Genomic DNA, 102366 nt, shown 5'->3' with positions numbered 1-102366 from the left:
TCCCGGCCCGCAGGCGATGTTCTCGGTGTCCTCGGTGCTGATCGAAGGCCGCCACGACGCGATCCTGGTCAATGCGCAGTTTGCTGCCAGCGACGCGCGCAAGCTGGTCGAGCTGATCCGCGCCAGCGGCAAGCAGCTGACCACGATCTACATCAGCCACGGCGATCCGGATTACTACTTCGGCCTGGCCACCGTGCAGGACGCGTTCCCGCAGGCGCGCATCGTCGCCACCGCGCAGACCGTTGCCCACATCCAGCAGACCGAGGCTGGCAAGCTGGCCTATTGGGGGCCGAAGATGGGTGCCGACGTGCCGGCGCGCATCGTGGTGCCGCAGGTACTGGACGGCGATGCCCTGCAGCTGGAAGGCGAGCGCCTGCCGCTGATCGGCCTGGATGGGCCGACGCCGGACCGCACGGTGCTGTGGGTGCCGTCACTGCGCGCGATCGTCGGTGGCATTCCGGTGGTGGCGGGCGAACACGTGTGGATGGCCGATACGCAGACCCCGAAGTCGCATACCGACTGGCTGCAGACCCTGCAGCGGCTGCAGGCGCTGAAGCCGAAGGTGGTGGTGCCGGGGCATTACGCGCCGGGTGCGGCGTTGGATGCCAGTGCGCTGCGCTTCACCGCGGACTACATCCGCGCGTTCGACGCCGAGACGGCAAAGGCCAAGGACAGTGCGGCGCTGGTGAAGGCGATGCAGGCGCGCTACCCGAAGCTGGACGGCGTGGCGTCGCTGGAGCTGAGTGCGAAGGTGGCCAAGGGCGAGGTGCAGTGGCCATGAGCTAGGGGGTTTCTTTTGCAGGGCTGCGCCCTGCACCCGCTCAATGCAACGGCAACAGCCGAAGCAACAGCAACAGCTGGTTTCCTGAGGGTGGGCGGGGTGGGTCCGGTTGCGGGGGGCGCTGCAAGTACGTCCATGTAAGCTCGGTCGCCGCATCCATGCGGCTCACGCCCCCGCAACCGGACCCACCCCGCCTTCGACAGTTTCCCGCTATCTGTCGGAACCCGCTGCTGATGGTGGGTGCCGACCGTTGGTCGGCACGGGGTCGGATCCCGTTGCTGCGTAACGGGCTCTGACCCCACTGTTTGATGATTAGGTATCTGTGGGATTGTTCATGTCGTGCTCGAACAATTCCCCCTGCACCACCGCCTCCTTTTCGCGGAAGCCGCCAAGGCCGACGCCGACCAGGCGGTAACGTGTCTCCGCCGGCAGGTCGACGCGGGCGCGCAGGGCCAGGGCGATGTCGCGCAGTTCTTCCATCGACTCGGGCGGGCGCTCGGGGGTGAAACTGCGGGTGAGGATGCGGAACTGCGCGGTCTTCAGCTTCAGCACCACGGTGTGGCCGACGCGTTCGGTCTTGCGGGTGGCGTTCCAGGTCTTCTCCGCCAGCTGCACGATGGCCTCACCCAGATCTTCCAGCGGCAGATCCTCGGCGAAGGTGTCTTCGGAGGAGATCGACTGCACCTGCTGGTCCGGCTCCACCGGCCGCTCGTCGATGCCGCGTGCGCGGTTGTACAGGCTGCGGCCGAAGCTGCCAAACGCCTCTTCCAGATCGATCAGTGCCCACTGCCGCAGGTCACCGCAGGTGACGATGCCGCGCGCGGCCAGCTTGCCTTCCATCACCTTGCCGACGCCGGGCACCCGGTTCACCGGCAGTGGCAGCAGGAAGGCGTCCACCCGCTGCGGTGGAATCACGAACTGGCCGTCGGGCTTGCGCCAGTCCGAGGCGATCTTGGCCAGGAATTTGTTCGGTGCGATCCCGGCTGAAGCAGTCAGCTGGGTTTCCTCGCGGATCTGCGCGCGGATGGTACGGGCGATGTCGGTGGCCAGTTCGATGCCGCTCTTCGGCTCGGTCACGTCCAGGTAGGCCTCGTCCAGCGACAGCGGCTCGACCAGGTCGGTGTGGCGCAGGAAAATCCCGCGTACCTGCTGTGACACCGCCTTGTAACGTGCGAAGTCCGGCGGCACGAAGATCGCGTCCGGGCACAGGCGCTCGGCACGTACGGCGGGCATCGCCGAACGCACGCCGAACACGCGTGCCTCGTACGACGCCGCGCACACCACTGAACGTGCACCGCGCCATGCCACAACCACCGGCTTGCCGCGCAGTGACGGATCGTCGCGCTGCTCCACCGACGCGTAGAACGCGTCCATGTCGACGTGGATGATCTTGCGCAGTCGGGTCATGTCAGGCGGAAAAGGCGGGGGCGGGCCGGGCGGGCCACACGCCGAAGTATGGTCTTTGCACATCAACAGGATGCGCGTATTCCCTTGAAAACACTACGGTTGCGTACGGTTGAAATGTTTGATCGTCGCAGTTTCCACGGGCATCCTCGAGCGCTTGTTTCCCTGTTTCCCCGCTTCCAGGATTGTGCTTCATGACCCGTCTCCACGCGTTCAACCGCGAACAGCTGCTGGCCAGCGCACGCGGTGAACTGTTCGGCACCGCTGCCGGCCGTTTGCCCAACGACCCGATGCTGATGTTCGACCGCATCACTGAAATCCGCGAGGACGGCGGACCGCATGGCAAGGGCATGGTACGCGCCGAACTGGATATCCGCCCGGACCTGTGGTTCTTCGGCTGCCACTTCATCGGCGACCCGGTGATGCCCGGCTGCCTGGGCCTGGATGCCATGTGGCAGCTGACCGGCTTCTTTCTGACCTGGCTGGGCGCCCCCGGCAAGGGCCGCGCGTTGGGCTGCGGCGAGGTAAAGTTCACCGGCCAGGTACTGCCGGACGCCAAGCTCGTGCGTTACGAGATCGACATCAGCCGGGTCATCAACCGCAAGCTGGTGATGGCCCAGTCGGACGCCCGCATGTACGTGGATGATCGCGAAATCTACAGCGCGCGCGACCTGCGCGTCGGCCTGTTCACTGAAACCGGGAGCTTCTGATGCGTCGCGTTGTCATCACCGGCATGGGCATCACGTCCTGCCTCGGCAATGATCTGGATACCGTTTCGGCCGCGCTGCGCGAAGGGCGCTCGGGCATCACCCTGCTGGCCGACCATGCCGATGCCGGCCTGCGCAGTCAGGTCGGTGGCCGTGTCGACCTCGATCTGGACGCCCTGATCGACCGCAAGCAGAAGCGCTTCATGAGCGACGCCGCGGCCTTCGCCTTCCTGTCCATGCGCGATGCCATCGCCGATGCCGGGCTCAGCCCCGAGCAGGTCAGCAATCTGCGCACCGGCCTGATCGCCGGTTCCGGTGGCGGTTCCAGCGAGTGGCAGATCGGCGCGGTCGATCTGCTGCGCGAACGTGGCGTGCGCAAGGTCGGCCCGTACATGGTGCCGCGCACGATGTGCTCGACGGTCTCGGCCTGCCTGGCCACGGCCTACCAGATCAAGGGCGTCAGCTACTCGCTGTCGGCCGCCTGCGCCACCTCGGCGCACTGCATCGGTGCCGCCGCGGACATGATCCGCCACGGCGCGCAGGACATCATGTTCGCCGGTGGCGGTGAAGACCTGCACTGGTCGATGAGCGTGATGTTCGATGCGATGGGCGCGCTGTCGACCAGCTTCAACGAGACCCCGGCCAGCGCCTCGCGCCCGTACGACAAGGACCGCGACGGCTTCGTCATCGCCGGTGGCGGCGGCATGCTGGTGCTGGAGGACTACGACCACGCGGTTGCGCGCGGCGCGCACATCCATGCCGAGCTGATCGGTTACGGCGTGACGTCCGATGGCGCCGACATGGTCGCGCCGTCCGGTGAAGGCGCGGTGCGCTGCATGAAGATGGCACTGCAGGGCGTCGATCGTCCGCTGGACTACCTCAACACCCACGGCACCTCGACCCCGCTGGGCGACGTCACCGAGCTCAACGCGATCCGCGAAGTGTTCGGCGACGCGGTGCCGCCGCTGTCCTCGACCAAGGCGCTGTCCGGCCATTCACTGGGTGCGGCCAGCGTGCACGAGGCAATCTACTGCCTGCTGATGATGCGCGATGGCTTCGTCGCCGGCTCGGCCAACATCGGCGAGCTGGACCCGAAGGTGGAGAGCTTCCCGATCCTGCGCGAGAGCCGCGAGCAGAAGCTGGATACGGTGATGTCCAACAGCTTCGGTTTCGGTGGCACCAACGCGGCGCTGGTGTTCGGGCGGGTGTGATGGGGCAGGTGTGCCGACCCACGGTCGGCACCCGTAGAGTCGAGCGTGCTCGACTGCATTGAAAAGCGTGCCAACCAAGGTTGGCACCTACCGTTACCTTGGTAGCAGCGGCAACAGCAGCGCGTGCGCGTCCACCAGCGAGCCGACGATGCGGTGGCCCAGTGCGCGCAGTTCTTCATCGGGATGCACCAGGTCCGGCACCTGGATCACGGTCATGCCAGCCGCCAATGCCGCGCGCGTGCCGGCCGGTGAGTCTTCCAGCGCCAGGCAGCGTTCCGGCGCCTGGCCAAGCCGCTGCGCGGCCAGCAGGTAAATGTCCGGCGCCGGTTTCGGCCGCGCCACGTCGCCACTGGTGATCACCGCATCGAAGTACGGCAGCAGCCCAGCAGCGGCCAGCTTGCGGTTGGCCCGCGGCTGCCGCGTGGTGGTTGCCACTGCACGTGGGATCGCATGCGCCGTCAGCAGTTCCAGCAGCTCCAGGATGCCCGGCCGCAGCGGCAGGCCAGTCTGCGTGCGCGCTTCGTACAGTTCATGGCAACGAGCCGCCACCGCCTCGATCACGCTGTCCTCGATGCCCTGCGCACGCAGCAGCGCGTGCGTGTCACGGTCACCGAGGCCGACCATGCGCAGGAACACCGTTTCGTCCAGGCCCAGCCCGAACGCGTCGGCGGCCTCGCTCCAGCAGGCCAGCGAGACCCGCTCGCTGTCGATCATCAGGCCGTCCATGTCGAAGATGACGGCGTCGGGCAGGAACGGCAGCGCAGCGATGGTGGTCATGGAGCGAACAGCGTATCCAGGTCGGTGGGAGTGAGCTGCCGCCATTGCCCTTCGTCCAGTCCCTGCAGGTCCAGCCCGCCGACGCGGCTGCGATGCAGAGCCTGCACGTGGTTGCCGGTGGCGGCGAACATGCGGCGTACCTGATGGTAGCGGCCTTCGTGCAGCACCAGGCGCGCGCGACGCGTATCCAGCACTTCGAGTTCAGCCGGCAGCAGGGGGGTCTTCTCCGATTCCAGCATCAGCGTGCCGCTGGCGAACAACGCCACTTCGTCGCCGCGCAGGTCGTCGCTCAGTTCCACCTCGTAGACCTTCGGCAGCTTCGACTTCGGCGAGATGATCCGGTGCAGCAGACCGCCATCGTCGGTCAGCAGCAGCAGGCCGCTGGTCTCGCGGTCGAGGCGACCCACCGTGGACAGCACCGGATCGCGGTCGCGGAAGCGCGCCGGCAGCAGGTCGTAGATCAGGCGGCCGGTGTCCTTGGTCGAACAGGTGTAGCCGGCGGGCTTGTGCAGCGCGATCGACAGCCCCACCGGCGGGTCCAGCGGCTCGCCGTCGATCCGGATCGCCTCGTGCGGCACCTGGTCATCGGCGTACAGCACCTCGCCGTCGGCGTCGGTGACGCGGCCCTCGCGGAACATCCACTGCACCTGCTTGCGGCTGCCATAGCCCAGGTTGGCGATGTGCTTGACCAGCTTCACTTGCCCTTCCCCTTCACCGCTTCCACCAGCTTGAAGCCATCGCGCTCGGCGATCACGCGCACCGCGCCAAAGCTCTCGTTGAGGGTGTACTCGTATGGCAGGTGGCGATTGGCCACCACGTACAGGCGCCCGCCCGGGCGCAGCGCCTGCGCGGCCACGGCGATGAAGCGCTGGCCGATGTCCGGGCGGTCGGCACGCGAGGGTGTATGGAACGGCGGGTTGCTGATGATGACGTCGTAGCCCGGCTCGATGCCGGCGGTGACGTCACGCCACAGGAAGCGCAGCGGTAGCGGGCGCGGCGGCGGCGCCAGGTTCAGCTCGGCCAGGGCCAGCGCTCGCTGCTCGGCCTCGTACAGGTCCAGCGCGGTGATCTTCGGGCAGCGCTCCAGCAGCTCGCGCGACAGGTAACCGTAACCAGCGCCCAGATCAGCGGCACGCCCGGCCAGGTCAGCCGGCAGGTGCTCGGCCAGCAGCGCCGAAGCCGGGTCGATGCGGTCCCAGGCGAACACGCCCGGGCGGCTGAGGAAACGGCCACCGACGATCGGGCGCACCGCGTCCAGCGCCGACCAGCGCTTGGCCAGGTCAGCGTCGTGCTGGCCCTGCATCGGCGCGGTCCAGTACACGCGGCAATGGTTCTTGGTCAGGCTGCCACCGAGGCCGGTCAGCTGCTTGAGGTCGCCCTCGCCCGAGCGGGCACCTTCGTTGTTGGACTGGCAGGCGACGATGCATCCGCCCTCGGCAACCAGCGCCAGCGCGCGGGCGAACAGCGCGCGGGCTTCTTCACGCTGGCGCGGCGGCAACACCAGCACCAGCGGATAGCGGCCCTTGCCGGCCACATCGTCCAGCTGGCCACTGACAGTCCAGCCAGCGGCCTGCTGCAGCGGCTGCGCGAACGGGGCGAAGCTCTGCTCGCAGTGCACCTCGCGGTTGCCGGCCGCTTCGCGCAGCGGCCAGCCGTCGCGGGCACGCAGGAAGGCCACCGGACCCTCCGGCCAGCGCAGGGCACCTTGGGAGAACGGCAGGAACAGGGTCTGCAGGGGGGCGTCGTCGCTGGAGGCCATCGGCGCGGGTACTTCAAGCGTGAGGGCCGTCCATTGTACCGGCTTGGCCGGGCCGGCCCCGGCGGCCACTTTGCGAAACCCGAACGGGGCCTTGATCTACCAGCAACATTGAAACGTTCAGGGTAGAGGCTCCCCCGGAAACCCAGGAGAACCTGCATGCGAGCCTTGTTCGTCGGTGGCGTGGTCGACAACAGTGAAATGGACCTGGAAGGCAGCCATCCGCCCGTGCACTACCCCGAGGACACCGGCGGCGGCCACTCGCGCTACCGGCTGCACCAGGTCGGTCATGGCGCCGATGGCAGCGTGGCCTATGCGGTATACGGCGCACCGGACCTGGCCGATGACGAGGTGGCGAGGGTCGCGGAGGAGCGCGCCTATGCGCGGCGGTTCGAGGCGACGCCGACGTTGTTCGAGCACTGACACATCTGTAGCGCCCGAGCCCACGCTCGGGCGACGGCGCAGCCGAGCGTGGGCTCGGCTCTACATCGGATCAAGGTGCCTTGGGTGGCAGGCGGTTGATGCTGGCGATCTCGTCCAGCCACACATGGTGCTGCTGCACCGGCGTGTCGTAGTCATCCAGGCGCAGCTGGCCATTGCTGCCTTCGTCACCGGCCTCATCGCGATACTGCTGGAGGGTGGGTTTCACCGCCACGGTGCCCAGCAGGCGGCGACCATCGTGCAGGGTCAGTTCCACCTGCGTTTCGCCTTCCAGCTGCGGCAACAGGGCTTCCAGGCGCGCGATCTGCGCTGGATCGGTATGGATACGGGGAGCTGTGCGGGACATCGGCGACCTCCTGCGTGCAGGGTCGCCGATCGGCCGTGAATGCTCAGTGCAGCGCGCTGTCCGCGCGTGGCACCTGTACCTTGCGCACGGCGGACACCAGCTGCGCCACCGAATACGGCTTGGCGACATGTTCCTGGAAGCCCGATGCCAGCGCACGACGCCGGTCATCGGCACGCGCCAGCGCCGTCACCGCCACGGCCGGAAGGGTCATGGCATCCACACCCATGTCCTCACGCAGCGTGCGTACCAGGCCGTAGCCATCCATGCCCGGCATGCCGATGTCGGTCAGCATCACGTGGTACTGCAGGTGACCGGTATCGGCCAGCAGCGCCAGTGCTTCACCGGCCGAGCTGGCCGCCGACACGCTCGCACCCTGCTCTTCCAGCATGCGCCGCAGGTACTCCAGCACTTCCGGCTGGTCTTCCACCGCCAGCACGTGCATGCCGCGCAGCGGATAGGGCTCGACGATCACCGGCTCCAGGATCGGCCCGCTGATCACTTCACGCAGCGGGCGCCGCTCGGCATCGGGAATGTGCTGCGGCAGGCGAACCGTGAAGGTGGCGCCGTGGCCATGGCCTTCGCTGGCGGCGGTAACGGTGCCACCGTGCAGTTCGACCAGCTGCTGCACGATCGCCAGGCCCAGGCCCAGGCCGCCATGGCGGCGGGTGGTGGTGCCATCGGCCTGGCGGAAGCGACTGAACAGGTGATTGAGGAATTCCTGTGCGATGCCGTCGCCGGTATCGCGCACGGTGATCATCCAGTAATTGCCTTCGGCCTGCAGCTGCAGGTCGATGCGGCCCTCGGCCGGGGTGAATTTGATCGCATTCGAGAGCAGGTTCCAGAACACCTGCTGCAGGCGCGTGGCATCACCCAGTACCAGGCTGGGCTGCTCGGGCAGCTGCAGGTGCACGTCCAGCGCCTTGCCTTCGGCCACCAGTTCCTGCGCGCCGATGGCCTCACCGAGCACCGTGCGCAGGTCCAGCACTTCCACCTCCAGCTGCACCTTGCCCAGCAGCATGCTGCTGAGGTCAAGCATGTCCGAGATCAGCCGCTTCTGCGCACCCGCGCTGTTGGCGATCACGTTCAGGCCCTTGTACAGCGGGCTGGTGTTGTCCACGCGCTGCAGCAGCAGTTCGCTCCAGCCGAGGATGGTGGTCAGCGGTGTGCGCAGCTCGTGCGACAGCGTGGCCAGGAATTCATCCTTCAGCCGCGCCATGTTTTCCGCAGCGCTGCGCGCGGCACGCTCGGACTGCAGCAGTTCCTCGCGCGCCAGCTCGATCTCACGTCGTTCGGTCACGTCCGGACTGCTGCCGGCCAGGCCGATGAAACGGCCCATGCGCGAGAAGCGCGGGCGGGCATTCATTTCCAGCCAGCGCCACTGGCCATCGGCGCGCCGCGCCCGCACCAGTGCATGCATCGAACGTTGCGCCTTCAGCGCTTCCTGCAGTTCGTACTCGAACACCGACGCATCATCCGGATGCACCAGGCCACGCCAGACGTCTTCCGGCACACGCGTCTCATCACCCCCGAAGAACTCGCTGAAGGCGCTGTTGACGAAGCGGGCATGGCCGCGCTCGTCGAGCACCCACACCGGCATCGGCAGGCCATCGGCCAGCGCGCTGAAGCGGGCTTCGCTCTCGCCCAGCTCCACTTCCATCTGCTTGCGCGCGGTGATGTCGAAGAACAGGATGCCGACCTTGTCTTCCCCCGGACGGCCCACGCGCACCGCATCGACCGCGAACGAGCGCCCCAGCGCACGTGCCTCCATCTCGAACTGTGCCGGCCGGCCACTGCGTGCGACCTCGCCGTAGATGCGGAACCAGTCTTCCTCATGGTTCGGTTCCAACAGGCTCATGCGCTGGCCACGTGCATCCTTCAGCCCGGTGTGCCGCTCGAAGGCGTCATTGACCTCGATGAATCGATAGTCCACGGCCCGGTCGCCCTCGAACAGCACCTGGATCACGCAGAAACCGGCGTTGATGCGCTCAAGCACGCCATGATGCAGGTCGGGTTCGGGCGCCGGCACCATCATCGGTGGGCGCTCCACGAGGGGCGGCAGTGTGGACAAGGGCGTCTGTGCAGGCCGGGTTGGAGGCACAGCATCTTCCAAAGGGCGTATTCACAGCGTCAAGCGCCGTCAGTCATGGTTGACGACGATGAATTGGCGGCAACCACCCTTGCGCACGACGCATCAGGCCATTGCTGTCGCCTGAAAGCAGGATCACACTCGATCCGTGATCAACATCGCCCCCATCGAGGGACGCAGGAGACCGTCATGAAACGCTCACTCGCGATTGCCCTGCTGGCAGGCGCCCTTGTGGCGGGCGGTGCCAGCGCGGCACCGCGCACCGTGACCGATCCGGAAGCTCCCCGCGCACTGCAGGCCGATGGCCCGGTCAGCGTGAAGTGGGACGATCCGGCCAAGTTCACCGAGATCCGCCAGAGCACCAACCGCTTCGAGGCCGAACGTGGCGACTGGGTGCAGCAGCTGGCGCGCTACCTGCAGACCACCGCGGCCAAACCGCTGCAACCAGGGCAGACGCTCGATGTGACCCTGGTCGACATCAAGCGCGCCGGTGACTACGAGCCGTGGCACGGCCCGCGCGGCCGCGACATCCGGATCATGCGCGACATCTACCCGCCGCGGATCAGCCTGCAGTACACGTTGAAGGACGCCGGCGGCCGTATCGTCAGCGAGGGCGATGCGCGCCTCAGCGATACCGGCTACCTGCACAACCTGGGGCTGAAGAGCGACAGTGATCCACTGCGCTACGAGAAGCGCCTGATCGATGACTGGGTCAGGCGTCAGCTGGCCAGCCAGGCCACCGCCGCGCGATGATCCCGGGCGGCGCGACTCACCGGTAGGTGTCGACCTTGGTCGACACGCATTCAATGCGCCGACCAAGGTCGGCCGCTACCAGAGTCTCGCCCGGCGCCCCGTACCAGGCGACCGCTGCGCGTAACACCCGTCGGTAGGTGTCGACCTTGGTCGACACGCATTCACGGCGCCGAGCGTGGGCGCGGCGCTACACGTAGACTTTCGCCACGCGCTTGACCGCGCACGGCAGCTGGTACGCACTCACGCCACAGCGCGGCGCCAGTTCCGCCAGCGTCGGTGCACTCCCCCACAACTCCACCACACTGCCAACGCCGGCCTGCGGATGCGAGGTCAGGTCCACGGTCAGCATGTCCATCGACACGCGGCCGATCAGGGCTCCGGGATGACCATCGATCAGCACCGGCGTGCCATTCGGTGCGAACTGCGGATACCCGTCGGCATAGCCGAGCGCGACCACGCCCACGCGGGTGCGTGCCTTGGCCACGAAGCGCGCGCCATAGCCCACCGGTTCACCGGCCTCGATCCAGCGCTCGGCGATCACCTTCGACTGCATCGTCATCACCGGGCGCAGGCGCTCGGTCAGCGCGGTGTTGTCCGGCAGCGGGTTGGCGCCGTACAGCATCAGGCCCGGGCGCACCCAGTCGCTGCGCACATCCGGCCAGCCCAGCAGTGCCGGCGAGTTGCACACGCTGGTCTCGCCGTGCAGGCCGTCGATGGCCCGCGCGAAGGTCGCCACCTGCTCGTGCGTGCGTTCGCTGTCCAGCTCGTCGGCGCGTGCCAGGTGGGTCATCAGCACGATGCGTTCGACCTGCGGCAGCGCCGACAGGCGTGCATGCGCCGCGCGGAAGCTGTCCACGTCCAGGCCGAGGCGATGCATGCCGCTGTCCAGCTTCAGCCACACCGTCAACGGACGCGGGCTGTCGAAGGCAGCGACGGCCTCCAGCTGCCACGGCGAGCCGACGGCGAACCAGAAATCATGCTCGGCCACCAGCGCCATGTCGCTGGGCTCGAAGATGCCTTCCAGCAGCAGGATCGGCGCACGGATGCCGGCCTGGCGCAGTTCCAGCGCCTCTTCGATGGTGGCCACGCCGAATCCATCGGCCTCGCCTTCCAGTGCCTGCGCACAGCGCACTGCGCCGTGGCCATAGGCATCGGCCTTGATGATCGCCAGGGCCTTGCCACCGCCCAGTTCACGGGCGAGCCGGTAGTTGCTGCGCAGGGCGCCCAGATCGATCAGCGCGCGGGCAGGACGCATGTGCGGTTCTCTTGTTGCGGCGCGTGACCGTACTGGCCGTAGCGGAAAATATCCAGGCCTTCGGTGCTGATCTGCGGCTGGCGCGCGCTCATCAGATCGGCCAGGTAGCGGCCCGAGCCGCAGGCCATGGTCCAGCCCAGGGTGCCGTGGCCGGTGTTGAGGTACAGGTTGCGGAACGGCGTGGCACCGATCACCGGCGTACCGTCCGGCGTGGCCGGGCGCAGGCCGGTCCAGAACTGCGCGCGCGACAGGTCGCCGCCCTTCGGGTAGAGATCGCTCACCACCAGCTCCAGGGTCTCGCGACGGCGCTGCGACAGCGACAGGTCGAAGCCGGCCACTTCGGCCATGCCACCGACGCGGATGCGGTCGTCGAAGCGGGTCACCGCCACCTTGTAGCTCTCGTCGAGGATGGTCGAGGTCGGCGCCATCGCCGGGTCGGTGATCGGCAGGGTCAGCGAGTAACCCTTCAGCGGATACACCGGCAGGCGCATGCCCAGCGGTGCCACCAGCGCCGGCGAGTAGCTGCCCAGCGCGACCACGAAGCGGTCGGCGGTTTCCAGCTTGCCGTCGATGCGCACACCAGTGATGCGGTCGCCATCGAATTCCAGGCCGGTGATGTCCTGGTCGAAACGGAACTCGACACCGGCATCCACGCACATCTGCGCCAGGTGGCGGGTGAACAGCTGGCAGTCGCCGGTCTGGTCACGCGGCAGGCGCAGCGCGCCGACCAGGCCATCGACATGGGCCAGGGCCGGTTCGGCCTGGATGATGCCGGCGCGGTCCAGTACCTCGTACGGCACGCCGTACTGGGCCAGGATCTCGATGTCCTGCGCCGAGGCATCCAGCTGCTGCTGGGTGCGGAACAGCTGGGTGGTGCCCAGGTCGCGGCCTTCGAACTCGATGCCGATCTGCGCGCGCAGCTCGTTCAGGCAGTCGCGGCTGTACTCGGACATGCGCACCATGCGCGCCTTGTTGATCGCGTAGCGCTCGTGGGTGCAGTTGCGCAGCATCTGCCACAGCCAGCGGTACTGGGCCAGGTCCATGCCCGGCTTGATCGCCAGCGGCGCGTGCTTCTCGAACAGCCAGCCGATGGCCTTCTTCGGCACGCCCGGGGCGGCCCACGGCGAGGTGTAGCCGAACGACAGCTGGCCGGCATTGGCGAAGCTGGTTTCCAGCGCCGGGCCGGGCTGACGGTCGATGACCGTGACTTCAAACCCGGCCTGTCGCAGGTACCAGGCACTGGTGGTGCCGATCACGCCGCTGCCGAGGACTAGGACTCGCATGGGACTTCTCCAACCCGATCATTCCCTGCACTGGAGCGTGCCGGGACCACAATTGGGGAAGTATAGACAGCCATTCCCAGTTGATTTGCCTGTTTTGAAATCAACCGGCAGGATGTTCTCCTGCAATTCATTCCCCAAGGTTGACGGCCATGGCCACCCGTACCCGCGAACTGGACAAGATCGACCGCAAGATCCTGCGCATCCTGCAGGCCGAGGGCCGCATCTCCTTCACCGAACTGGGTGAGCGGGTCGGCCTGTCGACCACCCCATGCACCGAGCGCGTGCGCCGGCTCGAGCGCGAAGGGGTGATCACCGGCTACCACGCCCACCTCGACCCGGCGGCGGTGAAGGCCAGCCTGCTGGTGTTCGTGGAGATCAGCCTGGCCTACAAGTCCGGTGACATCTTCGAGGAGTTCCGGCGCGCGGCCCTGAAGCTGCCCAACGTGCTGGAGTGCCACCTGGTATCGGGCGACTTCGATTACCTGCTGAAGGCGCGGATCAGCGAGATGGCCTCCTACCGCAAGCTGCTCGGCAGCACGTTGCTGACGCTGCCGCATGTACGTGAGTCGAAGAGCTACATCGTGATGGAAGAAGTGAAGGAAACGCTGAGCCTGCCGATTCCGGATTGAGGCGCGGCTGCGATTGGGGTCAGAGCCCGTCATGCGGGATCCGACCCCGGTCAGGATTCGGCAAGGGGTCGGATCCCGCGCAGCGGGCTCTGACCCCGGTCATGGCAACCGTCAGCGCTGCTGCGGATGCTTCTGCGAGCGCTGTTCCTGCTGCTTTCCGCCCTTGTGCGGCTGCTGCGGCTCCATCTGCTGCTGTTGCTGCTGTTGCTGCTGCGGGTTGCGGCCCTGCGGTTCCTTGCCGGGATGACGGTTCTGCTGGTTTTTCATGGTCGCGATCCAATGGACGAAGGACATGCGGCGGCGGAATGCCGGCGCACGGTCACGTTGGTCCCGGAACGGTTAATCGCAGGCGAAAAAGCAGTGATCTGCAGCAGGTTGTTTTCGTGCGTTCAGGCCGAACAGCGTGCGCCAGCTGCCAACCTCGGTTGGCACCCGAGATCAGCGCTTGATCTGCTGGCCATCGCCGGCCGGCACGCTGTCGTAATAGCGGCCGGTACGCGAATCAAACACGCGGTTCGGACCGGCCGGGCGCACACCAGGCACGATACGGCCATTGCGGTCGTATACCTTGTCGGCCGGCTTCGGCCCCGGGGTGGGCGCGATCTGGGCGGGGCCGGTGGACTTGATCGGCTGCGCCGGCTGCGGCGAGGGCAGTACCTGCGGCTGCGGGCGGGCGGCCTGCGGCGGCGGTACCACCGGCGCTGGCGCCACGGTGGTCGCACTGCGGGTGGCGGTGGGGTCGGCAGTGGGCACCTGGGCCAGCGCCAACGTGGGCACCAGGGCCATCAACAGCAGGGAAAGGGTCGGTTTCATGTCACGCTCCGGCGTGGATCACATTTACCTTGCGCCTGCACCTGTGTGCCGCCCATGAATGGCCATCACACTTGCAAGGCTGCGCCCGCAGCCCCACGTTTGTCGGCATCCCCAGGCCATCAACCCCACGGAGAGCCGGCATGACTGCCTTCGACCTGACGCCCCCCACCGCCACCCAGACCGAGGCGCTGATCGCCGGCCTCAGCAGCGAAGAGCGCCGCGTGCTGCTGCAGCACGGTACCGAGGCGCCGTTCTGCGGCGTGTTCCTCGACAACAAGCGCGAGGGTGTCTACTGCTGCCGGCTGTGCGCGCTGCCGCTGTTCCGCTCCAGCACCAAGTTCGATTCCGGCACCGGTTGGCCGAGCTTCTTCGCCCCGTTCGACCCGGCACACGTGCGCGAAATCCGCGATACCAGCCACGGCATGGTCCGCACCGAGATCACCTGCGCGCGCTGCGGCAGCCACCTGGGTCACGTTTTCCCGGACGGCCCGCCGCCCACCTACGAGCGCCACTGCCTGAACTCCGTCTCACTTTCGTTCACCGGCAATGGCGAGCCCTGGCCCGACCCGTTGCAGCGTGGCGGCGCCGAAAGCGGCGTGGCGGGCTGAAACACCCCGCTGACCGATTTCACAGAATTCCCTCTTCAGAAAACCGGGCGACGGGCCGACAAGGAGATATCCCCTCTCCTTGCGTCGCCCCATGCTCATCATCGTTGGATTCCTGGTCGTCATCATCAGCGTGATCGGGGGCTACCTCGGTGCCCACGGCCGCCTGGGTGCCCTCTGGCAGCCCTACGAACTGGTCATCATCGGCGGCGCCGCGCTCGGCGCCTTCCTGGTCGGCACCCCGGCCAAGACGGTCAAGCAAACCCTGAAGGCCATGGTCGGCGTGTTCAAGGGCCCGCGCTACAAGCAGCAGGACTACATCGATGTCCTCAGCCTGCTCTATGAACTGCTCAACAAGGCCCGCCGCGAAGGCTTCATGGCGCTGGAAGACCATGTCGAGCGTCCGGCCGAAAGCGCGTTGTTCAGCAACTACCCCAAGGTGCAGGCCGACCACCACCTGATCGACTTCATCACCGACTGCCTGCGCCTGATGATCGGCAGCAACATCGAGCCGCACGAGCTGGAGCCGCTGCTGGAACTGGAGCTGGAAAAGCACCACGCCGAAGCCATGGCGCCCTCGCAGGTACTGACCAAGGTGGCCGACGGACTGCCCGGTTTCGGCATCGTTGCGGCGGTGCTGGGCATCGTCATCACCATGGGTTCGATCGGCGGCGACATCGTCGAGGTCGGCGGCCACGTGGCCGGCGCGCTGGTCGGTACCTTCCTGGGCATCCTGCTGGGCTACGGTTTCGTCGGCCCGATGGCAGCCGCCATGGAAGCGCGCGCCGAGCAGGACAGCCGCATCTACGAATCGGTGAAGACCGCCCTGCTGGCCTGCCTGCGTGGCTACAACCCGAAGATCGCGCTGGAATTCGCCCGCAAGACACTGCCGTCGAACGTGCGTCCGGCCTTCTCCGATTTCGAGCAGCACCTGAAGACGGTCAAGTAAGCCATGGCCGAGACCAAGCCCACTGTCATCGTCCGCCGGGTCAAGAAGGCCGGCCACGCCGCCCATCATGGCGGTTCGTGGAAGGTGGCCTACGCCGACTTCGTGACCGCGATGATGGCGTTCTTCCTGGTGCTGTGGCTGATGGCCACCACCAACAAGAACGACCGTGCGGCCATTTCCGAGTACTTCCGCAACCCCAGCCCGCTGAGCGGGCAGAACGCCACGCCGGCGCCCGGCATGGCCGGCCCGGGTGGCGCCAGCACCTCGATGATCAAGCTCGGTGGTGCCACCGACGTCTCGCGGGGCAACAGCAACGATCCCTTCCAGAACCAGAAGGAAGCGGTGCCGCAGCCGGTGGACCAGCAGCAGCGCGACAAGCAGCAGCTGGAAGCGCTGATGAAGGAACTGCAGGAGGCGATCAGCAAGAGCCAGGCGCTGGAGCCGTTCAAGGACCAGCTGCTGCTGGACCTGACCCCGGAAGGCCTGCGCATCCAGATCGTGGACAAGCAGAATCGGCCGATGTTCGACCTCGGCAGTGCCACGCTGAAGCCATACACGCAGCAGATCCTGCACGAGCTGGCCAACTACCTGAACCACGTGCCGAACCGGATCAGCCTGACCGGCCACACCGACATCACCGCCTATTCGGCCGCGCGCGGCTACGGCAACTGGGAACTGAGCGCCGATCGTGCCAACGCCGCACGGCGCGCACTGGTGGACGGTGGCCTGGAGGACAGCAAGATCACCCGCGTGGTCGGCCTGTCTTCGTCGGTCCTGTTCGACAAGGCCGACCCGCAGAACCCGATCAACCGACGCATCAGCATCGTGGTGATGACCCAGGCCGCCGAAGCGGCCGCCCTGGCCGGTGCCGGCCCGCAGGTGGGGCTGTCGGCCCCCGCCGCCGACCCGGACGTGCAGGCCGCGCAGGGGCCGGCGCGCTGAATCGGGGTCAGATCCCTTTCCCATGGAAAGGGATCTGACCCCACCTGCACGCGGCCGCTACAATGGCGGTCTTTCCGTTTCCAGGTGACCCCACCCCATGTCCCAGAACTCCAAGGCCAAGCGCGACAAGCGCAAGAAGCAGCAGGCCAAGCGCCCGTTCCTCCGCCTGAACGCCCAGCAGCAGGTGCAGAACCATGCCGTGCTGACCAACGAAGACGGCCAGGTGGTCGCGGCCATCGGCCTGCAGGGCCGTGAGTGGCTGCTGGCCATCGGCGGCCAGACCATGGGCAATGCCGAGAACCCGGTGCCGATGCTGGCCATGCTCAAGCACCTGGCCAACGTGCAGGAGAAGGAAGGCCGCAAGGTCAACCTGGAGTACTCCGAGCTGCTGCAGAAGCTGCTGGACACCCTGGCTGCCGACGCTGGCCAGACCGCTGACGAGTACCTGGACAAGCTGGTCGCCGAGTTCGAAGGCGTCGACGCTGCTGAGGGCGAGGAAGGCGAAGCCGCCGAGGGCGACGTGGCCGAAGACGCCGCTGCCGAGGCCGCTCCGGCTGCTGACAGCGACGGCAAGCCGCAGGCCTGAACCGGCCGCGGCGGTGACGGTCTACGTTGATGACGCGGTGCATCCCTGGCGCGGCCAGCGCTGGGCGCACCTGATGGCCGACACCCTGGCCGAGCTGCACGCGATGGCGGCGCAGCTCGGCATTCCCCCGCGGGCCTTCCAGAACAAGGCCAGCGGCGCCCACTACGATGTCACCGCCGAGCTGCGCGCGCAGGCAATCGCGCTCGGTGCGCGGGCCATTTCCCGGCACGCCGACCGCGAACTGGTCAAAGCCGTGATCGCCAACGCCAGGGCGCAATACCGGCCGTAGGCAGTGGCGGGGGGCTACCGCTTGCTGTGCTGGGTGGGGCTACCACTTCCTGTGGTGGGTGCGGACCTTGGTCCGCACATCAGGCACGGGGCATGCCAACCAAGGTTGGCATCCACCCATAGGCGGGCTCCGCACCCACCTGCCCCGCTCAGAACGGGTCGCTGCCCAGCCGGATTTCCACGTTCAGCAGCGAGCACAACGCCAGCATCGCGTCGTCGTCGCGGGTCAGCGCCATCACGCCGGTGAAGCCGTCGCTGCCGGCATCCACGCTCCACAGCGTGTAATTGTGCTCGCGCAGGCGGTCGAAGGCGGTGGACATCAGCTGCACGCCGTCCAGGTCTTCGGCGAAGTCCTCGTCGTCCAGGTCGCCGCCCCAGTCCAGCTGCAGGTTGAAGCGCGCCGACAGCTCGTTCACCGCCGACTGCAGCGATTCCAGGTCATCTCGTTCCACCTCGAAACCGGACTGCCAGGCAATGGCCGTGAACAGCGCCGGCAGCCAGTCACTGTCCGCTTCCAGCGGCTGCCCGTCCTCGGACAGGTGCTCGCGCCAGCGGTTGAACTGCTGCAGGGCCAGTTCCTCGTCACCCGGATTGATCAGCACCAGCAGGTTCCAGACCCGCGCCTCGAAGCCGTCTTCGTCGAAGTCGTGGATGTCTTCCTCGAAGTCGAAATAGTCGCTGTTGTCGGGCATGGCGGAACTTCCTCTGGGGCAGGCCGGCATTCTACGGTTTATCCTGTGCCGCTGAAGCCGGCCTTGGTGGCCGTCACTGTGAATGAAGCGATGAGCGATACCCCTCCCGACCACCTGGCGATCAACCCGGCCAGCCCCTTCCATGATGCACAGGCGCTGGAGCGCGGCGTTGGCGTGCGTTTCAACGACGTCGAGCGCGACAACGTCGAGGAATACTCGGTCAGCGAAGGCTGGATCCGCGTGCAGGCCGGCAAGGCCCGCGACCGCCGCGGCAACCCGATGACCATCAAGGTCAAGGGCAAGGTCGAGGTGTATTTCCTGGAAACGAAGCCGGAATAAGCGCGGCTCTCGGATCCTGGGGTCAGATCCCTTTCCCGCGGAAAGGGATCTGACCCCGATCGACGGCGCTCGACCGCAGCGTCACTCGCGCTTGCGCGATTCCAGCAGATCCAGGTTGCGGATCAGGCGCCGCGAGATCTCATCGGAGATCACCCCGCGCCGGGTCAGCCGGAACAGCTCTTCGCGCTCGGCATTCAGGCCGGCGCTGCGCAGCTGGCGGTAGCCCAGCTCCATGCGCCGCACCTTCTCCGGGTCCACGTCGGGCCCGTCGCTGTCTTTCTCCAGGTGCCGCTGGTACAGCAGGCTCACCCGCGAGGCGGCGTCGTTGTACAGCTGCACGTTCTCGGTGTTCTGGTTCATCACCATCTGCTGGCGCATGCGCTCGACACCGGCCAGTGCGGCCTTCGACGACAGCCGGCGCGCCAGGTCCTCCTCCTTGCGCTCGCCCGAATCGGCCGGCAGCTGCAGGCCCTTCAGCAGCTGCGGCAGCGCGATGCTGGCGCCCAGCAGCGAGAACAGAATCACCGAAGCGGCCAGGAAGATCACCAGGTCACGTGCTGGGAACGCACTGCCATCGGGCAGGAACAGCGGCAGGGTCAACACACCGGCCAGGGTGATCGCACCGCGCACACCCGCCACCGAGGTCGCCACCACGATGCGCCAGTTCGGTGCCTCGCCCCGCTCCAGGCCGCGACGACGCGCGCGCAGCAGGTTCCAGCGCAGCGACAGCCACACCCACAGCAGGCGCAGCACCACCAGTGCCAGATTGATCACCACCACATAGACCAGCAGCCACCACGCACTCTGGTGGCCGGTCTCGTTCATGGTGGTGGTGGCGCGTTCGACGATGCCGGGCAGCTGCTCGCCCAGCAGCACGAACATGATGCCGTTGAAGCTGAACTGCAGCATGTTCCAGACCCCGGCGCGCTGCACGCGCATGCTGCCGGAGACACGGCCGGTCAGCTCGACATAGCTCATCGCGATGCCGGCAGCGACCGCGGCAAGGATGCCCGAGGCATGGATTTCTTCGGCCAGCAGATAGGCTGCGAACGGAATCAGCAGGTTGACCAGCATCGCCGCGCCCGGCTCTTCGCCGAAGCGGCGCCACAGCCAGCGCTGGAAGGTCGACACGCCCAGCGTCACCGCCACGCCCACGGCGAGGCCGGCCACCGCCACCCACACGAAGGTCAGCGAGGCGGTGGCCAGCGAGAAGGTGCCGGTCATCACCGCCGCCACCGCGAAGCGGAAGCAGACCAGGCCCGAGGCATCATTCAGCAGCGACTCGCCTTCCAGGATGTGCATCAGGCGCTTGGGAATCGGCGCCTTGGAGGCGATCGCCCCAACCGCCACCGGGTCGGTCGGCGACACGATGGCCGCCAGTGCGAAGCACACCGCCAGCGGCATCACCGGAATCAACCAGTGGATGAGGAAGCCGGCGCCGATGACGGTGAACACCACCAGGCCGAACGCCAGCTCGAGGATCGCCCCCTTGTCGCGGAACAGGCCCTGCTTGGGAATACGCCAGCCATCGAGGAACAGCAGCGGTGGCAGGAAGAGCAGGAAGAACACCTCCGGTTCCAGCGCATGGCCGCGGTTGAACACGCCGGCGATCACCGCGCCCAGGCCGATCTGCACCAGCGGCAGCGGCAACGAGAACGGCAGGACGCGAACCAGGTAGCCGCTGGCGACAACGGCCACCAGCATCGCCAGGACGACTTCAATGGTATGCATGCTTCTTCCAGGAAGCGGCGCGCGGGGAGGCTCGCAAGCCAGCGCCGGAAACCCGGAAAAAACTACCACATGCGGCCATGACCGCGACGGCCGGGGCCGCCGCGCGTCAGCCCCGGCTCATGCCCCGTCGAAGCGGTACAGATCCATGGCGAGGAAGCCGGCATCGATACCGGCGTCGATGCGGCGTGCACCGAAGCCGCCCTCGCCGGCCGCGCCCATCGCGAAAAACAACGGCAGCAGGTGCTCGTCGGTCGGGTGCGCACGTTCGGCGAATGGCGCCTGTCGGCGGTAATCGAGCAGGGCCTGGCGGTCGTCGGCGGCCAGGCGCTGCTCCACCCACTCGATGAAGGGCCGCACGTACGGCGCTTCCTTGCCGTCCTGGTAGTCCCCCCAGTCGTGCAGGTTGTGGGTGATGCTGCCCGAGCCGACCAGCAGCACGCCCTGATCGCGCAGCGGCGCCAGCGCACGGCCCAGCGCGAACTGGTGCTCGGGCCCGAGCAGTGGCTGGATCGACAGCGGTACCACCGGGATGTCGGCCTGCGGGCGCAACAGCCGCAGCGGCACCCATGCACCGTGGTCGAGGCCACGTTGCGGGTCGAGTGCCACCGGCAGGCCAGCGGCCGCGATGCGGCCGGCCACCTCTTCGGCCAGCGCCGGATCGCCCGGCGCCGGGTACTGCAGTTCAAACAGCGCGCGCGGGAAGCCGCCGAAGTCGTGGATCGTCGGTGGCTGCGGATGCGCGCCGACCAGCGGCTGCCGGCCCAGCCAGTGCGCCGAGGCCATCACGATGGCGCGTGGCGTCGGCAGGTCGCGCGCCAGCTCGGCCAGGCGCACGCCGACCTGGCCCGGATGCAGGGCGGTCATCGGCGAACCATGCGAGATGTACAGCGAAGGCAGGCGGGACATGGAATTCTCCAGTTGCAGGGTCAGGCAGCGATCAGCGCGAACGCAGGGTCCACTTGCCGTCGCCGACCAGGAACAGCACTACCAGCGCCAGTGCCCAGAACGCCGGATATTCCCAGCCGCCGCCGGCATTGGCGAAACCGAAGCCGTTGGCGCCGTGTACGGTGACGATGGTGCCCAGCAGCAGCGGCACGCCGACCAGGCCCACCCAGCGCGCGTAGATGCCCAGCAGGAGCGCGACGGTGATCACCAGCTCGACGCCGATGGTGAGGTAGCCGAGCACGCCGGGCAGGCCCAGCGACTCGAAGAACGCCGCCGTACCGGCCGGGGTGAATACCAGCAGCTTGGTCAGCGCATGGACCAGGAACAGCACGCCCAGGGCCAGGCGCAGCAGGGTGGCGCCGTACGGGGCCAGCGGCGAAACAGGAGCGTTCGTGGTGTGCATGGGGAAACACCTTGAAGGGAGTGGGCACAGGTTATTGCGCCTTCGCGTGCCAATAAATACGATGGATTGACCGTATTTATTTCAAAAGGCGCAACAATGGACACCCTCGAGGCGATGCGCGTGTTCGTGGCGGTGGTCGAGCGCAATGGCTTCAGTGCCGCCGCCCAGGCCCTGGACATGTCCACTGCCGGCGTCACCCGCCAGGTCGCCGCGCTGGAAAAGCGCCTGTCCACCCGCCTGCTCCACCGCACCACGCGGCGGGTCAGCCCGACCAGTGCCGGCGCGGCCTACTACGCCCAGTGCGTGCGCCTGCTGGCCGAGTTCGACGCGCTGGAAGCCAGTATCGGCGCACAGGCGCTGGAGCCCTCCGGCACGCTGCGCATCAACGCACCGGTCAGCTGGGGCATCGCCCGCCTCGGCCCGCTGCTGGCCAGCTACCGCGAACGCTACCCGCAGGTGGAACTGGACCTGGCCCTGTCCGACCGCCTGGTGGACATGGTCGAGGAAGGCTACGACGTGGCCATCCGCATCACCCGCGAGCCGGGCCCTACCCTGATCGCCCGCCGCCTGGGCGAATCGCGGGTGAGCCTGTGCGCCGCGCCGGCCTACCTGGCCGCACGCGGCACACCACAGACGCCACAGGAGCTGCAGGCCCACGCCTGCCTGAGCTACAGCTACTGGGCCGCTGGCGACCATTGGCCACTGCAGGGACCGGGCGGCGAAGTGAAGGTCTCGGTGAGCAGCCTGCTGCACGCCAACAACGGCGACGTGCTGCGCGAAGCGGCGATCGCCGGCATGGGCGTGATCCTGCAGCCCGATTTCCTGCTGGAAGACGCACTGGCCGATGGCCGCCTGGTGCGCGTCCTGCCCGAGTGGGAGGCCTCGCCGATCGGCATCTTCGCGGTCTATACCAGCCGCAGCCACCTGGCACCGAAGGTGCGCAGTTTCATCGACCACTTGGTGGATGCGGGGGTGTAGCCGAGTCTGGCGCTTGCCGGTAGTGCCGGCCGCTGGCCGGCAATCAGACACATCCCGGTCCTGGGCGAATGCCGGCCAGCGGCCGGCACTACCACTTAGGCAGCAACCTCATCCAGCGCGTCGATGATCTGTTCCAGCGGCGCCGGCCGGCCCAGCAGGTAGCCCTGCACCTGGTCGCAGCCGTGCGCAGCCAGCCAGTCCAGCTGTCCGGGCGTCTCCACGCCTTCGGCGATGATGGTCAGGCCCATGCTGTGGCCCAGTGACAGCAGCGCACGGCAGATCGAGGCATTGCGCGGGTTGGTTTCCACATCCGCCACGAAGCTGCGATCGATCTTCAGGATGTCCAGCGGCAGGTGCTGCAGGTAGGACATGCTGGAATAGCCGGTACCGAAATCATCCAGCGACACACTGATGCCCTGCTCGTGCAGGCGCTGCATGGTCTGCATCGCCTGCGCCGGCTTGCGCATCAGGCTGCTCTCGGTCAATTCCACGTGCAGCGCGCCGCGGGCCAGGCCGAACTCCTGCTGGGCGCGGGTGAACTCGGCCACCAGGTCGCTGTTGAAGAACTGCACGGCGGACACATTGACTGCGATCGGCAGCTCGCCCCAACCGGCCTCGACCAGCCGCCGCTGCGCCTTCGCCGCGGCGCGGATCACCCAGCGGCCCAACGCCAGGATCAGCCCGGTGTCCTCACACAGCTGGATGGACTCGTTGGGCGGGATGAAGCTGCCATCGGCCTGCGGCCAGCGCAGCAGAGCCTCCAGCGCCGCCGGGCTGCCATCGCTGGCGTGCCGGATCGGTTGGAAGTACAGCTGGAACTCGTTGTCGATGGCGGCGTGGATGCGCCCCGCCAGGCGCAGGCGATCGGCCAGCCGCGTGGTCACCGCCGCATCGAACCAGACCACCACGTTGCCCTCGGCGCGCGCCGCGTGCGCAGCCTGTGCGGCCATGCCGATCACCTGCTCGGCCGAGTGGCCATCACCCGGCACATGCACGGCCACACCGATGCGCGGCTCGAACTGGTGCAGCGAATCCTTGCCGCGCATCGGCGCCGATACGATCTGCAGCAGGTCGTCCAGCACGCGCTGGGTATCGTGGCCGGCACCGATGGCGAACACGAAGTCCTCCGCCGGCTGGAATGCCAGCGTGCCACAGCGCGCACCGAGGCCACCGAGCCGGGTCGCCATCGACTGCAGCACCGCATCGCCGATCTCGCGGCCCAGCGTATCGGCCACCAGCTGCAACCCGCGCAGCTGCACGAAGGCGATGGTGTAGCCCTCGTCCTGCTCGTCCAGCTGCTCGGTCAACGCGCGCACGTTGAGCAGGCCGGTGGCTGGGTTGTGCCGTGCCTGGTAGGCCAGGTCACGCTCGTAGGCCAACCGTTCGCTGACATCCTCGGCCAGCACCAGGCACGCCGGCTGGCCATCGAAATCGAGCCGGGACAGATGTGCGCGCACTTCAAACACGCTGCCGTCCTTGCGCCGGTGCAGGCGCACGGTGGCGTCCTGCAGTTCACCGACACGGGCCTTGGCGATTGCGCCCTTGACCTCGTCCCAGCCTTCGCGCGGGCGGATGTCGAGGATGCTCATCGCCAGGAATTCCTCGCGGCTGTAGCCGTACTGGCGCACTGCGGCGTCGTTGACCTCGATGAAGCGCAGCGTGTCCGGATCGAACACCCAGAACGGCGCCGGGTTGCGGTCGAACAGCAGGCGGAAGCGACGCTCCACTTCGCTCATCTGCTCGCGGGCCTGGTAGCGCTCGGTCAGATCGCTCAGCGCGCCGATCATGCGCCGCTCGCTGTCGGCCATTTCCACCCGCTGCCCACGCGCACCCACCCAGCGCACCTCGCCACCGGGCAGCACCAGGCGGAACACCTGGTCGAGCACCGCGCCACCGGCAAAGGCCTGGTCGAAGGCATGCTGCAGGCGCGCCGCATCATCGCGATGCACGCGCGCGAAGAAATCCGCCACCGGCAGCGCATCGGTCTGCACACCGAAGATCTCGCGCGCCAGCGGCGACCAGCGCAGCAGCGCGGCGTCTTCGTCCACATACCACGTGCAGATGCGGCCCACCTGGTGGGCCAGGCGCAGCTCGGCGTGGCCCGCCTTCAGCTCCTCGGCCATCGACTGCTGGTGGCGGGTGCTGCGACGTACGGCGTACAGCAGCACCAGCAGCACCACGATGTAGGCCAGTACGATCGCCACCGACGCCTGCAGGTACGGCCACCAGGGTGCCAGCACGTCCTCATCGGCCAACCCGACCTGCACCGCCAGCGGGCTGCGCTCCAGCGTGCTGATGGTGATGATGCGGGGCACGCCATCCACCGCGCCCGGCAGGCTGCCCAGCTCGACCACCGCCTGCTTGCCGAGCAGATCGCGGCGCGGCAGGTCGTAGCGACGGCCGACCGTACCATGCGGGTCCGGCACGCGGGCCAGCATGTAACCTTCGGCATCGCTGATCGAGACCAGTCCGTTCGGACCGACATCGAGGCCACCGATGATGCGCTGCAGCTCACCGCAGCGCAGCCGTGCCAGCAGCCAGCGGTCGCCGGCCATGGGCAGCGCCAGCGGCACCACCCAGCCGTCGTCGCTGGCACGCTGCGGCGGGCCGATGTACAGCGCGCTGCCCTGGCCACGGCGTTGCGGATCGGTCCACAGCGGCAGGTTCAGATCGCCCCTGCCGGCGGTGATCGAGCGACCATGGCGATCGAGCACGACGATGCTGTGCAGCTCGGCATGGCGGCGCAGCACGCCATCGATCGAAGCATCCAGCAGCGCCGGGGCCTGTGCGGGCACGCTGCGGAACAGTTCGGCGGCGTCGGCGGCGATGCCGGACATCGCCCGCTCCAGGTTGCGCAGTTCCAGTGCCAGCAGGCGCTCGCTGCCCACCGCCAGCGCGCGGCTCTGCCGCTGCGCGGCCTCCAGCCGGCGCTGGTGGTCGTTGATCAGCATGGTGGTCAGGCCGGCCACCAGCAACACGCCCAGCAGCACCCCGCCCCAGGTAATGGCGCGCAGTGGCCGGGCCAACGCCCGCTTCAGCGCGGGCATCGGTCGATCTTCCTTGTGCAGTCGGCTGGCTTCATGCGCGAACGAATCCTCCACGTCCCCGACCTCAACGGCCGGCGGACGCCATTCTTGACGCCTGACCCGCCCCCGCATGGCCACCTCCCCGTGTCCGCGCAGGGCTCCCGGGACCAGCATGCACCACACCGGTGACGGCGTGAAGATCGGTTCCGCGCGTTCAGCCAGATCCTGCACAGGGCAGGCCACGCCGTGGGGCCGCCAGACGGGCCGGGGCGGATTAGACTTGGTGTTTTCCGCTGCAAGAGAAGTCCATGTCCAAGCTGCGCCGTCCCACCCTGGCACTGGCCATCGTTGCCAGCCTGTCCCTGGCCGCCTGCGACCGTCCGGCCGAACCGTCGGCCGGCACCGCCACGCCGGCCGACGCCGCGCCCGCTGCGGCCAAGCCGATGCTGGGCAGCTTCGGCTTCGATGCCAGCGGCATGGACCGCAGCATTGCCGCCGGCGATGATTTCTTTGGTTTCGCCAACGGCACCTGGGTCAAGAACACCGAGATCCCGGCCGATCGTTCGCGTTTCGGCAGCTTCAACGTCATCGCCGAGAAGACCCTGGCCGACACCCGCGCGATCCTCGAAGGCGCCGCCGGCAACACCCAGGCCAGCGGTGACGACAAGATGATCGGCGACTACTACGCCGCCTACATGGACGAAGCCGGCATCGAGCAGCACGGCATCGCGCCGGTGCAGCCGCAGCTGAAGGCGATCGAGACCATCGCCGACAAGGCCGGCCTGGCGCGTGCCCTCGGCGGCGAGATGCGCGCCGACGTCGACCTGCTCAATGCCACCAACTTCTACACCGACCGCCTGTTCGGCCTGTGGGTCTCAGTCGACATGCTGCAGCCGGACCGCACCGCGCCCTACCTGGTGCAGGGTGGCCTGGGCATGCCGGACCGTGACTTCTACCTGGGCGGCGGCCGCATGGCCGAACTGCGCAAGCAGTACCAGGCCTATGTCGCGCAGATGCTGCAGCTGGCCGGCGTTGCCGATCCGGCCGGCAAGGCGCAGCGCATCCTCGCGCTGGAAACCAAGATCGCGCAGGCGCACGCCACCCAGGAAGAAACCAACGACGTGACCAAGGGTGCCAACCCCTGGACCCAGGCCGACTTCAATGCCAAGGCGCCGGGCATGGACTGGAACGCCTTCCTTGATGCGGCCGCGCTGGGCAACCAGCAGGACTTCATCGTGTGGCAGCCCAAGGCCGTGGCCGGCCTGTCCAAGCTGGTCGCCACCGAGCCACTGGAGGTGTGGAAGGACTACCTGGCCTTCCACGCGCTGGACCGCGCCGCCGCCTACCTGCCGAAGAAGTTCGCCGACGCCCGCTTCGCCTTCCATGGCACCGCGCTGAGCGGCACGCCGCAGCAGAGCGACCGCTGGAAGCGTGCCGTCGATGACGCCAACCACGCGATCGGCGAAGCGATCGGCAAGCGCTACGTCGAAAAGCACTTCGACGCCAAGACCAAGGAGCGCGCGGACGAGATGGCGAAGAACATCATCGCCGCCTTCGCCAAGCGCATCGATGCGCTGTCGTGGATGTCGCCACAGACCAAGGCGCATGCCAAGGCCAAGGTGACCGGCCTGACCGTGGGCATGGGCTACCCGGAGAAGTGGCGCGACTACACCGGCCTGGAGATCCGCCGCGATGACGCACTGGGCAACGCACAGCGCGCCGAGCTGTTCGAGTACCAGCGCAACATCGCCAAGCTGGGCAAGCCGGTCGAGCACACCGAATGGGCGATGCTGCCGCAGACCATCAACGCGATGAACGTGCCGCTGGAAAACCGCCTGGTGTTCCCGGCCGCGATCCTGCAGCCACCGTTCTTCGACGGCGCCGCCGACGACGCGGTGAACTACGGTGCGATCGGCGCCGTGATCGGCCACGAGATCAGCCACGGCTTCGACAATGCCGGTGCGCTGTTCGACGAGACCGGCAAGCTGCACAACTGGTGGACCGCTGAGGACCTGAAGCAGTTCAACGCCGCCGGTGACGCGCTGGCCGCACAGTTCAGCAGCTACGAACCGTTCCCGGGCGTGCACGTGAACGGCAAGCTGACCCTGGGCGAGAACATCGCCGACGTGGCCGGCCTGGGTACCGCCTACGACGCTTACCAGCTGTCGCTGCAGGGCAAGCCGGGCCAGACCCTGGAAGGTTTCACGCCGGACCAGCGCTTCTTCCTCGGCTTCGCCCAGGCGTGGCGCAGCAAGAGCCGCGAACAGGCGCTGCGCAATTCGCTGCTGACCGATGTGCATGCACCGGGCCAGTTCCGCGCACTGACCGTACGCAACATCGACGCCTGGTACCCGGCGTTCGAAGTGAAGGAAGGCCAGAAGCTGTACCTGGCCCCGGACAAGCGGGTCAAGGTGTGGTGATGTAACCGGAACGGGCGCCGCAAGGCGCCCGTTTCATTTCCCGGTAGCTGCCAACCTTGGTTGGCACATGCCTCGCCCTGGTAGCTGCCAACCTTGGTCGGCACATGCCCCGGCTCTGGTAGCTGCCAACCTTGGCTGGAAAATGCCTCGGCTCTGGTGGGTGCCGACCTTGGTCGGCACGGGGTAGGAATCCACGCATGGCGTGGATCTACCGGCGGGTGGTGGCAACCATCAGCAGAGCGCTCGCAGCCAACACCGCGGCAACCCACAGATTCGCATGCAGGCCCATGCCATCCAGCAGCCGGCCACCGCCCCACGCCCCGAGCGCGATGCCCACATTGAACACACCAACGTACAGCGCGGTGGCGATCTCCACGGCCTGCGGCAGCGCCTTCATCATCCAGCTCATCAGGCCCACCGACACACCACCGTAGGCCAGGCCCCACAGCAGCAACACCGCAATGCCACCACTCGGCGTGCCACCCACCCACAGCAACAGCAGCGGCGTCAGCAGCAGGCCCGACGCGATCGCCAGCAGCGTGCCGCGTGGATGCCGCGCCGCCAGCGGCCCAGCGATGAAGTTGCCGGCGATGCCGGCCAGGCCGTAGGCAAACAGCAGCGCACCGATCCACGACGCATCCACACCCGATACGGACGTCAGCAGCGGCCGCACATAGGTGAACGCGATGAAGTGCCCTGCCACCAGCAGCAGGGTCAGCCAGAGTCCTCGCTGCAGGCCGCGATGACCGAGCTGCTGCACGAACTGCCGCGCCTGCACCGATGTGCTGACCGGCAACGCCGGAACCACGCGCAGATGCAGCAGCATCACCGCCGCGCTGAACAGCGCCATCGCCGCGAACGCGCAGCGCCAGCCCAGTGCATCGCCGATCAGCGCGCCCAGTGGCACGCCCAGCACCGATGCCGCGGCCACGCCGCCGAAGATGATCGAGGTGGCGAGGCCGATGCGGTGGGCCGGCACCAGGCGCGCGGCCAGACCGCCGGCGATGGCCCAGATCCCGCCCATGCAGAACCCCACCAGTACGCGCGCGGCCAGCAGCCAGCCGATGCCCGGTGCCAGCGCCGAAGCGATGTTGGCGACCAGCAGAAGTGCAAGCAGCGCACACAGGATGCGACGGCGATCGATGCCACCCGCCGCGATCACCACCAGCGGCGCGAACAGCGCCGCCAGCAATGCCGGCAGTGAGATCATCAGGCCGGCGGTACCGGTGGAGGCGCCGAGGCTTTCGGCGATCGGCGTCAGCAGGCCCACCGGCAGCATTTCGGTGGTGACCACCGAGAACGTGGCGAGGCCGACTGCGGAAACCGCCCACCACGGAGGGCGGACAACCGGCGCGACGTGCGCGGGCGAAGAGACACTCATGGGACGATTCCTTCAGCGGAAATGGATGCAGCTGCGCCGCGCAGCACGCGTTGCAGCAGCAATGCGAACAGCAGCACGACGGCGCCTGCCGCCAGCGCGACGATGAAGCCGCTGCGAACGCCACCGGCGTCCACGCTCTGCCCGGACAGCGCCGCCCCCAGCGCCACACCGATGTTCAGTCCGGCCAGCAACCAGGTCATGCCTTCGGTAAGGCGCGCTTCGGGCACGCGCTGTTCGACCAGCGACATCGCCACGATCATCGTCGGCGCGAAGAACAACCCGGCCACCAGCACGGCCACGGCCAGCGCCGGCAGGCTGCCGACCCACAGCAGTGGCAGCGTGGTCAGCGCGGTGGCCGCTGCGCCCAGCAGCAACAGGCGCTGCAGCGGCGCCTGCAGCTTCAGCGCGCCGAACAGCAGGCCCGACGCACAACTGCCCAGCGCATAGGCCGACAGCACCACGCTGGCCGCGAGTGGCTGTCCCCGCTGTTCGGCGAAGGCCACGCTGGTGATGTCGACGGTACCGACAATCACACCCATCGCCAGCATCAGCAACGCCAGCAGGCGGATCTCCGCTTGCCGCAGCAGCGAGCGCGAGGGTGTTGCGCCTTCGCCGCGCTGCAGCGGTGGTTCGGTACCGCGCTGCAGGACCAGTGCGGTCACCCCGAGCACCAGCAGCAGGGCCGCGGCCAGCACGCCGGCCTGCGGCCATACCGCCACCGACAACCCGACCGACAGCGGCGGGCCGGCAATGAAGGTGACCTCGTCGAACACGGTCTCCAGCGAGTACGCGGTCTGCAGTTGCGGGCGACCGCGGTGGATCGCGGTCCAGCGCGCGCGCACCATCGCCGACACGCTGGGCATGCAGCCGGCCAGCATCGCTGCGACGAACAGCATCCAGTCCGGCGCGGCCAGCAGCGTGCATGCGAGCAGCAACAGCAGGCCGGCCGCACTGGCCGCCGTGGCCCACGGCAGCACCCTGCGCTGCCCGCGCCGGTCGACCCAGCGCGACACCTGCGGCGACAGCAACGCGTAGGTCAGCACGAAGGTGGCCGACACCGCGCCGGCCAGCGCATAGCTGCCGCGCAGCTGCGACAGCAGGGTGATGATGCCGATACCGGTCATCGGCAGCGGCAGGCGTGCCAGCAGCCCGGCCAGAGCGAGGCCGGCGGTGCCGGGGGCAGCGAACAGGTCGCGATAGGGGGTGGCCATCAGGATCTCCAGGGCAGCGGCTTGCCTGGCGCGTGCGGCGCCACGACAATACATACAGAGCGTATGAATAAGAGGCTACATTCATACGCGTCGTATGTAAATAATCATGCACTGCGTATGTAAGGAGCTCCGTATGGTTCGCCGCACCCGCGCCGAGATGGAAGAAACCCGCGCCAGCCTGCTGGACACCGCCCGCCGGGTGTTCAGCGAGCATGGCTATGCCGCCACCTCGATGGATGACCTGACCGCCCAGGCCGGTCTGACCCGGGGTGCGCTCTACCACCACTTCGGCGACAAGAAGGGCCTGTTGGCGGCGGTGGTCGCCCAGCTCGATGCCGAGACCGACCTGCGCCTGCAGGCGATCAGCGATCGCGCGGGTGATGCCTGGGACGGCTTCGTACAGCGCTGCCGTGCCTATCTGGAGATGGCGCTGGAACCGGAGATCCAGCGCATCGTGCTGCGTGATGCGCGCGCGGTACTGGGTGGCGCCTCACCGGAATCGCAGCGCCACTGCGTGCACTCGATGCAGCGCCTGATCGAACAGTTGATCGCGCAGGGCGTAGCGGTGCCGGTGGATGCGCAGGCGCTGGCATCGCTGATCTACGGCAGCCTGGCCGAGGCCGCGTTCTGGATCGCCGAGGGCGAGGACGGTGATGCGCGCCTGCGGCAGGCAACGGCGGCGCTGGAGATGTTGTTGCGTGGGTTGAAGGTGGCCGGGTAACGCCGATCCGCGCGTGGCGTGGACCTACTGCGGAATCAGCTCGGGTAGAGGCCAACCTTGGTTGGCGCTTCTGCAGCACTGCGCGAAATGCGTGCCGACCAAGGTCGGCAGCTACCAGAACCATGGTGTCAGTAGATCCACGCCATGCGTGGATGAAGCTCTATCGCGCAACGCGTGCCAACCCAGGTTGGCACCTACCGGAGCATTTCGGGCCACTCGCGCAACACCGCTGCCGGCACGCCCATCCGCGCGCAGGCGCGGCTGGCCAGGCCGTCGGGCAGCGCACGGCGGAACAACGGCGCCATGCCCTGCATCAGCTTCGCCGACGCTGCAGCTTGTGCGCGCTGGCGCGCATTGCGTTCCAGCATGCCTTCGGCCCAGTCCGGCAGCAGCGCCGCACCGGCGCCGAGGAACACTTCGCGCGACAGGCCCGGCACCGGTACCGGCAGGCGCACGCCGGACAGTACCTCCAGCACCTCGCGCGAGCGTTCGTCGACGCGCAGCTCCGGCTGCCGCGCGCAGAAATAGGCGGCCACTTCCGCTTCACTGCGCGGCACATCCACCGCGCCCAGTGCCTCGGCCACGCAGCGATACTCGTCGTAGTAGCGATCGGCGATGTGCGCCGGCACCTCGCGTCCGTAACGGCGGAAGCCCTGCAGGAAGCCGAAGGCCTCGGTCACATGCACCCAGGTCAGCAGCTGCGGATCATCGGCGGCATAGGCCTCGCCCTGCGCGGTCTGGCCGCGGATCTGCGCATGGATGCGGCGTACCTTCGCCACCAGCGTCTCGACTTCGCCGGCAGGCGCATAGCTGGTGCCGGCAACGAACGCGGTGGTGCGGCGCAGGCGGCCCACCAGGTCCTGGCGGAAGTTGGAATGGTCATAGACCCCGGCCAGCGCGCGCGGGTGCAGGGTCTGCAGCATCAGGGCGCACAGGCCTCCGGCCAGCATCGACGGAAATTCCGCATGCAGCCGCCAGGTGACGCTGTCCGGGCCGAACCAGCCCGGGTCACCCAGCGGGTGGTCGTAGTCGATGCCGCTCTGGCCACGCGGGAAGGCCTCCAGGACCCAGCGCCGGATCGGCGCGGTCACGGGGCGGGAGAGTCGCTGCAGCAGAGCCGGCATCACAGGTCCAGGAGAGGCGGAAGAACGGCCACGCGTTGCGCGGTCGGCCCCGATTCTGGTCGATCACGACGCCGACGGCGAGTCTCCGCACTCAGCAACGGTTTCATGTGCGGCTGCAGCATGTTTCACCCTGCGACATCCTGTCGCAGGCTGCGACGATGATGCTGCGCCGCAGCAGCATTCACCTATTCAGACAAAACCCTTACGCCGCTAGGCATTCCGCCCATTGCACGGCTCGCTGGAAGTGCTAGAACTGAACCCGCCACACCGTCCAATGCTGATCGACGCACGTTCCACAAGGAGCCAGCCATGATTGCTTTGTTCAAGGGTTTGGGACTACTGCTTCGCGACAACGAGCTCTACAGCAGCCCGTTCGACAAACAGGTCGCGCACTGGCGCAATCTGAGCGAGCAGCAGATCCGCGATGAAGTGGCTGTGCTGGCCCAGGCCAAGTGCCAGTGGCTGATCGCCTCGATCGTCGGCTGGCAGGCGGCTTCGCTGCTGATCCTCGGCCTGATCACCAACTACCTCTGGCGCGACGATTACCACATCACCTTCACCCGCGTGGTCGTGGTGTTCGGTTCGTGGATCTCGATCCTGTTCGTGATCTGGTTCATGGCCAACATGTTCGACCGCACCGCCGGTTTCGAGCGCTGGATGAAGGCCTTCAACAGCCGTGCCCGCATCAGCTCCAAGGCCGACAGTGTCGAACATGTGGCCGAGGCGCTGGACCTGGCCGAGCACTATCCGGAAGTGCTGGACTACAAGCAGGCGGTCACCGCCCGGCGCGAACTGCGCCATGAGGACATCCGCATCATGACCGAGATCGGGCGCATGAAGCAGCACTCCGAACTGGTCGGTCGCCTCAACCATGTCGGCGAGAACGAGCACCACCACGACCTGACACTGCAGCCTGCCTACTGACCCTTCAGGGAAGCGGGGGGACCCACAATGCCACCGTGATCACTCACGGTGGCATTGTTCTATCGGGTCCTGGCTGACGCATTGGCGGAAGCCCTCGGGCAGGTCGCGCATCGCCTCGGTCTGTCCCACCGCCACTGCGAACCGGCGCAGCGGTGGCTTCGCGCATGCCGCATCGGTACTGCAGGCAGGGTCCAGCACCAGGTAGTGGCATTGGCCGCTGCTGCTGGCGATGCACTGGAACCGCGCCTCGCCATCGGCCACTGTGCCCTTGCTGTACAGCGTGTCCACGCCATTGGCACGGGTGCGGGTGATCGAGGTGTTGCTGGACTTCTCGCAGCCGGCCAATGGCAGCGCGGCAATGCAGGCAAGCAGGAACAGGCGCATGGTGCCTCCAGGGTGCGGCTACATGCCGCGGAACAGGCTCATGAACGGTTGGCTGACCACCAGGGTCTCGGCACGCCCCCGCAGGCGAAGCACGCCGCGGCCGGTATCGTCGCGGCTGACCGCCGCCACCGCCTTCATGTTGACGATGGTCGAACGATGGATCTGGCGGAAGTGCTGCGGATCGAGCACTTCCAGCAGCTCGCGCAACGGGGTGCGCAACAGGCTCTCACCGGCCGCGGTCACCACGGTGGTGTACTTGTTGTCGGCGCGGAAGTAGGCCACGTCCTCCAGCATGATCAGCTGCGTCTCGCGGCCGTTGCTGGCGGTGATCCAGGCCAAGGGCGGGCGCTCGGCAGCGCCCTGCGATGGGCCCAACCGCTGCAGCAGGCGTTCGAGTACGGCATCGTCCTGGCGCGTTGATGGCAGCCGCGAGAGGATGCGTTCGCGCGTGGCCAGCAGGCGCTCGTCGCTGACCGGCTTCAGCAGGTAGTCCATCGCGCCCTGCTCGAACGCGTCGATGGCGTACTGGTCGTAGGCGGTCACGAACACCACCTGGGTGCGCGGGCTCAGCTCGGACAGCGAACGCGCCACTTCGATGCCGCTGATGCCGGGCATGCGGATATCGAGGAAGGCAATGTCCGGTTGCTTCTCGGCCAGTTGTTCCAGCGCACTGGCACCATCCTCGCACTCGGCCACCAGCTTCAGTTCCGGCCACAGCCGGCCCAGCTGTTGCACCAGTGATTGCCGCAGCAGTTCCTCATCCTCAGCGATCAGCGCTTCAAGCGGCATGGCTGCGCTCCTTGTTCGACTGCGGCAGGGTCATGGTCGCGGCCACGCCGCTGGGGAAGTTGGCGACGATCGCCACACCGGCCTGCTCGCCGCAGGTCAGGCGCAGGCGCTCGCGCAGGTTTTTCAGCCCGATGCCTGTACCACTGGTGCCCTGGCCGAAGCCGAGGCCATCGTCGGCCACCGTCACCGTCACATGGTCATCGAAGCCACGCGCCAGGATCCAGATCGTGCCGCCGCCGGGCTTCGGTTCCAGGCCATGCTTGATCGCGTTTTCCACCAGCGTCTGCAGCGCCATCGCCGGCAGGTGCACGCCGTGCAGATCGTTCGGCACCTGCACCTCCACCGCCAACCGCGCGCCCATGCGGATGCGCAGGATCTCCAGATAGGCGCGGGTACGTTCCAGCTCCACGCCCAGCGTGGACACCGATTCATCCACCTGCGGCAGCGAGCTGCGCAGGTACTGGATCAGATGGCCCAGCATCTGCTCGGCGCGCGCCGGGTCGGTGCGGGTCAGCACCTGCGCATTGGCCAGCGTGTTGTAGAGGAAGTGCGGTTCCACCTGCGCATGCAGCAGGCTCAAGCGCGCCACCGACAGCTCCTTCTCTACCTGGGTCTGTTCGGCCGCGGCCTGCTCGTCGCGGCGCTGGTCGGCAACACGTCGGCTGATCGCGCGGGTAACCGCTTCGGCGTTCTCGAAGTTGCTGCCTTCGTCCAGCGCCAGCAGGTCGGCCCACCAGCCGGCATCCGGTTCGAACAGCAGGGTGACCGTGCTGGTGCCCTGCCCCGGCGTGACCGTGGCCAGCACGCTGTTGCGCTTGATCGCCAATCGCGCCGGCAGGTTCCAGCGCGACGGCTGGCGGCCATTCCAGAGATCGACCCGGCGAACGTAAGCGCGCACCTGCAGGCTGCCGGCCGAACTCTCCACGTCTTCGACGCGCGGCAGTTCAGCGATCGCCGCTTCCACCACGGCGTAAGCCTGGCCGGCATCCATCGGCAGCTCCACCTGGCGGCGCTGGCGCCCGGACAGCGTGGTCGAATCCAGCCGGCCGGCGACCAGCCAGACCCGTCGTACATGGGTGATCGCGCTGCCCAGCGCGGAGATCATCAGGAACATCGCCAGCAGGCCGAAGACCCAGCCCGGGCCATCGTTCATGCCGCTGAAGATGCCGCTCCAGACCATGCCGGCGACAACCAGCGCGGCGGCCCAGGCCAGCAGGTGGCGGATCAGGAGAGAGAGGCTGGCGAACACGGCGGCGCCTTGGAGGAAGGGGGTGAGCCGAGCATAGGGCGGCCCGCCGGGCAAGCAAGCGGGCTGCGACGAAGGCCGGAAAAGTGGGGATGGAAGCCGTTCTGGTAGAGCCGGCGGCTGGCCGGCTCTCCATGACCTCCGCAAGCATCACAAAGTTGCCGGCCAGCGGCCGGCACTACCCGGGAGGCGCCGGGCGAACCCGGCGCATTCCCTTACTTGCGCTGGTCGGCGCTGGCGTCACGCACAGCGCGGAACGATTCGTCCTTGCTCCAGTTCGGCCAGCTGCGCGAGTTGGCCAGCTGGTTGCCCAGCGTGTACAGCACTTCCAGGTCGCGGGCGGCACCGGCGAACACCCAGTCCGGCTGCCATTCGTCGCCCTGCTGGTGGTAGCGCTTGGCGGTGTAGTCCTCGGAGGCCTTCTTGCCTGCGGCCACGCCACCGTCCACCCAGTCCTGGCCGGCCGACCAGGACAGCGCCGGCACGCCGCGCTTGGCGAACGGGAAGTGGTCGGAGCGGAAGAACAGGCCCGCTTCCGGCTTCGGGTCCGGCGTGTAGCGGATGTCCCAGCCCTTGGCCACGTCCTTCAGCTGGTCCAGCAGCTCGAAGCGCGCGGCACCGTAGATGCCGAAGTCACGTGACGGCCCGAACGGCGCCATGCCGTCCATGTTGATCACCGCCACGGTCTTTTCCAGCGGATACAGTGGATGGGTAGCGTAGTACTCCGAACCCAGCAGGCCCTTCTCCTCGGCGGTGACCGCCAGGAACAGCACCGAGCGCTGCGGGCGCTTCTGCTTGGCAAAGCCACGGGCCAGCTCGATCAGCGAGGCGGTACCGCTGGCGTTGTCCAGTGCGCCGTTGAAGATGCGGTCGCCACGTGCGTCCGGTTCACCCACGCCGATGTGGTCCCAGTGCGCGCTGTAGATGATCGTCTCGTCCGCGTGGGTGCTGCCCTCCAGGCGTGCGGCCACGTTGTGCGAGGTGATCACATCGGTCTTCACCGCGTACTTCGCGTCCAGGCTGGCGCCGGTCAGCGGCACCGGGGTGAAGTCACGCTGCTGCGCCTTCTTCTTCAGCGCCTCGAAGTCCTGTCCGGCCGAGCGGAACAGCTCCACCGCCAGGTCACGCTGGATCCAGCCTTCCAGCAGTGGGTGGCTTTCCGCCGGGTTGTCGCGCACCACGTCGAACATGGTGTTGGTGTTGGAACCGGCCACGGTGGCCCAGCCATACGACGCCGGCGCGGTCTCGTGCACGATCAGCACGCCCAGCGCACCCTGGCGGGCGCCTTCTTCGTACTTGTAGGTCCAACGGCCGTAGTAGGTCATGCCCTTGCCGTCGAAATCACCCTGGCCGGTCTCGAAGTCCGGGTCGTTGATCAGCACCACGGCGATCTTGCCCTTCAGGTCCACGCCCTTGAAGTCGTCCCAGTTGCGCTCCGGCGCCTTCACGCCGTAGCCGAGGAACACCAGCGGGGCCTTGCTGATGTCGACGTTGCTGGCGCCGTTCATGGCGGCGCGCACGGCGATCTGCTTGCCCTGCTCCAGCGCAACGGTCTTGCCGCCCTGGTGCAGCGCCAGCTGCGGTGCGCCGACGATGTCACCCTTGCGCAGCGGCACGGCCTGGGTCCACAGGCGCTTGCCGTCCTTGAGGTCACCGCCCGGCTGCAGGCCGGCATCGGCGAACTGCTTGCTGAGATAGGCGATGGTCTTCTCTTCACCAGCGGTGGCCGGCGAACGGCCTTCGTAGGCATCGGAGGCCAGTTCCTTGACGTCGGCGGAGATCCGCGCGCCATCGAATTTCGGGGTGGCCGCCATCAGTGCGCTCGACACCGACAGGGCCAGCACGCCCAGTACCACTCGTTTCATTGCTCTCTCCAGCAGGGAAATCCTACTGGAGTGTAAAGGGATTCGGAAAGGCGGGGTCAGATCCCTCTCCCGACGGGAGAGGGATCTGACCCCGATGGTCATCCTGGTGCTTGCGCGCGGGACAGCAGGTGCTCGCGTTCGCGCGTGTTGCCGGTCAGCGCGGCGGCGGCGGCAAATGCACTGCGGGCATCCTCAAGGCGACCCAGCTGCTGTAGCAGCTCACCACGCACCACCTGCAACGGTGCGTAATCGCGCAGTCGCGCATCGTCCAGCAACGGCTGCAGCTGCGCCCATGCCGCGAAGGCACCTTCGCTGCGCAGCACCGCCACCACCCGGTTCAATGCAACCACCGGTGACGGCTGCACCTGCAGCAGCTGCGTATAGAGCGTGGCAATGCGTGGCCAGTCAGTCGCTTCAGCGCGGCGTGCGGCCGCATGGCAGGCCGCGATGCGTGCCTGCAGCACATAAGGATCATCGCCGCCACCGGCGGCCAGCGCACGTGCCAGCACCTGCTGCCCGCGCTCGATCTGCAGCCAGTCCCAGCGCACCCGGTTCTGCTGGTCCAGCAGCACCGGTGCACCCTCCGCATCGGTCCGCGCCGCCACACGCGATGCCTGCAGTTCCATCAGCGCCAGCAGGCCCAGTACCGGTGGCACCGGCAGCCGGTGCGCCAGGATGCGCGCCAGCCGCAGCGCCTCCTCGCACAACGCCGGGCGCATCCAGTCATCGCCGGCGCTGGCCGCATAGCCTTCGTTGAACACCAGGTAGATCGCCTCCAGCACCGAGGCCAGCCGTTCGGGCATCGCCTCCGCGCGCGGCACTTCATAGGGTACCTGCTTCTGCGCCAGCGTGCGCTTGGCACGTACGATGCGCTGGGCAATGGTGGGCTCGGGTTGCAGGAAACCACGGGCGATCTCGGTGGTGGTCAGGCCACCGAGCAGGCGCAGGGTCAATGCCACCCGCGCGTCGGCCGGCAATACCGGATGGCAGGCCACGAACATCAGCCGCAGCAGGTCGTCACCCAGGTCATCCTCCAGCGCCTGGCTGTCATCCGGCGCCGGCAGGGGGGCCGGATGCAGTTCCTCGCCCCATTGCGCATGCTGCTGCGCCACCCGCTGGTGCTGGCGCAGCACATCGATGGCACGGTTGCGCGCGGTGGTCATCAGCCAGGCTCCGGGATTGTCCGGGATGCCCTGCTCCGGCCAGCGCTCCAGCGCGGCCAGCCAGGTGTCCTGGGCCAGCTCCTCGGCACGGCCGACATCGCCACCGAGCAGCCGCGCCAGGCGCGCGATCAACACCGGCGACTCCATCCGCCAGAGGGTTTCCAGACGCTGCGTCAGTGCGGGATCAAGCATGCGCCGATCACAGCACGCACGCGTGGCCCGCACAAGCGCCGTGGCTCACGCTTCGACAATGGGCCTGAAGCCGCCCCAGAACATGCGCCTGGTGTCGAACGGCATGTCCTTCGGGCCCAGCGACGCCAGCCGCGGGTCCGCCATCACTTTCGCGTTGATACGGTCGCGCGCCGCGCGCGAACGGAACACCACGAAGGCGACGATCACCGTTTCGCCCGGTTTTGCCTTGACCGCGCGCGGGAACGAGGTGCTCTTGCCCGGCTCCACGTCGTCGGCCACGCACTCCATGTACTGCAGCGCGCCATGGTCCTTCCACACCGCGCCGGCCTTGCGGGCAAGGCGGCGGTAGGCCGCCACCTTGTCCTGCGGGCACGGCAGCACGTAAGCATCCACGTAAGCCATGAGGTGTCTCCCTGCGGCGACCGTCAGCCCGGCTCGCCGTCCATGTGTGCGATTTCCCAGAGATGACCGTCCAGGTCCTGGAAGCCGCGCTGGTACATGAAGCCATAGTCACGCGCCGGTTGCGGCTCGCTGGCGCCCGCCGCGAGCGCCTTGTCCACCATCACATCCACCGCCTTGCGACTGTCGGCTGACAGGCAGGTGATCACTTCGGTCTGCTGATGTGCGTCGGCGATCGACTTGTTGGTGAACTGCCTGAAGAACGGCTGGGTCAACAGCATCACGTAGATGCTCTCGCTGATCACCATGCAGGCCGCATCATCGTTGGTGAAGGTCGGGTTGAAGCTGTAGCCCAGCGCGGCGAAAAAGGCCTTGGAGGCATTCAGATCCTGCACGGGCAGGTTGACGAAGATCATCTGCGGTTGCGGTGCACTCATCGGTGAAGCTCCTTGTGGATGGAAGAAAGAGGGATCAGGGCTGCTTCATGCAGTTGACCATCCACGGCTTGCCGTAGCGGTCGATCAGCATGCCCCAGCGGTGCGCCCAGAACGTTTCGGCGATCGGCATCTGCACCTGGCCACCTTCGGCCAGCGCCGCGAACACGCGTTCGGCTTCTTCGATGCTGTCGACGTCGACATTGATGGTGGTCGAGCCCCCCTCACCACCACCCGGACCGTCGGCCGCCATCAGGATGGCGCTGCCGATCTCCAGCTGGCTGTGTGCGACATGGTCCAGGGTCTGCGCCGGCATCTCGTTGCAGCCGGGCATGCCATCGGACGGCGGCATGTCGCGGTACTTCATTTCCGAGGTGACCTGGCCACCGAGTGCCTTGGCATAGAACGCCATCGCGTCGTGGGCCTGGCCGCTGAAGCCAAGGAAGGGAATCAGTCTCATCGCACTACTCCGTTGAGTGTTGCAGGGGGGTGACACCGGGCATGCCCGGCAGATGTGAAGCAGGTAACGGGTCAGCCTTCCAGCTGTGCACGCAGACGCTGTTCCTGCTGCTGTAATTCGGGGGTGAAGGCCTCACCGAAGTCTTCAGCGGAGATCAAGGGGCGCAGCTCCAGCGTGCCGCCACTGCCGAAGGGCGCACGGCTGGCCCATTCGACCGCCTCGTCCAGCGAGCGCACGTCCCACAACCAGAAACCGGCGATCTGTTCGCCCGCAGGGCCAAACGGACCGGCCTCGACCTTGGGCGCGCCGCCGCCGAAATGAATGCGACGTCCGCGCTGGGTGGCATGCAGGCCTTCACCGGCCAGCATGATGCCGGCGGCCACGAGTTGTTCGTTGAAGGCGCCCATTTCGGACAATTCCCGTTCGCTGGGCATGCGGCCGGCTTCGGAGTCGGCGTTGGCCTTCACGATCACCATCACTTTCATTGCGGTCTCCCGTGGGGACGCGTGGTGCGTGCCCTTCACTGGTTACAACGAACCAGGGGGCTGGGAATCGACACGTTCTCTGAGAATTATTTCTTCCGTGGAAAGCGCGCCTTCGGCGGGGGTCGGCGAACGGCGGAGCCCCTCCGTGGTGGGGTTGGGTTGGTCGCTGAAAACTGGTTTCCTGTGGATGGTCCGGGCGGGTGGGATTGGCGGGGACGCCGTGAACCCATCCTTGGGGGCTTAGCCGCGGCTTGCTCGTGTGCGCTGTCCTGCGCACACGGCAAGACCGGGGTTGGGCGTCTTGCCCAACCCGCCCGAGGCATGCCTCGGGCCCATGCCGCGGATACCCCGCCAACCCCACCCGCCCGGCCCAGACAGATTCCGGTAGCCGAGCCACCACGGGAAGATCAAGAGAAACGGCAGAAGCAAAGGCAACAACAACAGCGGTTGGCTGGCGGCCTCGGCTTTGCGAGCGAAGCGACCCGCTTTTGCTCTTGTTTGTGATTTTCCGTGGTGGGCGCCGCGGGAACCTGTCCAGGGCCGGGTGGGTAGGCGGGGCGGGGGTGTCCGCGGCATGGATGCCGCGGCCAAGCCCCCATGGACGGGTTCACGGCGTCCCCCGACCCGCCTACCCACCCGGCCAAGCCCAAGAATCACACTGTAGCCCCACCACGGAGGGGCTCCGCCGTTCGCCGATCACCCGCCGCAGGCGGCCTTTCGCGCTGCAGCATGCCGGCAGGCAAACCTGCGCCATCATGGACACCCCGCCCCCGCCTGGACCGTGCCATGCAGCAGTATCTGCTTCTGATCTACATCGAGCCTGCCCTGCTGCAGGCCTTGCCCACCGAAGAATTCAACGCGCTGATGCGCGACTGCCTGGCCCACGCCGACAAACTGCAGGCCGAAGGCACGCTGCTGGCCGCACAGAAGCTGCAGCCGGTCGACACCGCGCAGACCCTGCGCGTGCGCGATGGCCACAGCCGCGTACTGGATGGCCCGTTCGCCGAAACCCGCGAACTGCTGGCCGGCTTCAACCTGATCGTCGCCCGCGACCGCGACGAAGCCATGCGCATCGCCCGCGATTTCCCGTGGGCACGCTTCGGCAGCATCGAGGTGCGGCCGCTGGAAGACATGGACGCCGAGCGCGAACGCTGCGGCGCCCCGGCTGCGGCTATGGCAGCAGCCGTACTCTGATCTCGCGCGGGCCCACGCCTTCGTTGCCGCTGTAGTCGCGCACGCTGGCGCGCACGGTGTACTCGCCCGGTGGCAATGCCGCGGGCTGCCAGCGCCCGGTTTCCATCAGGCCATCACGCACGGTGTTGGTGGCCAGGTAGCGGAAGCGGGTCACCGCGCTGCCATGCACGGTGATGCCGCTGTCCGGCGCGTAGGCCACGCGCACCGCTTCGTTCTGCGGCGGCATCCGGTTGAACACGATGTTCCAGCGCGGTTGCTCGTAGCCCTGCAGCGGCTGCCCGGCAGCATCAAGGATCTGGTAGCCCACCTGGTACATGCCCAGGCGGCGGCGCGGCAGGTTGTTGTCGACCTGGTCCCAGGCCTCGACCACGATCTGCACGCCGCGGCCCTGCCGCGCCACCATCACCACGCCGTCGCTGCCTGCGGTCATCGGCTGGTCGTTGTCGTCCAGCAGGGCCACATCGGTGATGCGCGGCGCGAAGTGGTCGGCGTAGTTGTGGAAGCCCAGCGCCACCGCGTTGGTTTCGAAGCCGCCGGTTCCTACGGCCAGATGCACGTGCGCCTGGTTGTTGATGCTGCCCAGGCGATCACCGACGTGGATGCGCATGCCGCGACGCACGCGCATCCGTTCCAGCTTGCCCTGCTCGTCGTACAGCGCCTGCCAGCGCGCATCGAAGGGCTGGTCGCGCGGGGTGCGGCCGACCCGCATGTGAATGTACTTGAGGCGGTCCACGGCCAGGCCCTCGGCCTGCCCACCCAGGCTCCACGCCGCTACCGGGCTGCTGATCTTGCCATCGGCGATCGCCAGCACGGTCTGGCCGACATCACCGCGCACATCGAAACCGCCATGCAGGTGGTGGCGGCTCTCGCCCTTGAAGTTGCCGCGCACCTCGCCCAGCGTGCCGACCACCTCATGCCAGCCGTCCTGCGGTGCCAATGGCCAGCGCCCACCGGTGTCCGGCAACGCTGCATCGGCAGCGGGCCCGACCAGCGCCGGTGCCGGCAGGTCACCCACCGGCAGCGGGCGCAGGCGGTGCAGGCGATAGCTGGCGGAATCGGCGACCAGCACGCTGCCGTCGGCATCCATCGCCAGCCCACTCGGGCGGGCCAGGCGTGGCAGGCGGCCGTTGCCCACCAGCGCGATCTGGTGGCCCTGCGGTGTCACCTGCACGACGCGGCCATCAAGGTCACCCACGTACAGCACGCCGTCGTGCGTGGTGGCCAGCGACAGCGGCCCATTGATCACGCCGCCATCGCCCAGCAGCGTGCTGACCGTGCCATCGGCACCGACCCGACGCACCGCGTTGTTGAACAGGTCGGCCACCAGCAGCGCGCCGTGCGCATCGAAGGCCAGCGCCACCGGGGTATCGAAGCGTGCATCGCCCGCCAGACCATCGGCCAGACCCGGGCGCTCGCCGCCGGCCAGGGTGCGCACATTGCCATCGGTGCCAATTACCCGGATGCGATCGTTGAACGTATCGGCCACGTAGACCTGGCCCTGCGCGTCCACCGCGATGCCCATCGGCGCATCGAACCGCGCCTGCGTGGCAGGGCCATCGGCGTAGCCCTGTTCGCCACCGGCCAACGTGGTCACCTGGCCATCAGTGCCAATGCGGCGGATCGCATGGTTGCCGGTGTCGGCCACGTACAGGTTGCCCTGTGCATCGGCGGCAATCCCCGAGGGCGTATTGAAGCTGGCCTGCAGCGCCGGGCCATCGATGCGCCCCTCGCCCTGCCCGGCCACGGTTTCAACGCGGCCATCGGGCAGGCGGCGACGGATCCGGTTGTTGTCACCGGCATCGGTGAAATAGACGCTGCCATCGGCACTGCGCAGCAACGCGTACGGGTCGGCGAAACGGGCCTGGGCAGATGCGCCGTCACGATCACCCAGGTGGCCATCGCCGGCCAGCGGCTCGATCTGCGCGGTCCAGGCCAGCGGCGTGGGCGCTGGGCCTGCCGGTTCAGCCAAGTGGTGCAGCGGGGTCTCCCACCAGGTTGCAGCCAATGCCACCGCCGTTGCCAGCGCCACGCCTGCCGCCATCCATTGCCACCGTGCCATCGTGCTGCGCGCCTGCCTGCTGCTTGAAGAGGCACCGACAATAGACGCTGGAGACGCGATCCGCCACGGCCAATCGTACTGCCGGATACCAGAGTTCCATGCGTCGCGCTTGTTCTCGTTGGCCACAGCGGGTTCAATGCTCTTCCCACGGATGGAGATCCTCCATGCCCCGCGTCTTCCCCCTCGCCGCCCTGCTGGTGGCTGCACTGGCCAGCACGCCGGCCTCCGCCTCGATCACGGTGGCGCCACAGAAGCCGTCCGTCACCGCCGATGCGATGCACCAGGCCTATGCCACGCGATGGGATGAGGCGATCCAACAGTCGCGCAGTGGCAACACGCTGGGCGCACTGATGGCGATGGAACGGCTGATGGAAGATCCGATGCTGGATGACTTCGATGCTGAACATCGCGGCCGCGCCGCGCAGGTGGCCGGCTGGACCGCGATGGTGCAGAAGAAGCCGGACCAGGCCCGCCGCTACCTGCTGCGCGCGCAGGAAGCGCTGCCGGACGATGCGCAGATCCTGCTGACCCTGATGTCGCTGGAGCTGTCCGAGAACAAGCCCGCTCCCGCCACCAGGCTTCTGGTGCAGGCACTGACGCATGCCGACGCGCCGCTGCCACTCGAGCACCAGACCATCAACTATCTGCAATACCGCCTGCGCGAGCAACCGCAGCAGCGCATGGAACTGCTGCAGGCCCTGTTCCACAATGGCTGGAAGAGCGGCGGCCTGGAACCGACGGCGATGTGGCTGGTGCTGGCAACGCTGCAGGTCGACAACGGCCGTGGCAACGACGTGCCGGCCACCCTGGCCCGCATCGACAGCCCGGCCGAAATCATCCGGCTGCGCAGTGACAAGCGCTTCGATCCCTATGTCGATCGTGCCGATCCACGCTTTGATCCCGTGCAGGCTGCACAGAAGCATCTGGACGCACTGCGTGTATCCGGCCTGCTGGATCGCAAGCTGGATGCGCGCATGGCGCAGTTCAGCAGCACGCTGCTGATGCTGGACCGCAACGAGGAAGTGCTGGCGTTGACCGATGGCATGGCGCGTGCGGCCGCAGAGGGCGAATCTCCTTCGGCGGAGGAAGCCGAGTGGGTGGCATGGCTGCTCAACAGCCGGATCACCGCATTGCGCCGACTGGGCCGCATCGACGATGCCCTGGCTGCAGCGCAGCAGGCCGCCCGCATCGGTGCGCTCGGCCCGGATGGCATCGAGCACCAGCTGAATCTCGGCTTCGTGTTCACTTCACTGGGCCGCATGCAGGATGCCGCGCAGGCGGTGAACGGCATCCAGGGCCTGGCGGGCTACGGCAGGGCCGCACAGGCGCTGGTACAGTTCGCCGCCGCTCGCGAGCGGGGCGACAGCAAGGCGATGGACGTCGCGCGCGACGCCATCCTTGCCGAGCGCGACAACGCGCGCCTGTTCCATCGCGAGATGCTGCTGGACGAAGGCAACCTGGACGGCGCCGCCGCAGTGCTGATCGAACAGCTGCGTTCACCCCTTGATCGCGACGACGCGCTGGCCAGCCTGCAGGACATGCGCACCTATCCGTCGCTGCCGGGTGACGTGAAGATCGATGCTGCCTGGCGTGCGCTGAAGCAGCGCGCCGACGTACAGGCCGAGGTCGCCCGCATGGGCCGCATCGAACGCTACGAACTGGTCGGCAGCTCGACCTCGCGCTGAGCAAGCTCTCATGTAGAGCCGAGCCATGCTCGGCTGAGGTGCAACAGCCGAGCATGGGCTCGGCTCTACAACGCCACGTGCGGGCAGCACCGTTGGCCTAGCGCGCCGGCACCTCGGTACGGATGCCCATCGCTTCGCGGTAGCGCGCGTACAGCGCCATCACCTTGTCCACATAGGCCAGGGTTTCGGCATAGGGCGGCACGCCCTTGTAGCGGGTCACCGCGCCGATGCCGGCGTTGTAGGCGGCAGCGGCCAGCGGCCGGTCGCCGTTATAGCGACGCAGCAGCGCCCGCATGTAGCGGGCGCCGCCATCGATCGACTGCTGCGGCGAGAACGGATCATTCACCCCGTACTCCTGCGCGGTGTCCGGCATCAACTGCATCACGCCCTGTGCGCCTTTGCTGGACACCGCCAGCGCATCGAAGTTGCTTTCGGCATGGGCGATCGCGCGCAGCCACGCATCATCCACGCCGGTGGCCTTGGCGGCGGCCTTGAACTGTTTGGCATGCTGCGCCAGCTGCGGCTTGCCCACCTTGCCCAGGCCTTCGTGGGCAGGCTCACCCGGCGGCGTGGCCACGGTGAACTTCAGGAACACCCGCGAGCCGGGCAGGTTGCGGGTGGAGTAGACCAGCACACCGTCCTGTTCGCGTTCGTACAGCACGCCACTGAAAACACCCATGTTGCCCCACAGGTTCGGGGTCTGGATGGCGTTGTCGTCGATCTCCTTCGCGGTACAGCGCGAGCCCGGCTCCGGTGCGGTGGCCAGGCTGACGGTGTTGCCCTGCACGCAGCGATAGACGGTGCGCGCTGCAGCCAACCCGGGCCACAGGCTGGGCAGCAGCAACAGCGCGAGCAGGAAGGGGTGGCGGGACATGGCGGGCGGATCATCCGGCCGCGCCCGCTAATGCTGGGTGAATGGGGGGCCGGCAGGGCTGCGCCCTGCACCCGCGGTAGTGCCGGCCGCTGGCCGGCAACCTCAACAGCAACGGCAACGACCGATTTCCTGCGAGGAGGCGGACACTCCCGCAACCGGACCCACCCCGCCTTCGATAATGTCCCGCGACCTGCCGGGGTCGGATCCCGTTGCTAAGCAACGGGCTCTGACCCCACTCCAGAAAGATCTCTGGATCAATCAATGGAACGAAGACGCCGGGTTACTTCGCGGTCCTCCGCCGCACCCAATACCCCACGCCCAGCAGCACGAACCACACCGGGCTGGCGATCAACGCCTGGCGGGTGTCACCCTGCAGGCTCAGCAGCACCAGCACGCCAGCGAAGAACACCAGGCAGGCCCAACACATGGCGACGCCGCCGGGCATCTTGAAGATCGATGCCGCATGGCGTTCCGGGTAGCGGCGGCGATAGACCATGTAGGCCACCAGGATCAACGACCAGACGAAGATGAAGAGCACGGTGGCCAGCGTCGTCACCAGGGTGAAGGCGGTCACCAGGTTCGGGATCAGGTAGATCAGCAGGGTGCCGCCCAGCAGGCACAGGCAGGAGAACAACAGGCCACGGGCCGGCACTGCCGCGCGCGACAGGCGCGACAGCCCGCGCGGTGCGTGGCCCTCTTCGGCCAGGCCATAAAGCATGCGGCTGGTGGAGAAGATACCGCTGTTGGCCGAGGACGTGGCCGAGGTCAGCACCACGAAGTTGATCAGGCTTGCGGCGGCAGGAATGCCGGCCAGCACGAACAGCTGCACGAACGGGCTCTTGTCCGGCACCACCTGGCGCCATGGAGTGACGGCCATGATCGCGATCAGCGCCAGCACGTAGAAGATGATGATGCGCACCGGGATCGAGTTGATCGCCTTCGGCAGGTTGCGTTCCGGATCAGCAGTTTCGGCGGCCGTGGTGCCGACCAGCTCGATGCCGACGAAGGCGAACACCGCAATCTGGAAACCCGCGAAGAAGCCGACCAGCCCCATCGGGAACATGCCACCGTCATTCCACAGGTTCGACAGCGATGCGGTGTGGCCGCTGGGCGAAGTGAAGCCCCACGCCACCAGCCCGGCACCGGTGATGATCAGCGCACAGATCGCCACGATCTTGATCAGCGCGAACCAGAATTCCATTTCACCGAACAGCTTCACCGTCACCAGGTTCAGCGCCAGCAACAACAGTACGCAGGCCAATGCCGGTATCCATGCGTCCAGCCCGGGGAACCAGAACTGCGCGTAGGCGGCGATCGCGATCACATCGGCAATGGCGGTGACGATCCAGCAGAACCAGTACGTCCACCCGCAGAAGAAGCCGGCCCAGGGGCCGAGCAGGTCGGTGGAGAAATCGATGAACGACTTGTACTGCAGGTTGGACAGCAACAGCTCGCCCATCGCGCGCATCACGAAGAACAACATCGCGCCGATGATCAGGTAGACGAAGACGATGGACGGGCCCGCCAGGCTGATGGTCTTGCCCGACCCCATGAACAGGCCGGTACCGATGGCACCGCCGATGGCGATCAGCTGCAGGTGGCGGTTGGACAGGCTGCGGCGCAGGTGCTCGGGAGGCGTTGCGGGCTCGGTCATGGGCGCGGGAAAGGGCGGGCGAAGCGTCCGACGGTAGTCCTCTACGGCCTGGAGCGCCAGCGCCGGACGGCCCGATCACGTCAAACCTGGCCGCTTTCATCACAATGTGACCCAATACCTGATTCGTCCCATTCCACCCGGCCCGGCGCCATGCTCAGATAGCCGCATCTGCCCAAGGACCGGCCCCGCCCATGCCTCCTGCCCTGCCCGCCCCGCTGGAGCTCCGGCCATGAGTCGGCTGCGCGTGATCATCGGCGGCACCGCACTGGCGCTGCTGGCGGCGGCGCTGCCGATCGCGGTGATGGCCTACGCCACCTGGGACCGCACGATCAGTGTCGAACAGCAACGGCTGCACGACATCGCCCTGCGCACCCTGCGCCGTTCCGACCTGTCCTACCACGAGGCGCTGGCTGCGCTGAAATCGGCCGAGGCCAGCACCACCTCGGGCTGCGACGACGAACACATCCGGCGCATGCAGACGCTGGTGATGACCACGCCGTCGGCCGACCAGATGGGTTACTTCGAAGGCGGCAAGCTGCGCTGCACCTCGTGGGGCCCGTTCCGCTCCGACGTGAACCAGCCCAAGGCCGACCACGTGACCAGTGACGGCGCCGGCATTGCGGTGGACGTGCGTCCCGAAGCCAGCGGCCGTCGCCAGGTACTGTCGATCCTGTACGGTTCCTACGACGTGCTGGTCGATCCGCGCCGCTTCGTCGATGTCATCGTGGATCCGCATGTGCGCCTGGCGCTGGCCAGCCCGGATGGGCGCCTGCTGGCCAAGCAGGACGGCATGGACCCGGCACTGCTGGAGGCCCTGCTGCGCAATCCCGGCGAAGGGCTGGACCAGAACACGCTCTACGCCACCGCCCGCAACGAGGAATGGCTGGCGATCGCCACCACGCCACGCACTGCGCTGGCCGCCACCTTCCGCCAGCAGGCCTGGCTGTTCGTGCCGCTGGGCCTCCTGCTGGCGGCCGCCGGCGCCGGCCTGGTGATCTGGCTGTCGCGGCGGCGCCTGTCGCTGCGTGGCGAGCTGGCCACCGCCATCCGTCGCCGCGAGCTGTACCTGCATTACCAGCCGATCATCGAACTGGACACCGGCATCTGCGTTGGCGCCGAGGCCCTGATCCGCTGGCAGCGTCCGGACGGTACCCAGGTGCGGCCGGACCTGTTCATTCCACTGGCCGAAGAGGCCGGCATGATCGCGGCAGTGACCGACCTGGTGATCGAGAACGTGGTGCGCGACATGCGCGAACTGCTGGTGGCCGACCGCAGTGCGCACATCGCGATCAACCTTGCCGCCGAGGACATCAGCAGCGGCCGTGCCTTGAAGATGATCTCCAAGCACATGGCCGGCAGCGGCATCCTGCCGCAGCAGATCTGGATGGAGGCCACCGAGCGCGGCTTCCTCGACCTGGACCGCGCCCGCACGATGCTGGCGCAGGCACGCCGTGCCGGTCACAGCGTGGCCATCGACGATTTCGGCGTGGGCTTCTCCAGCCTGCAGTACCTGGAACAGCTGCCGCTGGATGCGCTGAAGATCGACAAATCGTTCATCGATGCGATCGGCACCGAGAGCGCGACCAGCCCGGTGACCCCGCACATCATCGACATGGCCAAGGAACTGGGCCTGTGGGTGGTCGCCGAGGGCGTGGAGACCGAGGCGCAGCTGGCCTACCTGCACAGCCGGCACGTGGAGTTCGGGCAGGGCTGGCTGTTTTCGCGGCCGCTGCCCCGTGATGAGTTCGTGGCGTTCCACCACAAGCGGCAGCAGCGATACGGTGCGGCGCGGGAGCACATGCAGAATCCGCGCAGCGTGCCGATCGAGCGTGAGGGGATCGAGTAGGACGGCCAACGGCAGAGCCCCTCGTGGTGGGTCGCGCCCAGTGGATCCATCAGTTGGGGCCGGGTGGATGGGTCGCGCAGGGGGCGCTGCAAGTACGTCCATGTAAGCTCGGTCGCCGCATCCATGCGGCTCACGCCCCTGCGCAACCCACCCACCCGGCCACGGACACATTGCGGCGGCGTCCCACCACGGAATCAACAGAAGAAAGCAAAAGCAAAAGCAAAAGCAAAAGCAAACGCGGGTCGCTGCGCTCGGCAGATCCACGCCATGCGTGGATGGCGTGGACCACGGTAGTGCCGGCCGCTGGCCGGCACCTCGGTAACGTCGGGTCTGCGCCTACGCCCAGGCTTTCGGCCGTGCCAGCAGCCAGGCCACGGTCACCGCCAGCAGCAGCAACGGCAGCCAGCCCAGGTAGCTCGGGCCGCTGGCCTGCAGCAGCACACCGCCCGCTACGCCACCGGCGGCAATGGCCAGGTTCCAGCCGGTCACCAGCATCGACTGCGCCAGGTCTGCGGCGGCACCGGCTCGGCGTGCGAGCGCGGTCTGGAACAGGGTCGCGACCGACCCGAAGGCCACGCCCCACAGGATCGTCGCCAGCAGCAGCGGTGTGGCCTGTCCTGGCCACAGCAGCAGGGTCAGCACCGGCAGGACGAAACCGATCACGGCCGCCCACACCAGCGTGCGCAGATGACGGTCCACGCCCCAGCCGGCAATACCGATACCGGCAATCGCCGCCACGCCGAAGGCCAGCAGCAGGCGGTCCAGCCACGGGCCGGCACCCGCCTCCACCGCCAACGGTTCGATGTAGGTGTAGAGCACGTTGTGCGCCAGCACGTACAACACCATCACCAGCAGCGCGCTGCGCACGCCGGGCATGCGCCAGACCGTACCCAGCGACGTACGTTGACCGGCACCGGCTGCTGGCAGCGCCGGCAGTGCCCAGCGCGCGTACGCCAGCAGGCCCACGCCCAGCACGCTCATCAGCGCAAACGCCCAGCGCCAGCCGATCTGCTGGCCCAGCAACGTACCGGCCGGCACGCCCAGCGACAACGCCAGCGGCGAACCGACCATCGCTACTGCAATCGCCCTGCCCTGCAGCGAGGGCACTACCATGCGTGCTGCGTACCCCGCCACCAGCGACCACAGCAGGCCACCACTCACGCCCGCCAGGAAGCGCGCGGCAAGAATCAGCGGATAGCTGCTGCTCAGTGCGGTCAACGTATTGACCACCACGAAGCCAGCGATCGCAGCGAGCAGCAACGGGCGTCGTGACAGGCGCTGGGTCAGCGCGGTCATCGGCAACGCGGCCATCACCGAACCCAGCGCATACACGCTGACCAGCTGGCCCACCGCGGCGTCGCTCACGCCGAGACTTTCACCCATCGGCCGCAGCACACCGGCCGGCAGGGTCTCGGTCAGCAGGGTGATGAAGCCGCCGCCGGCCAGCGCCAGCAGGCCTGCCCACGGCAGGCGCGTGGCCTCACCGGCCGGGCTGGCCGCATCGATGGCATGGCCGCTCATCGCACGGCCTCCAGATCGGCATAGACCGCATCACGCAGTTCGTCGACGAAGGCACCATCCATGCCTTCGTACAGGGTATTGGTCAGTGCCACCACGCTCAGCCCGCGCGACGGGTCGACGAACCAGCTGTGGCCATAGGCACCTCCCCAGCGCCACGTGCCTTCGCGCTGCGGGGTGCCACTGGCCGCCGCATCGCGCAGCACCGCAAAACCCAGGCCGAAGCCCCAGCCGGCCGGTTCCGGCGGCCCCTGCTCGCCCACCTGCGGGGTGGCCATCTGCGCAGCAAGCGCGACCGGCAACAGGCCCGATGCCTGCACGTCGCGCAGTGCTTCCAGCACGGTCATCACCTCATCGGCCGTGCCGACCAGGCCCGCACCCGCAGAAGCAAAACGGCTGGCGTCGGTGGCACGCGCGGGACTGTAGTCGATACCCACCGTCCCCTCGAACGGCGCGACCACCTCGCCCTCCTGCAGGCGATGCGGCTGCGGCATGTCGGTGACATAGGGCGTGGCCAGCCGCGCAGCATCGTCGATGGCAAACGCGGTATCGCGCAGGCCCAGCGGCGTGGCCAACAGGCGTGCGAACAACGCCTGCAGCGTTTCACCGGTCGCGGCTTCGGCCACCGCACCGGCCACGTCAACGCCCAACGAGTACATCCATTGGCTGCCGGGGGCGAACAACAGCGGTGCCTGGGCAACACGCTGCACGTTGTCCGCCAGGCTCACGGGATTGGCATCCATGCCGTCACTGACACCGGCGCGCGCATACGGGCCGTCGGCGTCGGCTTCCAGAAAGCGGTAGCCCAGCCCGCTACTGTGGCTGAGCAGTTGGCGCAGGCTGATCGCTGGCGTGCTGCCATCGGCCAGGGCCGGGCGGAAATCCGGCAGCCAGCGCTGCACCGGCGCGTCGAGGTCGAGCACGCCCTCGGCCACCAGGTGCAGGATCACCGTGGTCAGCAGCGGCTTGCTCACCGATGCCAGCCGGAACAGCTGGTCGCGCTGCATCGGCGTGGCCGACTCGCGATCGGCCAGGCCGCTGGCGCTGGCATGACGCAGCACACCGTACTCGCGTACCAACACCACCGCACCGACCAGGCGCTGCGGGTGGACCTGCTGCAGCAGCCGCTGCACCGACGGCAGGATCGGCGTGGGTTCAAGGGAAAGGGCAGCGTTCATCGCGGTGATCCGTGGGGAGAGGCCCGCCACGTTAGGCAGCACGCCAGCACGCAAAAAGCCGGTTGCCGCTCCGGGCATCATGGACCGTGCAGTCCGCAATCGGCATGATGGCCGGAACTGCAAGGCCGCAACGGTCCCCCCGCCACCCCGCACCACAGTGTTGCGATGGCGGAGCCACCCGCCGCGGTCGCCCCTCCTACCCTGCTGCTTTCATCGCCCGCATACCCATGTCAGTCCTCGACAACCTCGCCAATCTGCAGACCTTCGTGCACGCCGCAGATACCCGCAGCTTCGTCGAGACCGGGCGCCTGCAGGGCATTTCCGCCTCGGCCGCCGGCAAGTGCGTGGCGCGGCTGGAGCACGCACTGGGCGTGCGCCTGTTCCATCGCAGCACACGCAGCATCACCCTCACCGCCGAGGGGCAGCTGTTCCTGGCACGCTGCCGGCGCATCCTCGACGAGCGTGATGCCGCGCGTACCGAGCTGGCACAGCCACATGCCTCCCCACGTGGCACGCTGCGTATCAGCCTGCCCCTGGTCGGCGACCTGACCCTGCCGTTGATGGCCGAGTTCATGGCCGCGTACCCGGACATCCGCCTGGATCTGGATTTCAGCGATCGGCTGGTCGATGTCATCGAGGAAGGTTTCGATGCCGTGCTGCGCGTCGGCGAGCCCAGCGACTCACGCATGAACGCCAGGCGCCTGGGGGTCTTCCCACGCCGCATCGTCGCCTCGCCGGCCTACCTGCAGCGGCGCGGCATTCCCCGCACGCCGGCCGAACTGATGCAGCACACGCTGCTGCACTATCGCTTCCCCAGCACCGGCAAGCTGGAGCTATGGCCGATCCACTGGCCCGATGACGAAACCCCGCAGGAGCTGCCGGTGCACATGGTGGCCAACACCATCGAAGCGCGCGTGGCATTGGCCCTGCGTGACATCGGCCTGGCGTTCGTGCCAGTGCACTCGGTACGCGATGCACTGGCCGATGGCCGCCTGGTCACCGTGCTGGACGAGCACGTGCATTCCTGCGGCATCTTCCACCTGCTGTGGCCCTCGGGCCGCCACGTACTGCCGAAACTGCGCGTGTTCATCGACTTCGTCAGCGCACGCCTGGAAACCGTGCCCTAGTCCATCGATCCACACCATGCCCGGCCCACAGTAGATCCACGCCATGCGTGGATGCCTTTGTAGAGTCGCGCCATCAAACCATTCAGCCAGCCCCGCTATACTGCCCCCTCATTCCTCCCAGAGGCTCGCGACCAATGCGCCATTGATGCCGCCGTCTTCCCACCAGACGGCCTGACTCTTCCCGCCCCTGCGCGCAGGGGAGAACCCGGCATCCATGGAGGTCGCATGACCCCGCATTCCCTCACGCTCGATCGCGTGTCGTATCGATTGGCCGACGGCCGTCCGCTGTTTTCCGATCTGACGTTTTCCTTCGAACCGGTCGCTACCGGCCTGGTCGGTGCCAACGGCGCCGGCAAGAGCGTGCTCGCACGCCTGCTGGCCGGCCGGTTGCTGCCCGACAACGGCCAGGTTCGCGGCAGTGGCCGCGTGTTCCTGTTGCCGACGCCCGGTTATCCACCCGCCGGCACGGTCGGTGAACTGGCCGGCGTCGGCGCGGAACTGGCCGCGCTGCAACGCATCGAAGCCGGCAGCGTGGACGAGACCGACTTCGCCTGCGTCGGCGACCGCTGGGATCTGCGCGAACGCCTGCAGCAGCAATGGCGGGCACTGCAGCTTCCCGACGACCTCGATCCCGCCCAGCCGGCCGCGCGCCTCAGCGGCGGCCAAGCGATGCAGGTCGCCTTGTCCGGCGCCTGGGCCAGCGGTGCTGATTGGTTGATCCTGGACGAACCCAGCAACCACCTCGACGCACGCCATCGCCAACAGCTGTACGAGCAATTGCAGCAGTGGCGCGGTGGCCTGCTGGCGATCAGTCATGATCGCGAACTGCTGGGGCACATGCAGCAGATCGTCGAGCTCGATGCGCGCGGACTGCGTCGCTATGGTGGACCGTGGCAGCACTATGCCGACGCGCGGACCGCCGAACGTGACGCGGCTGCCACGCAGCTCGACCATGCGCGCGCCCAGCACCGGCAACAGCAACGCAGCGCGCGCGAACAGCACGAACGCCAGCAGCAGCGCCAGGCACGCGGCAACCGCGATGCGAAGCAGGCCAACCAGGCACCGATCCTGCTCGGCCGGCAGAAGCAGCGCGCCGAAGCCAGTCACGGCCGCGCACAGCAGGTACAGGCCGAGCGCCTGCAGGCCAGCGCCGATCAGCTGCGCGCTGCGGCCTCGGCGGTTCACACCGCGCCGGAACTGGCGCTGTTTGCCGGTGCGGGGGAACGTGGCAGCACGCGCCTGCTGAAGGCCGAGGCCTTGGTGCTGCCGCATGGCTGCGATGCTCCATTGCAGCTGGATGTCCGTCGCGGCCAGCGCATTGCCGTGGTGGGTGACAACGGCAGCGGCAAGTCGACCCTGCTGCGGGTGCTGGCAGGCCAATTGTCCGCGCGTGATGGGACCGTGCAGCGTCACGCACCGCTGGCGCTGCTCGACCAGCAGCTGCTGGGGCTGTCCGGCGAATGCAGCATCCTCGACAGCGTGCAGGCCGCCAACCCGAGTGCCGACCCCGGGGAGCTGCGCACCCGCCTGGCCCTGTTGGGTCTGGACGCACAGCGCATCCAGCGCCCCGCCAGCAGCCTCAGCGATGGCGAACGGGTGAAAGGCGCACTGGCCCGCGTGTTGTACGCCGATCCCGCGCCGCAGCTGTTGCTGCTGGACGAGCCTGGCAATGCACTGGACCTGAGCGCATTGCAGGCATTGGAAGAACTGCTGGCGGCATGGCCGGGTGCCCTGATGATGGTCAGCCACGACCTGCATCTGCTGCAGGCGTTGCAGCCGACGCAGGTGTTGCAGGTAGGCGCCGATGGCTGGCAGTGGCGCGATGCCTTGTAGATCCACGCCATGCGTGGATGGATGCATGGCGGGTAGTGCCGGCCGCTGGCCGGCAACCCATGGATCCTCAATGCACCGTCAACGCTTCCACGCCGGGAACGACTGCGGCAACTGCTGCCACAACAAGGGTCCCGCACGCAGCTCCTGGTCATTGAGCAGGCACGCATCCAGTTCCGCGCGCACCGCGCGCTCGTCCATGTGCACGCCGATCACCACCAGCTCCTGGCGCCGATCCCCCCACAGCGGGTGCCACAGCCGCTGTATCGCCGAATGCGCGGCCCTGTCCGGGAATTCCTCCAGCCCCGGCAGCGGCGCACTCCAGCAGTCGGCCTGCTGCCGTGCCCAGCCGAGGTCGCTGTAGGGCAGCGGCGTCGGCGGCAACAGCGGCGTGGTGTCTTCCAGCCCGGCCCGCACGCGGTCGCGCGCTGCGTACCAGAAGCCCGCCGCCTGCGTGCGCGTCGCTGCACCCACGGTGTTCAGCTCGCCCACCCAGTCCATGCGATTGGCCAACCAGAACCAGCCCTTGCTGCGGATCACGCCGGGCATGCCCGACTGCAGCGCGCGGGCAAAGCGCGCGGGGTGGAACGGACGCCGCGAACGGTAGACGAAGCTGCCGATGCCGTACTCCTCGGTTTCCGGCGTGTGCTCACCCCGCAGCTCCTTCACCCAACCCGGCGCGCGTTGTGCACGTTCCATATCGAAGCGGCCGGTATCCAGCAGCTCGGGCAACGGCACGTCGCCAAAACTGGACAGCAGCAGCTTGGCATCACGGTTCAACCCGCGCAGCACCGCCAGCGTGTCCTGCAGCACTTCGTCATCCACCTGGTCGACCTTGCTGACCACGATCACATCGGCGAACTCGACCTGCTCGCACAGCAGATCAACCACGCCGCGGTCGTCATCCGGGCCGGCCTGCTGGCCGCGTTCGGCCAGGCGCAAGGTCGAACCGAAGTCGGCAAGGAACGCGCTGCCGTCGACCACCGTCACCATCGTGTCCAGCCGCGCGATGTCACTCAGGCTGAAGCCGTGCTCGTCGCGCACGGCGAAGGTGGCTGCCACCGGCATCGGTTCGCCGATGCCGGTCGATTCGATCAGCAGGTAGTCATAGCGACCGGCATCGGCCAGCCGCCGTACTTCCTGCAGCAGGTCGTCGCGCAGCGTGCAGCAGATGCAGCCGTTGCTGAACTCCACCAGCGTCTCTTCGGTGCGGCGCAGTTCGGCGCCACCTTCGCGCACCAGCTGCGCATCGATGTTGACCTCGCTCATGTCGTTGACGATGACCGCCACGCGCAGGCCCTCGCGGTTGCGCAGGATCTGGTTGAGCAGGGTGGTCTTGCCGGCCCCCAGGAAGCCGGACAGCACAGTGACCGGAAGGCGACGGTCGGCGCGGGAAACAGTGTTCATGTCGGAGCGGGTTGGCTGCGGAACGGAAATGTTACTGTATAACAATTGTTGCGCAAGGAACCTCCCCCGATGAAGTCGCCTTCTGCCGCCCTGCTCGATGCCGGCGCGGTCGCCCTGTCCAGCCTGTGCCTGCTGCACTGCCTGGCGCTGCCCCTGCTTGCCGCCGCACTGCCGCTGTTCGGCACCTGGGCCGAGGCGGAATGGGTGCACCTGCTGTTCGTGGCCATCGCCCTGCCGCTGACCGGCTACGCACTATGGCGCGCCGAGCGCCGTCACCCGCTGCCCGTACTGGCCTGGGCCACTGCCGGCGCCGGGCTCGGTCTGCTGCTGGCCGGCGCGCTGGCGCTGCCCTCGCACGACTGGGAAACGCCGATGACCGTCACCGGCAGCCTGCTGCTGGCCGCCACGCATGTCTGGAACGCGCGGCACCGGCACTACCGGCCTACTTGCCGTAGCGGCGCAGCAGCTCGACCAGTACCTCGGCCTCCGCCGCCCGCTGCTGCGGGTCTTCAGCGCCGACCACGTGCTCCTGCAGATGCTCGTGCAGCAGCTCCATCAGCAGGCTGTGGGCCGCACCGCGCACCGCGGCGACCTGCACCAGCACGTCCGCGCAGTCGCCTGCCTCCCCCTCGGGCGTGTCCAGCGCCTGCTCCAACGCCGCCACCTGGCCGCCGATCCGGCGCACCCGGGTCAGCAGCTGCTTTCGATGCTTGTGTACATGGGCCATGAGTGGATCGTATACCCTATAGGGGTATCATTCCACCCTCTGGTCTCCGCATGCACCTGGACGCCCTCGCCGCCGCCCGTCGTCACGAACACCACTTCGACGACGGCAACCCGCTGGCCGAACGCAACACCCGCCGCGCCCTGTGGCTCACCGTCAGCATGATGCTGGTGGAGATCGTCGGCGGCTGGTGGTTCAACTCCATGGCCGTGCTCGCCGACGGCTGGCACATGAGTTCGCACGCACTGGCGCTGGGCTTTTCGGTCTTCGCCTACCGCTGCGCACGCCGCTACGCGCACGACCCGCGCTTTGCCTTCGGCACCTGGAAGATCGAGATCCTGGCCGGCTATACCAGCGCCATCGCCCTGCTCGGCGTCGCCGCGCTGATGGCCGTGCAATCGCTGGAACGGCTGTGGGTGCCCGCCCCCATTCACTACAACGAAGCCATCGTCATCGCTGCGGTCGGCCTGGGCGTGAACCTGCTGTGTGCCTGGTGGCTGCACGACAGCCCGGGCCACGCGCATCACCATCATGGGCATGGGCACGACCATGACCACGCGCATGATCACGATCACCACGATCACGGCCATGCGCACGGTCACGACCTCAACCTGCGCTCGGCCTACGTGCACGTGCTGGCCGACGCCGCCACCTCGGTGCTGGCCATCGTCGCACTGCTCGGCGGCAAGCTGTTGGGGCTGACCTGGCTGGATCCGGTGATGGGCCTGGTCGGGGCCGTACTGGTCACGGTCTGGGCGATCGGCCTGCTGCGCGACAGCGGCCGCATCCTGCTCGACGCGCAGATGGACGCGCCGGTGGTGGCCGAAGTCCGCGAAGTGATCGAGCAGGGCCCGTGGCCGGCACGCCTGGCCGACCTGCACGTCTGGCAGGTCGGCCGCGGCAAGTACGCGGTCAGCGCCAGCGTGGTCACCAGCGACGCCCGCCTGGATGCGGATACCGTGCGCAACGCGCTGGCCATCCATGAAGAGCTGGTGCACGTGACGGTGGAGATCCACCGCAGCGCGTGACCCGCGCCGGGTAGTGCCGGCCGCTGGCCGGCAACCTCATGGGCTCCGGAATCAATCCAGCGGTGCCGGCCAGCGGCCTGCACTACCGCTGGAGCTTCAGCATCATCCGCAGCAGGTACATCAGCAGCGGCAGCGCACTCAGCACCGCACCACCGATGCCGATCCACGGCCAGCGCTCGCCGCGCACGCGCGAGGCCACCGCCAGGCCTCCGCCCACCAGCGCCGCGCCCAGCACGCCCACGCCCAGCCCTGCGGCCATACCGTTGCCGCCTGCAGCCACCGCTGCCTGTGCCGCCAACGTGCCTGCCCCCCACCCCACAGCGATCCCCAGCCAACTGGCCACGCCGCACCACGGTGCCTTGCCCTGCGCCATCCGAAAACCCCTGTGTTCTTGCCGAATTCCTGTACGGGCCACGCCCGCGTAGTGCCTACACTAGCCGCACCTGCCCCGTAGGGACATCCCATGCGCACGCTCCGCCTGCTGCTGCCCGGTGCCCTCCTGCTGCTGATCACCGCCTGCAGCGGTGACGCCGGGCTTCCCTTCTCCGCCGACCCATTGCAGGGCTGCTTCGCCACCAGCGCGCGCAAACCGGCCGACTTCCGTGTCGAAAAGGAAGGTGGCCAGTACTACGTTTCCTTCAGCCGCGGCGACCAATGGCAGCGCGAGCCCAACGCCCTGCACAAGGCCACCCGCAGCGAGATCAGCCGCTACTTCCGCGATGATGCCGATCAGATCGACAGCGCGTTGATTCGCATGGCTGGTGGCTTCGGCATCTTTCACTTCAACAAGGGCGCAACACTGAAGGGCAAGGCCAGTGATAGTGACTACATGGCGCTGATGCTGATCGGGGCTGGGCCGGTATATGCGGTGAAGTGCCCGTAATTCGCAACGATTCTGATGGCTGCATGGAGCGGCGTCGGCACATCCTGTCTTCTTTGAGGATCGACGCGGATGCTGCTGTTGCTGCTGCTTGCGGTGAGCGCCACAAAGACCCTGGGCGCCTATGACGAAGTCCGGGAACTGCCCGATGGCCAGATCCTGATAATGCGCACCCTGGACTGGGACCTCGGCGAAGGCACGAAGGAACGTGTCACCGTGCACTGGCTGCTGCAGGGGGACGGCCGCATGCGCTACGACTTCGATCGACAGCCACCGGAAACCCAGGAGGCCCATCGCCGATCGTGCGCCCGGCAGGGTATGCAGCCCTCACGCGGGGTCAGCATGATTGCTGGAGAAGGAGCCACGCACGGCTACAGCTGCACCAGCGGTAGCGTCGGGCCCCCGCTCGACTCCTCCCTGCCTGCATCCACGCATGGCGTGGATCTACTGTGACATCGGCTTGGCTCTACAACAGCTGCGGTACCATGCCCTCCCCCGAACCGCCCCGGTACCCGCCGTGCCCCATTACACCGGCCCCCTGCTGACCCGCGACAGCGCTGACACCCTGCGCCGTGCCCATGACAAGGGCGCTGCCGACTGGCAGGGGTCGCTCGACCTGGGCCGGAGCCAGGACACCGTGGCCCTGAACGCCGACGGCTTCCACTTCCGTGGCCAGCTCTACCCGTGGCCGGGCAAGCTGAAGGACCGCACGCTGTACTACTGGGACGGCGAGGACTTCGCACCGATCTCGCGCTACAGCGGCTCGTTGATCAAGCTGGTGCCGACCGAATGGGGTGCACCGACCTTCGAGATCGACGGCATCAAGATGCTGCCGACCTCCAAGCTGTCACCGTTCGAGGATGCGCGCCGCAAGGTCGAGCTGGTCGCCCCGGCCGGCAAGGTCATCCTCGATACCTGCGGCGGCCTGGGCTACTTCGCCGCGTGCGCGCTGGAGGCCGGTGTCGGCCAGATCCGCTCGTTCGAGAAGAACGCCGACGTGATGTGGCTGCGCACCCTCAACCCGTGGTCGCCGGATCCGGAATCGGCTGCGGCCGGTGGCCGCCTGCAGTTCAGCCACGGTGACGTCTCGCAGCAGATCGAACAGGTGGCCAGCAACAGTGTCGACGCGATCCTGCACGACCCGCCGCGCTTCGGCATCGCCGGCGAACTGTACTCCCAGGTGTTCTACGACCACCTCGCCCGCGTCATCCGCAAGGGCGGTCGCCTGTTCCACTACACCGGTGCGCCGAACAAGCTGACCAGCGGGCGCGATGTGCCGCGTGAAGTGGCCAAGCGTCTGGAAAAGGCCGGCTTCAAGGCAGAACTGGCGCTTGACGGTGTGCTGGCCGTCAAGCGCTGAGCCTCACTCCGAATCCACCTTCGCCAGCTTCATCACCCACGCCGGCACCACCGGCTCACCCGCGTAGAAGTCCTTGGGCTTCTTCTCCGCCATTGCCCAGCGGTGCAGCCAGCTGGGGCCATAGCGGCCGCTGTAGCCTTCGGCACCACGCGCATAGGCAGGGTCATGCATCGCCTCGTCCAGTGACACGAAGCGATAGCCCCGGCGCTTGGTCGCCGCCACCAGTTCGGCGAACGTGGCCGCGTTGAGCTCATTGGCGTGCATCAGCCACACCTGTGGCAGCGCATAGCCCAGCAGCGCCTGCGACTGCTTCTCGTAGTAATCCAGCTTGTTCAGCATGTACGGCACATAGCCCTTGCGCAGCTGTGCCAGCGTCGCTTCGCGCTCGGGCGAATCAGGCTGCTCGTTCATCACGTTTGCATAGGCGAACGCCCACACCCACTCACCGTTGTCGACCGTCACCGGCGCCACGCGGTAGCCGTGTGCCTTGAAGAACACATCCATCTCCGCACGTTCTTCCGCCGTGCGGCCAGCACGCAGATAGGGATGGCGCATCCACTGCGGCTTCAGTCCGCGCTCGGCCAGCAAGGGCCGCAGCACCGTTTCGCCGCGCAGGAAATCCTGCTGGAAGGCCGCAACGCCCTTGGCATTCAGATCCATGTGCGAGTACGTGTGGTTGCCCAGCACATAGCCGGCGTCCAGCCAGTCGCGCAGCATCTGCACCCGCGCCGGCTGCACCTGCCCATCGATCTCCAGCTTGTTCTCGTTGACGAAACCCACCACCGGTACACCCGCCTGCCGCAACTGGGCCATCAGTGCCTCATGGCGCGCCTGCAGGTCCGGCGGCACGATCTCGTCCACCCGCGCCCACGGCAGGTCATCGATGGTCACCGCAATCCGGCGGTCCACCTCGGCGGCGTGTACCGCCAACGAGCACAGCAGCAACGGCACAGTCCGCAGCAACCAACGCATCAGCACTTCCTTGCAGGGGGCGAGGCGTGAACTGTAGCGCGATTGCGGATGCGCAGCCGGCTCAGGGCCCAGCTGGCGATGCAGTGCGCGTACAGCACAATTCCCCCTATGGGGCCGATGATCCCGCCCGGCGCTCACGCACGATCGCCCGCCACAGCATCACTCCCGCCACCATGGCCACCAGCAGCAACGCGGCCAGCACCATCGCCAGATCATCGGGATTGCGCAGCAGCGGCGCGTGCTCGCGGGTGAGGATGTCGAACACTACGTGCTGCGCCTGGGCCAGTGGCATCCTGCCGTCTGCGGCAAGATCCACCAGGCATGCTGCCGGAGACAGCGTTGCCACGCTCAGCCAGGCACTCTCGTACAAGTGCAGCGCCCTGAGTGACAACGCCAGGGCCAGGCCATGCAATGCCAGCAGCCCCCAGCTGGCCTGCCGCAGGCGCCCCGACGCGCGACGCAGGCGATAGGCGCAGATCGCCATCGCCCCCAGCAATGCCAGCCCAACGCCGACCACTGGAATCAGATGCAGCGGGTACCAGCCCTGCAGCGCATTGGAACGTGCCATCAACTGCTCAGCCACCTGCATGCGTGCCACCGGATCCGGGCCCCCACAGGCCTCGCCCACTGGTTCCAGCAACAGGTCCACCCTGTAGTGGAAGAAGCCGACCGCCATCGCCACCGCCAGCACGACCAGTATCTGCAGTACCAGCAGGATGGGCCCGGGCCCACAGATGCGGCAGAAACGTGAAGCAGTAGAGGCCATCGGTTCATCCATGACAACAAGGGTCCATCCTAACCAAGCGCTTCCGGATTGTCGGCGGGCGTATGCGACAACTTCTGGTCCGTCCCGGTAGGATGTCCTGAGGGACGAACAGGCATGTGATGGAGCAATGGAATGGTGACGATGTATCTGCTGGTGCGAACGCTGTTCCCGTTGCTGATCTTCGTGCTCGCCTGGATGCTGCTGTCGCGCCTGATCAAGGCCCGCGTCGCCCGCCTTCCGCGCGTCCCCTTGAATCTGCCGGAACACAGCAGCAGCCCACGCAAGAAAGATCGACGCATCTACGAACGCAAGCTGCGGCGCAAGCCAGGGCTGCGTACTGCAACCCTGCCCGCAACCGCCCCGCGCAGCTGGAACTTCGCCGCAGCGATCATTGCTTTGTGCGCATTGATTGCTGCTGCCCTCGTCGTACCCGATGGTGCACGCTTCCAGGTGATGGTCGAGAGCATCTCCGGCTATCCGTCCACGATTGCGGAAGCACAGGTTCCCGCCACCGCGCAGGCCGCCGTGCTGCAGGCGTGGCAGCCTGTGCTCGCACAGCTGTCGCGGCCGGTGGCCATGCGCTACCCCATCGGGCGAACCGGCGGCGAGCACACCGCACGCGCCACGCTGCCCGTGCTGGTGAGGCACCAGGCTGATCGGCTGCAGATTGCCACGGCCGTGCCGGTGGATGCCGAGCGGCTGCGTGCGGAGCTCGCGCGCCTGGCGGGGGTTCCGAGGGAGGCAATCACCGTTCGCCAGAGCCAGATCTCACCTTGGCTGGAATCGGGCTGGACGCCCCTGACCGCACGATAGAGCCGAGCCCAGGCTCGGCGGCGGTTGCAGTGGATTCACGCCACGCGTGGATGGCCGTCATGGTGGAGTCAAGCATGGCTCGACTCTGCAGATAGCGCTGGCCCACGCTCGGCCTCGATAGATCAGGACTTACGCGGCAGCTTCGCCGCCCACATGTTGTCGACCAGATTGGGGTACGGACGGCCGTTCTCCTCCGCCCGCTGCCGTGCGGCGTCTTTCTGCGCCGGCGACAGCGGCTGCGATTTCTGGCCCTTGGGGTTGGGCATTTTCCAGGGGGGTGTTCGGGGTGCGCGCATGGCCGCAGGATTATTTCTTCAGGAAGTTCAGCAATGCCAGATTGAAGTGATCGGCATGGCTGGTGTTGCAGCCATGTGGCGCACCTTCCAGGATGACGACCTCGCTGCCCGCGATGGCCTGGTGCGTGCGCTGGCCCGAGCCTTCGAACGGCACGATGGCATCACTGTCGCCGTGCAGGATCAGCGTCGGCACGGTGATCATCTTCAGATCATCGCGGAAGTCAGTCGTAGCGAAGGCCTGCATGCAGCCCAGTGCAGCCGTCTGGTCGGACTGGTGGCACAGCGCGATTGCCGCCTGGCGCTGGTCTTCGGTCACCATCAACTTGCCATCGGCGCTGAAGAAATCGCGGGTGAAGCCATCGAAGAAGGCCTCTCGGTCCTGCTCCAGGCCACCGCGCATTTCATCGGCCTTTTCCTGGGTCAGCGGACCTTCCGGGTTGTCGTCGCCACGCAGCAGGCAGGGAGGAACTGCGGCGGCGAACACCACGCTGTGCAGGCGGTCCTGGCCGTGGTTGGCCACGTAGCGCGCCACTTCACCGCCGCCCATCGAGAAGCCGACCAGGGTCACGTCGCGCAGGTCGCGCTCCTCGATCAGCGCGGCCAGGTCCGCCGCCAGCGTGTCGTAGTCGTAGCCGTCGGCAGGCTTGTCGGAACGCCCGAAGCCACGGCGGTCGTAGCTGATGACCCGATGCTGGGCATCGCGCAGGATCGACACCTGCGGTTTCCAGGCATCGGCCGACAGCGGCCAGCCATGGATCAGAATCACCGGGCGGCCATCGCCGCCGGTGTCTTCAACGTGCAGGCGGATGCGGGAAGTGGGCATGGGGGCTCCTGTGGAAGGGCAGGGTTGCAGGCTAGGACCCCGGCCCTATGGTGCCCGTGAGGGAATCGAGGCGCGCTATGACATGGCGTGCACAGGCTGAAGGGTGGACCGCACCGCCAAATCCCCGCTTCGTCGCGTCCAGCGCCGTTTTCGTCGCAGCACGGCGACACGGCGCGGCGGGCCGTGCCAGCCTGCGCGGACCACTTCCGGGAGATTCGTCATGCTGCTGCTCACCCTGCCCCTGTTGGCCGCCGGCCTGGCTGCCGCCCCGACCGCACCCGACACGTTGCGCGAGCAGATCCGCCAAGCGGACATGCAGCTGTTCGCTGCCGCGTTCGATGCCTGTGACGCCGACAAGGCCGCGTCGATGACCACCGACGACATGGAGTTCTTCCACGACAAGGCCGGCAAGTCCGCCAGCAACCGCGACGACTTCCGCCGCAGCGTGGCCGCGCTGTGTGAAAGCACCCGCGCCAACCACACGCATCTGCGCCGTGAGCTGGTGGAAAGCTCACTGCAGGTGTTTCCGCTGCACGACGAGCGGGCGCTGGAGATCGGCGACCACCGCTTCCACGAGCGCGATGCGAAGGGTGTGGAGCATTGGACCGGCCAGGCCCGCTTCATCCAGGTCTGGCGGCGGGTGGATGGGCAGTGGCAGGTGGAGCGGGTGATCAGCTACGACCATCGGCCGGCGGATTGAGCGGCGCAGCGTCGTGTAGAGCCGAGCCCACGCTCGGCTGCAGTTCGGTGGAGGGATGCAAGGCGGAAAGGGTTTTTTTTTGCAAGTAGTCCTAGACGAGCTTGCTCAACTACGCATCATTGGGCACTGGCCTGTAGTACGTGCTCTCAAGAGCTGAGCCGAATGCGATATGAGTTGGAGCTAGATCTCGATATGGTTCCAATCAGCTATTCGTCGCACGTGCACGTACGCCCGACGCGTCAGTCTGATAGTCATAGGCGTGCTACTACAGATGCATGCGACTGTTTTTCCGATCATATCCACCTCAAGACTGCATCAAGCAGGCCGCTACTCTTCTAGAGGAATACTCGTTCAACAACGAGAGAATCGGTATCCACGCAAGGAGCGCACATGTCAGAACCCGCCACCACCCAGCCTGGCTCCACCGGTGACAGAGTTGATTTCATCACGCTGGTGAAGTCCTCGCTCAGATTCGTCAGCGAACAGAAATGGCTCTTCGCTGCCGCAGGCGTCATCGGCGTGGTCGTCCACTTCTGGAGAATTGGCTATCTGCCTCAAATCACGGTAGCCGATGTGGGCCTGGTCGCGTCCGCAACCGCCTTCTTCTCGTTCGTTGCACTGGTGTTTTTTCTACTCGTGGTCATGGGGCCTGCCCTATGCTTTGTTGCATGGTCCACGGCGGAATTCATCCCTAAAGCACCCTCAAGTCGCCTGAGAGCACGACGCCGCAGATCGCCCCGCCCCCCATGCACTCACTGCCAACGGCCATTCGCGAAGTCACACACCCCGAACTTCGTCGCAAAGGCCATGCTGCCGACTCTGCTGATGGCCTATGGGGGATTCTTAGTCGCGGCAGCAGTCTGGTGGGTGCTTTGGAGGGTCGATCTGCCGCAGAACTGGAGCACCATTGCCGCTGGCCTTACGTTGCTTGCCTCAGGCATTGGCCTCTGCTTCGGCATGTCAAATAGCGCACCAGCAACCTTCAGCGCTCGAAAGGAGCGCCGCCGCAATCGCTGGGCGAAGTACTTCTGGCTGTGCGTTTCGCTGTATGGGCTCGTGATTCCAATCATCCTGATGGTTGGATGGGCGCTCCTGCGCGGCGTCGACAGCAACCAAAGCACCGCGAATCTCGTCTTGCTGCTGGCGCTTCCGGCACTCCATGTCATGACCTATGCGCTACAGAGCAGCGGAGTTGTCGTGCGCGCTACAGCGCTGGTTGCCATGGGCTTCTATATCGTTTTCTTCACTGGCGCCGCGTTCGCCATCAGCGACTTGGCGGCTGCAAAGTTCCGGCTCGGCATGCTGAAGGGCCAGGATGTTCTGGTGACACCTCTAGGCTGCGACCTTGCGCGCCTTTCCGGCGTTGCAAAGAAGTGTGGATCTGTGGCGGGTGAATCGGGGAATCTTCTGTGCCTGAAGAATGTCCAGATCCTCACTCGGTTAGGTAACCACGTGCTGATCACCGATTTGGAGTGGAGGCCTCAAAAGCCCTCTCCGTCCGTGGCGATTCCCACTGCGGAGATCCGAGGATGGTTTAGCACGCCTCGCGACGAGAAGGATGCGGACTTCAAGCGGGAGCCACCTACGATACAGTGCGCACTCTCCAGCGAAGCAGCATCTGTTCAGGGCACCAGGCCCAAGTAGCAAATCCGTTGTGCAAGGCGAGCACCGGATTACCGGTGCTCGCTACCTGGCGGATCGCGCCAGCTGTCAGCAGGGCGCTTACAACTGAATCCGCGCCACGCTCTCGTCAGCGCCCTTGTCATCCTTCTCGCCGTTCTTGATGCTCACGAACAACACATTGTTCTTCGCATCCAGCGCCAGGCTGTTCGGGTGGGTCGGCACCGTGTAGGTGGCCACCTTCTGGTAGCTGTCACTGTTGTACGCCGTCACCGTGCCCGCTTCGCGGTTGGTCACGTACAGGCGCTTGCGCGGTGCATCCAGCAGGATGCCCAGCGGGCCAGCGTCGGTCGGGATGCTGGCCAGTTCCTTGCCAGTGCTGCGATCGAGCACCAGCACGCGCTGGCCCGGATGCTTGCTGACCAGGCCGCTGCTCTTGGCCTGGTAGCCACGCAGGAATTCCGAGCCCTGGTCGGTCACGAACAGGCGCTTGCTGGCCGGGTCCAGCGCGATGTTCATCGGCTGCTCGGCGGCGATCTTGTGCTGTGCCACTACCTTGTTCGAATCGGTGCCCACCACCACCAGGTCGGCCAGCAGGTTGCTGGTATAGACGCGCTTGTTGGCCGCATCCAACGCCAGGCCAGGTGCCTTCGCATTGCCCAAGCCGTCGATGGTGTTGATCACTTTCAGCGTGGTGGTATCGATCACGAACAGCACGCTGCTCACGTCCGGCTGGCTGCTGTGGCCGGTCACGTACAGGCGGTTGCCGGCGCTGTCGACCACCAGCTCGCGCAGGTCATGGGTGTAGGCGGCCTTGCCGTCCTTGCCGGTCTTCTTCTCCATCAGCTGGATGGTGCCGATGGCCTTGTTCTGCGCGGTGTCGACCACGGTCACCGACAGATCCACGGTGTTGCCCACGTACAGGCGGTTGTGGGCGTCGTCGAGCACCACGCCAAAGGCCTTGCGCTCCAGCGGGATACGGGTTTCCACGGCCAGCGTGGCCGGGTTCAGGCGCAGCACCTGGGCCGGGCCGGCGTCATCGCCGAAGCCACCGGACGAGGCCACAAACACGGCGTTCTGTTTCGGGCTGTAGGCCAGTTCGTACAGGCCCTTGGCCACGGCCTGGCGCTGCACGGCGGTAGTGGCACTGGCGGCGGGGGCGTTATCGGCGAACGCGGACGGCACGCCAAGGCTGAGCGAGACGGCAAGGGCCAGGGCGGCCGAGCGGAGAGCGGAATGACGGAACATGCGAGCATCCTTGAAAGGGCACGGGAGGGTGTCCTGGCTCGCTGGGCCGTACGGAGACGGCCGTTCCGGCGTGTGCGCACGGAAAGGCTGGCTGGGGTAGCGGGGGAATGGTAGCAGGTGGGGGGGCGTGGCGTGCGTCTGCGCACGCGTGGCAGGCGTTCGACGTGAGGGCATAGCCCTCCCCAGCCTCGTGCGTTGAAGTCGCGAATTGAGCAGAACGATTGCGGACGATTGGCGTTGCTCGCCTTCCACAACGGCGCTTCATCTCGCCTTTCACCGCTCAAGATCCTCCCGGCGCGGCCGCTAATGCCGTTCAAGCGTCCGTTCGAGAATCCGATGAGCACTGAATACAGCACACCGCCGTCCCAGTCCGCCACCGTCAACCCGATGCGGCTGCCCAATACCCTTCATCTCACCCTGGGGTTGTTCGCACTGGTGCTGGGCCTGGTGCTGCTGCTCGGTGTCAGCAACGCCGAACAGGCGCGCGCCATGGGCCTGGGCCTGGTAGGCCGCGCAGCCACCGGCCTGACGCTGTTGCTGCTGGGCGGCGTGCATGTGGGTGTGGCGATGCGCTACTTCCGCTTCACCGTCATGCCCGGCGAAGCGGGCAAGATCGCCGCGCCGGATGGCGTTTCGGTCAGCAATCATCTGGTGGGGCTGATCAACGACGGCATCACGGTGCGCCAGCGCCCGGATGATCCGCTGTTGTCCATGCTGTACGGCCTCGTTCCGCATCTGATCCATGCACCGTCGGCCATCCGCTGGCATGCTGAAGTGCAGCTGCGCCGCGCGGTCTACCTGGCCGCGGTGTTGATCAGTTTCACGCTGGCCTGGGTATTCGCCCAGCCCGCCGCATTTGCATGGATGGCAGGCCTCTACTTCGCACTTGCAGTGGTGCTGCTGAAGCCGTTCGCCACGCTGGAAGCCATCCGTCGCGGCGCGATGGAAGCCGCACCTGACGCCGTGCCGCCCCCGCGCTGGGGCGCCATGGTTGTCCTGCTGCTGCTCTCCATTGCTGGTCCGCTGGCGATTACGTTGTCGCCAGTGCAGGTGCCCGCTCCACCGTTCGCGGTCAGTACCGTGGTGCTACCAACGATTGCCGTGCTGGGCAGCGCGCTGATTGCCAGTGCGTTGTTCACCGTTTCGCTCATCGCACAGACCGGCAGCTACAGCGCCTCTGCCGCGCGCCACATCGTGCGTGAGGATCTGCAGATGCCCGATCTGACCGGTGGCCTGCTGGAGCGCCTGAAGACGCGCATGCCCTACCCCAGCGAGTACCACGCCGAGTATCACAACGTCAGCGACGACGCCTACGATGGCCACCTGCTGCTGGAAACCGAGCCGGTGGTACGCGCCGAGCGGAGCACGTCGCGGCTGGGTGATGCCTTTGCGGCCGCGTGGAACTCTGACACGCAGCGCCCACTGCTGGCGCTGGGCCTGTTCGGGCTGGTGCTGGGCCTGGCCGGCGTGGTGTTCGCCTTCGTCTACGCACGCAGCAGCGGCGCGGCAATGATGGGCCTGATCGCCCTGGGCCTCATTTCTTCGGCGCAGTTCGCGCTGGCGTCTGCCCACAAGCTGTGGAACCGCGTGGACTTCCAGTCGACCGTGTACCGCGTGAGCTATCGCGGCACCTTCCACCGCGCCAAGCGCGTGGCGGGCAACGCGTACGCCGGTAATGGCACGCTGGCCGAAGGCGCGGTGCGCTTCGGGCCGCTGCGCGTGGCCGTATGCGTGGCCGAGGTCACTTCAGTGGCGTTCGCACGTGGCGGCCGACGGCACGTGACCGCGCTGGACCTGCTGCCCAACGAATCGCAGGCATTGTTCGATGTGCTGCAGGACTACACCCGTGATGCACAGGAGCGCGCCGGGCAGTTCTATCAGCAGGAACATCAGGTGCGCGAGGCGATGAGCCACGGCGGACGGCCACCGGAATTGCCGCAGGCACAGCAGCCGGTCGTACCTGTTTGACGAGATGCCCCCAAGGTTTACCTCGGGGGCATTCTTCTTTGATGCGGTACTACGTTAAAGCCTGCGACTCCAAGAACTACCCGCTCACCTGCGCTTTTCAATGCCGCCGAGCTTCGAAAGCGTGTACCGCAGTGACCTTCTCCTGATGTCTTTGGCGCTAAGTGAAAAGTCTTTCGGCTTTCTAAAACATGTAGTGATCAAGCCGCGAAGTGAATGTTCAGTCGCACGGATCACCTATCCGGAGCCCGGGTCGTCAACACGTCTCCGACCATAGGCCCACATTCAATGACACCATCGTCCCCGCGCCGATATGTGATGCCGGCCTTGCAAGCACGCGGTGCCATGTCCCAAACCCATCCCTTGAGCTGACGACTGGCATTGCCAGGCGAATAGAGCGGCATGTTCATGCGCAACCCGTCATCCTCGCCTAGATTGAGCGTGCACATGACGGTGCCTTCGCCTTCACACTCTTCGTCGGGGTCTGGATCGCCGACATGAGTAATGGTCGCCAGAAGGGGGGCGACATGTATCAAAGCTCGTAGCGCATGTGGCAAATTCGTGAATGATGATGCTGCGCGGCCATCGCTAGGCTCTTCTACGAATGGGTCGTCCAGCGTAACGCGACGGAAATAGTGTTCACTTCGCCCCATCACGTCGCGACCGCCGATGGCGGTTGCCATGTCCTCCAACTCATTGGTACGCAGCAGGAAGGTCGTTTCATCTGCATGCATCGCCACCAGTTCATCATCATTGGCGTCACTGCCTAGCGAATAGCTGCGCAGGGTGACGTCCAGCGAAACGATGTCATCTCCCGCGGAGTTACCGGAGATTTCGTAGCAGCCGCTGTAAACACGTATCTCCGTTCGCTCGAACGTCTCGTGAAGAATACGCCAGAAGAGCAGACGGTACTGTCCGCTCGGCAATAGCGCCAGCAGCCGATGCCAGTCGATGTAAGAGGACAGATACAGACCAGCGAGTCCCGGGCCTGTTGCAATACCCTCGAACATGGACAGATGTCCGACCGGCAGCGCGTGGGCTACTGTCGTCGGCTTGCCGGCCTTCGGCTTGGGCGGATCAACGGCATCGCGAAGGCGGCGATGCATGTCGAGCCCATCGACCCTTGCGATCCGTAGCATCTGCATGGAAAGCAGCATCTGATCGACTTCGTAGACTTCGCCGGGGGCCAGTGCTTCGCACTCTTCTCTTGCGGTGCGAACCAACGCTGGTGAAATGAGCGATTCGAGCGCTTCCTGCTCACACAGGAGCTCGTTGAAGAAGTCATCGAGACTCCACGCCAGGTCACCCGTCCTTTTTGACACGGGATCGATGTAGACCACATCCTCGTCAGATTCCGTCAGCTTTCGGTAGTAAAGAAGTGTGCCGAAAGGCGTAAGCGCGATGGGAACGCGCCGTACGGTGTCGGGCGGCGAGACGATCCACCGATCGAGCACGGGTTGCCATGGCCGGGGATCGATCAGGGCAAGTTGAAGGTCGCCATAAAATCCGAGACCTTTTCGACGCCACAGTTCGAGAAGGCTGGCAGGAACAACACCCTCATAGGCAGAAACAAGCTCACGGGGAGCCGGCGAAACCTGTCGTGATGGAGGGTGCGCTTTTACGAAGCGATGTAGGGTAAGTCGGCGAAGAAAGACCACGCAAGCACCCCTAGAACGTTGGATCTGTGACGGCAAGCAGGCCCAGGTCGTTCATTTCCATTTCGACTTCGTTGGCGCGTTGGATGTGTTCCTTGTTCGACAGATCAAATGCCTGATCAATGGACACCACGATGGAGCCGCCTGGAGCGGGCAGCACGTCTGCGGCCAGAGGGAGCTGCTGTCGACTGACCGCCTGGCGTACGTACGCCATCCAGCCCACGCACTGCCGATGCGGGAAGGTAGCGTACTTGGTCTTATAGAACTGAAATTCACCATCCACCTTGTCGTAGATGTCAGCAAAGGCAAACGTGGTTCCCGGCTCTCCCTCAAGCAATGAAAGCAAGGTCTCTGCAACCAAACGGCTCGGGTTGGCGTGCAACTGATCTGGCCGATACAGGGAGACCGTCATGTACCCCATTGCCGGGATGTAGTCTATTTCGATCAGCCCTGGCCGCCGCTTGGTTCCGTTGTCGTTGACCACGGACGCACTGAATGACGTTGACCCCATTCGATCGGCGCGTTCCCGCAACCTCTCCACAACGGCGTCCTCATCCTCAAAGGGAATGAGCTTCTGCTTAGGTGTGTTCTCCCCGCAGAACCATTCGTTGTTACCAGGGATGCGCCGTAGCGTTGCCAACAGTTGACGGTAGGCGCCACGAAAGTCGGTCTCGACTCGCTGACCGATGTCGAAACGAAGGATCGCGAATATCATGCGTGGACAACCTGCTGAATGTATGGGGTGTGGACACAGACAACGGGTGGCGGAATGCTGGATGAGGCCCATCTATAGACCTCTATCTCCATGAAATGCCATTGCAGCTTTCCTTGCGGCGAAGCGGTGTTGATGACCGCAATCTGCCGACCAGCCTCCTCAATCATGCCCGGGAATACGAATCGACTTGGGAACCCCAGCTTGGGCGCCCCGTCGTCCCGGGAGAGGAATTGCGCGTAACGGCCCTTCGCATCCACCACGGTACATTGGGCCCTCCAGAAGCCATCGAAGTAGACGCCGCCATACAGCCATTCCAAGAGGTTCAATTGCTCGGCGTCTGGTTGAGATTCGCCCTTGAGTGCGGACCATGCTCGCCCGGCAAGGGATGTGTCGAAATCAGTGATCGGCAAGCCAGTGTTCTTGTCACAATAGCTGAACCTTTCGGGCCCAGCATTCATGTTGGCGATCTGTAACTGGTAGTCCCAATTGACCTTGTTCTCGCGGCGAACCGCTCGACGCGGCACGGCAGGCACCAACACACCTTGATCCAGCTTGCACTGATTGCATTCGGTTGAGCTGCTTTGGTTTGTGCAATCCCCCTCCTTTGCTTGCTCAATTGGTATGACACCAATGGCACGCCGCAACCGCTCCAACGACGCAGAACGCCGAATGACTTCGCCGATAGCTCGCCCTCCAATTGGCAGCGCACTGGCCATCGTCAGTTTCTCCAATTTGTCTGTGCACGGAAGATCGACAACAGATCCTCCGCTGTTAGATTGGGGTTGGCAGCAACCTTCATCTTCAGGACCACGGCGGGTTCTCGCCGCAACAATCCATTGTGGGTCGTGTCTGCTCGCACCCACCGCACCAGAGTCGGCACGCGAGTAATATGCAATTCGTAGGTCGCAAAGTCATACGACTCGCGCACCGCACTCGACAACTGCTGATCCGACGTATGGCGGATATCTTCAGGCATGTCGCGTCGGAGTTCCGCAGCAATGCGTCCGGTAAACGATTCAGGCTCTGGCAAGCGCAGCAGGGCTTCCTGCTCTGCGGTCAGCTCAATAGGCATTCTTCAGTATTCCTTTGGCGGTGCACCATTCGGAAAATGGCGCCATGAGACCCTGGAGCTGTTCGCGGGTCAGAACGCACTGCAAGCGCGTGAACACCCTGGGATCCCAAAAGCGAAATAGCGCACGCGAGCCATCGGATAGATGCAAGTCCAGGAACGACTGAAGGTGCGCGAAGACTGTTTCAAAATCACAGTTGCTCTTCAGATGGCTAACACACGGCACACAATCCCCAGTCCCCTCCAGGGCGTTAAGCCACCCATCCAGTGTTGTTACTCCGTCCAGCTTGACCAGCCATGGGCCTACATCAGCGTGCTTGGCCTCCGGTTGGCCATGGAACAAGGAACGGTGCAGGAGATCCTGGGCATAGAAGCGCAACGTGCGAGCGGCATCTGGCCTAACGGCACAGTCAACGATGAGATAGGTATACATGGTTATTGCTCCAGATATGCCGCGGCGCTCTTTCCAACCTGACAATGCACTGCCTGACCGTCGACAATCAGCGTGCCATCACCCGTGACTCTGGGGAAAACACCCTTGTGCAGCGGGCACACGGCTTTATCACCTATTCGGGCGACTTGCATTCCATCAATGTCTGTATCGGGTGATCCCGTGATGACCGTTCCGCCACCAGTGTTCCTGTGACCTAAAGCGATGAACATTCTTGCTAGTCAACTCTGCATGACTGTCAATGACTTCAGCATTGTGGTCTCGCTGCGCATTGGATTTCACGCTATCACATGATGCGTCTAGCGCCCTGTAGTGAAAGATGAACTGCGATCTCCAACCCAAGACTGGAAACGTTGGACTGGATCTATCGCGGAGAATTCAAACCATGTCGCAATCGACCCGTTTTCCATTTCGGCGCTGCAGCGGGGCTGTCGTGGTCGGAATTACAGGGCTTTGTTGGCTGTTCCTCGTCAGATGCTTTGGGGCAGCAACTCAACGACACCCGGCACCATCTCACAGCAGAGCATTCGGGCAATGCACAGCGTGAAACAATGCCGTAAGCGTCACCACTCGGGAACGTGCAGATCGTCCCCATCGCCATCCCCAGTCGCCTGCGCGATCTCGACCGCGCCGCGCTTGCGGCGGTGGGGCAATGGCGGTTCGCCTCCCCTCAGGTGGCCACGCCATGCCGATCGGGGGCCGCGTGAGCCTGGTCTTTGCCCGCAGCTCGCCCCGTTCCAGTCCGTGAGATACCGCCACGCCCCCCTTGCCCCGAGGAGGATAACCATGGCCAAGATCGACGCCGAGTGGCTGGAGGACTTTGACGAGGCCCTTCTGGGCCTATTTGCCGTCGGCCACAGCGATGCAGGCATGGATGAGTACCTGCTCAACTGCTACGCGAATCTGCAACCGCGTGAGGCGGCGATGGCCTTTGGCAACGACTACGATCTGCCCCGCACGCCGTTCCTGTGGCCGATGCCTGCACTGGCGCTGCAGAGCTAAGCCGCGTCCCAATCGGCACGTTTCGCGTTTCGGTGCTGTGGCGGGGCTGTCGTCGCTGGGGTTCCGAGACATCAATGGGATCGGCCCAGAACTCTCCTACATTCGCCTTGGGGATGACGCGGAATAGCTGGGTCAGGACCTGCGCAGCTTTGCCTCGGCAAGCCTTGTCGCCATGTAGTCCGAATCTGCCTCGACGACAGGATTAACGCCCGTCGAGTTGCTGCCCTTTCGTACATCAAAGATAACCTGATACTTGCCCATCACGCCCCACCGCTTGGGTTTGGTTCGGTCATCCAACACTCGTTGCGGGCCGCAATAATGGCAGCCTACTTCTTGTATTTGTCCACAAATCCCTGCATCTGCTCACGCCTCTCGGGCGTCAGATCCTTGTTCTCATTCAGTTGCTTCTCTACCGCTTTGGCCATGACGCCAGGCCCTTCGGTCACCACATACCGCCCGGCATTCCACAACAGATCGCCCGCAAACGATGCACAGGCTTTCGTGGTCTCGCCTGCGCCAGATGCGTCGCTGATCTTGCGCCACGCTTTTCCCAGCTCTTTGTAACCCCAGTCCATGATCCCCACCTGAAGTGTTCAAGTATCACGCTACCCCTGGCTAACCCGCGCCCGTAGCTGCTTGGTGGCTTACGCCATGGGTAGCACGACGTCATTGGGTGTAAGGCGAAAACGCAGCAGCTCTATTCCAAGCTCTTCCAGCGCTTCCTCAATACCAGCCGGCAATACTCCTTCTTCCGGCAGGACGAGCACACGGCGACCGGCTCGCACGCCGTGCACCATCAACTGCCCGATTCCAGCATAGACACTCGACCGATCGGTCGAAGTTTTTACCTCAAAGACGTCCTCAAGTTGATCGCCCTTGGCGACACCCAGGTCGATCAGCACGTTCTTCACCAGCCGTCGCCCTCGCTTGAGGCCCGCTTCCTGAAGCCACGTGCTCAGTGCATCGACCACCTCGCCGTGCCGCGATATGTAATCCAGCACGCGGCCGCGATGGCCGGAACGGGGACCCGTGGGCTCGGCGTAGTACTCCCGCAATTGCGCCAATCGGCGCTGGAACTCGGGTGAGTCCACTTCGCCTTCGCGTACAGCATCCTTGAACGCTGCAACTATGCTTACGTAGCGCAGCAACGTGCGCGCAGCACCCTTACCCTCCACCGGCCCCATCAGCACGCCCTCACGATAGGCGCCCTCCGAGTCCATCACTTGGCGCAGGGGTTCGTTGCTCCAGGCAAGAAATGCTTCTTTGCCCACACCTGTCCGGCCACCGCCGATCCGCGCAGAGTGAAAGAGGTAGATCCGGCCAGTGTCCGAATCGCGGGCGAAGAATCCGCCTACTCGGTCATTGCGGCCTTCTTCTACGACATTGACCTCGACGGTGATGCTGACACCATCATTGTCAGAATAGAGACCAAACCAGTTCAACCGGCGCGGGGTCGTGGTGGAGCCCGCCTTCAGCGCGCCGGGCCAATACCAGTACTTGCCGAAGGTCTTGATCGTTTCGCCCGGGCGTCGACCACCGGGATAACCGATATCACGAACCACGTTACCGTCACATTGTTGTTCCAGCGTCAGTTCAAGCAATTCCTGGGCGCGCGCGATCTCTGCACGCCGTTCAAGCATGATGAACATCAACATCCCCTGTCATTTAACGGTTTCCTTCAGGCCATCTGTCAGCGCCAGCGTCCTGGGAAGATCATAGCAGTGACGCCTTCACGGCAACTCAGGCGAACTGACCCCGCAAGAGGAACATTGAATCTCTCAGCGCCGCCCATTCTCAATCTAAAGATTAGTGAGGTCGTGCCGATAGGTCATGCCTCCAGACTGCCCCACAGCCAATAGCACGGCCATCAGCCGGTAGAGATTCGCCCTCTTTTGACACCAGGGAATTCGCTTGGGACCCGTGTTCTCGGGCGAATTCCGCAGGGGTTTTCCATGCCAGTGCACTGTGGGGCGCTCCTCTTCATCGCCTGAATCCTCGTGATCCGAGGGGGCCCATGCGGGACGAAGTCTCCAATTTACGCTGGCCCGGTTCTTCGGGGGTGGGTCACGATCAGGAACTGCGCTGATCAGACCTAGGCGAAGGCTGTGCCTGCAAAAAGCGGCATGCCTGTACGTTGATCTCAACGAAGGCATCCCAAGACACTGTTGCCGCATAGTGCCTCTGGAATTGAAGATCGACCCGACAAATGTCGGGCCGATCTTCGTATATGCCACAGCGCCGCTGCTCTTCGCAGTAGTGGCGGCATACCCCATCCCCTCGGTCCAAGTAGCGCGTCTGTTCAGCCACATGGACCTGCTGGCAACAAAGTCCGCAGCCGCTGCACGGAAACGGCGCGTTCACGCCCTGGCCAGTCCAGAAAGCCACGCGCGCGTGCCAGATACGTTGCCAACCTCGTATGGCAATTCAATGCCACGTCGCTCGATCTCAATCGCCAGCACCAACGAGCGCTCAAACTCGGCATTGCAGGCCGTCAGGTCCTGTGCAAACTCAACCATCGCGCACGGATCAACATTCAGTTCAATGGCTGCCAGTTCCATCAGGTAGGTATCAAGTCGCCGATTGATCTCAATGAAGTCCGCCAGGGTCTGGACATGTGCGCTGCGCGCCATGAAGTCCCAGATCTTGGCAGCCAAAGGGCTATGCAGAAGTGACCAGGTCAAGCCCAACGTCACCACGCCACTCACCAGCGCGGCCAGGAACGAAACCAGCGGTCCGCCGATGACTGGGGTCGCAGAAAGCGCTGCCAGCTGGCTCAGAACCAGTGAGGCCGCTATCGCTCCTGCGCCCACAGTGAGTGCTTCTAGTGCTGCCCGCTTCTGATCGATGTCGTTCAACCTGCCAGGATTGAGGCACATGATCTTGATCGACTTCACCAACGATCCCCACATTTCGCGGACGATCTTGGCGGTATTCTTGGCCGACCTTGCGAAGATGTTGAAGACCGTCGTAGTTATGCTGGCCGCAACGCCGCCAAGGAAGGAATCTCCAAATTCTGCAAGCAAGTCGCGGAATCGGCGCTGGACTCTGCGCCAGATGCCACTGAGCAGCGCACTGACCCTATGAAGAAATCGCTCAAACGTGAAGCGCCTCTTCAAGCCTTTCAGGGCTGACGGAAGTTTGGCTCGCAACTCAAACCAAACCTCACTTGCAATCAACCCCAGGACCTGGCGCAACCCCATACGCAACCCGACGTTCGCGGACGCATACGCAGTATTCTTAAGGAACTTGCTACCGGTGTAGTAAGCGACATTGACCTCCCGCTCATAGGCATCGCGCGCTTCAGCATCACGCTGACGCATTCCCTCCTGGTCAATGTCCTTCAGCGTGTCATTGCGCTTCTCAACCTTGGCAATACCAGCCTCCAGGGTTCTTGCGTGGTGCTGCTGTTCCGGGGTGTCGCGCGGCAACGCATCCAGCTCCCGCTTCCACGCCGCGATCTTCCGCTCATTCTCCTTGATAGTTCTGGAGACGTCGGCCAGATACGCATCGATCGGCTTGGCGCCTTTGGATGAGTTGATGGTCTGGTGCGTTGACTGCAGGTTGCTGGATCGGTTGGCAAGCTCTACGCCATCCAGCTCCGCCAGCACGCGCCCGGGATCGTTATGAACCTCCTTGGCCGCGATGACATGATCCAAGGCACGCTTGTCCTCCGCGCCCATGGTCTTCCCACGATAGGGGTCACTGAGCGTGCCTGTCTGGTGACTCGCTTTGTCGGCCCTGCCCTGTTCCCTATAGTTCGCATGGGTGTGATAAGCCGTGGCGTCGTACTTCTCCTGGTCTTCATACCGCCGTCTCTCGGTATTGGCGGCACCGCTGTCACCATCCGCCACGTAGTGCCCCTGGCGAACATTGTGGATGGTATCCACATCCCCACCCTGTTTATCCTGCAGCAACAGGAAGTCGAGGCCAAAGCTGGTTGCCAGGCTGTTCACGACGGTCTTCTCCAACTGGGGCATCCAGTCGAAATCGTGATCTGCATACGATGAGGTCATGGGATAGTCCAAATTGGGAGATCTGATGAAGGTGGCGGATGACACGCACCCGCCACTGAATACTTACTGGGCGTTGAACCGCATTGCGCTGTTGCGACCTTCAGCCAATGCCGCGTCAATGCCGTCCTTGTTGAGGATCATCGATCCATCTGCGTCAGTCTCCATCTGCGGCACGCCATCGGTGCTTACCACCACATCGCCATCCTTCATCTTGACCTTGAACAGCGGGGTAGAAATGATGTCGGTGAGGATCGCCGCCAACGCGTAGCCATTCCCGATGGCCAGCATGATTTCGTCCTCGAACTTCGAAAGCTCTTCATCGACGTTTCGATCCAGACGGCTCAGACCGCTGACGAGACTGTCCATGCCCTCCAGGGTATCGAGGTAGCGCTCGAAGCTGACACGGATCTCTTCCAGCGCGGCCTTGACCTTGCGCGCGGACAGCGCGGTGCTCGCAAGAGAAACGCCTGCCTTTTCCATCTTGGAAACAGCCTTGTCGACCTCAATGCTGGACTGTTTGGCATTCTTCAGCGCCTTGTCGCCGTGACTGTCGTAGGCCCAACCCGCAATCGCAAAGATGGGGGCGGCCACTGCAGCCCCCAGGATGGCCGTCCCGCCTGCGATACCCAGCCCACCAGCAGCCAGCGAGCCCCCACCGATAGCCGCCAGCGTCGCGTTCGTCGCCGCAACACCCGCCAGGCTGGAGATTGCAGTACCCGTGGATGCCGCAGCAAACGTCATCACGCCGCCATACACGGCGAAGCCAGCGGCGACACCACCAGCACCCGCGCCGGCAATACTCCCCAGCACACCCACCGCGGAGTACGCATAGGCTTCGATCTTCTGCAACGTGTGGCGCGGCAGCTTGACCTCGAGCTTCAGATCACGACTCTGGTTGAGCTGCTGCAGCAATGCTGCCGACAGCAATGAGAAACGCTCGAAGTCCTTTCCGATACTCAGTTCCAATTGTCCGAGCGCATCGAGTGAGTCAAGTGCCTTAGCCTCGTGGCGATCGAACTGCTCACGGCGAACCTGGTAACGCGAGCGCGCGGCGTCGGCGATATCGTCTGATTCACTGTGCTTCTTATAGCCGTCGTAAGCCTTCTTGGCGCCAACCGAGAGGGCCGCCGCAGCGCCGAGACCGATGATGATAGGGAGGGGCATGTCCGTGTTTCCTGGCAGTGGTGGTGGTTTCGGGTATGAACAGCGTTGGGGGTGTGAATCAGGCGTCGGTCAGCAAGTAGGCCGCAGCAGCGCTTTGCACGCGGGTGGCGATGCTCCGACGGAGGGAGTCCGGCTCGATTACACGGATGCGCTCGGCCTGGGCCAGAATCCAAGTGATCATCTCTTGGTCATCAGGCACCTGGACCCGCAGCCTTTGCCAGTCTCTTCCTTCGATGGCTTGCAGCTGCTGCCCGGTGGCAAGTGGCGTTTCGGCCAGGGCCCAGGCTAGATGCGGATGCACTTCGGCATGCAGCTCTGTGGTTCCGATGCTGTTGCGGGGACTGAACGCGGCCGACTGTAGATAGCTCGGCATATCGAAGCCACGATCGTCGGCCTCCTCCTCCTGTACAGAGATGTCCAGGATGCGATGCAAGGCATAGTGGCGAAAATCATCAAAGTCGCCGACGCGGGCAATCAGATAAGTCGTCGCTCCGCGCGATGCCAGTCCCGCGGGATGAAGCAACAGTTCTACCGGCGTCTCCTTTGCGCGGCTGAGATACCGAACCTGAAGTACGCGACCGGCGAGTAGACCGGTAGCAACGCGGTCCCAGATCTCCGGCACAACCGAAGCGGGTAGAAGCGGCTTCACGGGAGGGACTACCCGAACACGCCGAGACCACTGCGAAAGGCCGTTGTGGTCCATCGCCTGCAGCAAAGCACGGGACTCGTTGAAATGCGGATCCAGCAGATCGAGAACGGTAGGCGGTAGGATATGGCGAAGGTGCTCCTCCGCCATGGTCATCGCCAACGCCGCCGCCGGACTGATGGAGGGGACCGTCGTCTGGGCGTCTACAGCAAATGACCATCGATATGGACGCAAGCGACGCACAGTCTCGTCACTGTCTTCTGAGCTGCATACCAGCTGGAAGAGCGTGCTCAGTTTTCCCGAGAGATCGCGCTGCAACGAGCGCAAGTTAATATCAAACCCCTCCGCCCACAGCGCATCACGCAGTTCAACTGTGGAGATGCTGCGCGGATAGCGCGGGATCAGGCGCAACAGGACAAGATTCCTGGCGAGTGGGTCCTTGTTTGAGCGTTGACTCATGGTTCCTTGCTGGGCCCGACCTAAGTCGTCGCCCCCCTCAAAGTGTGGGAACAGACTGCGGGGAGCACGCGACAATCCGTGTCGCCTCATACTGATCAGTACGACTGAGATTCAAATGATCGGTGTTGAGCGCGTGGCGCGTGCTTGGGTACAGGCGTCGTTGCCCGTTACCGCGCAGCCGTGGGCAAGGCCATCGGCTTGGTGCACCGAAGTTGAGGCGGCTCAAAAACCATGGAAAGATTGGCGGCGCAAGGCGCGCCTGGGCCGTGCGACAGTATCCCTGCCGCCACGAGAGAATTCCCTTTCATCTTCAGCCCCCCTGTGGGCCAATCCATTTTTGCAGAGTCTACGACATTGGAACGACAGGATGGCCCTGATTTCCATAGGAATTTATGCAACTCATGGAGACCAGAAACAAGCCTAAAGATCCTCTGCGCGGCGCCGCTAAATTCCTAATGGAAATTGCGCTGACAATCTGAAGCCGAGATCCGGGCATTTACGACAGCTCTCTACATCCGGGCGCCTTCGACGACTCGTTAAGAATTTCGCGGCAATCTGCGTTCGGCACCGCACTCGCTGGTACTTCTGCTGTCGATCCACCTCATCGGCAATGGCCAGGGCGACTTCGCTGATAAGGCACACGCAATGTCTGTGGCTGCGGACCACTGAAACGCCAGCATGGATGAGTACCTGCTGGGCTGCAACGCAGACCTGCCGCCGCGCGAGGCGGCATTGGCGTTCGGCAGCGACTACGATCTGGAGCGCGACGATGCGCTGTGGCCACGGCCGGGCGTGCCGATGTGAACCGTGCAGCCGCTATGCTGGCAGCGCACCGGAATGGAAACCACGTATGCCCCGTTTGAACACCGCCCTGGCACTGAACCTCATTCTAATGCTGCTGGGCTCCTCACCTGCCATGGCCACGGCGGCAGACCCGCAGGTTTCCACTGAAGTGTTCGTAGAGGCCGGTGACAACCCCACCTTCAAGCTGCAGCAGGCGCCCGCCCTTGTGTATTCAACGACCCTCGCCACGCCGCCCGATACCTTCCTGCAGGCTCCCATGGCGGTGCTGCTGGTTGCCCAATTGGATGAGCTGGGCCACGTTTCCAACGTGATGGTGGCGCGGTCCAGCGGACTGCGGGAGCTTGATCGTGCGGCCCTTACCGCAGTGGACCAGTGGCGCTTTGATCCGGTCGTGGTTGAGGGTGTCGCGCGGTATGCGCGGGTACGGGTCCGCCTGACCTTCGCGCCCACGGCCGAGGCGCCGCCCGGCTGAACCGCTGGCCCAATCTGTCGCGATTGACCCTGGGCCATCGCGCTGGCTGCGGGTGCTCATGCGCTTGGGGCCAATAGCGCCAAGCTCTTCAAGAGCGTTGCGGCGCAATCGCTTGCCGGCTTAACACCGTGTGCGACAATGCCGAAAGCGTCAGGACTGACAATCGTCGGTTCTGCAGTTTCTTGGCATTTGGCAGCTGCGCGGGTATCTCTTGGCGTGCCACCGGAAAAGGGTGGCGCGGGACTCGAAAACCCGTGTTTATGCCAGCTGTATACGCTTGTCAGTCGGCGTCACCTTGGGGTGACGCCGGCTGGCAATCCGTTCGCGTTCCATGGCGGGCGGTGCGTGGGGGCCTTCGGGCCCGCCGGTCTGGCATTTACCGGTTTTCGAGCCCGCACCGTCCGCCACCTTTATTGGTGGCGCTGCTATCTGTCCTGTACGGAGCATTGCCATGAACACATCGGACTTCCGTTCCCTGCACGCGCAGTACGATCCGGACAACCCCGACGCCGAGCGCGAACCGTCCCCCGATCCCAAGACCTTCGTCGCCACACTGCGCCGCATTGGCAGCGGTGTGGCTGCAGACGGCCAGCCTTGGCCGGAACGGCATCAACTGCCTGGGCGCTGCCTTCAGCTGGCGGATGCGGACTGTGCACTGGCCGGTCTGCGCGTGGTGGCGGAGCTGATGCTGGCTGCGGAGCGCACGCGGCAGAATGGTGCACCCGAGGAGTACGTGGGGGATCGTGTGATGGAAGGGTTGAAGATGGCGTGTGTGGCGTTGACTGCGCAGGTGGCTGAGCGGTTGCAGGTGCGGGAGTAGCGCAGTTGGGCCTGGTTATCTGTCGCCTGGCTACTGTTCACCCACTCGCTATCGGCGGACCGTTCGCCTTCTGGTCCATCCCCTATCTGCAGAGCGTCCAATGAAGCCTGTGATCTATGTCGCTGTGCTGCTGGCGGCGCTGTCTGCCACGATCGCCAGCCGGCACGTACCCAAGGGAGGCTTGGAGCTGCGGACGTTTCGGAAGGTGTCCGACGCTGAATTTGCTTTCATGCGCGAGGAAGCCGTTCGACTGGTGCGCGAGGGCCTGGTACAGCACGCGCGCTACGCGGGAGACCGATACTTCGAGGTCAGCTGTGACGGCATACCCGTGATGCTGGTGGATAACTCGTTGGAGCAGCTTGTTATTGTGCTGTACGCGGATAGGGAAATTGATGTTCCCTGCGTTGTGCCGCTGCTATCGCATTGGAGTGGGCGGTTTGTGGCGGAGCGAGCGCGCGCATAACGAATGTGAGTACAGCGGAATGGGAGACCACTCTGGACCACCTCTGCAAGGCCCGCATTATGATGCGACTAGCCGCCACCACTGTGCCCTGCACCTTAATCTCGTGCTGCACACTCTCGTCGTCCGCATGCAGTTGGCTGACGCCAATTGCACCTTAGCCTCCCCTACGCGCCCCAGCCGAAATGCACTTGGCTAAGGAGCTCACGCGGCAGAACGGCGCGCCAGAACAGGGTCTGGGCGACCGGCAGATGGAGGGGCTACTGATGGCGGTACTTTCGCTGACGGTGATGGCCAGCGAGCGGGTGCAGGGGCAGCGGTAGACCCCTGCCACGGCATCCCCTCGATCACGCGCAAGGAGTTTCGCCATGACCAGCGCACTGGCACGCCGGTTGGCCTGCGCCGCGCTAGTGACCGTACTGGCTGTCAGCGGCCGCGCAAGGCCGCCATCCACGGGCTTGGATGACAGCACCGCCGCCACGCTCAAGGGCGCCACCAGTCCCCGCACGATGGGCGACCGCACCCACACGACGCGGCCGGTGGAGACCAATCCGGGCCCGCACCGTTTCATGCTCCCGGGCAACCTCTACTACAACCAAATCGACCCGTTTGCCGGTGGCGGGATGATGCTGGCAGTGTTCTGGAAGGACTTCGATACCCCGCCGCAGGGGGATCATCCTATGCAGTCGGTGGAAGATGGATACCGGCAGGTCTCGATAGAGCCTGCAGTAGGTGGATGGTGCGGGGGCTGCGGATTGTCTGGCGCAGGATTTGGCGGGGCTTGCGACGCTGACGCCGCGCTGGGGGCTGATGCCTGTGCAGTGGATCGCTCGTGGGTGCCTGACGATGTGCGGGAGGTGACGCCGGACTGGTAGGTGGTGCGGGATGGGGATAGACGCGTGAGTACGTTGATCAATTGTGACCCTTGGAAGTACATGCCAGACGATTCACTGATGGAGAGCGGGAAGCCTGTGCGGTCAAGTGGCGATCGCGTAGCGATGTGCCAGCATTCCACGGTGGATGCCGCGAATTGCCTAGCCGTAGAGATGAGCTACGCGTGGGTGCTTCTGGACGACTGCTGGCGATTGGAAACGACCACTCGCGAAACGATGCAACGGCACAACGTCGGCTCCACTCGGCAGGAGTACCCTGGCCCGCGTCACCTTGATGCTGATGCTGACGATCCCAAATCTGTCTGTATCGCGCATGATCAGCACGACATCCCACGCGGTTTCGGCCCAGAATGGATCAAGCTACATTACGGCCTGAAGCTCCGAACAAGCTTCGACCTCAGCCAGATCGAGTGGCAGGCCCCACCTACCAGCCGGACAGGTCCTCTATCTGGCGTCAGGTACCGAGTCGAGTTACAGGAACAGTTCTGCATCCGGGGGATTGGATCAATCAGGCCGAAGTCGAGCAAGTGGCTCAACCGCAGGTTCAGTTTGCAGATGACCTCATTGATTACCAGCTGGAATTTTTGGATGAAGTCGTCGCTACTTTAATCGATCGTTGGCTCGATTCCGTCTTGGTGGGCGAATCTACCTAATCAAACGATCCCTGGCGATCAGCAGTTACGGAGCGCCAAGCGCTGGACCCACAACTAGTATCGGCCAGCGCTTGAATTATGCATCAGGAGAATAACCACCTACACGTCCTGATCACCAATCGCCAGCATTTCCTCCTCCACATCCGTTCTACACTCACGACGGACGTTTAAGCAAATTTCTGGAGCAGCGGAAGATGGGAGACATCCTTACAAAGGAAGCTCGAAGTGAGCGCATGTCACAAATTGGCTCGACCAACACCAAGCCAGAGCTAATCGTTCGCCGAGAATTACACGCGCTTGGATTCAGATTTCGGTTGCATGTGCGCCATCTGCCGGGAAGGCCTGACATTGTGCTACCTAAATTCCGGACCGTAATCTTCGTTCATGGGTGTTTCTGGCATGCGCACCGCTGCCAAAAGGGGCGAATCCCAGCTTCGAACACAACTTTTTGGCGTGAAAAATTTCGATCCAATCAAATCCGAGACGCAAGGGTTACGAGAGAGCTCCGAAGCTTAAATTGGCGAGTTATAAAAGTATGGGAGTGCGAGTTGCGAACTGCGGAGATGCGCAAGAGAACCATTACTCGGGTGGCACGGCTAATTCGTGCCACCCGGCAAAGCCAGTGAACTATGGGCGCGACGCCCTACGACTCCCCGGCAACATCGTAACGGGCAAACTGAACTCTCATCCGTCCATTACCAGTTTTTATAATCGCATCACCCTTACCGGCCAATTGCTCGGCCCCGCCCTCGTCGAGAACCACTCGGCTTTCAGTGGCAGTATTTACCCGAAGTGCGATCTTTCCCGGCAGATTACCCTTGACCACGGTATTAACAACGGACACGACAGGCTTCTGTGTCGACACGATGACATGAATACCTGCGGCACGGGCCTTCTGGGAGATTCTTCGCAAGCTCTGCTCAATCTTCTTCCGCTCGTCATCATCGCTTGTCAGATCAGCATACTCATCAAGCACCAAGATCCAGCGCGCCATTTCTCCGCCAGACGCTTGGTACTCAGAGATACTCCTCACGTGGCCAGGCATGGATTTGAACAACCGGTACCTATCTTCCATTTCATCAACAGCACTAGCAAGGAGCTCCACGGCATCCTCAGCCATGCTGCCAATCGGGCCATCGGTATGCGGCAGCCCCTCGAGGGTGTTGAGTTCCGTCCCCTTAGGATCAATGAGCTTCAGCTTGAGCTCTTCAGATGAATAGAATTTCGCAGCACCATGAAGGATGGTAAGAAGTGCTTCTGACTTACCACTACCTGTCACGCCAGCAATCAACAGGTGAGGTGAATTTGAGCTAGAAAAGTCGATCTCGGCAATTTCACCAGAGGAATCCTCCCCCACCGGAACTACGAAACCTTTGCGCGGGCGCTTCCAGCGCTGCCACATTTCCTCCGCATCTACAAAGTAACGCTCGGAGTCATCCTTCGGGACGGATATAACAATGTTTCCCATATGGGTCGAGCAGCCCAATTGCATATCCGCGGCGAGCCCCATCCTCAGCTTCAGATTTTGGATCTGGGCCTCAACGCGATTTACGGAAACGCCATAGGCCGGCACGACAGAATATTCTACGAATGCGGGCCCCTCTTTGTAGGGCACTCCATCTTTAGGTCGGTTCACCTTTACATGAAATTCCGAAAGAGCCGAGATAAGCTGGTCGTACTTATGCTCTAGCACCTTACTGCTTAGCCTCGTTTCAGCACAATTGGTAGAAGCAGTCGACACCGTTGCAGCGACCTCAGCTACGCCATCGGGAGACTCGCCATTGGGGGGACGACTATCGACATCGGCGATTTTCACATCGAGTTCAACCTCGCCCCCTTTAGCCGGTTCGGGCGAGGCCACTGGCTGGCCGTCAAGCTCATCAGCCTCACGAACCTGGTCTTCGTTCGCCGCCGAAAGCGCTTGAAGAACAACATCGTGACAGCGCCCCACAGCGGAAGCCCCCCAGTAGCTAGAGTCATATTCTGCAGGATTTATGCGGATTTCAATCCGTCGATCTGACTCATCGCCATAGTCGCCACCAAATTCGTCCCAAGTAGCAGTCTCTCCATCCTCAGTTTTGGCGAATGCTTGATACCAAATGAGAATGCCGGTACCAGTGGCGAACTGAGCCCTTCCCTCTGCTACAGACCGAAGGACTTCGACAGCATCGGCGCTCTGGGTGTTGTTCAGCTGCAACCCGGCATCGAGCACTGCAAGTAGTCGCTGCCTAAGCATGGACGCCTTGCTTCCAACTGCTGACGTCACGCCGGCGCAAAGTTCCGCAAGTTGCATCTTATACATCTTGAGCTGTTCGGCATGCTCGCGAAGACGCTCCTCGCCCGCCTTTGGGAACCCTACTTCGCGCTCAGTCTTGACTAGACCGTAATGCTTGATTTCGATTGGAATCAGGTTCACGCGGCACAGGCCGCTGTTCGTACTCTGAGCCGATATCGCGATGAGGTCAGCTCGACGTCGATTGTCCCCCTTTGGATAGCCGACGGTATCCCTAAGGAAAGGATCCACAGCATCGACCGGAAGTACCAGGCGCAATTCTCCTGCTGGGGCTTCATCCACCCAACGCTGTAGAGAACTGAGCGCAAAGAAAAATCCAATCGCGCCAGTTGCCTGATGGTGACCAACAGAAAGTAGAGTGTTTAGGCCAATGGCGCGCTTTGCCAGTGTCGTAACAAGTAGCTTCGCACGCTGCCGTATCTCATCCTCAGACGCAACTGAGTTGAGACGGCTCAACCGATCGCGAATAGCACCACTGAGAGCACCGGGGACGCTCGCGAGGACAAAGTACGGCTGCACCCGCATAGCCCCGCCTCTTCCGGCAGAAACAGTCGTAGCCGGGCGCCAATCCCAAAGTACGTAGCTACCGCCGACATGGCTGGCTACAGCTCCAGCCAGGGACTGCGGATCCACACCAAAGTCTCCGGCGACTAGCCAGTTGGGGTTCGCTGTCGCGCCAGAAAAATTGGGCATTATCTTCACGGCCCATGCTTTGCCGCTATCGCTCTGTTCATACGCAAGCAAAGCCTTGGCGAGTCCACTCTCTCGCGATGCCTCGCTGTTCAAACTGTAGTCGAGAACTGAGTGATTAACGGCACTTTTTCGAACCGGCGTCCTTCGAAGCGGCAGATCAGGCAACCATCCAAGCGACTTCCCTATAAGGGAGAATCCGGCTCTTGCTGCGCCTCCCTCCACAAAGGTGACATGGTTCTCAGCGACATCACCATCTGGTGCGGTGTGCCAGGTGAGATTGAATCCAGGACGTGCCGACAGCAAAGCCTCCCCAAGCCGTCCAAGCGGCGGGATGTCCCCATGTCGATTGACTGAATCCTTGATGTTTACGCTGGAGACACCCTCGAGCTCTGCGCTTGACTCTGCCAATTCCCTGAGCTTGCTAAGGAGCCCCTCATCCATCACGTTGGATCGTCGAGTGGGCACATTGCTAGTTACTGCGATTCTAAGCGTCTGAACTTCTGGCGAAACCCGCAAGAAGTCATCTACAGCAGTAGAAATTGACGAGGGAGTCAGGGATGAAAGCCCCTCTGCTGGGAATCGCTCTCCCTGAAGCCAGTCAGGAATAGCTGGCGATCCCGAAGAAACCGGAACGCTCACATGCCATCCTATATACAGATCGGAAGGCCGAGCATCCACAGGCACCGGCAAGAAGGCCTCCTCTTCCTGGAATGCATCGAGGTTGCTGACCAGTGCAGGGAAGTTGGTGCCATCTAGTAGTGACAGTGAGGCAGAAGGGCTTGCTGAATCGTCATACGCCTCGCGAAGGCCGACCTGAACCTCCCAGCTCCATGCAAGACGAATGGGATGCAAGGGACTCAGCAGGACTGCACAAACTTGCTGTACACCACTACCAACAGGGTACACCGCGACCGAGAAAGGATTCCTGGCCCAGAATCGATCTGAAGGCTGGAGATTGGCCGAGACTGAAAGCACTTCCCTATAAGCCGACAACACGGCCCCGATCCGCTCTCGATCCAGCGAGTCGAGCGGAAGTCGAGACACTGTCAGCTCGCCAGACTTCTCCCTGCCCTCTGTATCGAGCGAGAGCTCTACCAATCCAAGCTCTGCGTACGATTCACGCAGCCTTTTGTACTCAGGCAGCTCGAGCAGAGCAGCACTAGGTTGAGCAGGATATATGTCCAAGCGACCAGCCAGGCTCGTAGCAGCCTTTGTGCCGGGACAGATAGTCTCGAATTGCTCAGCAACTTTGGAACTACTTGCTTGAATTGCGCCCAGTGCGTGCCCTTCAGCTAGTTCTCTGATGATGCAATTGAACTCTGCCTCGAGCTTGCCAAGCACCGAAGGCTCGAGCAGCCTATCTGTCGCAGGGCGTGCACCAGTAGCTGCGGCTACGAAAGGAGAGAGAGGCCTTGCCGCCGTAGATGCAACGTCGAGCAAAATTTTCAGGTTGCAACCAGGGTCAGGCTTGGGCTTGAGTTCAACAGTCGACGTGAGGTCTTCAGTGCCAATAGCGAATGCACCATCCGCACTTGACCATGACGAGCACTCAAGATGCTCGTCGCCCAGTTGCCAAGTGGACTGATCGAACGGGAGCTCATGTCCCCATGCAAGAGCAAATTCATAGCGAGATGGTTTGTTGACAAGAAGGGTCGCCTCCATTGCCCCATGAGCGTCGACAACGCAGAAGCGTGGCGCCTGACGTTTTGATGACTCTTCCTTCAGCCAAAGCGCACACTCAGATGAGCGAATCTGCACAAACTTCAGAGGCTCCACCTTTCGGAGGTAATCAGGAGCCTCCAGCAATATAGCAGGGTCGCTCTGCTTCGCTTTTCCAGTCTTGATGGTGAGGTCGCCCAGCAGGTGCATGCTCCCTGCGACCTTGACAGCAGACTTAAGCGTGAATGAAGAGCCTCGATAAGTTCCGACGCCTTGCACTCTTACTTGTGGAAGCTCAACACCATCGAGCACGGCAGAAGGCACTTCAGCACCGTCAGAGAGCGGAACGACGATCTCGATATTGAGGTACGTAGAAGAGCGCGAACCCGGTTCAAACTGGTCTCCGGCTGTCGCGATTAGTACTGGTACGGCATTCGGGAACGGAGAAGGTAGCGTTTTTCCATTTCGCCGCATCTCCATCTGCATGCGGTCATTTCTACTAGACGACTTGAACGTCGCTTCGTCGATCGCCGCCCAGCCCTCTGTCTTGAGCTCCTGATCAGCAGTTGCAGATGCAGCGACTCGCGCCACCGCCGAGCCGCTGTCGTACTCTGAGCTCTCAACAACGTTTGCCCAATCGATTTTCTCCAGCGTCTTCGCGCCAGAAGCCTCGTCACCCAGCATCCCGAGGCGACCGAGCTCTACACGAATGCCATCCGCATCGATCCAATCGCTTTCGAGCTTCCGAACGTAGTCTTTGGGCGCGATAGCAAGGCCATCGGAGGAGGCAGGATTCGGCAAGCCCGCGGCGCCGTACAAGAACGCTCCCGTCCTGGAGCCACGCCCCCCTGCGAATGCCACAACATTCTCGGCCCACTGCTTAACGTGCAGCCACCAGTCGCGGGAAACGCTTGCCTGCCCACCGACGGAGAGCTCGTAAGCATCCGCGAGAAATTTCACAATCCCCCGGGTGACTGAAGCAAGTTGCTCATGTGAGATTTCGAGGGAACTACACTCCTCGATGAGGACAACCGCCAGAGCAGCTGAGAAGTCTTCAAGTGTTGCTACTCCAGCTCCTGCCTCGCCAGACTGGATGGAGGGGAAACCACTGCTAAGAAGTAGGGGGTAGACGCTGCTATAGGTGGACATCCCTCGATTCTTGCTCGCATATGTCACTGCGAGATGCCGCCCTTGACGGAACATCGCAAGCTCGCGGAAATCCACGCGAGGCATGATTTCCTTGACGTCATCCCGCGCCTCATGAACGAACATCGCGAATTTGATTTCTTGAACAATCCGCTCGTTTGCCCCGTCAACAATTTCCCGCACGAAACTTGGCGGCAGGTCATCCGGCAGCTCCAGCATAAGCTGGCCACCCATACCTTCAGCGATGAGCGCAATTGCCTTGCCTATCAATGGCATGCTAGTTCCCCCCAATACCCAAATTAATCTGTATCCCCTCGTCGCCATCTGAAGCACTGACGCAGAGCCCTGCGCGCTCCAGCTCGGCAAGAAGGAAGTCAATTCGCGGTTTCAGCCCCAGCGAATCAAGTTGCCTCTGTACGTCACCAAGGCGTAGCTCTTGCGTGGGAGAGGAGGTGGAAACTGCTGCCATGACAACAATCCACTCCGGCCCTGGCGATACATGAGTGTAGTTCCTACTGATCCTTCTCAATAGCGCATGATGATCTGGAACATCGGACGCACTACGTTCGATTAGCGAATAGCGCACTGTCTCAACGAGGTTAGTCGTGCCAGATACGTCTCCGACCTCCAGTTTTTCCCTGAGCGCCGCAGAGTGGTCGTGCCTCAGCAGGTTAATTACGTCAACAAGATTTCTGCAGGGGTCGCCTTCTCCTTCTAGCACCTCGCCAAGGGCTTTGCGATATGCCGACCCTTGAATCAATGCCTGTTTTATCCCAGGCATGACATCCATTTGAGCAATGCTCCCTTTTTGGTACGCAATCAGCGGCCGCGTTGGTACAAGCGCACTTCGCGCGACAGCAGAGGGTTCGCGCGTACCATCTCTAACGCCGCGAACCAGTTCCGCAAAGAAATTTGCCTCCCACAGGAAGGAGAACCCCAGCGCATTGCGCAGCACACAAACCGCCCACGCCGCCCACTTCCTTGGCGTCAATGCTGTGTACCAACTTTCAGAGCACAGTCTGTCCCAGCTGTCGCGGAACCAGGAGAATGGCGTTCCAATCTGTTTCGCAATCACGTCCTCATGCCACCAGGAAGGCAGGGCCGTCGATTGGGCTCCCTCGTGTAGCTGCACTGTAGTCGGCGGCCAGTCTGCAGGCAGGAATTCGCTCAGAGTCGTTTTTGCCAGCGCAGCCTCTATGCGACTCAGTGTAGGATCGGCCGCATAGTGAGTTGCAACTTTGAACCAAAGCTCGGATGCAGATCCCTCACCCCCTCCAAGCGTGTACATCGTATTTAGAAGACTGGCAAAGTTAGGGGGATTTGGTGCACCTAGACCTCCCGCAGGATCCTGAAGCAATGCGCCACACAGGCCGATAGCAGACGATGCGTATCCGACCCCCTTTTCAGCACGCGCACCCATCAATGAATCCGTAACAGCCTCAACGACGAATTCAGGAAGTGTCCCGTCGTGAATGACGAATCCCTTCTTCTTTAGGATTTCTGAAAACTTTGTCAGATCCTCACCTACAGGCCTGGTAGGGTGAGTATTGAACTTGGATGCTGATGGCCGTGTTAAGTTGTTGCTGTCCTTTCTAACGTATATCAGCCCCGTATTGCGGGGAGCACTGGCTGGCCTAGGTATTACCGACCATGCCAAAGCCGAGAGAAGAATTTCCGGGCTCGATGGATACTGCGGTCGCCTTAGCTCAGGGAAATAATTACTCATCTCTCAACTTCCTTGTAGGTTCCATTGGCCACAACCGCAAGTCTTCGCTGCGTTCGATCAATTGCAGCCATGCTTGAAGACCTGCATCTTTCGATGCGTGGCTCAATGTAAGTCGTGGATTCGGTCTGGCCACAGAGTCCCTGGTTAAACGCCTGCGCCTCTCGAATCAGTGCGAAGTCAAGCACAAGCTGGCCAATCGGCGCTGGATTACCTGCGATGTAACATTCGATAACCAACCTGCTTCCCTGCCTTCGGACCTGAAGGCTTACACTCGCGACGGAAACGATCTCAACGAGCTTTGGCTGCACTTGTTCCTTAACAGAAGATACAGGCTCCGCCCTAACGGAGAAGGCGGGCAACAGCATGCTACTGGCGGGACCGTCAGGATGCGGAGGAAATATAAGCGCGCTGATCGACTGCTCGAGCTCGATTGGGAGCCTCGCGGATCCAGAGATGCAGGATCGATGGCATCTCCGCCACTCTTCTATTACATTGACGTTTCCATAGGCACCTCGCGCCACACCTACCAGTCGCGCGACGTATGCGCCGTACCAAGAAATCAGTCTGCGACGTTCGATGTCATTACACTTCGGACTATCTACGTATTCGAGCAGAGTCCTTTCCAGGTATTCGTCAAACTTAGACCAGACATTAGGAACATCGGGTATCTTCAAGAGCTCTCTGCTAGGAAGCTCGCCCATTGCTATGCACTGCATAGCTGCTTCCACGCTTTTCGAGTCAGCGCTTCTCCATACAGCAGGATCAACCAATGCCAGCCCGGCGTGGATCGGAGTCGCAGGTGGAAACTCGGTGCCGTCAAGCTCTATCTGTGGAACTGGAGAACGGAAGACTGCGCAGTGTGCGCGATGCTTTGAGAGCGAAATAACTGCGGCAAGCCGGCCTCGAGCATCGGGGCAGTTGGTCGCAACGCCTATTAGCGAATCCAAATACTCCAGAATTTCTTGGTTTTTTGATCCAAGATTTACCCTTGGACCTAACAGCGACATAGCTGCAGCACCCCATACGTCTCGATAGCTATACAACCGACCTGACGCGATCTCTGCAGATGACATCAGCTGCTGCCAAGAGCTCTGACCCGTTTGAGATTGCCACTGGATGATATTGGAGCGAATCGGGCACAAGTCCGGTCGTTCTCCTTCCACACCATCAAATCTGGCGAGTAGCTCTGCGAACAGTGCCTGGCCACGGGAGTGTCCAGCACTGCCATCCAGCTCGAAGAGCGAGTAAGAATCCACGGCAAGGGAAAGCAACCTTACGCGACGACCCGCAAGTACAAATTCCAACTCTCGTGTAGCACTCTGAACGTCGTGCTGCTGGGCCCTCAGCTCAGTCGCACCGATCTGATCGAACCTCAGATCTTCAGGATTCGCTAGCCATCGAAGGATCGAGAATGAAAGCGAAGGCTCAGCACCCTGAACCTCTTGCAGCCCACGAATCTCGTCGGCCACGATGCCTCGATTGACGCAACAGAAGCTGCGCACCAGCATTTTGGAGGATTGCTCGAACCAGTCGAGCAGATCGGTTGCCAAAGCAATCTCTTGATTCTCGTAATCGCCCCTGGGCGCGATGGTCGCATCATTCAGCAGATAGTACTTGGCGCCATCAACGGTCGCAGTGTAGGTTCGCTGCGCCAGCGCGTCTGGATTTTCGTTGCGAAGCCCAAGGCGCTCACCCAGCTCTCTTGCTGCGAATGATTTTCCGTTTCCAGCACCTCCCATAAGGAAGACCACCTCCATCGCCACTTCCGGCGATGGATTTGTACTAAAGCGATCAATTGCGGCTTGAACTCCCGGAAGAAGTGCCGCTCGAGGCCACCATTTATCATCCGGCTTCTCGGGCTTGGCAGCGACGTCTTCGCCGCCAAATGCTCTCCCCTGCAGACGTTCCAATCCATCGCTGATGGCTGTAGCGCGCACGCATTCAAACTTACGATCTGATGATGTATCCATAACCCCCCCCTGCTCCTTAATCCATGGAAATTCACGTTCGCTTTGGGCTACCGCTTCGCAAGAAGGATTCCCGCCAAGTTCTTTCCGATTTCCCGAGCGAGCGGCACCGGTACCGCATTGCCAATTTGGGTGTATTTCGGCAGTTCTCTGAAGTGAATTCCTTCTTGAGGATTTCCTGCGCGTCGAATCCCGCCCGTGGTCCGCTTCCCACGGAACTGGTACCAGTCGGGGAAACCCTGAAGTCGCGCCCATTCTCGTACAGTCAGCGTTCGCGCTTGTTTGAAGTGAACGTAGTCATCGGGTAGGGAGGTCGCTGTGATCATTGGCCCTTTAGCGCCCCAAATTGGAGGCAGCAGACGTTGGGCAAATTTCTTCGTCCCTACGTAGTGGTCACCATTGATCATTGCCTGAAACTTCGCCTTCACGTGGTCACTATGCTTACTATATTCATGATCCGTCAGAGGCGCGCCTAATTCAGCCACCTCACCAGAAAGTTTTTTCCTGAGTAGATACTGGATATCAGCCGAAGGCCCTTTCGGATAGACAGCGGTCTGCCCGCCATTTGTATACTCTGGATCTATTAAATCGCCAAGAAGATCCATCAGATCTGGGGCTCCACCGATCGGCCGAGGCAAAAAACCAAGACCGATGGCGGTGTCGTCTATTTCATCGATACAGTCGACGCGAGTAGCCGCGCCCGCAATGTCGTCGCGGATTCCAACGAGCATTACTCGCGGCCGATTCTGCGCAACCCCATAATCCTTTGCATGTAGCAATTGGGAAGCAATTCTATAGTTGCCAATGCGTGCGAATGCACGCTTGACCGCCCACCAAATTTCGCCAGGCTCCCCTTCGGGAGTCCAACGCGCAGTAAGCAAGCCCCTCACGTTCTCAAAGACGAACGCCTTGGGCTGAAGGTGGCGAATGATGCTCGCCATGTCCTTGAAAAGATGATTGGATGGGATGTCATGCTTGTCTACGGAGTAGGAACGACGATGGCCGATTCCTGAGAAACCCTGACAAGGAGGCCCGCCGACGATAAGGTCGATCTCCCCGTGTTTTATTCCGAAAGTCGACTCGAATCTGGACTCCAGATCATCGAGGTAGGACTTCCTCGTCATTTTTCGCGCATCAGAAGAGCTAAATGGATTTAGCCAACGCGATTCATCCATTCCTTCTCGAAAATGAGCGTAGCGATCTCGCCTATTTACGAGGTAGGTGCTGCGGGCATCGTCATTAAGCTCGTTGACGAAGATTGGCGTGAATCCCGCCTCTTCAAGACCAAGTCCGAAGCCGCCACAGCCTGCGAACAGGTCAACAACACTCAAAAAGTTCTTCTGCAAGATCTTCCCCAATCGCCGCGTCGAGATGGAGCTCGCCGCAACATAATTCACTCGCCCACGGTCTCGGTCCATGCATAGCGAGCTGGCGATACGACACCCCAATCGAAAGGATGACTCACGTAGCAGCGCTCCCTGACCATAACCCTGGGGCCGCCTGCGCCGGCGCCTTCCGGAAGGAGGCCGCATCAGTCACAGTCTGGCGTATTTTGACAGGACAGTTGAGGCCGGGCTAGCCCGTTGGAATGGCGCTGACGCCATCAGTACGTTGGCCAGCGTATACCCTTGGCCCAGTTCTGGCCAGATATGAAATTCACGAGTGCCCCGTGAGCCTGTCATTCCAAATTACACCTCGCCGTCTAGAGAAGGTGCTGCTGGTGAGCTTGTACGAGTCCTGCTCGTCATCAACATCAGTTCGGTCAAAGGCCTCTGCTTGGCACCAGACGTCGACCGTTGCCCGTGCGGATGGGGTCGTGATGACTGAACTACAACCGCACTCACGTTTTGTCGTTAAGGCTGCAAGGCAATCAGCCCATTGATCTCGCCGGTGGCTTCAGAGAAAGTGCCGTCACCTAGATTGCCCGGCGGGGAGTTGTTCGCAGAGGGAGACCTTCTTCATGATCAGCGGAGACACCCCTAGCAAGAACAGGTGGCCTGGCCGGATCAGTTGATCTGCGCGAAGTGACTCTTGGGCGCCCGCTCCAATGCATTTCTAGACGCTTAGACGTCACAAGGTTGGCAGACATCCTTTCACTAGGTTCCCGCACCAAAAACAGCAAGGGCGACCAGTGGCCGCCCTTGCTGCAGATCGTCATCAATTAATCAACTAATTGACCGTATCAAACCCCAACAGGGTTAGCCTTCTCCGGATCAATCTTGTACTGCTTGATCGCCCGGGCCACGTCCTTCCCAGTCATCTTCCCATCCTTAGCCAGCGCCGCAATTGCGGCATGCGCGATGTAGTACCGGTCAACCTCAAAGAACCGGCGCAGGTTCGCACGCGTGTCCGAACGACCGAAACCATCCGTACCCAGCACCGTGTAGCTCATCGGCACGAACGCACGGATCTGGTCCGCATACGCACGCACATAGTCGGTAGCGGCAATCGCCGGGCCCTGGCGGCCTTCCAGCAGCTCGGTCACGTAGGCCTTGCGCTGCTCACCTTCCGGATGCAGGCGGTTGGCACGCTCCACGTCGAAACCATCGCGACGCAGTTCGTTGAAGCTCGGGCAGCTCCAGATGTCGGCGGTCACGCCGAAGTCCTTGTCCAGCAGCTCGGCCGCGGCAATCGCTTCGCGCAGGATGGTGCCCGAACCCAGCAGCTGCACGCGCAGCTCGCCCTTCTTCGGCTTGCCGGCGTCGGTCAGCAGGTACATGCCCTTGACGATGCCTTCGGCCGCGCCTTCCGGCATTTCCGGGTGGGTGTAGTTCTCGTTCATCAGGGTGACGTAGTAATACTCGTCCACCTGGTCTTCCATCATGCGCTTGGTGCCGTGCTGCAGAACCACCGTCACTTCGAAGCCGAAGGTCGGGTCGTAGCTGCGCACGTTCGGGATGCCACCGGCCACCAGATGGCTGAAGCCATCTTCGTGCTGCAGGCCTTCACCGTTCAGCGTGGTGCGGCCGGCGGTGCCACCCAGCAGGAAGCCGCGGGTACGCATGTCAGCTGCCTGCCAGGCGATGTCGCCCACGCGCTGGAAGCCGAACATCGAGTAGTAGATGTAGAACGGCAGCATCGGCACGTTGCTGACCGAGTAGCTGGTACCAGCCGCCATCCACGAACTGATCGCACCCGGCTCGCTGATGCCCTGCTGCAGCACCTGGCCGCTCTGGTCTTCGCGGTAGAACATCAGCTGGTCCGCGTCCACCGGCTTGTACTTCTGGCCGAACGGCGCGTAGATGCCGATCTGGCGGAACAGGCCTTCCATACCGAAGGTACGGGCTTCGTCGGCCACGATCGGCACGATGTGCGGGCCCAGTTCCTTGTCACGCAGGGTGATGTTCAGGCTCTGCACGAAGGCCATGGTGGTGGAGTAGCTGCGCTCGCCGCTGCTCTTCAGCAGGCGATCGTAGGCTTCCAGCTTCGGCGCCACGAAGGTCTTGTCGGCCTTGCGGCGGCGCTGCGGCAGGTAACCGCCCAGCGCAGCACGGCGTTCCTGCAGGTACTGCACTTCCGGCGAATCCGGGCCCGGGTGGTAGAACGGCACCTGGCCATCGGCCAGCTGCGCGTCGGTCACCGGAATGTTGAAGCGGTCGCGGAAGTGGCGCACCGCTTCGTCGTCCAGCTTTTTGGTCTGGTGGGTCGGGTTCAGTGCCTCACCGGCGCTGCCCATGCCGTAACCCTTCACGGTCTTGGCCAGGATGACGGTCGGCATGCCCTTGGTGTTCACGGCCTGGTGGTAGGCGGCGTACACCTTGTGCGGGTCGTGGCCACCACGGTTCAGGCGCCAGATGTCGTCGTCGCTCAGGCCGGCCACCATCGCAGCGGTTTCCGGGTACTTGCCGAAGAAATGCTCGCGGGTATACGCGCCGCCGAAGGCCTTGCAGTTCTGGTATTCGCCGTCGACGGTTTCCATCATCAGCTTCTTCAGGACGCCGTCGCTGTCCTTGGCCAGCAGGGCATCCCAGTAACCGCCCCACAGCAGCTTGATCACGTTCCAGCCGCCGCCACGGAACACGCCTTCCAGTTCCTGGATGATCTTGCCGTTGCCGCGCACCGGGCCGTCCAGGCGCTGCAGGTTGCAGTTCACCACGAAGATCAGGTTGTCCAGGCCTTCACGGCCGGCCAGGGCGATGGCACCCAGGGTTTCCGGTTCGTCGCTCTCGCCGTCGCCGATGAAGCACCACACCTTGCGGTCGGACTTCTCGATCAGGCCACGGTTTTCCAGGTAGCGCATGAACTGCGCCTGGTAGATGGCGGCCAGCGGGCCCAGGCCCATCGACACGGTCGGGGTCTGCCAGTACTCCGGCATCAGCCACGGGTGCGGGTACGAGGACAGGCCACCGCCGTCCACTTCCATGCGGAACTTGTCCAGCTGCTCTTCGCTGATGCGGCCTTCCAGGAAGGAACGCGCGTAGATGCCCGGGGCGCTGTGGCCCTGGATGAACAGCAGGTCGCCCGGGTGGTTTTCGCTCGGGGCGCGCCAGAAGTGGTTGAAGCCCACGTCGTACAGGGTGGCGCCGGAGGCGAACGAGGCGATGTGGCCGCCCAGGTCACCCGGCTTGCGGTTGGCGCGCACCACGGTGGCCATCGCGTTCCAGCGGATGATCGAACGGATGCGCCATTCCAGCTCGGCATTGCCCGGGCTCTTGGCCTCGAACTGCGGCTCGATGGTGTTGACGTACTCGGTGGTGGGAGAGAACGGCAGGTAGGCGCCCGAACGACGGGTCAGTTCCACCATGCCTTCCAGCAGCTGATGCGCGCGCTCGGAGCCCTCGACATCAATAACGGCCTTCAACGACTCGATCCACTCCTGGGTTTCCACAGGATTCGGGTCGTTGTTCAGCACCTCGTTCAACCAGTTCATTAGCGCTCCCATAACCGCACGCACGCGCGCGACTGTTGTATAGATTTCTAGACCGCAAAGTGTAGCGCACCAAGGGCTTTCGTCACTTGGCTACGCTGGCGTATGGATGCAACCAGCCAGTGTCCGCAAGGGGCTTGCCAGACCGTGCGAGGGCGCACTGGCGGGGCTTGGCGGCTGCGCGGGGTGTCGCTTCCGGACCGCTGCGCCCATGTGCAGGACGCAGTGTTACTGCTGCCGATGACGGTTGTGGGGCAGCGTGGCAGGCCTGCTCGCGAGCGCCCCGGCGCTGGCGCTGAACCGGTGACAACGTGTCGCACCCGCCTCTGGATCGGCCCCCGCCCTGCCCTCAGGGTAGGCCTCGAGTGTTGGCCTCGCCCGCCTCGGTCCGCCGTCTGGCCCTGCCTCGCTCCCTTCCACAGCTTCGCCCGGGGCGCCTCACAAGGGGCGCCCCTTTTGCTGTGCGCGTGCCCGGCCGTGGCCCAAAACTGACCTGCTTGTGGCCGGATCGATGATTGTCGTCTTCGATATATCGATATATCGTTTGCACACTCGTTTACCGATATATCGAAATGAGCCGCACCGCCTCTCCCAGAACCCGTTCCACCGATTCGACGGTGCCGCGCCGCAACGGCCAGCCACGCGTGCTCAGCCGCGGCGACCTGCGCCTGCTGGTGCTGGCCCTGATCGGCGAACAGCCGCGCCATGGCTACGAGCTGATGCAGCTGATCAGCAACCAGTTCATGCAGGCTTACACGCCCAGCGCCGGCACCATGTACCCGCTGCTGGCCAGCTTCGAGCAGGCCGGCTGGATCGAGGCCGAGGAAGTGGACGGCAAGCGGATCTTCCGCATCACCACCGCCGGCGAGTTCGAGCTGAAGGTGCAGCGCACCCAGGTGCGCCTGGCGCAGCGGCGTGCCTTCGACCGCGCCCGCGAGATCACCAAGGCCTCGCTGCCGCCGCCGCTGGCCGGTGCCCTGCGCGAGTTCAAGCGGGCGCTGGTGCATCACCACGGCCGCTGGGCCGAGGGCGAGGCGGAAGAAGTAGCGGCGCTGCTGACGCGGGCGTCCGCGCTGCTCAACGGTACGGCCGGTAGCGAGAGCCATCCCTTTTCAACGACCCAGCCAGACTGACTCCAGCCAGGTCGCCCCTACGCCGCGCGCCCCCGCGCGACACCTTTGCAGGTAACCCCATGACCGAACACAACAACACGCGCCTGCGCCTGGATGTGCGCTTCCGTGAACTGACCGTGCTGCGCACCGAAGAGGTCACCCCACACATGCGCCGCGTGGTGCTGGGTGGCGACGATCTGGCCGGATTCGATTCGCCCGGTGCCGACGACCACATCAAGCTGTTCTTCCCCAACGCCAGCGGCGAGATGGTGCTGCCGGTGGTCACTGCCGAAGGCCGCAGCTATCCGGCCGGCAAGGAGCCCTCACCGGCCCGCGACTACACGCCGCGCTGGTGGGACCACGAAACCGGCGAGCTGGCCATCGACTTCGTGCTGCACGACCAGGGCATTGCCGGGCCGTGGGCCGAGCAGGCCAAGGCTGGCGACACGCTGGTGATCGGCGGCCCGCGCGGCTCGTTCGTGGTGGCCGACAGCTACGACGCCTATGTGCTGATTGGCGATGAAACCGCGCTGCCGGCCATCGCCCGCTGGCTGGACGTGCTGCCGGAGGATGCCGAGGTGCAGGCCTTCATCGAAGTGAGCGATGAAGCCGAACGCCAGGACCTGCCGCAGTACGAGAACGTGCGCATCCACTGGCTGGAACGCAACGGCTTCCCCGCGGCCAGCAGCACGCTGCTGGAAGACATGCTGACCGACTTCGAAGCACCGGACGGCGATGTCTTCTACTGGATCGCCACCGAATCGCGCCGCGCCCGGATGATGCGCAAGTTCATCGAAGGCCACCTGGGCGTGCCGCGCGACTGGATCCGTTCGACCGGCTACTGGAAGGCCCACCCGGACGAAACCGACGGCGATTGACCGGGCAGCCGGTGGGTGCGGACCGTTGGTCCGCACGCCCTCCGATGGGTAGTGCCGGCCGCTGGCCGGCAACCTCATGAACCTTCGGCAGGAACCTGCAACTGCCGGCCAGCGGCCGGCACTACCGCGCTGGATGCCACCTGCAGCGCGAAGATCGACAGCGGCAGCAGCCCGAAACCCGCACGCATCGCGCTGCGCGCGATGAGTCGAGCATGGCTCGACTCTACAGGGGCTCCGCCGCCGCTCATGCACCTTCTT

General features: G+C 64.5%; 95 protein-coding genes and 3 pseudogenes. 41 read left to right on the top strand and 57 right to left on the bottom strand.

Annotated elements, in window-relative coordinates; translation table 11 throughout:
* On the top strand, positions 1–781 hold a 781-nt coding region (locus N5D91_RS10295; RefSeq protein ID WP_279922680.1), incomplete at its 5' end, for an MBL fold metallo-hydrolase.
* A 312-nt stretch (positions 782–1093) separates the two neighbouring features.
* Here the strand turns inward: N5D91_RS10295 and dinB are convergent.
* On the bottom strand, positions 1094–2188 hold the full coding sequence (gene dinB, locus N5D91_RS10290; RefSeq protein WP_180855064.1) for a DNA polymerase IV: 1095 nt from the start codon (positions 2186–2188) through the stop codon (positions 1094–1096).
* 191 nt (positions 2189–2379) lie between these two features.
* On the opposite strand from dinB, the gene fabA reads away from it, so the two are divergent.
* Both fabA and fabB read left to right on the top strand, forming a co-directional pair.
* Positions 2380–2895: a 3-hydroxyacyl-[acyl-carrier-protein] dehydratase FabA gene (gene fabA, locus N5D91_RS10285; protein ID WP_049432293.1), complete on the top strand. Its 516-nt coding sequence runs from the start codon at positions 2380–2382 to the stop codon at positions 2893–2895.
* Entirely contained in the window at positions 2895–4103 is a 1209-nt protein-coding gene (gene fabB / locus N5D91_RS10280) for a beta-ketoacyl-ACP synthase I (RefSeq protein WP_110710940.1), read from the top strand. The genes fabA and fabB overlap by 1 nt, the downstream gene beginning before the upstream one ends.
* A gap of 93 nt (positions 4104–4196) precedes the next feature.
* On the opposite strand, the gene N5D91_RS10275 is transcribed toward fabB, so the two are convergent.
* The 3 genes from N5D91_RS10275 to N5D91_RS10265 are packed head-to-tail and all read right to left on the bottom strand — an operon-like array spanning position 4197 to position 6639.
* Positions 4197–4880: an HAD family phosphatase gene (locus tag N5D91_RS10275; RefSeq protein WP_180855056.1), complete on the bottom strand. Its 684-nt coding sequence runs from the start codon at positions 4878–4880 to the stop codon at positions 4197–4199.
* Positions 4877–5578, bottom strand: coding sequence for a pseudouridine synthase (locus N5D91_RS10270; protein WP_110710938.1), 702 nt, complete (start codon positions 5576–5578; stop codon positions 4877–4879). The genes N5D91_RS10275 and N5D91_RS10270 overlap by 4 nt, the downstream gene beginning before the upstream one ends.
* Positions 5575–6639: a class I SAM-dependent methyltransferase gene (locus tag N5D91_RS10265; protein WP_180855055.1), complete on the bottom strand. Its 1065-nt coding sequence runs from the start codon at positions 6637–6639 to the stop codon at positions 5575–5577. Before N5D91_RS10265 ends, N5D91_RS10270 begins: the two co-directional genes overlap by 4 nt.
* Positions 6640–6795: 156 nt before the next feature.
* Here N5D91_RS10265 and N5D91_RS10260 point away from each other — a divergent pair, with 156 nt between their 5' ends.
* Entirely contained in the window at positions 6796–7059 is a 264-nt protein-coding gene (locus N5D91_RS10260) for a hypothetical protein (protein WP_005407925.1), read from the top strand.
* A 70-nt stretch (positions 7060–7129) separates the two neighbouring features.
* Here N5D91_RS10260 and N5D91_RS10255 read toward each other — a convergent pair whose 3' ends face one another.
* Positions 7130–7423 carry a DUF3247 family protein gene (locus tag N5D91_RS10255; protein WP_110710936.1) on the bottom strand — a complete coding sequence of 98 codons (294 nt, stop codon included), beginning with the start codon at positions 7421–7423 and terminating at the stop codon, positions 7130–7132.
* A gap of 43 nt (positions 7424–7466) precedes the next feature.
* Complete coding sequence (locus N5D91_RS10250) at positions 7467–9455, bottom strand: ATP-binding protein (protein ID WP_153856211.1); 1989 nt, start codon at positions 9453–9455, stop codon at positions 7467–7469.
* Between the two features lie 243 nt (positions 9456–9698).
* On the opposite strand from N5D91_RS10250, the gene N5D91_RS10245 reads away from it, so the two are divergent.
* Positions 9699–10262, top strand: coding sequence for a DUF3016 domain-containing protein (locus N5D91_RS10245; protein WP_180855054.1), 564 nt, complete (start codon positions 9699–9701; stop codon positions 10260–10262).
* Positions 10263–10449: 187 nt separating this feature from the next.
* On the opposite strand, the gene alr is transcribed toward N5D91_RS10245, so the two are convergent.
* A complete protein-coding gene (alr, locus tag N5D91_RS10240; protein ID WP_110710933.1) occupies positions 10450–11517 on the bottom strand; it encodes an alanine racemase in 1068 nt (355 codons plus the stop codon).
* Positions 11496–12800, bottom strand: a complete 1305-nt coding sequence (locus N5D91_RS10235; protein ID WP_180855053.1) for a D-amino acid dehydrogenase — start codon at positions 12798–12800, stop codon at positions 11496–11498. The genes alr and N5D91_RS10235 overlap by 22 nt, the downstream gene beginning before the upstream one ends.
* Positions 12801–12949: 149 nt before the next feature.
* Between N5D91_RS10235 and N5D91_RS10230 the strand changes: the two genes are divergently transcribed.
* Positions 12950–13429, top strand: a complete 480-nt coding sequence (locus N5D91_RS10230; protein WP_005407919.1) for a winged helix-turn-helix transcriptional regulator — start codon at positions 12950–12952, stop codon at positions 13427–13429.
* A gap of 111 nt (positions 13430–13540) precedes the next feature.
* Here N5D91_RS10230 and N5D91_RS10225 read toward each other — a convergent pair whose 3' ends face one another.
* Together N5D91_RS10225 and N5D91_RS10220 are read right to left on the bottom strand one after the other, a co-directional pair.
* The gene (locus N5D91_RS10225; RefSeq protein ID WP_180855052.1) at positions 13541–13723 is read right to left on the bottom strand and encodes a lana protein; all 183 of its coding nucleotides are present in this window, start codon (positions 13721–13723) and stop codon (positions 13541–13543) included.
* 144 nt (positions 13724–13867) lie between these two features.
* Positions 13868–14242 (bottom strand): classical arabinogalactan protein 4, encoded by a 375-nt coding sequence (locus N5D91_RS10220; protein WP_110710932.1) that lies wholly within the window; start codon positions 14240–14242, stop codon positions 13868–13870.
* A 140-nt stretch (positions 14243–14382) separates the two neighbouring features.
* Between N5D91_RS10220 and msrB the strand changes: the two genes are divergently transcribed.
* The 5 genes from msrB (at position 14383) to N5D91_RS10195 (ending at position 17613) form a co-directional block, all read left to right on the top strand.
* A complete protein-coding gene (gene msrB, locus N5D91_RS10215) occupies positions 14383–14850 on the top strand; it encodes a peptide-methionine (R)-S-oxide reductase MsrB (protein ID WP_005415117.1) in 468 nt (155 codons plus the stop codon).
* 91 nt (positions 14851–14941) lie between these two features.
* Positions 14942–15796, top strand: a complete 855-nt coding sequence (gene motA / locus N5D91_RS10210) for a flagellar motor stator protein MotA (RefSeq protein ID WP_014035838.1) — start codon at positions 14942–14944, stop codon at positions 15794–15796.
* A 3-nt stretch (positions 15797–15799) separates the two neighbouring features.
* A complete protein-coding gene (gene motB / locus N5D91_RS10205) occupies positions 15800–16738 on the top strand; it encodes a flagellar motor protein MotB (protein ID WP_180855051.1) in 939 nt (312 codons plus the stop codon).
* 97 nt (positions 16739–16835) lie between these two features.
* Complete coding sequence (locus tag N5D91_RS10200) at positions 16836–17324, top strand: hypothetical protein (RefSeq protein ID WP_110710931.1); 489 nt, start codon at positions 16836–16838, stop codon at positions 17322–17324.
* A 13-nt stretch (positions 17325–17337) separates the two neighbouring features.
* A complete protein-coding gene (locus N5D91_RS10195) occupies positions 17338–17613 on the top strand; it encodes a DUF4031 domain-containing protein (protein ID WP_004153991.1) in 276 nt (91 codons plus the stop codon).
* A 148-nt stretch (positions 17614–17761) separates the two neighbouring features.
* On the opposite strand, the gene N5D91_RS10190 is transcribed toward N5D91_RS10195, so the two are convergent.
* Positions 17762–18304: a hypothetical protein gene (locus N5D91_RS10190; protein WP_049398337.1), complete on the bottom strand. Its 543-nt coding sequence runs from the start codon at positions 18302–18304 to the stop codon at positions 17762–17764.
* A 90-nt stretch (positions 18305–18394) separates the two neighbouring features.
* Between N5D91_RS10190 and N5D91_RS10185 the strand changes: the two genes are divergently transcribed.
* Positions 18395–18643, top strand: a complete 249-nt coding sequence (locus N5D91_RS10185) for a DUF3297 family protein (RefSeq protein ID WP_049456360.1) — start codon at positions 18395–18397, stop codon at positions 18641–18643.
* Between the two features lie 81 nt (positions 18644–18724).
* Here N5D91_RS10185 and N5D91_RS10180 read toward each other — a convergent pair whose 3' ends face one another.
* From N5D91_RS10180 to N5D91_RS10170, 3 genes are all read right to left on the bottom strand, one after another.
* On the bottom strand, positions 18725–20374 hold the full coding sequence (locus tag N5D91_RS10180; RefSeq protein ID WP_110710929.1) for a Na+/H+ antiporter: 1650 nt from the start codon (positions 20372–20374) through the stop codon (positions 18725–18727).
* Between the two features lie 117 nt (positions 20375–20491).
* Positions 20492–21280 carry a class III extradiol ring-cleavage dioxygenase gene (locus tag N5D91_RS10175; protein WP_049398336.1) on the bottom strand — a complete coding sequence of 263 codons (789 nt, stop codon included), beginning with the start codon at positions 21278–21280 and terminating at the stop codon, positions 20492–20494.
* Between the two features lie 31 nt (positions 21281–21311).
* Entirely contained in the window at positions 21312–21722 is a 411-nt protein-coding gene (locus tag N5D91_RS10170; protein ID WP_180847747.1) for a DoxX family protein, read from the bottom strand.
* A gap of 96 nt (positions 21723–21818) precedes the next feature.
* On the opposite strand from N5D91_RS10170, the gene N5D91_RS10165 reads away from it, so the two are divergent.
* The gene (locus tag N5D91_RS10165; RefSeq protein ID WP_153856205.1) at positions 21819–22700 is read left to right on the top strand and encodes a LysR family transcriptional regulator; all 882 of its coding nucleotides are present in this window, start codon (positions 21819–21821) and stop codon (positions 22698–22700) included.
* Between the two features lie 95 nt (positions 22701–22795).
* Here the strand turns inward: N5D91_RS10165 and N5D91_RS10160 are convergent, their stop codons facing one another.
* Positions 22796–25858 (bottom strand): EAL domain-containing protein, encoded by a 3063-nt coding sequence (locus tag N5D91_RS10160; RefSeq protein ID WP_180855070.1) that lies wholly within the window; start codon positions 25856–25858, stop codon positions 22796–22798.
* A gap of 176 nt (positions 25859–26034) precedes the next feature.
* On the opposite strand from N5D91_RS10160, the gene N5D91_RS10155 reads away from it, so the two are divergent.
* Positions 26035–28146 (top strand): M13 family metallopeptidase, encoded by a 2112-nt coding sequence (locus N5D91_RS10155; RefSeq protein ID WP_180855050.1) that lies wholly within the window; start codon positions 26035–26037, stop codon positions 28144–28146.
* Positions 28147–28354: 208 nt separating this feature from the next.
* Here the strand turns inward: N5D91_RS10155 and N5D91_RS10150 are convergent, their stop codons facing one another.
* Both N5D91_RS10150 and N5D91_RS10145 read right to left on the bottom strand, forming a co-directional pair.
* Positions 28355–29527, bottom strand: a complete 1173-nt coding sequence (locus N5D91_RS10150) for an MFS transporter (protein WP_164161788.1) — start codon at positions 29525–29527, stop codon at positions 28355–28357.
* Complete coding sequence (locus N5D91_RS10145) at positions 29524–30738, bottom strand: MFS transporter (RefSeq protein WP_153856202.1); 1215 nt, start codon at positions 30736–30738, stop codon at positions 29524–29526. The genes N5D91_RS10150 and N5D91_RS10145 overlap by 4 nt, the downstream gene beginning before the upstream one ends.
* Before the next feature lie 133 nt (positions 30739–30871).
* Between N5D91_RS10145 and N5D91_RS10140 the strand changes: the two genes are divergently transcribed.
* Positions 30872–31459: a TetR family transcriptional regulator gene (locus N5D91_RS10140; protein WP_164161787.1), complete on the top strand. Its 588-nt coding sequence runs from the start codon at positions 30872–30874 to the stop codon at positions 31457–31459.
* A gap of 194 nt (positions 31460–31653) precedes the next feature.
* On the opposite strand, the gene N5D91_RS10135 is transcribed toward N5D91_RS10140, so the two are convergent.
* Complete coding sequence (locus tag N5D91_RS10135) at positions 31654–32583, bottom strand: oxygenase MpaB family protein (protein ID WP_164161786.1); 930 nt, start codon at positions 32581–32583, stop codon at positions 31654–31656.
* A 309-nt stretch (positions 32584–32892) separates the two neighbouring features.
* Between N5D91_RS10135 and N5D91_RS10130 the strand changes: the two genes are divergently transcribed.
* Positions 32893–33507, top strand: coding sequence for a hypothetical protein (locus N5D91_RS10130; RefSeq protein WP_110710921.1), 615 nt, complete (start codon positions 32893–32895; stop codon positions 33505–33507).
* Between the two features lie 39 nt (positions 33508–33546).
* Here N5D91_RS10130 and N5D91_RS10125 read toward each other — a convergent pair whose 3' ends face one another.
* The 9 genes from N5D91_RS10125 to N5D91_RS10085 form a co-directional block, all read right to left on the bottom strand.
* Entirely contained in the window at positions 33547–33891 is a 345-nt protein-coding gene (locus N5D91_RS10125; protein ID WP_110710920.1) for a hypothetical protein, read from the bottom strand.
* Between the two features lie 18 nt (positions 33892–33909).
* The gene (locus N5D91_RS10120) at positions 33910–34680 is read right to left on the bottom strand and encodes a LytTR family DNA-binding domain-containing protein (RefSeq protein ID WP_110710919.1); all 771 of its coding nucleotides are present in this window, start codon (positions 34678–34680) and stop codon (positions 33910–33912) included.
* Positions 34670–35929 carry a histidine kinase gene (locus N5D91_RS10115; RefSeq protein ID WP_110710918.1) on the bottom strand — a complete coding sequence of 420 codons (1260 nt, stop codon included), beginning with the start codon at positions 35927–35929 and terminating at the stop codon, positions 34670–34672. Before N5D91_RS10115 ends, N5D91_RS10120 begins: the two co-directional genes overlap by 11 nt.
* A gap of 212 nt (positions 35930–36141) precedes the next feature.
* Positions 36142–37791, bottom strand: a complete 1650-nt coding sequence (locus N5D91_RS10110) for a M28 family metallopeptidase (RefSeq protein WP_180855049.1) — start codon at positions 37789–37791, stop codon at positions 36142–36144.
* A gap of 98 nt (positions 37792–37889) precedes the next feature.
* Positions 37890–39146, bottom strand: a complete 1257-nt coding sequence (locus N5D91_RS10105; protein ID WP_180855048.1) for a sigma-70 family RNA polymerase sigma factor — start codon at positions 39144–39146, stop codon at positions 37890–37892.
* 45 nt (positions 39147–39191) lie between these two features.
* The gene (locus N5D91_RS10100; protein WP_110710915.1) at positions 39192–39548 is read right to left on the bottom strand and encodes a DUF1428 domain-containing protein; all 357 of its coding nucleotides are present in this window, start codon (positions 39546–39548) and stop codon (positions 39192–39194) included.
* 23 nt (positions 39549–39571) lie between these two features.
* Positions 39572–39982: a VOC family protein gene (locus tag N5D91_RS10095; protein ID WP_110710914.1), complete on the bottom strand. Its 411-nt coding sequence runs from the start codon at positions 39980–39982 to the stop codon at positions 39572–39574.
* Positions 39983–40016: 34 nt separating this feature from the next.
* A complete protein-coding gene (locus N5D91_RS10090; protein ID WP_110710913.1) occupies positions 40017–40439 on the bottom strand; it encodes a VOC family protein in 423 nt (140 codons plus the stop codon).
* Positions 40440–40510: 71 nt separating this feature from the next.
* Positions 40511–40924, bottom strand: coding sequence for a YciI family protein (locus N5D91_RS10085; protein ID WP_180855047.1), 414 nt, complete (start codon positions 40922–40924; stop codon positions 40511–40513).
* Between the two features lie 786 nt (positions 40925–41710).
* Between N5D91_RS10085 and N5D91_RS10080 the strand changes: the two genes are divergently transcribed.
* Complete coding sequence (locus N5D91_RS10080; protein ID WP_005412102.1) at positions 41711–42118, top strand: YciI family protein; 408 nt, start codon at positions 41711–41713, stop codon at positions 42116–42118.
* Here N5D91_RS10080 and N5D91_RS10075 read toward each other — a convergent pair.
* The gene (locus N5D91_RS10075) at positions 42096–44177 is read right to left on the bottom strand and encodes a gluconolaconase (protein ID WP_180854845.1); all 2082 of its coding nucleotides are present in this window, start codon (positions 44175–44177) and stop codon (positions 42096–42098) included. The two genes, N5D91_RS10080 and N5D91_RS10075, sit on opposite strands and share 23 nt — an antisense overlap.
* A gap of 164 nt (positions 44178–44341) precedes the next feature.
* Between N5D91_RS10075 and N5D91_RS10070 the strand changes: the two genes are divergently transcribed.
* On the top strand, positions 44342–45862 hold the full coding sequence (locus tag N5D91_RS10070) for a tetratricopeptide repeat protein (protein WP_180854846.1): 1521 nt from the start codon (positions 44342–44344) through the stop codon (positions 45860–45862).
* A 97-nt stretch (positions 45863–45959) separates the two neighbouring features.
* Here N5D91_RS10070 and N5D91_RS10065 read toward each other — a convergent pair whose 3' ends face one another.
* Entirely contained in the window at positions 45960–46736 is a 777-nt protein-coding gene (locus N5D91_RS10065) for a lytic transglycosylase domain-containing protein (protein WP_153856192.1), read from the bottom strand.
* A 280-nt stretch (positions 46737–47016) separates the two neighbouring features.
* Positions 47017–48390 (bottom strand): D-serine/D-alanine/glycine transporter, encoded by a 1374-nt coding sequence (cycA, locus tag N5D91_RS10060; RefSeq protein WP_180854847.1) that lies wholly within the window; start codon positions 48388–48390, stop codon positions 47017–47019.
* A gap of 229 nt (positions 48391–48619) precedes the next feature.
* Here cycA and N5D91_RS10055 point away from each other — a divergent pair, with 229 nt between their 5' ends.
* On the top strand, positions 48620–50236 hold the full coding sequence (locus tag N5D91_RS10055; RefSeq protein ID WP_153856190.1) for an EAL domain-containing protein: 1617 nt from the start codon (positions 48620–48622) through the stop codon (positions 50234–50236).
* A gap of 336 nt (positions 50237–50572) precedes the next feature.
* Here the strand turns inward: N5D91_RS10055 and N5D91_RS10050 are convergent, their stop codons facing one another.
* Both N5D91_RS10050 and N5D91_RS10045 read right to left on the bottom strand, forming a co-directional pair.
* Positions 50573–51757, bottom strand: a complete 1185-nt coding sequence (locus tag N5D91_RS10050) for an MFS transporter (protein ID WP_153856189.1) — start codon at positions 51755–51757, stop codon at positions 50573–50575.
* On the bottom strand, positions 51754–52932 hold the full coding sequence (locus N5D91_RS10045; protein WP_180854848.1) for a serine hydrolase domain-containing protein: 1179 nt from the start codon (positions 52930–52932) through the stop codon (positions 51754–51756). The genes N5D91_RS10050 and N5D91_RS10045 overlap by 4 nt, the downstream gene beginning before the upstream one ends.
* Positions 52933–53159: 227 nt before the next feature.
* Between N5D91_RS10045 and N5D91_RS10040 the strand changes: the two genes are divergently transcribed.
* Both N5D91_RS10040 and N5D91_RS10035 read left to right on the top strand, forming a co-directional pair.
* The gene (locus tag N5D91_RS10040; protein WP_180854849.1) at positions 53160–54059 is read left to right on the top strand and encodes a LysR family transcriptional regulator; all 900 of its coding nucleotides are present in this window, start codon (positions 53160–53162) and stop codon (positions 54057–54059) included.
* A 225-nt stretch (positions 54060–54284) separates the two neighbouring features.
* Positions 54285–55892, top strand: a complete 1608-nt coding sequence (locus N5D91_RS10035) for an ATP-binding cassette domain-containing protein (protein ID WP_180854850.1) — start codon at positions 54285–54287, stop codon at positions 55890–55892.
* A 78-nt stretch (positions 55893–55970) separates the two neighbouring features.
* Here the strand turns inward: N5D91_RS10035 and N5D91_RS10030 are convergent, their stop codons facing one another.
* Positions 55971–57296 carry a GTP-binding protein gene (locus N5D91_RS10030; protein WP_180854851.1) on the bottom strand — a complete coding sequence of 442 codons (1326 nt, stop codon included), beginning with the start codon at positions 57294–57296 and terminating at the stop codon, positions 55971–55973.
* A 69-nt stretch (positions 57297–57365) separates the two neighbouring features.
* Between N5D91_RS10030 and N5D91_RS10025 the strand changes: the two are divergent.
* Positions 57366–57731, top strand: a pseudogene (locus N5D91_RS10025) (MerC domain-containing protein); the annotation flags it as partial.
* Between the two features lie 7 nt (positions 57732–57738).
* On the opposite strand, the gene N5D91_RS10020 reads toward N5D91_RS10025, so the two are convergent.
* A complete protein-coding gene (locus tag N5D91_RS10020) occupies positions 57739–58023 on the bottom strand; it encodes a metal-sensing transcriptional repressor (protein WP_110710900.1) in 285 nt (94 codons plus the stop codon).
* A gap of 50 nt (positions 58024–58073) precedes the next feature.
* Here N5D91_RS10020 and dmeF point away from each other — a divergent pair, with 50 nt between their 5' ends.
* Positions 58074–59048: a CDF family Co(II)/Ni(II) efflux transporter DmeF gene (dmeF, locus tag N5D91_RS10015; RefSeq protein ID WP_180854852.1), complete on the top strand. Its 975-nt coding sequence runs from the start codon at positions 58074–58076 to the stop codon at positions 59046–59048.
* 82 nt (positions 59049–59130) lie between these two features.
* Here dmeF and N5D91_RS10010 read toward each other — a convergent pair whose 3' ends face one another.
* A complete protein-coding gene (locus N5D91_RS10010; protein WP_180854853.1) occupies positions 59131–59421 on the bottom strand; it encodes a hypothetical protein in 291 nt (96 codons plus the stop codon).
* Positions 59422–59511: 90 nt separating this feature from the next.
* On the opposite strand from N5D91_RS10010, the gene N5D91_RS10005 reads away from it, so the two are divergent.
* From N5D91_RS10005 to N5D91_RS09995, 3 genes are all read left to right on the top strand, one after another.
* Positions 59512–59931: a hypothetical protein gene (locus N5D91_RS10005; protein WP_180854854.1), complete on the top strand. Its 420-nt coding sequence runs from the start codon at positions 59512–59514 to the stop codon at positions 59929–59931.
* A gap of 69 nt (positions 59932–60000) precedes the next feature.
* Positions 60001–60381 (top strand): hypothetical protein, encoded by a 381-nt coding sequence (locus N5D91_RS10000; RefSeq protein WP_180854855.1) that lies wholly within the window; start codon positions 60001–60003, stop codon positions 60379–60381.
* Between the two features lie 64 nt (positions 60382–60445).
* Complete coding sequence (locus N5D91_RS09995; protein ID WP_180854856.1) at positions 60446–61288, top strand: MnmC family methyltransferase; 843 nt, start codon at positions 60446–60448, stop codon at positions 61286–61288.
* 3 nt (positions 61289–61291) lie between these two features.
* On the opposite strand, the gene N5D91_RS09990 is transcribed toward N5D91_RS09995, so the two are convergent.
* Both N5D91_RS09990 and N5D91_RS09985 read right to left on the bottom strand, forming a co-directional pair.
* Positions 61292–62260, bottom strand: coding sequence for a polysaccharide deacetylase family protein (locus N5D91_RS09990; RefSeq protein WP_180854857.1), 969 nt, complete (start codon positions 62258–62260; stop codon positions 61292–61294).
* A gap of 106 nt (positions 62261–62366) precedes the next feature.
* Entirely contained in the window at positions 62367–63026 is a 660-nt protein-coding gene (locus N5D91_RS09985) for a hypothetical protein (protein WP_180847735.1), read from the bottom strand.
* 132 nt (positions 63027–63158) lie between these two features.
* Between N5D91_RS09985 and N5D91_RS09980 the strand changes: the two genes are divergently transcribed.
* Complete coding sequence (locus N5D91_RS09980; RefSeq protein WP_110710894.1) at positions 63159–63839, top strand: hypothetical protein; 681 nt, start codon at positions 63159–63161, stop codon at positions 63837–63839.
* 122 nt (positions 63840–63961) lie between these two features.
* On the opposite strand, the gene N5D91_RS09975 is transcribed toward N5D91_RS09980, so the two are convergent.
* Positions 63962–64105, bottom strand: a complete 144-nt coding sequence (locus N5D91_RS09975) for a hypothetical protein (protein WP_162621973.1) — start codon at positions 64103–64105, stop codon at positions 63962–63964.
* A 40-nt stretch (positions 64106–64145) separates the two neighbouring features.
* A complete protein-coding gene (locus N5D91_RS09970; protein ID WP_180854858.1) occupies positions 64146–64958 on the bottom strand; it encodes an alpha/beta hydrolase in 813 nt (270 codons plus the stop codon).
* Positions 64959–65178: 220 nt separating this feature from the next.
* Here N5D91_RS09970 and N5D91_RS09965 point away from each other — a divergent pair, with 220 nt between their 5' ends.
* Positions 65179–65658, top strand: coding sequence for a DUF4440 domain-containing protein (locus N5D91_RS09965; RefSeq protein WP_164161749.1), 480 nt, complete (start codon positions 65179–65181; stop codon positions 65656–65658).
* A gap of 390 nt (positions 65659–66048) precedes the next feature.
* Positions 66049–67302 (top strand): hypothetical protein, encoded by a 1254-nt coding sequence (locus tag N5D91_RS09960; RefSeq protein WP_279907115.1) that lies wholly within the window; start codon positions 66049–66051, stop codon positions 67300–67302.
* Positions 67303–67380: 78 nt separating this feature from the next.
* On the opposite strand, the gene N5D91_RS09955 is transcribed toward N5D91_RS09960, so the two are convergent.
* A complete protein-coding gene (locus tag N5D91_RS09955) occupies positions 67381–68526 on the bottom strand; it encodes a YncE family protein (protein WP_180854860.1) in 1146 nt (381 codons plus the stop codon).
* Between the two features lie 336 nt (positions 68527–68862).
* On the opposite strand from N5D91_RS09955, the gene N5D91_RS09950 reads away from it, so the two are divergent.
* The gene (locus N5D91_RS09950; RefSeq protein ID WP_180854861.1) at positions 68863–70494 is read left to right on the top strand and encodes a hypothetical protein; all 1632 of its coding nucleotides are present in this window, start codon (positions 68863–68865) and stop codon (positions 70492–70494) included.
* A gap of 230 nt (positions 70495–70724) precedes the next feature.
* Here the strand turns inward: N5D91_RS09950 and N5D91_RS09945 are convergent, their stop codons facing one another.
* The 6 genes from N5D91_RS09945 to N5D91_RS09920 are packed head-to-tail and all read right to left on the bottom strand — an operon-like array spanning position 70725 to position 74593.
* Positions 70725–72149 (bottom strand): GAD-like domain-containing protein, encoded by a 1425-nt coding sequence (locus N5D91_RS09945; RefSeq protein WP_180854862.1) that lies wholly within the window; start codon positions 72147–72149, stop codon positions 70725–70727.
* A 10-nt stretch (positions 72150–72159) separates the two neighbouring features.
* Complete coding sequence (locus N5D91_RS09940) at positions 72160–72861, bottom strand: Imm52 family immunity protein (protein ID WP_180854863.1); 702 nt, start codon at positions 72859–72861, stop codon at positions 72160–72162.
* Positions 72858–73577, bottom strand: a complete 720-nt coding sequence (locus N5D91_RS09935; protein ID WP_180854864.1) for a Tox-REase-5 domain-containing protein — start codon at positions 73575–73577, stop codon at positions 72858–72860. Before N5D91_RS09935 ends, N5D91_RS09940 begins: the two co-directional genes overlap by 4 nt.
* Before the next feature lie 2 nt (positions 73578–73579).
* Positions 73580–73933, bottom strand: a complete 354-nt coding sequence (locus tag N5D91_RS09930) for a hypothetical protein (protein ID WP_258011581.1) — start codon at positions 73931–73933, stop codon at positions 73580–73582.
* Positions 73923–74363, bottom strand: coding sequence for a DUF4123 domain-containing protein (locus tag N5D91_RS09925; protein ID WP_180854865.1), 441 nt, complete (start codon positions 74361–74363; stop codon positions 73923–73925). The genes N5D91_RS09930 and N5D91_RS09925 overlap by 11 nt, the downstream gene beginning before the upstream one ends.
* Before the next feature lie 2 nt (positions 74364–74365).
* Positions 74366–74593, bottom strand: a complete 228-nt coding sequence (locus tag N5D91_RS09920) for a PAAR domain-containing protein (RefSeq protein WP_180854866.1) — start codon at positions 74591–74593, stop codon at positions 74366–74368.
* Between the two features lie 366 nt (positions 74594–74959).
* Between N5D91_RS09920 and N5D91_RS09915 the strand changes: the two genes are divergently transcribed.
* Both N5D91_RS09915 and N5D91_RS09910 read left to right on the top strand, forming a co-directional pair.
* Positions 74960–75088 carry a hypothetical protein gene (locus N5D91_RS09915; RefSeq protein WP_180854867.1) on the top strand — a complete coding sequence of 43 codons (129 nt, stop codon included), beginning with the start codon at positions 74960–74962 and terminating at the stop codon, positions 75086–75088.
* Positions 75089–75167: 79 nt separating this feature from the next.
* Positions 75168–75383, top strand: coding sequence for a hypothetical protein (locus N5D91_RS09910; protein WP_180854868.1), 216 nt, complete (start codon positions 75168–75170; stop codon positions 75381–75383).
* 326 nt (positions 75384–75709) lie between these two features.
* On the opposite strand, the gene N5D91_RS09905 is transcribed toward N5D91_RS09910, so the two are convergent.
* The 5 genes from N5D91_RS09905 to N5D91_RS09885 all read right to left on the bottom strand — a co-directional run bounded on the left by N5D91_RS09905 (position 75710) and on the right by N5D91_RS09885 (position 81665).
* Positions 75710–75958 carry a hypothetical protein gene (locus N5D91_RS09905; protein ID WP_180854869.1) on the bottom strand — a complete coding sequence of 83 codons (249 nt, stop codon included), beginning with the start codon at positions 75956–75958 and terminating at the stop codon, positions 75710–75712.
* A gap of 69 nt (positions 75959–76027) precedes the next feature.
* A complete protein-coding gene (locus N5D91_RS09900; protein ID WP_219635115.1) occupies positions 76028–77038 on the bottom strand; it encodes a hypothetical protein in 1011 nt (336 codons plus the stop codon).
* 702 nt (positions 77039–77740) lie between these two features.
* Positions 77741–79396, bottom strand: coding sequence for a hypothetical protein (locus N5D91_RS09895; RefSeq protein ID WP_219635120.1), 1656 nt, complete (start codon positions 79394–79396; stop codon positions 77741–77743).
* Between the two features lie 63 nt (positions 79397–79459).
* The gene (locus N5D91_RS09890) at positions 79460–80560 is read right to left on the bottom strand and encodes a chemotaxis protein (protein ID WP_180854870.1); all 1101 of its coding nucleotides are present in this window, start codon (positions 80558–80560) and stop codon (positions 79460–79462) included.
* Between the two features lie 58 nt (positions 80561–80618).
* Positions 80619–81665: a WYL domain-containing protein gene (locus N5D91_RS09885; protein ID WP_180854871.1), complete on the bottom strand. Its 1047-nt coding sequence runs from the start codon at positions 81663–81665 to the stop codon at positions 80619–80621.
* A gap of 678 nt (positions 81666–82343) precedes the next feature.
* Here N5D91_RS09885 and N5D91_RS09880 point away from each other — a divergent pair.
* From N5D91_RS09880 to N5D91_RS09850, 7 genes and pseudogenes are all read left to right on the top strand, one after another.
* A complete protein-coding gene (locus tag N5D91_RS09880) occupies positions 82344–82469 on the top strand; it encodes a hypothetical protein (protein ID WP_258011582.1) in 126 nt (41 codons plus the stop codon).
* A gap of 46 nt (positions 82470–82515) precedes the next feature.
* On the top strand, positions 82516–82941 hold the full coding sequence (locus tag N5D91_RS09875; RefSeq protein WP_180854872.1) for an energy transducer TonB: 426 nt from the start codon (positions 82516–82518) through the stop codon (positions 82939–82941).
* Positions 82942–83392: 451 nt separating this feature from the next.
* Positions 83393–83761, top strand: a complete 369-nt coding sequence (locus tag N5D91_RS09870) for a hypothetical protein (RefSeq protein ID WP_180854873.1) — start codon at positions 83393–83395, stop codon at positions 83759–83761.
* 100 nt (positions 83762–83861) lie between these two features.
* Entirely contained in the window at positions 83862–84224 is a 363-nt protein-coding gene (locus N5D91_RS09865; RefSeq protein WP_180854874.1) for a hypothetical protein, read from the top strand.
* Between the two features lie 127 nt (positions 84225–84351).
* Positions 84352–84544 (top strand): annotated as a pseudogene (locus tag N5D91_RS09860) (hypothetical protein); the annotation flags it as partial.
* Positions 84545–84589: 45 nt separating this feature from the next.
* Positions 84590–85096 carry a hypothetical protein gene (locus tag N5D91_RS09855; RefSeq protein WP_180854875.1) on the top strand — a complete coding sequence of 169 codons (507 nt, stop codon included), beginning with the start codon at positions 84590–84592 and terminating at the stop codon, positions 85094–85096.
* Positions 85097–85961: 865 nt separating this feature from the next.
* Positions 85962–86393, top strand: a complete 432-nt coding sequence (locus N5D91_RS09850) for a very short patch repair endonuclease (protein WP_180854876.1) — start codon at positions 85962–85964, stop codon at positions 86391–86393.
* A 17-nt stretch (positions 86394–86410) separates the two neighbouring features.
* Here N5D91_RS09850 and N5D91_RS09845 read toward each other — a convergent pair whose 3' ends face one another.
* The 5 genes from N5D91_RS09845 to aceE all read right to left on the bottom strand — a co-directional run bounded on the left by N5D91_RS09845 (position 86411) and on the right by aceE (position 100121).
* Positions 86411–91834 carry an FtsK/SpoIIIE domain-containing protein gene (locus tag N5D91_RS09845; RefSeq protein ID WP_180854877.1) on the bottom strand — a complete coding sequence of 1808 codons (5424 nt, stop codon included), beginning with the start codon at positions 91832–91834 and terminating at the stop codon, positions 86411–86413.
* Position 91835: 1 nt separating this feature from the next.
* Positions 91836–93284 carry a hypothetical protein gene (locus tag N5D91_RS09840; protein ID WP_180854878.1) on the bottom strand — a complete coding sequence of 483 codons (1449 nt, stop codon included), beginning with the start codon at positions 93282–93284 and terminating at the stop codon, positions 91836–91838.
* A complete protein-coding gene (locus N5D91_RS09835; RefSeq protein ID WP_180854879.1) occupies positions 93281–95254 on the bottom strand; it encodes a hypothetical protein in 1974 nt (657 codons plus the stop codon). Before N5D91_RS09835 ends, N5D91_RS09840 begins: the two co-directional genes overlap by 4 nt.
* Positions 95255–95301: 47 nt before the next feature.
* Positions 95302–96597 (bottom strand): DNA cytosine methyltransferase, encoded by a 1296-nt coding sequence (locus tag N5D91_RS09830; protein WP_219635123.1) that lies wholly within the window; start codon positions 96595–96597, stop codon positions 95302–95304.
* Positions 96598–97433: 836 nt separating this feature from the next.
* The gene (gene aceE, locus N5D91_RS09825) at positions 97434–100121 is read right to left on the bottom strand and encodes a pyruvate dehydrogenase (acetyl-transferring), homodimeric type (protein ID WP_180854881.1); all 2688 of its coding nucleotides are present in this window, start codon (positions 100119–100121) and stop codon (positions 97434–97436) included.
* Between the two features lie 569 nt (positions 100122–100690).
* On the opposite strand from aceE, the gene N5D91_RS09820 reads away from it, so the two are divergent.
* Together N5D91_RS09820 and N5D91_RS09815 are read left to right on the top strand one after the other, a co-directional pair.
* Positions 100691–101251 (top strand): PadR family transcriptional regulator, encoded by a 561-nt coding sequence (locus N5D91_RS09820; protein WP_153856160.1) that lies wholly within the window; start codon positions 100691–100693, stop codon positions 101249–101251.
* Between the two features lie 59 nt (positions 101252–101310).
* The gene (locus N5D91_RS09815; RefSeq protein ID WP_164161733.1) at positions 101311–102108 is read left to right on the top strand and encodes a siderophore-interacting protein; all 798 of its coding nucleotides are present in this window, start codon (positions 101311–101313) and stop codon (positions 102106–102108) included.
* 74 nt (positions 102109–102182) lie between these two features.
* On the opposite strand, the pseudogene N5D91_RS09810 reads toward N5D91_RS09815, so the two are convergent.
* A pseudogene (locus N5D91_RS09810) lies at positions 102183–102366 on the bottom strand (hypothetical protein); the annotation flags it as partial.

The sequence above is a fragment of the Stenotrophomonas sp. GD03794 genome (genome assembly GCF_029842145.1).
GTDB classification, from domain to species: Bacteria; Pseudomonadota; Gammaproteobacteria; order Xanthomonadales; family Xanthomonadaceae; genus Stenotrophomonas; species Stenotrophomonas riyadhensis.
The sequence above is the reverse complement of the archived record's forward strand: the minus strand, read 5'-3'. Positions and strand labels throughout refer to the sequence as shown.

What these genes read in the sequence shown, in the direction of transcription:
- dinB (WP_180855064.1), bottom strand. Translation starts at nt 2,188, where the DNA reads ATGACCCGACTGCGCAAGATCATCCACGTCGACATGGACGCGTTCTAC.
- fabA (WP_049432293.1), top strand. Translation starts at nt 2,380, where the DNA reads ATGACCCGTCTCCACGCGTTCAACCGCGAACAGCTGCTGGCCAGCGCA.
- fabB (WP_110710940.1), top strand. Translation starts at nt 2,895, where the DNA reads ATGCGTCGCGTTGTCATCACCGGCATGGGCATCACGTCCTGCCTCGGC.
- N5D91_RS10275 (WP_180855056.1), bottom strand. Translation starts at nt 4,880, where the DNA reads ATGACCACCATCGCTGCGCTGCCGTTCCTGCCCGACGCCGTCATCTTC.
- N5D91_RS10265 (WP_180855055.1), bottom strand. Translation starts at nt 6,639, where the DNA reads ATGGCCTCCAGCGACGACGCCCCCCTGCAGACCCTGTTCCTGCCGTTC.
- N5D91_RS10260 (WP_005407925.1), top strand. Translation starts at nt 6,796, where the DNA reads ATGCGAGCCTTGTTCGTCGGTGGCGTGGTCGACAACAGTGAAATGGAC.
- N5D91_RS10255 (WP_110710936.1), bottom strand. Translation starts at nt 7,423, where the DNA reads ATGTCCCGCACAGCTCCCCGTATCCATACCGATCCAGCGCAGATCGCG.
- N5D91_RS10250 (WP_153856211.1), bottom strand. Translation starts at nt 9,455, where the DNA reads ATGATGGTGCCGGCGCCCGAACCCGACCTGCATCATGGCGTGCTTGAG.
- N5D91_RS10245 (WP_180855054.1), top strand. Translation starts at nt 9,699, where the DNA reads ATGAAACGCTCACTCGCGATTGCCCTGCTGGCAGGCGCCCTTGTGGCG.
- alr (WP_110710933.1), bottom strand. Translation starts at nt 11,517, where the DNA reads ATGCGTCCTGCCCGCGCGCTGATCGATCTGGGCGCCCTGCGCAGCAAC.
- N5D91_RS10235 (WP_180855053.1), bottom strand. Translation starts at nt 12,800, where the DNA reads ATGCGAGTCCTAGTCCTCGGCAGCGGCGTGATCGGCACCACCAGTGCC.
- N5D91_RS10230 (WP_005407919.1), top strand. Translation starts at nt 12,950, where the DNA reads ATGGCCACCCGTACCCGCGAACTGGACAAGATCGACCGCAAGATCCTG.
- N5D91_RS10225 (WP_180855052.1), bottom strand. Translation starts at nt 13,723, where the DNA reads ATGTCCTTCGTCCATTGGATCGCGACCATGAAAAACCAGCAGAACCGT.
- N5D91_RS10220 (WP_110710932.1), bottom strand. Translation starts at nt 14,242, where the DNA reads ATGAAACCGACCCTTTCCCTGCTGTTGATGGCCCTGGTGCCCACGTTG.
- msrB (WP_005415117.1), top strand. Translation starts at nt 14,383, where the DNA reads ATGACTGCCTTCGACCTGACGCCCCCCACCGCCACCCAGACCGAGGCG.
- motA (WP_014035838.1), top strand. Translation starts at nt 14,942, where the DNA reads ATGCTCATCATCGTTGGATTCCTGGTCGTCATCATCAGCGTGATCGGG.
- motB (WP_180855051.1), top strand. Translation starts at nt 15,800, where the DNA reads ATGGCCGAGACCAAGCCCACTGTCATCGTCCGCCGGGTCAAGAAGGCC.
- N5D91_RS10200 (WP_110710931.1), top strand. Translation starts at nt 16,836, where the DNA reads ATGTCCCAGAACTCCAAGGCCAAGCGCGACAAGCGCAAGAAGCAGCAG.
- N5D91_RS10190 (WP_049398337.1), bottom strand. Translation starts at nt 18,304, where the DNA reads ATGCCCGACAACAGCGACTATTTCGACTTCGAGGAAGACATCCACGAC.
- N5D91_RS10185 (WP_049456360.1), top strand. Translation starts at nt 18,395, where the DNA reads ATGAGCGATACCCCTCCCGACCACCTGGCGATCAACCCGGCCAGCCCC.
- N5D91_RS10180 (WP_110710929.1), bottom strand. Translation starts at nt 20,374, where the DNA reads ATGCATACCATTGAAGTCGTCCTGGCGATGCTGGTGGCCGTTGTCGCC.
- N5D91_RS10175 (WP_049398336.1), bottom strand. Translation starts at nt 21,280, where the DNA reads ATGTCCCGCCTGCCTTCGCTGTACATCTCGCATGGTTCGCCGATGACC.
- N5D91_RS10170 (WP_180847747.1), bottom strand. Translation starts at nt 21,722, where the DNA reads ATGCACACCACGAACGCTCCTGTTTCGCCGCTGGCCCCGTACGGCGCC.
- N5D91_RS10165 (WP_153856205.1), top strand. Translation starts at nt 21,819, where the DNA reads ATGGACACCCTCGAGGCGATGCGCGTGTTCGTGGCGGTGGTCGAGCGC.
- N5D91_RS10160 (WP_180855070.1), bottom strand. Translation starts at nt 25,858, where the DNA reads ATGCGGGGGCGGGTCAGGCGTCAAGAATGGCGTCCGCCGGCCGTTGAG.
- N5D91_RS10155 (WP_180855050.1), top strand. Translation starts at nt 26,035, where the DNA reads ATGTCCAAGCTGCGCCGTCCCACCCTGGCACTGGCCATCGTTGCCAGC.
- N5D91_RS10150 (WP_164161788.1), bottom strand. Translation starts at nt 29,527, where the DNA reads ATGAGTGTCTCTTCGCCCGCGCACGTCGCGCCGGTTGTCCGCCCTCCG.
- N5D91_RS10145 (WP_153856202.1), bottom strand. Translation starts at nt 30,738, where the DNA reads ATGGCCACCCCCTATCGCGACCTGTTCGCTGCCCCCGGCACCGCCGGC.
- N5D91_RS10140 (WP_164161787.1), top strand. Translation starts at nt 30,872, where the DNA reads ATGGTTCGCCGCACCCGCGCCGAGATGGAAGAAACCCGCGCCAGCCTG.
- N5D91_RS10135 (WP_164161786.1), bottom strand. Translation starts at nt 32,583, where the DNA reads ATGCCGGCTCTGCTGCAGCGACTCTCCCGCCCCGTGACCGCGCCGATC.
- N5D91_RS10130 (WP_110710921.1), top strand. Translation starts at nt 32,893, where the DNA reads ATGATTGCTTTGTTCAAGGGTTTGGGACTACTGCTTCGCGACAACGAG.
- N5D91_RS10125 (WP_110710920.1), bottom strand. Translation starts at nt 33,891, where the DNA reads ATGCGCCTGTTCCTGCTTGCCTGCATTGCCGCGCTGCCATTGGCCGGC.
- N5D91_RS10120 (WP_110710919.1), bottom strand. Translation starts at nt 34,680, where the DNA reads ATGCCGCTTGAAGCGCTGATCGCTGAGGATGAGGAACTGCTGCGGCAA.
- N5D91_RS10110 (WP_180855049.1), bottom strand. Translation starts at nt 37,791, where the DNA reads ATGAAACGAGTGGTACTGGGCGTGCTGGCCCTGTCGGTGTCGAGCGCA.
- N5D91_RS10105 (WP_180855048.1), bottom strand. Translation starts at nt 39,146, where the DNA reads ATGCTTGATCCCGCACTGACGCAGCGTCTGGAAACCCTCTGGCGGATG.
- N5D91_RS10100 (WP_110710915.1), bottom strand. Translation starts at nt 39,548, where the DNA reads ATGGCTTACGTGGATGCTTACGTGCTGCCGTGCCCGCAGGACAAGGTG.
- N5D91_RS10095 (WP_110710914.1), bottom strand. Translation starts at nt 39,982, where the DNA reads ATGAGTGCACCGCAACCGCAGATGATCTTCGTCAACCTGCCCGTGCAG.
- N5D91_RS10090 (WP_110710913.1), bottom strand. Translation starts at nt 40,439, where the DNA reads ATGAGACTGATTCCCTTCCTTGGCTTCAGCGGCCAGGCCCACGACGCG.
- N5D91_RS10085 (WP_180855047.1), bottom strand. Translation starts at nt 40,924, where the DNA reads ATGAAAGTGATGGTGATCGTGAAGGCCAACGCCGACTCCGAAGCCGGC.
- N5D91_RS10080 (WP_005412102.1), top strand. Translation starts at nt 41,711, where the DNA reads ATGCAGCAGTATCTGCTTCTGATCTACATCGAGCCTGCCCTGCTGCAG.
- N5D91_RS10075 (WP_180854845.1), bottom strand. Translation starts at nt 44,177, where the DNA reads ATGGCACGGTGGCAATGGATGGCGGCAGGCGTGGCGCTGGCAACGGCG.
- N5D91_RS10070 (WP_180854846.1), top strand. Translation starts at nt 44,342, where the DNA reads ATGCCCCGCGTCTTCCCCCTCGCCGCCCTGCTGGTGGCTGCACTGGCC.
- N5D91_RS10065 (WP_153856192.1), bottom strand. Translation starts at nt 46,736, where the DNA reads ATGTCCCGCCACCCCTTCCTGCTCGCGCTGTTGCTGCTGCCCAGCCTG.
- cycA (WP_180854847.1), bottom strand. Translation starts at nt 48,390, where the DNA reads ATGACCGAGCCCGCAACGCCTCCCGAGCACCTGCGCCGCAGCCTGTCC.
- N5D91_RS10055 (WP_153856190.1), top strand. Translation starts at nt 48,620, where the DNA reads ATGAGTCGGCTGCGCGTGATCATCGGCGGCACCGCACTGGCGCTGCTG.
- N5D91_RS10050 (WP_153856189.1), bottom strand. Translation starts at nt 51,757, where the DNA reads ATGAGCGGCCATGCCATCGATGCGGCCAGCCCGGCCGGTGAGGCCACG.
- N5D91_RS10045 (WP_180854848.1), bottom strand. Translation starts at nt 52,932, where the DNA reads ATGAACGCTGCCCTTTCCCTTGAACCCACGCCGATCCTGCCGTCGGTG.
- N5D91_RS10040 (WP_180854849.1), top strand. Translation starts at nt 53,160, where the DNA reads ATGTCAGTCCTCGACAACCTCGCCAATCTGCAGACCTTCGTGCACGCC.
- N5D91_RS10035 (WP_180854850.1), top strand. Translation starts at nt 54,285, where the DNA reads ATGACCCCGCATTCCCTCACGCTCGATCGCGTGTCGTATCGATTGGCC.
- N5D91_RS10030 (WP_180854851.1), bottom strand. Translation starts at nt 57,296, where the DNA reads ATGAACACTGTTTCCCGCGCCGACCGTCGCCTTCCGGTCACTGTGCTG.
- N5D91_RS10020 (WP_110710900.1), bottom strand. Translation starts at nt 58,023, where the DNA reads ATGGCCCATGTACACAAGCATCGAAAGCAGCTGCTGACCCGGGTGCGC.
- dmeF (WP_180854852.1), top strand. Translation starts at nt 58,074, where the DNA reads ATGCACCTGGACGCCCTCGCCGCCGCCCGTCGTCACGAACACCACTTC.
- N5D91_RS10010 (WP_180854853.1), bottom strand. Translation starts at nt 59,421, where the DNA reads ATGGCGCAGGGCAAGGCACCGTGGTGCGGCGTGGCCAGTTGGCTGGGG.
- N5D91_RS10005 (WP_180854854.1), top strand. Translation starts at nt 59,512, where the DNA reads ATGCGCACGCTCCGCCTGCTGCTGCCCGGTGCCCTCCTGCTGCTGATC.
- N5D91_RS10000 (WP_180854855.1), top strand. Translation starts at nt 60,001, where the DNA reads ATGCTGCTGTTGCTGCTGCTTGCGGTGAGCGCCACAAAGACCCTGGGC.
- N5D91_RS09990 (WP_180854857.1), bottom strand. Translation starts at nt 62,260, where the DNA reads ATGCGTTGGTTGCTGCGGACTGTGCCGTTGCTGCTGTGCTCGTTGGCG.
- N5D91_RS09985 (WP_180847735.1), bottom strand. Translation starts at nt 63,026, where the DNA reads ATGGCCTCTACTGCTTCACGTTTCTGCCGCATCTGTGGGCCCGGGCCC.
- N5D91_RS09980 (WP_110710894.1), top strand. Translation starts at nt 63,159, where the DNA reads ATGGTGACGATGTATCTGCTGGTGCGAACGCTGTTCCCGTTGCTGATC.
- N5D91_RS09975 (WP_162621973.1), bottom strand. Translation starts at nt 64,105, where the DNA reads ATGCCCAACCCCAAGGGCCAGAAATCGCAGCCGCTGTCGCCGGCGCAG.
- N5D91_RS09970 (WP_180854858.1), bottom strand. Translation starts at nt 64,958, where the DNA reads ATGCCCACTTCCCGCATCCGCCTGCACGTTGAAGACACCGGCGGCGAT.
- N5D91_RS09965 (WP_164161749.1), top strand. Translation starts at nt 65,179, where the DNA reads ATGCTGCTGCTCACCCTGCCCCTGTTGGCCGCCGGCCTGGCTGCCGCC.
- N5D91_RS09960 (WP_279907115.1), top strand. Translation starts at nt 66,049, where the DNA reads ATGTCAGAACCCGCCACCACCCAGCCTGGCTCCACCGGTGACAGAGTT.
- N5D91_RS09955 (WP_180854860.1), bottom strand. Translation starts at nt 68,526, where the DNA reads ATGTTCCGTCATTCCGCTCTCCGCTCGGCCGCCCTGGCCCTTGCCGTC.
- N5D91_RS09950 (WP_180854861.1), top strand. Translation starts at nt 68,863, where the DNA reads ATGAGCACTGAATACAGCACACCGCCGTCCCAGTCCGCCACCGTCAAC.
- N5D91_RS09940 (WP_180854863.1), bottom strand. Translation starts at nt 72,861, where the DNA reads ATGATATTCGCGATCCTTCGTTTCGACATCGGTCAGCGAGTCGAGACC.
- N5D91_RS09935 (WP_180854864.1), bottom strand. Translation starts at nt 73,577, where the DNA reads ATGGCCAGTGCGCTGCCAATTGGAGGGCGAGCTATCGGCGAAGTCATT.
- N5D91_RS09930 (WP_258011581.1), bottom strand. Translation starts at nt 73,933, where the DNA reads ATGCCTATTGAGCTGACCGCAGAGCAGGAAGCCCTGCTGCGCTTGCCA.
- N5D91_RS09925 (WP_180854865.1), bottom strand. Translation starts at nt 74,363, where the DNA reads ATGTATACCTATCTCATCGTTGACTGTGCCGTTAGGCCAGATGCCGCT.
- N5D91_RS09920 (WP_180854866.1), bottom strand. Translation starts at nt 74,593, where the DNA reads ATGTTCATCGCTTTAGGTCACAGGAACACTGGTGGCGGAACGGTCATC.
- N5D91_RS09910 (WP_180854868.1), top strand. Translation starts at nt 75,168, where the DNA reads ATGGCCAAGATCGACGCCGAGTGGCTGGAGGACTTTGACGAGGCCCTT.
- N5D91_RS09905 (WP_180854869.1), bottom strand. Translation starts at nt 75,958, where the DNA reads ATGGACTGGGGTTACAAAGAGCTGGGAAAAGCGTGGCGCAAGATCAGC.
- N5D91_RS09900 (WP_219635115.1), bottom strand. Translation starts at nt 77,038, where the DNA reads ATGTTGATGTTCATCATGCTTGAACGGCGTGCAGAGATCGCGCGCGCC.
- N5D91_RS09895 (WP_219635120.1), bottom strand. Translation starts at nt 79,396, where the DNA reads ATGACCTCATCGTATGCAGATCACGATTTCGACTGGATGCCCCAGTTG.
- N5D91_RS09890 (WP_180854870.1), bottom strand. Translation starts at nt 80,560, where the DNA reads ATGCCCCTCCCTATCATCATCGGTCTCGGCGCTGCGGCGGCCCTCTCG.
- N5D91_RS09885 (WP_180854871.1), bottom strand. Translation starts at nt 81,665, where the DNA reads ATGAGTCAACGCTCAAACAAGGACCCACTCGCCAGGAATCTTGTCCTG.
- N5D91_RS09880 (WP_258011582.1), top strand. Translation starts at nt 82,344, where the DNA reads ATGGATGAGTACCTGCTGGGCTGCAACGCAGACCTGCCGCCGCGCGAG.
- N5D91_RS09875 (WP_180854872.1), top strand. Translation starts at nt 82,516, where the DNA reads ATGCCCCGTTTGAACACCGCCCTGGCACTGAACCTCATTCTAATGCTG.
- N5D91_RS09870 (WP_180854873.1), top strand. Translation starts at nt 83,393, where the DNA reads ATGAACACATCGGACTTCCGTTCCCTGCACGCGCAGTACGATCCGGAC.
- N5D91_RS09865 (WP_180854874.1), top strand. Translation starts at nt 83,862, where the DNA reads ATGAAGCCTGTGATCTATGTCGCTGTGCTGCTGGCGGCGCTGTCTGCC.
- N5D91_RS09855 (WP_180854875.1), top strand. Translation starts at nt 84,590, where the DNA reads ATGACCAGCGCACTGGCACGCCGGTTGGCCTGCGCCGCGCTAGTGACC.
- N5D91_RS09850 (WP_180854876.1), top strand. Translation starts at nt 85,962, where the DNA reads ATGGGAGACATCCTTACAAAGGAAGCTCGAAGTGAGCGCATGTCACAA.
- N5D91_RS09845 (WP_180854877.1), bottom strand. Translation starts at nt 91,834, where the DNA reads ATGCCATTGATAGGCAAGGCAATTGCGCTCATCGCTGAAGGTATGGGT.
- N5D91_RS09840 (WP_180854878.1), bottom strand. Translation starts at nt 93,284, where the DNA reads ATGAGTAATTATTTCCCTGAGCTAAGGCGACCGCAGTATCCATCGAGC.
- N5D91_RS09835 (WP_180854879.1), bottom strand. Translation starts at nt 95,254, where the DNA reads ATGGATACATCATCAGATCGTAAGTTTGAATGCGTGCGCGCTACAGCC.
- aceE (WP_180854881.1), bottom strand. Translation starts at nt 100,121, where the DNA reads ATGAACTGGTTGAACGAGGTGCTGAACAACGACCCGAATCCTGTGGAA.
- N5D91_RS09820 (WP_153856160.1), top strand. Translation starts at nt 100,691, where the DNA reads ATGAGCCGCACCGCCTCTCCCAGAACCCGTTCCACCGATTCGACGGTG.
- N5D91_RS09815 (WP_164161733.1), top strand. Translation starts at nt 101,311, where the DNA reads ATGACCGAACACAACAACACGCGCCTGCGCCTGGATGTGCGCTTCCGT.